This is a genomic window from Anaerococcus urinomassiliensis, assembly GCF_900128425.1.
Lineage (GTDB): Bacteria > Bacillota > Clostridia > Tissierellales > Peptoniphilaceae > Anaerococcus > Anaerococcus urinomassiliensis.
The window spans coordinates 51,929-167,271 of sequence record NZ_LT635781.1; the positions used below are offsets into that span (position 1 = coordinate 51,929).

The 115,343-nt window shown below is 34.6% G+C and carries 107 protein-coding genes, 1 pseudogene and 2 riboswitches (1 of these 110 cut by a window edge); of the genes and pseudogenes, 83 read left to right on the top strand and 25 right to left on the bottom strand.

Translation table 11 applies throughout. The features are described from left to right. Positions 1-97: 97 nt before the first annotated feature. Positions 98-787 (bottom strand): IS3 family transposase, encoded by a 690-nt coding sequence (locus BQ7474_RS10805; RefSeq protein ID WP_456236383.1) that lies wholly within the window; start codon positions 785-787, stop codon positions 98-100. Between BQ7474_RS10805 and BQ7474_RS10820 the strand changes: the two genes are divergently transcribed. Then, complete coding sequence (locus BQ7474_RS10820; protein ID WP_073997087.1) at positions 669-2,066, top strand: Rib/alpha-like domain-containing protein; 1,398 nt, start codon at positions 669-671, stop codon at positions 2,064-2,066. The two genes, BQ7474_RS10805 and BQ7474_RS10820, sit on opposite strands and share 119 nt — an antisense overlap. A gap of 306 nt (positions 2,067-2,372) precedes the next feature. On the opposite strand, the gene BQ7474_RS00310 is transcribed toward BQ7474_RS10820, so the two are convergent. From BQ7474_RS00310 to BQ7474_RS00335, 6 genes are all read right to left on the bottom strand, one after another. Then, positions 2,373-3,287, bottom strand: coding sequence for an IS3 family transposase (locus BQ7474_RS00310; RefSeq protein WP_143179974.1), 915 nt, complete (start codon positions 3,285-3,287; stop codon positions 2,373-2,375). Further along, positions 3,230-3,823 (bottom strand): helix-turn-helix domain-containing protein, encoded by a 594-nt coding sequence (locus BQ7474_RS00315; RefSeq protein WP_073997088.1) that lies wholly within the window; start codon positions 3,821-3,823, stop codon positions 3,230-3,232. The genes BQ7474_RS00310 and BQ7474_RS00315 overlap by 58 nt, the downstream gene beginning before the upstream one ends. 77 nt (positions 3,824-3,900) lie before the next feature. Then, the gene (locus BQ7474_RS00320; protein ID WP_073997089.1) at positions 3,901-4,290 is read right to left on the bottom strand and encodes a DUF5684 domain-containing protein; all 390 of its coding nucleotides are present in this window, start codon (positions 4,288-4,290) and stop codon (positions 3,901-3,903) included. 2 nt (positions 4,291-4,292) lie between these two features. Then, the gene (locus BQ7474_RS00325; RefSeq protein WP_073997090.1) at positions 4,293-4,952 is read right to left on the bottom strand and encodes an HAD family hydrolase; all 660 of its coding nucleotides are present in this window, start codon (positions 4,950-4,952) and stop codon (positions 4,293-4,295) included. A 43-nt stretch (positions 4,953-4,995) separates the two neighbouring features. After that, on the bottom strand, positions 4,996-5,973 hold the full coding sequence (locus BQ7474_RS00330) for a CehA/McbA family metallohydrolase (protein WP_073997091.1): 978 nt from the start codon (positions 5,971-5,973) through the stop codon (positions 4,996-4,998). Then, a complete protein-coding gene (locus BQ7474_RS00335; protein ID WP_073997092.1) occupies positions 5,966-6,418 on the bottom strand; it encodes a hypothetical protein in 453 nt (150 codons plus the stop codon). Before BQ7474_RS00335 ends, BQ7474_RS00330 begins: the two co-directional genes overlap by 8 nt. Positions 6,419-6,517: 99 nt before the next feature. Between BQ7474_RS00335 and BQ7474_RS00340 the strand changes: the two genes are divergently transcribed. Genes BQ7474_RS00340 through BQ7474_RS00355 form a run of 4 tightly spaced genes read left to right on the top strand, consistent with a single transcriptional unit; the run spans position 6,518 to position 9,446 of the window. Further along, positions 6,518-7,063 (top strand): chromate transporter, encoded by a 546-nt coding sequence (locus BQ7474_RS00340; RefSeq protein WP_073997093.1) that lies wholly within the window; start codon positions 6,518-6,520, stop codon positions 7,061-7,063. Continuing rightward, complete coding sequence (locus BQ7474_RS00345; protein ID WP_073997094.1) at positions 7,056-7,616, top strand: chromate transporter; 561 nt, start codon at positions 7,056-7,058, stop codon at positions 7,614-7,616. The genes BQ7474_RS00340 and BQ7474_RS00345 overlap by 8 nt, the downstream gene beginning before the upstream one ends. Positions 7,617-7,626: 10 nt before the next feature. Then, positions 7,627-8,532, top strand: a complete 906-nt coding sequence (locus BQ7474_RS00350; RefSeq protein ID WP_073997095.1) for a ribokinase — start codon at positions 7,627-7,629, stop codon at positions 8,530-8,532. Further along, positions 8,532-9,446 carry a nucleoside hydrolase gene (locus BQ7474_RS00355; RefSeq protein ID WP_159429537.1) on the top strand — a complete coding sequence of 305 codons (915 nt, stop codon included), beginning with the start codon at positions 8,532-8,534 and terminating at the stop codon, positions 9,444-9,446. Before BQ7474_RS00350 ends, BQ7474_RS00355 begins: the two co-directional genes overlap by 1 nt. A 376-nt stretch (positions 9,447-9,822) precedes the next feature. Here BQ7474_RS00355 and panC read toward each other — a convergent pair whose 3' ends face one another. The 3 genes and pseudogenes from panC to BQ7474_RS00370 all read right to left on the bottom strand — a co-directional run. Further along, positions 9,823-10,662, bottom strand: a complete 840-nt coding sequence (gene panC / locus BQ7474_RS00360; RefSeq protein WP_073997097.1) for a pantoate--beta-alanine ligase — start codon at positions 10,660-10,662, stop codon at positions 9,823-9,825. 59 nt (positions 10,663-10,721) lie between these two features. Continuing rightward, positions 10,722-11,105 carry an aspartate 1-decarboxylase gene (gene panD / locus BQ7474_RS00365; RefSeq protein WP_073997098.1) on the bottom strand — a complete coding sequence of 128 codons (384 nt, stop codon included), beginning with the start codon at positions 11,103-11,105 and terminating at the stop codon, positions 10,722-10,724. Positions 11,106-11,387: 282 nt separating this feature from the next. Next, a pseudogene (locus BQ7474_RS00370) lies at positions 11,388-12,212 on the bottom strand (HAD-IC family P-type ATPase); the annotation flags it as partial. A gap of 401 nt (positions 12,213-12,613) precedes the next feature. On the opposite strand from BQ7474_RS00370, the gene BQ7474_RS00375 reads away from it, so the two are divergent. The 6 genes from BQ7474_RS00375 (at position 12,614) to BQ7474_RS00400 (ending at position 17,137) form a co-directional block, all read left to right on the top strand. Beyond that, positions 12,614-12,877, top strand: a complete 264-nt coding sequence (locus BQ7474_RS00375; RefSeq protein WP_073997100.1) for a hypothetical protein — start codon at positions 12,614-12,616, stop codon at positions 12,875-12,877. Positions 12,878-12,952: 75 nt separating this feature from the next. Then, a complete protein-coding gene (locus tag BQ7474_RS00380; RefSeq protein WP_073997101.1) occupies positions 12,953-13,897 on the top strand; it encodes a YncE family protein in 945 nt (314 codons plus the stop codon). Further along, a complete protein-coding gene (locus BQ7474_RS00385; RefSeq protein WP_073997102.1) occupies positions 13,894-14,928 on the top strand; it encodes an FtsX-like permease family protein in 1,035 nt (344 codons plus the stop codon). Before BQ7474_RS00380 ends, BQ7474_RS00385 begins: the two co-directional genes overlap by 4 nt. Position 14,929: 1 nt before the next feature. Beyond that, positions 14,930-16,030: an ABC transporter permease gene (locus BQ7474_RS00390; RefSeq protein WP_073997103.1), complete on the top strand. Its 1,101-nt coding sequence runs from the start codon at positions 14,930-14,932 to the stop codon at positions 16,028-16,030. Positions 16,031-16,032: 2 nt separating this feature from the next. Further along, positions 16,033-16,701: an ABC transporter ATP-binding protein gene (locus BQ7474_RS00395; protein ID WP_073997216.1), complete on the top strand. Its 669-nt coding sequence runs from the start codon at positions 16,033-16,035 to the stop codon at positions 16,699-16,701. After that, entirely contained in the window at positions 16,691-17,137 is a 447-nt protein-coding gene (locus BQ7474_RS00400; protein ID WP_073997104.1) for a DUF6568 family protein, read from the top strand. Before BQ7474_RS00395 ends, BQ7474_RS00400 begins: the two co-directional genes overlap by 11 nt. A 144-nt stretch (positions 17,138-17,281) precedes the next feature. Here the strand turns inward: BQ7474_RS00400 and BQ7474_RS00405 are convergent, their stop codons facing one another. The 4 genes from BQ7474_RS00405 to BQ7474_RS00420 form a co-directional block, all read right to left on the bottom strand. Continuing rightward, positions 17,282-19,951 carry a cation-translocating P-type ATPase gene (locus BQ7474_RS00405; RefSeq protein WP_073997105.1) on the bottom strand — a complete coding sequence of 890 codons (2,670 nt, stop codon included), beginning with the start codon at positions 19,949-19,951 and terminating at the stop codon, positions 17,282-17,284. 196 nt (positions 19,952-20,147) lie between these two features. Further along, positions 20,148-21,167 (bottom strand): M42 family metallopeptidase, encoded by a 1,020-nt coding sequence (locus BQ7474_RS00410; protein ID WP_073997106.1) that lies wholly within the window; start codon positions 21,165-21,167, stop codon positions 20,148-20,150. 9 nt (positions 21,168-21,176) lie between these two features. Further along, a complete protein-coding gene (locus tag BQ7474_RS00415) occupies positions 21,177-21,677 on the bottom strand; it encodes an LURP-one-related/scramblase family protein (protein WP_073997107.1) in 501 nt (166 codons plus the stop codon). 95 nt (positions 21,678-21,772) lie between these two features. Then, positions 21,773-23,473 (bottom strand): DUF2207 family protein, encoded by a 1,701-nt coding sequence (locus tag BQ7474_RS00420; protein ID WP_073997108.1) that lies wholly within the window; start codon positions 23,471-23,473, stop codon positions 21,773-21,775. A gap of 99 nt (positions 23,474-23,572) precedes the next feature. Between BQ7474_RS00420 and BQ7474_RS00425 the strand changes: the two genes are divergently transcribed. The 3 genes from BQ7474_RS00425 to BQ7474_RS00435 all read left to right on the top strand — a co-directional run bounded on the left by BQ7474_RS00425 (position 23,573) and on the right by BQ7474_RS00435 (position 26,178). Next, positions 23,573-24,031 carry a hypothetical protein gene (locus tag BQ7474_RS00425; RefSeq protein ID WP_073997109.1) on the top strand — a complete coding sequence of 153 codons (459 nt, stop codon included), beginning with the start codon at positions 23,573-23,575 and terminating at the stop codon, positions 24,029-24,031. Positions 24,032-24,166: 135 nt separating this feature from the next. Next, positions 24,167-25,516: a TrkH family potassium uptake protein gene (locus BQ7474_RS00430; RefSeq protein WP_073997110.1), complete on the top strand. Its 1,350-nt coding sequence runs from the start codon at positions 24,167-24,169 to the stop codon at positions 25,514-25,516. Between the two features lie 8 nt (positions 25,517-25,524). Then, positions 25,525-26,178: a potassium channel family protein gene (locus BQ7474_RS00435; protein WP_073997111.1), complete on the top strand. Its 654-nt coding sequence runs from the start codon at positions 25,525-25,527 to the stop codon at positions 26,176-26,178. Between the two features lie 222 nt (positions 26,179-26,400). Here BQ7474_RS00435 and BQ7474_RS00440 read toward each other — a convergent pair whose 3' ends face one another. Continuing rightward, positions 26,401-28,173 carry a DUF2207 family protein gene (locus BQ7474_RS00440; RefSeq protein WP_073997112.1) on the bottom strand — a complete coding sequence of 591 codons (1,773 nt, stop codon included), beginning with the start codon at positions 28,171-28,173 and terminating at the stop codon, positions 26,401-26,403. A 23-nt stretch (positions 28,174-28,196) separates the two neighbouring features. Further along, a complete protein-coding gene (locus BQ7474_RS00445; RefSeq protein WP_073997113.1) occupies positions 28,197-28,748 on the bottom strand; it encodes a LemA family protein in 552 nt (183 codons plus the stop codon). Positions 28,749-28,908: 160 nt separating this feature from the next. On the opposite strand from BQ7474_RS00445, the gene BQ7474_RS00450 reads away from it, so the two are divergent. From BQ7474_RS00450 to BQ7474_RS00530, 18 genes are all read left to right on the top strand, one after another. Beyond that, a complete protein-coding gene (locus tag BQ7474_RS00450) occupies positions 28,909-29,604 on the top strand; it encodes a zinc metallopeptidase (RefSeq protein WP_073997114.1) in 696 nt (231 codons plus the stop codon). Between the two features lie 154 nt (positions 29,605-29,758). Then, on the top strand, positions 29,759-30,970 hold the full coding sequence (locus BQ7474_RS00455; protein WP_073997115.1) for a hypothetical protein: 1,212 nt from the start codon (positions 29,759-29,761) through the stop codon (positions 30,968-30,970). 21 nt (positions 30,971-30,991) lie between these two features. After that, positions 30,992-32,173: an amidohydrolase gene (locus BQ7474_RS00460; RefSeq protein ID WP_073997116.1), complete on the top strand. Its 1,182-nt coding sequence runs from the start codon at positions 30,992-30,994 to the stop codon at positions 32,171-32,173. Between the two features lie 156 nt (positions 32,174-32,329). Further along, entirely contained in the window at positions 32,330-33,397 is a 1,068-nt protein-coding gene (locus BQ7474_RS00465; RefSeq protein WP_073997117.1) for an ABC transporter ATP-binding protein, read from the top strand. Beyond that, positions 33,397-34,281, top strand: coding sequence for a carbohydrate ABC transporter permease (locus BQ7474_RS00470; RefSeq protein ID WP_073997118.1), 885 nt, complete (start codon positions 33,397-33,399; stop codon positions 34,279-34,281). The genes BQ7474_RS00465 and BQ7474_RS00470 overlap by 1 nt, the downstream gene beginning before the upstream one ends. A gap of 7 nt (positions 34,282-34,288) precedes the next feature. Beyond that, complete coding sequence (locus tag BQ7474_RS00475; protein WP_073997119.1) at positions 34,289-35,107, top strand: carbohydrate ABC transporter permease; 819 nt, start codon at positions 34,289-34,291, stop codon at positions 35,105-35,107. A 58-nt stretch (positions 35,108-35,165) separates the two neighbouring features. After that, complete coding sequence (locus BQ7474_RS00480; protein ID WP_073997120.1) at positions 35,166-36,566, top strand: ABC transporter substrate-binding protein; 1,401 nt, start codon at positions 35,166-35,168, stop codon at positions 36,564-36,566. A gap of 189 nt (positions 36,567-36,755) precedes the next feature. Beyond that, positions 36,756-38,534: a C69 family dipeptidase gene (locus BQ7474_RS00485; RefSeq protein ID WP_073997121.1), complete on the top strand. Its 1,779-nt coding sequence runs from the start codon at positions 36,756-36,758 to the stop codon at positions 38,532-38,534. Between the two features lie 201 nt (positions 38,535-38,735). Further along, complete coding sequence (locus tag BQ7474_RS00490) at positions 38,736-39,197, top strand: CtsR family transcriptional regulator (protein WP_073997122.1); 462 nt, start codon at positions 38,736-38,738, stop codon at positions 39,195-39,197. Positions 39,198-39,199: 2 nt separating this feature from the next. After that, positions 39,200-39,781: a UvrB/UvrC motif-containing protein gene (locus BQ7474_RS00495; protein ID WP_073997123.1), complete on the top strand. Its 582-nt coding sequence runs from the start codon at positions 39,200-39,202 to the stop codon at positions 39,779-39,781. Continuing rightward, positions 39,778-40,764 carry an ATP--guanido phosphotransferase gene (locus BQ7474_RS00500; RefSeq protein ID WP_073997124.1) on the top strand — a complete coding sequence of 329 codons (987 nt, stop codon included), beginning with the start codon at positions 39,778-39,780 and terminating at the stop codon, positions 40,762-40,764. The genes BQ7474_RS00495 and BQ7474_RS00500 overlap by 4 nt, the downstream gene beginning before the upstream one ends. Then, entirely contained in the window at positions 40,746-43,190 is a 2,445-nt protein-coding gene (locus BQ7474_RS00505; protein ID WP_073997125.1) for an ATP-dependent Clp protease ATP-binding subunit, read from the top strand. Before BQ7474_RS00500 ends, BQ7474_RS00505 begins: the two co-directional genes overlap by 19 nt. 163 nt (positions 43,191-43,353) lie before the next feature. Then, a complete protein-coding gene (locus BQ7474_RS00510; protein ID WP_073997126.1) occupies positions 43,354-44,691 on the top strand; it encodes a sugar ABC transporter substrate-binding protein in 1,338 nt (445 codons plus the stop codon). A 44-nt stretch (positions 44,692-44,735) separates the two neighbouring features. Further along, on the top strand, positions 44,736-45,152 hold the full coding sequence (locus BQ7474_RS00515) for a hypothetical protein (protein WP_073997127.1): 417 nt from the start codon (positions 44,736-44,738) through the stop codon (positions 45,150-45,152). Between the two features lie 3 nt (positions 45,153-45,155). Beyond that, entirely contained in the window at positions 45,156-45,314 is a 159-nt protein-coding gene (locus BQ7474_RS10825) for a hypothetical protein (RefSeq protein WP_235821441.1), read from the top strand. 95 nt (positions 45,315-45,409) lie between these two features. Beyond that, complete coding sequence (locus BQ7474_RS00520) at positions 45,410-47,170, top strand: ABC transporter permease subunit (RefSeq protein ID WP_235821443.1); 1,761 nt, start codon at positions 45,410-45,412, stop codon at positions 47,168-47,170. Between the two features lies 1 nt (position 47,171). Next, positions 47,172-48,071, top strand: a complete 900-nt coding sequence (locus tag BQ7474_RS00525; protein WP_073997128.1) for a sugar ABC transporter permease — start codon at positions 47,172-47,174, stop codon at positions 48,069-48,071. A gap of 9 nt (positions 48,072-48,080) precedes the next feature. After that, complete coding sequence (locus BQ7474_RS00530) at positions 48,081-49,166, top strand: ABC transporter ATP-binding protein (protein WP_073997129.1); 1,086 nt, start codon at positions 48,081-48,083, stop codon at positions 49,164-49,166. Between the two features lie 38 nt (positions 49,167-49,204). Here BQ7474_RS00530 and BQ7474_RS00535 read toward each other — a convergent pair whose 3' ends face one another. The 5 genes from BQ7474_RS00535 to BQ7474_RS00555 all read right to left on the bottom strand — a co-directional run bounded on the left by BQ7474_RS00535 (position 49,205) and on the right by BQ7474_RS00555 (position 55,883). After that, positions 49,205-50,419, bottom strand: coding sequence for a restriction endonuclease subunit S (locus tag BQ7474_RS00535; protein ID WP_073997130.1), 1,215 nt, complete (start codon positions 50,417-50,419; stop codon positions 49,205-49,207). Continuing rightward, complete coding sequence (locus BQ7474_RS00540) at positions 50,361-50,615, bottom strand: hypothetical protein (RefSeq protein WP_073997131.1); 255 nt, start codon at positions 50,613-50,615, stop codon at positions 50,361-50,363. Before BQ7474_RS00540 ends, BQ7474_RS00535 begins: the two co-directional genes overlap by 59 nt. Continuing rightward, positions 50,612-52,048: a class I SAM-dependent DNA methyltransferase gene (locus tag BQ7474_RS00545; protein ID WP_073997132.1), complete on the bottom strand. Its 1,437-nt coding sequence runs from the start codon at positions 52,046-52,048 to the stop codon at positions 50,612-50,614. Before BQ7474_RS00545 ends, BQ7474_RS00540 begins: the two co-directional genes overlap by 4 nt. A gap of 8 nt (positions 52,049-52,056) precedes the next feature. Then, positions 52,057-55,299, bottom strand: a complete 3,243-nt coding sequence (hsdR, locus tag BQ7474_RS00550) for a type I restriction-modification system endonuclease (protein ID WP_073997133.1) — start codon at positions 55,297-55,299, stop codon at positions 52,057-52,059. Between the two features lie 122 nt (positions 55,300-55,421). Continuing rightward, positions 55,422-55,883: a methylated-DNA--[protein]-cysteine S-methyltransferase gene (locus BQ7474_RS00555; protein WP_073997134.1), complete on the bottom strand. Its 462-nt coding sequence runs from the start codon at positions 55,881-55,883 to the stop codon at positions 55,422-55,424. A 75-nt stretch (positions 55,884-55,958) separates the two neighbouring features. On the opposite strand from BQ7474_RS00555, the gene BQ7474_RS00560 reads away from it, so the two are divergent. The 15 genes from BQ7474_RS00560 to BQ7474_RS00630 all read left to right on the top strand — a co-directional run bounded on the left by BQ7474_RS00560 (position 55,959) and on the right by BQ7474_RS00630 (position 75,833). Next, the gene (locus tag BQ7474_RS00560) at positions 55,959-57,251 is read left to right on the top strand and encodes a glutamate-cysteine ligase family protein (RefSeq protein WP_073997135.1); all 1,293 of its coding nucleotides are present in this window, start codon (positions 55,959-55,961) and stop codon (positions 57,249-57,251) included. After that, positions 57,238-58,602, top strand: a complete 1,365-nt coding sequence (gene radA / locus BQ7474_RS00565) for a DNA repair protein RadA (RefSeq protein ID WP_073997136.1) — start codon at positions 57,238-57,240, stop codon at positions 58,600-58,602. The genes BQ7474_RS00560 and radA overlap by 14 nt, the downstream gene beginning before the upstream one ends. 245 nt (positions 58,603-58,847) lie before the next feature. Next, positions 58,848-59,258 carry an FMN-binding protein gene (locus BQ7474_RS00570; RefSeq protein WP_073997137.1) on the top strand — a complete coding sequence of 137 codons (411 nt, stop codon included), beginning with the start codon at positions 58,848-58,850 and terminating at the stop codon, positions 59,256-59,258. Between the two features lie 93 nt (positions 59,259-59,351). After that, positions 59,352-61,202, top strand: a complete 1,851-nt coding sequence (locus tag BQ7474_RS00575; RefSeq protein WP_073997138.1) for a flavocytochrome c — start codon at positions 59,352-59,354, stop codon at positions 61,200-61,202. Positions 61,203-61,507: 305 nt separating this feature from the next. Beyond that, positions 61,508-62,368: a D-alanyl-D-alanine carboxypeptidase family protein gene (locus BQ7474_RS00580; RefSeq protein WP_073997139.1), complete on the top strand. Its 861-nt coding sequence runs from the start codon at positions 61,508-61,510 to the stop codon at positions 62,366-62,368. 9 nt (positions 62,369-62,377) lie between these two features. Beyond that, positions 62,378-63,322, top strand: a complete 945-nt coding sequence (locus tag BQ7474_RS00585; protein ID WP_073997140.1) for a type I phosphomannose isomerase catalytic subunit — start codon at positions 62,378-62,380, stop codon at positions 63,320-63,322. 228 nt (positions 63,323-63,550) lie between these two features. Then, positions 63,551-64,672 carry an ABC transporter ATP-binding protein gene (locus BQ7474_RS00590; RefSeq protein WP_073997141.1) on the top strand — a complete coding sequence of 374 codons (1,122 nt, stop codon included), beginning with the start codon at positions 63,551-63,553 and terminating at the stop codon, positions 64,670-64,672. Then, complete coding sequence (locus BQ7474_RS00595; RefSeq protein ID WP_073997142.1) at positions 64,672-65,313, top strand: hypothetical protein; 642 nt, start codon at positions 64,672-64,674, stop codon at positions 65,311-65,313. The genes BQ7474_RS00590 and BQ7474_RS00595 overlap by 1 nt, the downstream gene beginning before the upstream one ends. Before the next feature lie 9 nt (positions 65,314-65,322). Then, positions 65,323-66,336, top strand: a complete 1,014-nt coding sequence (locus tag BQ7474_RS00600; protein WP_235821444.1) for an ABC transporter permease — start codon at positions 65,323-65,325, stop codon at positions 66,334-66,336. A gap of 10 nt (positions 66,337-66,346) precedes the next feature. Then, the gene (locus tag BQ7474_RS00605; RefSeq protein ID WP_073997143.1) at positions 66,347-67,267 is read left to right on the top strand and encodes a carbohydrate ABC transporter permease; all 921 of its coding nucleotides are present in this window, start codon (positions 66,347-66,349) and stop codon (positions 67,265-67,267) included. A 20-nt stretch (positions 67,268-67,287) separates the two neighbouring features. Continuing rightward, positions 67,288-68,835, top strand: coding sequence for an ABC transporter substrate-binding protein (locus BQ7474_RS00610; RefSeq protein WP_073997144.1), 1,548 nt, complete (start codon positions 67,288-67,290; stop codon positions 68,833-68,835). A gap of 53 nt (positions 68,836-68,888) precedes the next feature. Further along, complete coding sequence (locus BQ7474_RS00615; RefSeq protein WP_073997145.1) at positions 68,889-70,490, top strand: extracellular solute-binding protein; 1,602 nt, start codon at positions 68,889-68,891, stop codon at positions 70,488-70,490. Between the two features lie 127 nt (positions 70,491-70,617). Then, on the top strand, positions 70,618-71,907 hold the full coding sequence (locus BQ7474_RS00620) for a beta-N-acetylglucosaminidase domain-containing protein (protein WP_073997146.1): 1,290 nt from the start codon (positions 70,618-70,620) through the stop codon (positions 71,905-71,907). A 1-nt stretch (position 71,908) separates the two neighbouring features. Further along, the gene (locus BQ7474_RS00625) at positions 71,909-74,545 is read left to right on the top strand and encodes an alpha-mannosidase (RefSeq protein WP_073997147.1); all 2,637 of its coding nucleotides are present in this window, start codon (positions 71,909-71,911) and stop codon (positions 74,543-74,545) included. 10 nt (positions 74,546-74,555) lie between these two features. After that, entirely contained in the window at positions 74,556-75,833 is a 1,278-nt protein-coding gene (locus tag BQ7474_RS00630) for a glycoside hydrolase family 125 protein (protein WP_073997148.1), read from the top strand. On the opposite strand, the gene BQ7474_RS00635 is transcribed toward BQ7474_RS00630, so the two are convergent. Beyond that, positions 75,823-76,563 carry a MurR/RpiR family transcriptional regulator gene (locus BQ7474_RS00635; RefSeq protein WP_073997149.1) on the bottom strand — a complete coding sequence of 247 codons (741 nt, stop codon included), beginning with the start codon at positions 76,561-76,563 and terminating at the stop codon, positions 75,823-75,825. The two genes, BQ7474_RS00630 and BQ7474_RS00635, sit on opposite strands and share 11 nt — an antisense overlap. A gap of 40 nt (positions 76,564-76,603) precedes the next feature. On the opposite strand from BQ7474_RS00635, the gene BQ7474_RS00640 reads away from it, so the two are divergent. From BQ7474_RS00640 to BQ7474_RS00655, 4 genes are all read left to right on the top strand, one after another. After that, a complete protein-coding gene (locus BQ7474_RS00640; protein ID WP_073997150.1) occupies positions 76,604-77,500 on the top strand; it encodes an ROK family protein in 897 nt (298 codons plus the stop codon). Further along, positions 77,493-78,875, top strand: a complete 1,383-nt coding sequence (locus BQ7474_RS00645) for a glycoside hydrolase family 1 protein (protein ID WP_073997151.1) — start codon at positions 77,493-77,495, stop codon at positions 78,873-78,875. Before BQ7474_RS00640 ends, BQ7474_RS00645 begins: the two co-directional genes overlap by 8 nt. Continuing rightward, positions 78,841-80,163: an alpha-L-fucosidase gene (locus BQ7474_RS00650; protein ID WP_073997152.1), complete on the top strand. Its 1,323-nt coding sequence runs from the start codon at positions 78,841-78,843 to the stop codon at positions 80,161-80,163. The genes BQ7474_RS00645 and BQ7474_RS00650 overlap by 35 nt, the downstream gene beginning before the upstream one ends. A gap of 102 nt (positions 80,164-80,265) precedes the next feature. Continuing rightward, positions 80,266-81,126 (top strand): ROK family protein, encoded by an 861-nt coding sequence (locus BQ7474_RS00655; RefSeq protein ID WP_073997153.1) that lies wholly within the window; start codon positions 80,266-80,268, stop codon positions 81,124-81,126. A 60-nt stretch (positions 81,127-81,186) separates the two neighbouring features. On the opposite strand, the gene BQ7474_RS00660 is transcribed toward BQ7474_RS00655, so the two are convergent. Beyond that, positions 81,187-84,588, bottom strand: a complete 3,402-nt coding sequence (locus BQ7474_RS00660; RefSeq protein WP_073997154.1) for a glycoside hydrolase family 2 TIM barrel-domain containing protein — start codon at positions 84,586-84,588, stop codon at positions 81,187-81,189. 1 nt (position 84,589) lies between these two features. Beyond that, positions 84,590-86,035 (bottom strand): nicotinate phosphoribosyltransferase, encoded by a 1,446-nt coding sequence (locus tag BQ7474_RS00665; RefSeq protein ID WP_073997155.1) that lies wholly within the window; start codon positions 86,033-86,035, stop codon positions 84,590-84,592. A gap of 157 nt (positions 86,036-86,192) precedes the next feature. Here BQ7474_RS00665 and BQ7474_RS00670 point away from each other — a divergent pair, with 157 nt between their 5' ends. From BQ7474_RS00670 to BQ7474_RS00680, 3 genes are all read left to right on the top strand, one after another. Then, positions 86,193-86,843 carry an HAD family hydrolase gene (locus BQ7474_RS00670; RefSeq protein ID WP_073997156.1) on the top strand — a complete coding sequence of 217 codons (651 nt, stop codon included), beginning with the start codon at positions 86,193-86,195 and terminating at the stop codon, positions 86,841-86,843. Positions 86,844-86,943: 100 nt separating this feature from the next. Beyond that, a complete protein-coding gene (locus BQ7474_RS00675; RefSeq protein WP_073997157.1) occupies positions 86,944-87,645 on the top strand; it encodes an ABC transporter ATP-binding protein in 702 nt (233 codons plus the stop codon). Between the two features lie 2 nt (positions 87,646-87,647). Further along, positions 87,648-89,240: a hypothetical protein gene (locus BQ7474_RS00680; protein ID WP_073997158.1), complete on the top strand. Its 1,593-nt coding sequence runs from the start codon at positions 87,648-87,650 to the stop codon at positions 89,238-89,240. 18 nt (positions 89,241-89,258) lie between these two features. Here the strand turns inward: BQ7474_RS00680 and BQ7474_RS00685 are convergent, their stop codons facing one another. Beyond that, positions 89,259-89,609, bottom strand: a complete 351-nt coding sequence (locus BQ7474_RS00685; protein WP_073997159.1) for an SdpI family protein — start codon at positions 89,607-89,609, stop codon at positions 89,259-89,261. Between the two features lie 110 nt (positions 89,610-89,719). On the opposite strand from BQ7474_RS00685, the gene BQ7474_RS00690 reads away from it, so the two are divergent. The 29 genes from BQ7474_RS00690 to tsaB form a co-directional block, all read left to right on the top strand. Beyond that, the gene (locus tag BQ7474_RS00690) at positions 89,720-90,883 is read left to right on the top strand and encodes a glycosyltransferase (RefSeq protein WP_073997160.1); all 1,164 of its coding nucleotides are present in this window, start codon (positions 89,720-89,722) and stop codon (positions 90,881-90,883) included. After that, on the top strand, positions 90,852-91,853 hold the full coding sequence (locus tag BQ7474_RS00695) for an LTA glycolipid anchor biosynthesis glycosyltransferase, IagA/BgsA family (protein ID WP_073997161.1): 1,002 nt from the start codon (positions 90,852-90,854) through the stop codon (positions 91,851-91,853). The genes BQ7474_RS00690 and BQ7474_RS00695 overlap by 32 nt, the downstream gene beginning before the upstream one ends. Then, positions 91,850-92,542, top strand: a complete 693-nt coding sequence (locus BQ7474_RS00700) for a hypothetical protein (RefSeq protein ID WP_073997162.1) — start codon at positions 91,850-91,852, stop codon at positions 92,540-92,542. The genes BQ7474_RS00695 and BQ7474_RS00700 overlap by 4 nt, the downstream gene beginning before the upstream one ends. 166 nt (positions 92,543-92,708) lie before the next feature. Then, entirely contained in the window at positions 92,709-93,065 is a 357-nt protein-coding gene (locus tag BQ7474_RS00705; protein ID WP_073997163.1) for a DUF2089 domain-containing protein, read from the top strand. Next, positions 93,058-94,119, top strand: coding sequence for a DUF4097 family beta strand repeat-containing protein (locus BQ7474_RS00710; protein WP_073997164.1), 1,062 nt, complete (start codon positions 93,058-93,060; stop codon positions 94,117-94,119). Before BQ7474_RS00705 ends, BQ7474_RS00710 begins: the two co-directional genes overlap by 8 nt. A 401-nt stretch (positions 94,120-94,520) precedes the next feature. Continuing rightward, positions 94,521-95,639: an EpsG family protein gene (locus tag BQ7474_RS00715; protein ID WP_073997165.1), complete on the top strand. Its 1,119-nt coding sequence runs from the start codon at positions 94,521-94,523 to the stop codon at positions 95,637-95,639. A gap of 8 nt (positions 95,640-95,647) precedes the next feature. Further along, a complete protein-coding gene (locus BQ7474_RS00720; protein WP_073997166.1) occupies positions 95,648-96,682 on the top strand; it encodes a Wzz/FepE/Etk N-terminal domain-containing protein in 1,035 nt (344 codons plus the stop codon). A 163-nt stretch (positions 96,683-96,845) separates the two neighbouring features. Further along, a complete protein-coding gene (locus BQ7474_RS10580; RefSeq protein ID WP_159429538.1) occupies positions 96,846-96,998 on the top strand; it encodes a hypothetical protein in 153 nt (50 codons plus the stop codon). Between the two features lie 47 nt (positions 96,999-97,045). Further along, positions 97,046-97,134: riboswitch (TPP riboswitch) on the top strand. Between the two features lie 66 nt (positions 97,135-97,200). Continuing rightward, a complete protein-coding gene (locus BQ7474_RS00725; protein WP_073997167.1) occupies positions 97,201-97,770 on the top strand; it encodes an energy-coupled thiamine transporter ThiT in 570 nt (189 codons plus the stop codon). Positions 97,771-98,952: 1,182 nt separating this feature from the next. Next, positions 98,953-99,318 (top strand): GntR family transcriptional regulator, encoded by a 366-nt coding sequence (locus BQ7474_RS00730; protein ID WP_073997168.1) that lies wholly within the window; start codon positions 98,953-98,955, stop codon positions 99,316-99,318. After that, on the top strand, positions 99,311-99,994 hold the full coding sequence (locus BQ7474_RS00735; protein WP_073997169.1) for an ABC transporter ATP-binding protein: 684 nt from the start codon (positions 99,311-99,313) through the stop codon (positions 99,992-99,994). Before BQ7474_RS00730 ends, BQ7474_RS00735 begins: the two co-directional genes overlap by 8 nt. Beyond that, complete coding sequence (locus BQ7474_RS00740) at positions 99,994-100,794, top strand: hypothetical protein (RefSeq protein ID WP_073997170.1); 801 nt, start codon at positions 99,994-99,996, stop codon at positions 100,792-100,794. The genes BQ7474_RS00735 and BQ7474_RS00740 overlap by 1 nt, the downstream gene beginning before the upstream one ends. An 88-nt stretch (positions 100,795-100,882) precedes the next feature. After that, on the top strand, positions 100,883-101,788 hold the full coding sequence (locus tag BQ7474_RS00745; protein WP_073997171.1) for a diacylglycerol/lipid kinase family protein: 906 nt from the start codon (positions 100,883-100,885) through the stop codon (positions 101,786-101,788). A gap of 88 nt (positions 101,789-101,876) precedes the next feature. Beyond that, entirely contained in the window at positions 101,877-102,356 is a 480-nt protein-coding gene (locus BQ7474_RS00750; RefSeq protein WP_044565890.1) for a CarD family transcriptional regulator, read from the top strand. Between the two features lie 18 nt (positions 102,357-102,374). Next, a complete protein-coding gene (locus BQ7474_RS00755; RefSeq protein WP_073997172.1) occupies positions 102,375-103,475 on the top strand; it encodes a PIN/TRAM domain-containing protein in 1,101 nt (366 codons plus the stop codon). After that, positions 103,476-104,177: a 2-C-methyl-D-erythritol 4-phosphate cytidylyltransferase gene (gene ispD, locus BQ7474_RS00760; protein ID WP_073997173.1), complete on the top strand. Its 702-nt coding sequence runs from the start codon at positions 103,476-103,478 to the stop codon at positions 104,175-104,177. A gap of 7 nt (positions 104,178-104,184) precedes the next feature. Beyond that, positions 104,185-104,658, top strand: a complete 474-nt coding sequence (ispF, locus tag BQ7474_RS00765; protein WP_073997174.1) for a 2-C-methyl-D-erythritol 2,4-cyclodiphosphate synthase — start codon at positions 104,185-104,187, stop codon at positions 104,656-104,658. Next, complete coding sequence (gene metK / locus BQ7474_RS00770) at positions 104,658-105,827, top strand: methionine adenosyltransferase (protein WP_073997175.1); 1,170 nt, start codon at positions 104,658-104,660, stop codon at positions 105,825-105,827. The genes ispF and metK overlap by 1 nt, the downstream gene beginning before the upstream one ends. Before the next feature lie 8 nt (positions 105,828-105,835). Next, on the top strand, positions 105,836-106,885 hold the full coding sequence (gene mreB / locus BQ7474_RS00775; RefSeq protein WP_073997176.1) for a rod shape-determining protein: 1,050 nt from the start codon (positions 105,836-105,838) through the stop codon (positions 106,883-106,885). Beyond that, entirely contained in the window at positions 106,885-107,574 is a 690-nt protein-coding gene (gpmA, locus tag BQ7474_RS00780) for a 2,3-diphosphoglycerate-dependent phosphoglycerate mutase (protein WP_073997177.1), read from the top strand. Before mreB ends, gpmA begins: the two co-directional genes overlap by 1 nt. A gap of 151 nt (positions 107,575-107,725) precedes the next feature. Beyond that, a complete protein-coding gene (locus tag BQ7474_RS00785) occupies positions 107,726-108,382 on the top strand; it encodes a winged helix-turn-helix domain-containing protein (protein WP_073997178.1) in 657 nt (218 codons plus the stop codon). A 12-nt stretch (positions 108,383-108,394) separates the two neighbouring features. Beyond that, positions 108,395-109,291: a helix-turn-helix domain-containing protein gene (locus BQ7474_RS00790; RefSeq protein WP_073997179.1), complete on the top strand. Its 897-nt coding sequence runs from the start codon at positions 108,395-108,397 to the stop codon at positions 109,289-109,291. A 225-nt stretch (positions 109,292-109,516) separates the two neighbouring features. Next, a complete protein-coding gene (locus BQ7474_RS00795) occupies positions 109,517-109,885 on the top strand; it encodes a lactococcin 972 family bacteriocin (protein WP_073997180.1) in 369 nt (122 codons plus the stop codon). Between the two features lie 71 nt (positions 109,886-109,956). After that, on the top strand, positions 109,957-112,107 hold the full coding sequence (locus BQ7474_RS00800) for a hypothetical protein (RefSeq protein ID WP_073997181.1): 2,151 nt from the start codon (positions 109,957-109,959) through the stop codon (positions 112,105-112,107). Then, positions 112,107-112,766, top strand: a complete 660-nt coding sequence (locus tag BQ7474_RS00805) for an ATP-binding cassette domain-containing protein (RefSeq protein WP_073997182.1) — start codon at positions 112,107-112,109, stop codon at positions 112,764-112,766. The genes BQ7474_RS00800 and BQ7474_RS00805 overlap by 1 nt, the downstream gene beginning before the upstream one ends. Next, positions 112,763-113,356: a hypothetical protein gene (locus tag BQ7474_RS00810; RefSeq protein WP_073997183.1), complete on the top strand. Its 594-nt coding sequence runs from the start codon at positions 112,763-112,765 to the stop codon at positions 113,354-113,356. The genes BQ7474_RS00805 and BQ7474_RS00810 overlap by 4 nt, the downstream gene beginning before the upstream one ends. A gap of 70 nt (positions 113,357-113,426) precedes the next feature. After that, positions 113,427-113,543: riboswitch (FMN riboswitch) on the top strand. 105 nt (positions 113,544-113,648) lie between these two features. Beyond that, entirely contained in the window at positions 113,649-114,254 is a 606-nt protein-coding gene (locus tag BQ7474_RS00815) for an ECF transporter S component (protein ID WP_073997184.1), read from the top strand. Positions 114,255-114,389: 135 nt separating this feature from the next. Then, positions 114,390-114,836, top strand: a complete 447-nt coding sequence (gene tsaE, locus BQ7474_RS00820; RefSeq protein WP_073997185.1) for a tRNA (adenosine(37)-N6)-threonylcarbamoyltransferase complex ATPase subunit type 1 TsaE — start codon at positions 114,390-114,392, stop codon at positions 114,834-114,836. Next, a protein-coding gene (gene tsaB / locus BQ7474_RS00825; protein WP_073997186.1) for a tRNA (adenosine(37)-N6)-threonylcarbamoyltransferase complex dimerization subunit type 1 TsaB crosses the window boundary here: on the top strand, positions 114,817-115,343 show its 5' portion. 145 nt of this gene lie beyond the right edge of the window; the window shows 527 of its 672 coding nt (coding positions 1-527); the start codon lies at positions 114,817-114,819; its stop codon lies beyond the right edge, outside the window. Before tsaE ends, tsaB begins: the two co-directional genes overlap by 20 nt.

Here is a 115,343-nt window from a genome sequence, read left to right on the forward strand (position 1 = left end):
TAAGGTGACCCCATAAAGTTGGACCTAATACCAGAACTTGTAGTTTACTAGTTCTGGTATTAGCTTATTACTTTCCACCCCTAGGGGTGGAAGTTTTTTATGCTACATTCTTTTCTCTATATTCCACCGGACTTAAATATCCTAATTTTTCTTTTATTCTTTCTTCGTTGTAATATTTTATAAAATCTTCAATTGTTTGTTTTAAGTGTTCATATGAGTAGAATTTTCTTCCATAATATATTTCTTGTTTTAGTATTCCAAAGAAGTTTTCCATTGGTGAGTTGTCCAAGCAGTTTCCTTTTCTGGACATAGATTGGATTATGCCATTGGATTCTAGTTTTGATGTGTACTGCTTTACTTGATATGCCCAGCCTTGATCTGAGTGAAATATTCTTTCTTCCTTGCTTTTGTTAGTTATTTTTATTGCTCTATCTAAGGCTTTTAGAATTGGTTCTAGTGTTGGTTTCTTTGATATTTCATAGCTTATGATTTCACTGTTGTACATATCTAGGTATGGATTTAGATAGAGTTTCTTTATTTGATAGTTTCCTGATTTATCTTTTTCTAAATACTTAAATTCTGTTGTATCTGTCGTTATTTGGGTATATGGTTTTTCTACTTTGAAGTTTCTTTTTATCTTATTGTCTGCTACTTTACCAACAGTTCCCTTGTATGATGAGTATTTTCTTGTTTTCCTTGAAAAGTTCTTTACTTGTATTTTTAATTNTGTAGAAAAAGAAGAAGTAGAAAAAGGTGGAACAGTTGACTTAACAGACAACGTAACCAACCTAGACCAACTTCCAGAAGGTACAAGAGTAGAAGATGTAACTCCAGAAGGAACAATCGATACTGAAACACCAGGAGATTACACAGGAAAAGTAGAAGTAACTTATCCAGATGGATCAACAGAAACAGTAGATGTACCAGTAACAGTAACTGAAAAGGCAAAAACAGATGCTGAAAACAACCCAGCAGTTGAGCCAGAAAAAACAGAAGTTAAAGATAAGAACAACTTAACAGATGATGAAAAGAAATCTGTTGAAGATAAAGTTAAAGAAAAGAATCCAGAAGCTACCGATGTAACAGTAGGTGACGATGGATCAGTAACTATAACTTATCCAGATGATTCAACAAACACTTTAACTCCTGACCAAACTATAACAGAAAAGACCCCAGCAGAAGAATACCTAGCAGTATTTAATGGAAATGGTGGAACTCCAACAACTCAAAAAGTAACTGTCAAAGACGGTGAAGTAGTAAGTGGAGTAGTAGAACCAACTAGAGAAGGCTACAAATTTGTAAAATGGGTTAAACTAGGAACAGATAATACATTTGACCTATCAACACCATTTAACAAAGATCTACTAGATGAGGATAATGCTGTAATCTTTACTGCAGTTTGGGAAAAAATTGAAAATGAAGTACCATCAGATGATAATAACAAGCCATCAGACGATAATAACAAGCCATCAGATGATGACAACAAACCATCAGACGATAATAACAAGCCATCAGATGATGATACTAAACCATCAGATGATGACAACAAACCATCAGACGATGATAACAAACCATCAGAAGATGACAGCAAGCCATCAGAAGAAGACGACAAGCCATCAGATGATGATAGTAAACCATCAGACGAAGATAGCAAGCCATCAGACGATGATAGTAAACCATCAGAAGAAGACGACAAGCCATCAGATGATGATACTAAGCCATCAGACGATGATAGCAAGCCATCAGATGATGATACTAAGCCATCAGAAGAAGATAGCAAACCATCAGATGATGAAAATAAAACACCTGCTGATGAAAATACAAAACCAGAACCATCAGATAAGGGTGATGAAGGAACTAATGATGCTGCCAAGGGTAGCAGGGGTCAAGCAGGTTCAACCAATCCAGCTAAGAGACCAAGAGAAGTTCGTTCAGATGCAAGCAAAAATGCTGGAAAGAATGTCAAAACTGGTATAGCAGGAGAAGCTAATACACTAGCTACACTAGCAATGGCAGCAACAGCATTCCTAGCTAGCAAAAAGAAAAAAGAAGAGGATGATAATTAATCATCTACTAGAAATGGAAAGAACTAAGGTAAAGTAATTCCCCTAGATTTCCTCTACTTATCCTACAAAAATACATTTTGTATGGTTTTTGATTAAAATTCTATCTAAATAAAAGTCCTGATCCACAATTGTGTATGGATTCGCATAGATAAGATGATATTAAATCATAAAGTAGAAAAAAGACCCCAAAAGTTGGTTTATTCTAACTCTAAGGTGACCCCATAAAGTTGGACCTAATACCAGAACTTGTAGTTTACTAGTTCTGGTATTAGCTTATTACTTTCCACCCCTAGGGGTGGAAGTTTTTTATGCTACATTCTTTTCTCTATATTCCACCGGACTTAAATATCCTAATTTTTCTTTTATTCTTTCTTCGTTGTAATATTTTATAAAATCTTCAATTGTTTGTTTTAAGTGTTCATATGAGTAGAATTTTCTTCCATAATATATTTCTTGTTTTAGTATTCCAAAGAAGTTTTCCATTGGTGAGTTGTCCAAGCAGTTTCCTTTTCTGGACATAGATTGGATTATGCCATTGGATTCTAGTTTTGATGTGTACTGCTTTACTTGATATGCCCAGCCTTGATCTGAGTGAAATATTCTTTCTTCCTTGCTTTTGTTAGTTATTTTTATTGCTCTATCTAAGGCTTTTAGAATTGGTTCTAGTGTTGGTTTCTTTGATATTTCATAGCTTAGTATTTCACTGTTGTACATATCTAGGTATGGATTTAGATAGAGTTTCTTTATTTGATAGTTTCCTGATTTATCTTTTTCTAAATACTTAAATTCTGTTGTATCTGTCGTTATTTGGGTATATGGTTTTTCTACTTTGAAGTTTCTTTTTATCTTATTGTCTGCTACTTTACCAACAGTTCCCTTGTATGATGAGTATTTTCTTGTTTTCCTTGAAAAGTTCTTTACTTGTATTTTTAATTTTTGAACTAACCTTTGTACTTTCTTTTTGTTTATTGTTAGTCCTGATCTTTTTAATATTGCTGTTATCCTTCTGTAGCCATAGTTTGGATTGTCTTTTCTGATTTTTAATATTTTTGATTCAATTTCTTTGTCTTTGCTTGGCAGCTCTAGCCTTTTTTGCCAATACATGTAGGTCGATTTTGGAAGGTTAAAGTAGATTAGCAAATCTTTAAGTTTGTATTTACTTCTTAAGACTTCGATTGTTTTAGCAATTGTCTTATTTCTGCATCTGTCATTTGAGACAATTCTATCTTTTTTTTTATTGCATCATTTTCTAGTTGAAGCCAATAGTTTTTTTCTTCTAACTTCTTTATTTTTTCTTTTAGTTGTGCTTTATTTAATGAATTATCTTCTTCGTTGGTTAATTGTGATGTTGATTCTAATTTTATATCTTTTGATTTCTCTGGTGTTTTTGCCATTTTTGAAGGTCTTCCTCTCTTCTTGGGTCTAAGTCCTTCAATTCCTTCTTTTCTATATTCATTGACCCATCGAGCGATTATTGATGGATTATTGATTTTAAGATTGTTTGATAGGCTTTGATAGGACATTTCTCCTGTTAAATACAAGTTTACTACATTTAGTTTAAATTCTAAAGTGTAACTATTATTCTTTCTTGATACTTTTAGTCCATCATAACCTTGGGATTGGTAAGCATTAACCCACGTTCTAATAGTATGCTTGTCTGGGATATTGTATTTTTTTGCTAATTCTCTGTATCCTATTTTTCCTTCAAGATATTCTTTTACTAATTTCATCTTAAATTCTGTGCTGTATTTTGTCATTAAAAAACTGACCTCCTTAAGTTGGTTTTTAAGTCCAACTTTTGGGGGTCAGTACACTCTCGGGGTCTTTTTATTATTTATTGGTCATTTGGTGAATACTGGAATTGATCTGAAAATGCTAGTAGGAAGCCAGTCAAAAATGGGAATATCATGTATAAAATTCTTATAATTATATTATCTGTAAACTTTGATGCGAATTTATAGCCCATAAAGATAAAGACTAATACTTGGATATGGGGAATGAAGGATCCTATAAACCAAAGTATGTTATTTGAACTGCCTGGATTGGCAATGTTATAGGCTACCCATACATTGTAGACTGGTATTATAGATTTCCAGCCTTCTTCTCCAGCTTTTTCAAAAAGTCTCCACCATACTATTATTTGTAAAACATAAAATACAAATAGGCTAAACCTGTAGTTACTATTTCCGTGGGTATTCCAAATCAAATCATTATAAGAAAACATAATTAATCTTCCAATTTGTCAATATCTATATCAGCAATTGTATCTAGGACTTGGTCTGCGCTTTCTATTATATATTCCCATTCTCTCTCGTTGTAAGGGAAATCTTTTAGCCCACAGGTCTTGATGCCAAGTTTTTTTGCTGCATTTATGGCATAGAGGGCATCATCAAAGAGGATGATTTGATCGGCTGGCACAGCAAATTTGTCTATAGCGTTTTGCCAATAAGCGTCTTCTGCCTTGTTTAGGTCTGTCAAATCTGGTGTGTTAAGAAAACTGAAGTAGTCGCTAATTCCTAGTCTTTCAAAGGCAAGTTTGAGATAGATTGAATCTGTTGATGAAGCTATAGCCATTTCATAACCTGCCTCTTTGAGTTTTGTTAATATTTCCAAGGCGCCTTTTTTTGGCATTAGGTGATTTTTGTAGCCATCTTCGATTACATCTTCAAAGTACTTGCTAACTTCCGCTCTGCTCATATCTTTGGCAATATTTTCAGCTATATAATCTATCATGCCACCCATTGGAAGTGCTTCAATTTTTCCCTTTTCTTCCTTATCAAGTCCTTCAAAGCTAAAGCCGTATTTTTCAAAAATCCCATTAATTGGCTCGCTCCATATGTGCATGGAATCAAGTATTGTGCCGTCGCAGTCAAAAAGTAATTTCATTTATCCTCCTAATAAAAAAGTGACACTGCTGGTGTCACATATATTATCTTACAAAAATAGGAGAAGTTACCACTAAATGGTAGTCATGTTTTTCCTTCAAATCTCCTATCACTTCAAATCTAATATACCCAGGTTTTCCCTTAATATCAAAGTTGATTGATTCTTGGTAAGATATTTGACTGTCAAACATTATTTCTTCGTTGTTGTAAATTACAAATCTTTTTGGGTCGATTTTGAAGTTTTCGTAGTTTTTAAACTTCGGCTTATCAAGTTTTACAGAGCCTTTGACATGGTCATTTTCACTGATTTCATCGCCTAAGTTCATATTTTCAAGATCTAGATCCATTATAGGTCCATAAGTAATATAGGTGTTAAGTTTTCTAATGGCAGCTAGGGCATTTTCCTCACAAAGATCGCTATCAAATCCTAGCATATTGATAGCAAAGTTTTTGTCTTTGGAAGAAAGGCTGTGCCAATCACGACCGGCTAGGGCTGCAAGTCTGTATCCTTGGCCAATCAAGTCGATCCATTTTTTGTAGGATTTTTCGTTGGCGATACTATCTTGTGGATTGCCACTATTGGCAAGTTCTAGATAGTTAAACTTGGACCAGTCATCAACTTCAAATTCCCAATGGCAACCTGTACAGAAAGGATTGCCTATATCAAAAGGGTGGGCTATGCCGATTACTATATTATTATCATCTGCCCTAATCTCATCTATGCACTCTGAAATATTGTCGATTCTTGCCTTGGTATAATCTCCCATTTCTTCGTTACCAAGGATTACCATATGTCCATAGAAAGTTGTCCATTCACTGCCCCTAAAGGCTGGTAAGATTTCCTCATCAAGCTTTGTTTCATAGATTTCTTCTAGAGCTGCATTTGTGTTGTGGTCTGTCACAAAAATAGCATCATAACCAAAGTCTTTGGCAGCTTCTAGTAGCTCTCTTGGTGAGAACTTGGCATCAGAATTTATAGTGTGGGTGTGAAGTTCTATTGGTCTATAAGTTAGCTTAGTCATCTATGGCCTCCAATGAAAAATGTGCATTAATTTTTGAATTTGAGCTGTGCATACTTAGGACAAATTCGTAGTTGCCTTTCTTAACATCCAATTTCTTGTAACCAGGAGAGGACTTTTCCTTTGAAACAATGATTTCTTGGTGGTTATTCTTGTTGTGGTAGGCTCCTACAAATTTCCCTTCGTACAAAAGTGAGGTCGTAAGAAGATTTGCTATCTTACTATTTAGGATATCATCTCGTTCTTCTTGGCTGTAATCTTCTTCTGGCATATATTTATCGACACATTCTTTAAGACTTTGCTTGCCGTATTCTTTTGGAACGTCGCTTGGGTCATAGTCTAAATTAATCTTAATAGCCTTATAGTCCCTATCCAGGCTAAAAGGATATCTTATATGCGTTAGCGTATCTTTGTCATCTAGCTTAAGATTTTCATCAAGTATTATCATTTTATCTCCTGTTTTTATGCTTTCTATTATCACTATACAATTGATGAGTAAATAAGGAAAAAAATATGTGATATACTGTTAATATATAAGGAGTTTACTATGAATATTTTAGGAGAATTATATATAACCTTTGCCAAGATAGGATTATTTACTTTTGGTGGGGGTTATGCTATGTTGCCGCTTTTAGAGCGTGAGGTTGTCGATAATAAAAAGTGGGCAACTCACGATGAGATTTTGGACTACTATGCCATAGGCCAGTCTACACCAGGGATTATTGCGGTAAATACTGCAACTTTCTGTGGTTATTCCCAGGCTGGAAACTTGGGAGGGATTGTTGCAAGCCTTGGCTTTATTACGCCGTCTATAATTATTATTTTGATTATTGCCAACTTTTTGAAGAACTTTTCTCATCTTTCTTTTATTCAGCACGCCTTTGCTGGAATTAGAGTTGGAGTTTCGGCTCTTGTTTTTTATTCGGTGCTTAAGATGATAAAGTCAAATGCCAATACACCTCTAAAGTTCGTAATATTTTTGCTAACCTTTGCAGCTATTGCATTTTTATCTATTTCGCCTGTTGTAATTGTAATTGCTGTTGGGGTTTTTGGGATTTTGCTTGGAAATAGAGGAGGTAAGAAATATGCTTAGGTTGATTTGGGAATTTTTCAAGGCTGGACTATTTGCTGTAGGTGGAGGTATGGCAACTATTCCTTTCCTTCAGGATATGGCTAGGAATTACGGATGGTTTAGCGAAGCAGACCTACTTGATATGATAGCTGTCTCTGAGTCAACTCCAGGAGCTATAGGAATAAATATTGCAACCTTTGCTGGATTTAAGTCATATGGATTCCCTGGTGCTATACTCGCAACCATATCGCTTATAACTGGGCCTATTATCATAGTCCTTATCATATCTAGAATGATGGCAAAGTTTAAAAACTCACAAACTATAGAAAATATGTTTACAACTATCAGACCTGCCACAGCTGGCCTTATCCTTGGAGCTATGAGCTCTGTAATGGTCATAACACTTTTTGATGTAGATTTGTTTAGGGCAAGTGGAAATATTATCGACTTATTAAGACCTATTCCTATAGCCTTATTTGCAGTATTTTTATTTGCTTTGATAAAATTTAAGAAAATTCACCCACTTGTAATTATTGCAATTTCTGCTATTCTGGGTGTGGTGTTTGCCTTGTAAGGAGGAATATATGGCGCAAATTTTAAACTTTGGATCACTAAATATTGATAAAGTTTATTCACTAGATCACATAGTAAATGAAAGTGAGACTATATCTGCCATATCTTATAATGAAGGAATGGGTGGCAAGGGACTAAACCAATCCATAGCTCTTAAGGGAGCTGGTGCAGACCTTATTCATGCGGGTTATGTAGGAGAAGATGATGGAGATATACTACTAGATTATATGGTGGAAAATAAGGTTAAATTTTTAGTTGAAAAAGTTTCTGGAAAATCCGGCCATGCCATAATCCAAGTAGATAAAAACGCCAACAACTCTATCATCGTAGAAGCAGGGGCTAATAAAAAGATTGATAAGTCCTATATTGACCAAGTATTGGCTGAATTTGAGGAAGATGATTTTCTACTTTTGCAAAATGAGATATCTAACTTGCAATACATTGTAGATGTAGCTAGCAAAAGAAAAATGAAAATTTTTTTAAATCCTTCGCCAGTCGATCAAACAATAAAAACTATTGATTTTAACAAAATTGACACTCTTATCCTAAATGAAACCGAGGCATATGAGCTAAGCGGATGCGAAAATCTGGATCAAATAATAAATTATTTTAGAAAGAACTATAAAGATTTAAATCTTCTTTTAACCCTTGGCAAAGATGGTGGTATATATTCCTCAAAGGATACAGAGATTAAATTTTCTAGCTTTAAGACCAAGACAATTGATACTACAGGAGCTGGTGATACTTTCTTAGGATATTTTCTTGCAAGTATCTCAAAGGGAGCAGACCTTGAAAAGTCACTAAATCTAGCAAGCCTTGCAGCTGGCCTTGCTTGCTCCAAGAGTGGGGCAGCCAATTCTATTCCTAGCCTAAAAGAAGTAGAAGAATATATAAAAGAAAATAATATGGAGTTATGATGAAAAAAATAATTTTTGACACAGATCCAGGCATAGATGATGCCTTTGCCCTAAGTTTTTTGCACGAAAGTGAGATTTTTGATGTAAAGATGGTCTCATCTGTAGCAGGCAATGTGAAAGTAGAAAATACTACAAGAAATCTTCGTGGCCTTGTGAAAGCCATGGATTGGAATGTGCCAATACACAGGGGACTTGCTAAGCCCTTATTTGGCCCACAAATCCTAGCAGAAGGATTCCATGGGGTAGATGGACTATCAGGCTATCTTTTTGATGAAGGTGACCTAGCAGATTTGTCAGATAAGCCAGCCATAGATGCTATGGCAGATGTATTAAGGGCAAATGATCAGGTTCTAATTATAGCGGTTGGACCACTTACAAATATAGGCGCCCTTATCCTAGCCCATCCAGAGTTAAAGGAAAAAATCTCAGAAATTACAATAATGGGTGGAGTCGTTGGACGAGGAAACACTACAGCTGTAGCAGAATTTAATATTTATGCAGACCCAGAAGCTGCCAAAATAGTTTTTGAATCTGGGATTAGGGTTAATATGGTAGGCCTTAATGTGACAACAAAAACTTATTACAACCTTGCCATGCATGATGAATTTAAGAAATCTGGCAAGAAAATCAATCAAATTCTTGCAGATATAATGGATCGCCGCATAGCAAAAACCGGAGCTGAAGAAAATTATACAACCTATATGCACGATACCCTTGCAGTAATGTATCATACTAATCCAGAAATCTTTGAAAGTACCATGGTCCATATGGACGTGGAAACAAGAGGAGAATTTACAAGGGGCATGACCGTAGCTGACATGAGAGCTATATCCAAGGCTAATAAAAATGTAAATTTTGTGACAGATATAGACACGGAAAAATTTGAAAAAATCTTTATGAAAACTTTAATTTAATAAGGGCTTTTAAAGAAGAAAAAGAATTTACAAGTAATAATAAATTTATTGCTGGGAATATTATTTTTATTTCAAGGAATTCATTATATTTCATATGAAGGGAAAATAGGCTTTTGGCCTGGACTTCTTATAATTTTTGGCCTTGTGGAAATGATTTTGGCTTTTTTGATCTTTAGAGATACTTCTAAATAAAGCAAAAAATAAAGGAGCTATGCTTATAAACCATAACTCCTTTTATAGTAAATAAATTTAGTTCTTTCAGCTATTAAAGCTGATAAATAGCCCAAGTTTAGGGCAATAAATATGCTTTTAAGTAAAGGACTATTATGAAAGGTCCAAAATTTTTTCTTGGGAAATCCCAGGTAGTTCTTCTATACTAGTCTCTATAGATGAAGTTATCTATTAGTCTAGTCTTGCCAATATATACTGCTATAGCGATAAGTCTATCCCCATCGAAGTCTTTTGCATCTTTCATAGTTGCTAAGTCTACTGCACTTATATAGTCGATTTTGGCAAGATTTTCAGCAGATATAATTTCTTTCATTTTGCCTAAAACTTCATCGAGGCTAGAACCAGCTTTGGATAACTCTTCTCCCTTAAAGATTGCCTTTGATAGGCAAAGAGCAGCCTTTCTTTCTTCTTTGGATAGATAAGTGTTTCTAGAAGATAGGGCAAGGCCATCATCTTCTCTTACAATAGGACAAGCGATAATTTCAATAGGAATATTTAAATCTTCTACAACTTTTTTGATAATAGCTACTTGTTGGGCATCTTTTTGACCAAAGTAGGCTCTATTAGCACCAGTGATATTGAATAATTTTGTACAAACTGTGCAAACTCCTCTAAAATGTCCTGGTCTTTTTGCTCCGCATAAGTTATCAGACATTTCTTCTATATCCACGAAAGTTTTTCTATCGTGATACATCTCGCTAGCTTCTGGTGCGAATATAAAGTCTACACCAATTTCTTCGCATAATTTACTATCAGCTTCTAAGTCTCTAGGATAAGTATTGAGGTCTTCCTTAGGTCCAAATTGGATAGGATTTACAAAGTCTGATACAACTACAATGTCGTTTTCCTCACGTGCCCTTCTAATAAGACTAGCATGTCCCTCATGCAAATATCCCATGGTAGGAACAAGGCCTATGCTTTTGTCCTCCAATTTGTATATTTTCAAATCTTCTCTTAATTCGTCAATACTTTTGACAATTTTCATATAATTCTCCTCTAAAATATATTAGAGATAGCCTCATACACCACTAAATTATATATTATTTATGACAAAGTCCCGTATTTTTCGTAAGTGGATACTTTTTCCACCTTGTTTTTATCATCAACGAATACAACTTTAGGACTATACTTTTCTAATTCATTTTCACTATAATTGGCGTAGGCCATAATTATCACCTTATCACCAGCAGAAGCTAGTCTTGCAGCGGCACCATTTAGGCAGATGACACCAGAATTTCTTTCTCCTGCTATGGTGTAGGTTTCTAGCCTTGCACCGTTATTAATATCGACAACCTGTACTTTTTGGTATTCTCTTATACCAGATTTTTCAAGCAATACTTCATCAACAGTGATTGATCCAACATAGTTAAGATTGGCTTCAGTTACTGTTGCTCTGTGTATCTTAGCTTGTAACATTTCTATTTCCATAATCTCCCCTAAAAAAAGAGGCACACTAATAATTTATTTTTTAACAATAAAAATCAATGGCCTTGACTAAGTAACTAATAAATATGTTGAGTCTCATTAGCTATATAAGCTCATTTGTAAAATATAATGGTGTAAAAGAGTATAGTTTTCACTAGAAATACCATCTCCACTGGTATTATAATATTTTAATAATTAATTAACAAGTTCTTATTTGATAAAAAAACTGACCTCTTTAGATTATTAAAGATCTAAATTGGTCAGTTTTAATGATAGTTTTGTTTTCTATCTTCTTATTCTTTTTCTAATTTCACCTATTAATAGTGGTAATAATGATAGTAATAAGATTATCCACCATTGCCAGCTTATAAATTCTAGCTCAAATAGGTTTCTTAGTACTGGGATGTACATTACTAATAATAGTAGGGCAAAGGATAATAGGTTTGCTTTTACTAGGTTCTTGTTTGAGAACCATCCTAGTTCTCTTAGGGTGTATTTTTCACTTCTTACAGAAAATGCTCTTAGTAGCTCACTTGTGATAAGTGTTGCAAATACCATTGTGTGGGCTCCTTCGATATTTCCTGGGAAGATGTATTTAAGTCCTATGATATAAGAAGCAAGGACTGAAATTGTTATTGCTATTGATTGGAGTATTACACCTCGTCCTGTTTCACCGGATAAGATACCTTGGTGAGGATCACGCGGTTCGCGTTCCATGATGTCTGCTTCTGCTGGTTCTACACCAAGTGCTAGGGCTGGGAATGCGTCTGTTACAAGGTTTAGCCATAGCAATTGGATTGGTGTAAGTGGGCTTGGAAGTCCAAATAGTATTGATAAGAATACTATCAATACTTCGGCGATATTACATGATAGGAGGAATGATACAAACTTTTTGATGTTTGAAAATATTACTCTTCCTTCTTCAACTGCATTTACTATTGTAGCAAAGTTATCGTCAACTAGGATCATGTCCGCGGTATCTTTTGCAACGTCAGTTCCTGTGATACCCATTGAAATACCAATGTCAGCGTTTTTGATAGCTGGTGCATCGTTTACTCCATCTCCTGTCATGGCTACTATGTTGACATTAGCTTGGATGGCATTTACAAATAGTATATATTTTTGATATTAAGATTTAGAATATATGTCAAATTATAAAAAAATTAATATAGAAGCTTTCTGATTAGTTTTACCATACCCACTTAAATTTGAATTCATAGGCCTAACTTTAGAAGTCACATTAATTTATTAGTTTAGATTTTTTTTATACTTTTGCTAATTAAGCTGATGAGATACTAAACAGCAGTAGCTTTATTTCTACTAGTTTTTATCCGAAAAATATACTACTTATTTAGTGCACATATTATTTATAATAGAAATTATTTATATTTTTTATTGGGGTGGAATTATATTAAATATAGTTGTAAAATTCTTGGTGGTTGATATAATTTTACTGGGTAAACATTTGCCTTTATGAATTAATTATGGCTTGGATTTTGGAGGCTAATATAATGAATTTAACAAAAAAATTATTAGTTGTTGCTTTTTCAATTATGTCAGTAATTGGAGCTTATAATATCTCTAATGCTGCTGGTTGTGGTACTTATTATATTTACAGTACTACAAATCCAAAATGCTATAATGAACATTGTGGTATTTGGGATTCAACAGCGTTGGTGCAATATCAATATAATAAGAGAAAATGCGTAAAGTCTGATAATACAACGTATTGGGATTATAAAACAGTAAGAAAAGCCATTGATTGTGGTTGCTGATTTAACTAGAACTATATAAAATCATTAATTTAATCCAAGCCTAATTAGTTTATTCATTAACTTAGAGGAGCTTTTATGAAAATTAATAAAAAAAAGTATATAATATTGTTTATTCTAGGGATAATTTTAGTCTCTTGTTCAAATAATAAAGCTGATGAAGATTATGATGCAGATCAAGAAATATACAGTCATAAGAAAATTATAAATGAGGATTACACAGTAAATGATATTGATCTTAAATCTTTAGGAATTGGGACTCCTAGTGGTATAGAGCTTATAAATAATAAGGTTTACATATCTGATTCTGATGATTCCAGCATAAAGGTATTTGATGAAAACTTAAAAAAAGTTGATGAAATATCTAGTGAAAAAATAGCTTCTCCATCTTTGATGACATTTGATGAACTTGGTAAGCAATTATTTGTTATCGATAGTGCAAGTTCTCAAATAGCTACTATAAATACAAATAATAATGAACTCACAAATGTGTATTCTCTATCTAACAAAGATTCAAACTCACATTATGTTGACTTATCTTATAATCTAGGAATATTATATGTTACTTTGAATACTCCAGATGCAGGAGATGCTAAAATTGTAAATGTAGATACAAAAACTGGAGATGCTCAAAAACTTAAAAATCCCTTTGTAGGATTTTCCAGTGTATTTAAAGATAGAATATATTTTATCAATTCATTAGAATATTATAGAAATTCAACAGAAGAAGGTTTTCACTCAGGGGATTCTTATGTATATGAACTTAAAGATGATGAATTAAATAAGGAAGGTTCTTTAATTGAAGGAAGTATTTCTGGAGATTTTATGGTGGATGATGATTTTTATTATGTATATACATCTAAAAGATCAACCATTGATAGGTATGATAAGAATTTTAAATATGTAGATACTATCGCTAGTTTTGATAATTCAGATATAGAAGCAATTTTAAAAGGCAATGGGTCTAAAATTTTAATATTAATGCCGAATGAAGGTAGATTATGGGAGGTTAAGAGTAAATGAATTTCTCTTATTCCCTATTGATAAGATTTAAGGAAAGATTAAATAATGGGACTAGACTCATTCTAACAATTTTATCTATTGCTGTAGGTATGTACTTTGTAACTATGTTTTTGAGTAAACTTTATATGGTGAATAGATATATTGATACATATAAATGTTTAAGAAATGATGAATATTATATTTATGAATTAGATAACCTCAAAGATATTGATGCATATTATAACTCTCAATCTTCCGTTATTCTTTCAGGGAACAAAGAGATAGAAGTAAACAATGAGAAAGTGTTAGTAAATACAGTTGGACTAAGTAAAAATGTTAACGATTATTATAAAGGCTCTATTTTAACAAACGATGAGATTAATAAATTGATGAGTTCAAATGTTGTTTTTGTTGGAAATGAATTAGCAAGAAGCTTATCTATTAAAGAGAAAGATCATTTGGAAATTGATGATACAAATTATCGCGTAGAGAGAATAATTGACAATGTAGAGTATAAAAAGTCTTTATTAATATCAAGCCAAAGTCTAAATATAAAAACAAATACATATCCAAGTTCGGTTAAAGTTTTAACAAAGGAGAAACTAAAAAATCATGTTGATAAAGTAAAAAGTTCTTTTGATTATTATACACAAACTATTTTAATATACAAACAGTTTAAATTATTTATAATAGTCATATCTACCATTTTTATACTGATTTCACTTATTAATATATATTTGATTATAAGGACTAATATTGAAAAGGAAATTAGAAATCAAATTATTCAAAAGGTATTTGGTGAAAATATTGATTACTTTTCTAAAGCGATGGCTATAGATATGACATTTGTAACTCTAGTATCATATCACTTAGGTTTATTGCTTTACTTTATTATTCTGCCATATGTTCCTGGATTCTTCTACTTTAAGTTAAGCTTAGAGGTGTATCTTAGAATTTTGCTGGGTTCTTTCTTGTTTTCATATTTTTTGACTTATTTTTTAGCTAAAAGAATGGATAGGAATGATTTAAATATTTTGTTGAGGCTTAATTAAAATGTACGATGTATTCAATATTCTTAGACACATAAAGAATAATAAAAAATTTTACATCTTTCTATTAATTGAACTTATGATTTGCTTTACTATGATTATAATTGGTATTGATGAGCAAGCTGCATATAGTAAAAGGCATAATATTTATAATAAGTTAGAGGATGAAAATGTATTATTTATAACAGATGATACTGGGTTTTTAAGTGATTTTAATCTAAACGAATCTATTCTTGATTTAAATGATAATGACTTTATATATGGGAAAAGTTCTTACATAGATTATATTGTAGATAATAATGTAGACACACTTAAATTAGTATATGCAAATCCTAAATTTTTCAAGCAATTCCTTAAATTTAATCCTAAGGAAGATACAGTGTATATGAGTAATGAAGTCTATAAAAAAATGAATAGTAATATGGTTTTTTTAGATGATAAATATAAAATAAATGGAGATATTATAGAAATAAATGGAAATGAATTTAAGGCTAAACAAATAAAAGATATTGATATAATTCCAACATCTACTATGGAAGACAATGATATTGATCCCAATAACTCAATCTATATTCTTAATAATAAAGACCTAGGTATACAATATGTCCAGACTGTTTTAGCTACGACAAGCAAGGATAATGACTATATAATAAATAAATTATCTGATAGTTCAAATAAAAAGTTATTTGCAAAGAATTTAAAATCATCGTTTGAAAAAGGAAGTGATAGTCAAGCTGATTTTGTAAGGTTATTTGGATGGATTTCATATATATGCTTAATAGTAGTTTTTTTAGGAACTTGTGGAGTCATGTTGCTTTTTATAGAAAAAAGAGAAAAAGAGTTAAGAATAGAATATCTATTTGGAGCAAGACCCTTAAGACTTATAATTAATATATTTTTTGAGATATTAATAGTAACTATATTTGCCGTATTCATATCTGTGCTTATATCAATTTTCATAGAACCGAAAGTTTCCTCTGCTTATTACCTAATAAGTTTTTCTGTAAAATCTTTTTTAACATTACTTATGATTTCAATGATTATGAGTGTTTTGATAGCAATGATAAGTACAAAAAATTTGAAATTAGAGGTGTTTAGAAAATGAGTATGATAACATTAAGAAATGTAAGCAAGTGTGTAAAAGATGGTGAAAATCATTTGCAAATACTTAATGGTATAGACCTTAATATAGATCAAGGGGACTTAGTATCTGTAGTTGGAAAATCAGGTTCGGGTAAAACCACCCTTTTAACTATTCTTTCTTTATTAGATATAGACTTTGATGGAACTTATATTTTCTTGGATCAAGATATTAAGAAGTTAAGCAAGAAAAAAGTATTTGAATTGCGTTCTAAGTATATTGCCAATGTATTTCAATCATTTAACTTAATAGAAGAATTAAGTGTATTAGAAAATATTGAGATGCCATTGGGCTTTAGAGGTGTAGATAAAAAAGAAAGACAAGAAATTGCATTAAAGTATTTGGATTGGGTAGGATTAGCTTCTAAAAAAGATAGTGAAATTTATAACTTATCAGGTGGTGAACAACAAAGGATTTCCCTAGCTAGAGCTTTAAGTATGGGATCAAAAATATTGTTACTTGATGAGCCAACTGGGAATTTAGACGTAAACACAAGTAAAGAAATGATAGACTTGATAATTGCCGCTAATAAAGAATTGAAAATCACCTGCCTAATAGTAACACATGATTTAGAGATTGCTAAAAGATGTGATAGAAATATCGAAATAAAAAATGGAGCTTTACATGAAGAATAAAAAATCTGTAATTATTAGCATAATAGCTATTTTTACTTTTCTAGGTCTAATTTTATATACAAATGTATTAGATAATAGTCCATATAAAAAGTCGACAAAAAAATTTAAGTCGGTAAGTATGAATCAAGTTACTAACTTAATGGAAGAAGGTGATGATTTTATTTTATATATAGGCAGAGAATCTTGTCCAGCTTGCAGGGATTTTGTTAATATGCTATCTGAGTTAGCAGAAAAAGATAACTTAGATATATTATATTTGGATTCTACTGATACTGAAAATAGGAAAGATATTAAGACTTTTAGAGATGAATATGATATTATATATGTTCCATCCTTGCTAATATTAAAGGATGGCAAGTTACATACGCCTGATATACCAGAATCAAGTGATAAGTTAGAAAGAATATTTATAAGTTATGGATTTGTTGGGGATTAATAGAGTGTTTAATTTTATAAATTATCAGATATAAATAAACGTGACAATTTAAAAAGCAACTAAATCTCAAAGTTAATAAAAAACCTAAGCTTATTAAGAGACTATCATGTCTACTTAAGTCTTAGCTTAGGTTTTTCTTTATGATTATTTTCTAATTCTTTTTCTAATCTCACCAATTACAAGTGGTAGTAGGGCTAGTAATAAAATTACCCACCATTGCCAGCTTATAAATTCTAGCTCAAATAGGTTTCTTAGTACTGGGATGTACATTACTACTAGTAGTAGGGCAAATGATAATAGGTTTGCTTTTACTAGGTTCTTGTTTGAGAACCATCCTAGTTCTCTTAGGGTGTATTTTTCACTTCTTACAGAAAATACTCTTAGTAGCTCACTTGTGATAAGTGTTGCAAATACCATTGTGTGGGCTCCTTCGATATTTCCTGGGAAGATGTATTTAAGTCCTATGACATATGAAGCTAGGACTGCAATTGTAATTGCTATTGATTGGAAGATTACACCACGGCCTGTTTCACCAGATAAGATACCTTGGTGTGGATCACGTGGAGGACGTTCCATAATGTCTGCTTCTGCTGGTTCTACACCAAGAGCTAGGGCTGGAAATGCGTCTGTTACAAGGTTTAGCCATAGTAGTTGGATTGGTGTAAGTGGGCTTGGAAGTCCAAATAGGATTGATAAGAATACTATCAATACTTCGGCGATGTTACATGATAGAAGGAATGATACAAACTTTTTGATGTTTGAGAATATTACTCTTCCTTCTTCTACTGCGTTTACTATTGTGGCGAAGTTATCGTCAACTAGGATCATATCTGCAGTATCTTTTGCAACGTCTGTTCCTGTAATACCCATAGATACACCGATGTCAGCATTTTTGATAGCTGGTGCATCGTTTACTCCATCCCCTGTCATGGCTACTATGTTGCCATTGGCTTGGAGGGCATTTACAAGTTGGACCTTATTTTGTGGTGATACTCTTGCAAAAATACGTTTTGTTTTTACAATTTCTCTGATTTCTTCTTCAGACTTGCCATTTAGATCGCTTCCTTGCATAGCTTGGTCTTCTCTTTCAGCTATGCCAAGGTCTTTTGCTATAGCAAGAGCTGTCTCAAAGTAGTCGCCTGTAATCATTATTACATCGATGCCAGATTTGTGACATTCTTCTACGGCTGCCTTTGCTTCTGGTCTTGGTGGGTCAATCATTCCTGTTAGACCAACAAAAACCATCTCGCGTTCGATATTTTCTGTTGTAAGTTCCTCATCTTCCAAAGTTTCATATGGTTTGAAGGCATAGGCCATAACACGTAGAGCTTGTTTAGCAAGTTTGGTGTTTTCTTCTAGAACCTTGTTTTTCTTATCTTCTGTAAAGTCTTCTAGCTTGCCATCAATCATGATCTTGCTAGAGTTTTTGATGATGATATCTGGTGCACCCTTGGTCATGGCATAGAAGCTGTCTTCTATTTTATGGAAGGTTGTCATCATCTTTCTATCGGAATCAAATGGTATTTCGTCAATTCTTGGATGTGCTTCGTTTAAGTCTTCTTGAACTATGCCCCATTTTTCTGAAAGGGTAAGCATAGCGCCTTCTGTTGGGTCGCCTGTGATTTCATAAGTTCCAGATCTTTCTATTAGATTTGCATCGTTTGATAGGGATGCTATTGTCATTAATAGTTCGATTTGATCGTGGCTATCTATAACCTCACCCTCGTGGGAAATCTTACCTTCTGGAGCATAACCAGAGCCATCTACATCAAATTCTTTAAAATCTGTGAAGACCTTGGTGATGGTCATCTCATTTTGGGTTAAAGTACCAGTTTTATCTGAACAAATTGCTGTTGTAGAACCAAGTGTCTCTACAGAAACAAGGTTTTTTACAATGGCCTTTTTCTCAACCATGCGGTTCATACCAATTGATAGAACAATTGTTACAACTGCTGTAAGTCCTTCTGGTATAGCTGCTACTGCAAGAGACACGGCAACCATGAAGTTTTCTAGCAATGTCATATTACTTCTAAAGTAACCAACAACAAATACTAGGGCACAAACTACGATTACAAGAATAGCAAGCTTTTTAGAAAGTTCATTTAGCTGTTTTTGCAGTGGTGTTTGCTTTTCTCCCACTGAGTCTAGACTTGTTGCAATCTTTCCTATTTCTGATTCACTTCCGGTGCTTGTTACGACACCTTCACCGTGACCATAAGTTACAATTGAAGATGAGTAGGCAGAGTTCTTACGATCTCCTATACCAACTTCCTCGTTGTATTCTTCTTCGGCATCCTTTTCTACTGCAACTGATTCACCAGTAAGAGATGATTCGTCGATTTTTAAGTTTCTAGAATCAAGTAGTCTGATATCAGCTGGGATTATATCTCCTGTTTCAAGGATTACAATATCTCCAGGCACAAGCTCTTCTGCCTTTACCTTGCCACGTTTGCCATCACGAAGGACGGTCGCCTCGGGGCTTGACATCTTTTGAAGGGCTGCCACACTATCTTCAGCCTGACCTTCTTGGTAAATACTCATAATAGCATTGACAACGACAATTGCAATGATAATAATAGCTTCAATCTTATCTCCTGTAAAAGCAGAGATGATTGATGCAACTATAAGTAAAATTACCATGGGATCTATGATTTGGTCTAGGATTTTTTGAAGCATAGATTTTTTGTTTGATGATTCAATACTGTTTGGACCATATTTTTCTAGACGAGTTTTTGCTTCGCTAGAGTTTAGTCCAGTTTTTGGATCGACGCCAATTTTTTCTAATAAATCCTTTTTAGAACCTTGGTAGTCCATATTTCCTCCTATAAAAATATTTGCAAAATGGAAATAAAAAAGACTTTTGGCGGATTTGCCAAAAGTCTTGCCACCTTTTTAGGGTTTATTTAACCGGAAATAAATTCGTTCTGACGATTAAATAATTGGGCTACTCCCTTTCTGCTATGATAAATATACCAAACATCTAAGCAAATAGCAATAATTTATAAAAGATTTATTTGCTTATAAATGCCTTTAAGAGTTTATAAAGTCCACCTAGGCCATTTTCGTGTGTTCTCTCATAGCCGTGGCTTGCTGCAACTCCTGCACCTACTAGTCCGTGGCGGAAGTCATTGGCGCTTGCTACTGCTGCGGATGCATCAGATCCGTAGAAAGGATAGATGTCTATAGCATAGTCGATGGATTCTTCCTTAGCTGTAGCTATAAGTTCGTTTGTTAAGTCAAAGTTATATGGGCCAGAGGAGTCTTTGGCACAAATTGAAACTTTTGTTTCATCTGTCTTAAGGTCATCATATACTACTCCCATATCAACAGCTACCATATCCTTAATTCCTGCAGGATGTCCACTTGCTGCACCGTGGCCTACTTCTTCATAGATTGTAAAGGCCATGTAGAGTGGGCGGCTTAGGCTGATATTTTCTTCCTTTATAGCTTTTGCCAATGCCATAAGCACACCTGCACTTGCCTTATCATCTAGGTGGCGAGATTTAACAAAGCCGTTGTCTACCCTAAATCTTGGGTCAAGGGCTATGAAATCTCCAGCAGAGATGCCTAGAGCTTCTGTTTCTTCGGCTGAATTTGTAATCTCATCTATAACTACTTCCATGTGTTCGTCATCACGTTTGGCTTCTCTTGGATCATTTGATCCGTGGACTGCTGGATTGTTTAGTCTCATAACGCCAGTAAATTCCTTGCCATCTCTTGTGATGATTGTGACATTTTCTTGTTCTACATAAGAAAGTGGGAAACCGCCCAAACTTGTCACCCTAAGTCTACCATTGGACTTGATAGACCTTACCATAAGTCCTAAGGTATCTACGTGGGCTGATAGTAAGAGGCCGTTTTCATCACCTGGATTTATGGGAACTATGACATTGCCCTTGTTTGTTTGGTAGGGTTCATATCCCATTTTTGTAAATTCGTCTATTAGGTATTTTTCTGCTCTTTTTGTATATCCTGTAGGGGATGGGGTCTTGCACAATTCTTCGATATATTTTATAATTTCTTGGTTCATTTCTCCTCCTTATCTGCCAGAACTTGCAGCTTGTTCTAAGTCAATCATATTATTTAAGCAAATGACAAGGCCTATTAGCTCTTCGATGTAATCTTGGTCATAAACTATGAGTTCGTAATTGTCAGTTAGGGCAAAAAACTTCTTGTTAACAGCTCCAACAGTTTGTCCGTTTTTGTTTGTAACAGTAAAATTCAAATGGAATATATCCCCTTCTAAGTAAAGGGCATCATCATCTAGACTTACGTCTACACGGTGTTTGAAAAACTCGAATTTTTTCTGAACAATCATACTAGTTCCATCGTGCATACTTACAGTATACCTTGGTAGGAAAGTAAGAAGCTGCCTACTAATTTGTAAAATAGTCTTTGCATTTAGGTCGGTAACCTTAGACTCATAACCCAAAAATGTAAAGTCTTGGTCTAGATAGTAAGCTTCACGTCCGTCTTCATCCAAGATGGGATAGTGGTCTGTAATTTTGAAAAATTTTTCCTTAAAATATAACTTTTTCATATATTATCCTTTTCTTTTAAAAGCTTGCCTTAATAATATAATATTTTTTAGCGTATATAATGCAAGTTATCATAAAAATTTCAGAAAGTGGAAGATTAGCGGCCGCCGCCACCCCCTCCACCAAATCCTCCAGCTCCTCCGCCAAAGGAAGTTGGTCCACCACTTCCAGCAGCACTAAAGCTCTCACCGTTGCCAGAAGCATAGGATGAAAAGGAGTGGATATTGTTCAAATAGGCATAGGTGTAGATATTGTTGAAATTATAGCCTGTATATACTTTATTGAAGTTATCATAAACTTTTTTGCTGATTCCAAATAATCCTGCATAAATCATATAGGTATCCAATATTTTTGTATCATCTATATCTCTTGGATCTATGCCGTCGTAGTTTGTCAGGTAATTTTTAAAGCCAATGTATTTTTTGTACAAATCCTTACCTTTTTCAGTTAGAATTGTTTTATCGTGTTTCTTTCCTCGGGTAGTTTCTATATAGCCAGCCTTTTCTAAGGCTTTTTTGGAATTTTCGGCCAATTCTTTTGATAATTTATCAAGGTCTTTGTTATTTTCTTTTAAATATTTCTTGAGAGATTTTTCTGTAATCTTTCCTTCAGAGCTTTCTTTTCCTATATTTTCTAATACAGTAAATACTTTTTGCTCTGTTTGACCCATATTTTCTGGTCTGTGTTTTATGATTATTTCGCCAGTTTTATCTTTTTTGATAGTATTCTTTAAGATACCACCGTTGTCTCGTTCAAAATAAGAAATAGCGCCGTCATTTATCCATTTAAGGAAGAAGGCATTGATAAAATTGTCGACAACTAAACCGCCTAAGGCATTAACGGCAATCAAATACAAATCTTCCAAGTTACCGTCATAAGGGATTTCACCATATCTATAGTCTTTGAGAGATTTTCTCTTTGGAAGTTCATTTAAGTTGGCTATATATGTTGGACTTTTTTTTGCTATCAAGGCAATTATTGCTATGATTACTACCAAAGGAAGTCCAATCACTAATAGGATAAGAAAAAATTCTTTTGGTCCAAATTCATCTTTTTGAACCACACCCTCATTATCTTCCCAGTCACTTCCTTCGACAGCTTGGTTGGCGTAGTCGGTGAAGGACTTATCTTCCGTGTAAGTAGTATTAAATGTTCCTTTAGGGAATTTTAGCATAATATTTACATTATTAACTTCACCAGTAGAATTTGCTATGATAGACCCATTATTATTCTTTATGTCGCCCTCAAATCCAAATCCCCACATCTTTACATCTTTACTTATAGGCTCGTAAGAATTAATCTTTAGATCTACCTTTTCTGGCTTGGGGTCAAAGTCTGAACCTACAAATTTGAAAAATAGCATATCGCTATCATTAAGTCCTATGATTAGAGGATTTATGTCATAGGAGATTTGATATGTATTATTTTCGCCACGCTCTGAAATCCCCCAGCAAAGTTCAACTGCATCATCAGTATTGTTTCTGCCATAGTAAAAGGTCTTTTGATCAAAGTTTTCATCTACATTCCAAGGATTTTTTTCGCTAAATTCTTCGCCGTTAAGGCTTGCCTTGAAATTTTCGATTTTTATATTCTTAAGATTTTCGATTCTCTTGTATCTTTCGCTATAATCATTGTCTCTTTCGTCTATTTGCCACTCTTCTGTAACAGAAGCTTTGCCGTTTTTATCTATATTTATATCTAAATTTATGTATTTAAAGCCATCCGCAAGAACTGATTTTGGTAAAAGTATTATTATAGTTAGCAGAATAGAGCTAAGAATTCTTTTAAACTTTCTCATTTTATCTCCTTTGAAATAACTTATTTTCACTATTTTTATACCCTATTAGGCTGATTTATTATATAATAGTAAAAAGCTTTGATGATTAAGGAGGAATTTATGGTATATATAATTATGGGGATTTTGATAGCCCTTGGATTTGTAAATTTATACATAGGTAAGAAGGTTATAATAAGGCCTGGAATTAATAAGATGGATATAAGCATACTTATATTTGTTGGAGCTTTATTTATGATAGTATCTCGTTTGATGAAGTCGGATCTTAGAAATTCAATAATCATGGTTATATGCATATTGTTTTATATATTTACTTCAAGATGGGCCAGGGGAATTACAAAAAATGGAATAAATGTCATCGGCAACACCTATATGTTAGTGCGTGAAATCGACTTTGATAATATAAATCCTATCAAGGTGATGGATGATGGTGACTATCTCCAATATCCTATAAAAATAAAGGGAAAAATGGCTATAGATATCCAAAGATACAAAAAGGAAAAGAAAAGCGAATTGGCTGATGTTTTTTCGAAAAACAAAGTTATATTCACCTATAAATAAGCTTTAAATTTCAATGCTAGAAGTTGTTAAAAAATATTTGTCAATATCTATTGACTTTGGATAAACGAGGTGTAAAATTTCATTAGACTCAAGCCCTCAAATTAGGGGGCTTTTATTGTTAAGAAAGGCGTGTAAATGAAAAATAAATTTAATGGGAAATTCTTCGATAGGGTAAGTGAGAGCCCACCCTTGATTTTAACTCTAGGATTTTTTATTCTAATTAGCATAGGTGCGTTGATCTTATCAACTCCTTTTGTAACAAGGTCAGGCAATCCTACCAATCCAATAGATGCAATTTTTATAGCAGCAAGTGCGTCTTGCGTTACTGGTCTAACCCCAGTAAATACGGCAGAGCACTGGAATACACTAGGTCAAGTTGTAATAATAACCTTAATACAAATAGGTGGGCTTGGTATAATGACACTTGCATCTATAATTCCTTTGATACTTAGAAAAAAGATTGGAATTAAAACAAGGCTTATACTAAAGGAACAACTAAATATAGGAAGTATGGAAGGGGTAATCCGACTTTTTAAATACGTACTAGGATTTACCCTAGTAGTAGAAAGCCTTGGAGCTTTATTTCTTGCTATAAGATTTGTGCCAACTTATGGTCTTGGCAAGGGGATTTGGTTTTCTATTTTTCATTCCATATCTGCTTTTTGTAATGCAGGCTTTGATATATTAGGTGACTCCATATACCCACTTAGAGGTGATTACCTAGTTAATATCACTATCATGTGCCTAATTATAATTGGTGGTTTGGGCTTTATGGTTACAAGTGAAATATACTATAAGAGACATTTTAAAAATATTTCTACCCATTCAAAATTAGTGTTATTGACAAATGCAGGACTTATACTGGTTGGGGCTTTGGGATTTTTCGTACTTGAGTCTTTAAAGAGTGGGGTCTTGAGCAATGAGACTATAGGTGATGGAATCTTGATTTCGTTTTTTCAATCTGTTTCTGCAAGGACAGCAGGATTTTACTCAGCAGATTTATCCCAAATTAACGACTCTACAGCAATTCTATTGATAAGCCTTATGTTTATCGGTGGATCTCCAGGATCTACAGCTGGAGGTATCAAGACAACTACCTTTGCTGTATTGCTACTAGCGGTCATATCTGTTGTGAAAAATGAAAAAGAACCTATAGTTTTCAAGAGAAGAATTAGTGACGATACCATCAAAAAAGCCTTGTCTATATTTGTCATTTCCTTATCTATAGTTATATTTGTAAGCTTTGTGATAGCAGCTATAGAGGACTTTGCCTTTATAGACATCTTGTATGAAACAGCTTCAGCTTTGGGAACAGTAGGAGCAACTCTTGGAATAACTGATAAGCTCTCAGCAGTATCAAAAGTATTGATTACACTTTGTATGTACTTGGGAAGAATAGGTCCAATTACTATGGCCCTATCATTTGGCTTAAAGTCAGATGTAAGACTGATAAGATATCCAGAAGGATTTATAAGCATAGGTTAGGAGGAATTATGCAAAGAAATATAATTGTTTTAGGACTAGGCAGATTTGGCTATGCGGTAGCAACCAGACTAGCTCAAAAGGGAGCCTATGTTACTGCAGTTGACTCAAACTATAAAACAGTAGAAAAAATAGCAAGCTTTGTATCAAGTTCTGTTCAAGCAGATATCACTGAAGAGCAAGCTCTCAAATCTCTTGGTATCAATAATTATGATGCAGCTATAATAGCGACTGGCTCAAATTTAGAAGCGTCCATTGAGGCTACATTAATTTGTAAGGATAGCGGGATTAACCAAGTAATAGCAAAGGCTTCAAGTGAATCTCATGCCAGAATTTTAGAAAAGATTGGGGCAGACTACATTGTTTTTCCAGAAGCAGATACAGCTGAAAGGCTTGCAAGATCTCTTGTGGGACCTAACTTGCTAGAGATTATTGAATTTTCAGATGAGTTTTCTATTATAGAAGTCAAAGCTCATAAGTCCTGGATGGGCAAAAACTTGATAGACTTAGACTTTAGAAATGAGTATCAGATGAATGTTGTGGCCTTTGAAAGAGATGGACAAATGATAATAGACTTTGATCCTAGCCTTGAAATCGAAGAAAATGACATCTTGGTTTTAATAGGAACTAGTGAAAACGCTAAAGAACTAGAAAAGAGCATTTGAAATTAATATTGAAATTTAATTTTGTAAATAGGATTTGATTGAAAAACATATTTAAGAAAATGTTTGCATATTTTTTTATCTGTGTTATAATATAGTTAGCTATTAAATAGCTAGGTTTTTCATTATTAATTCCTTATAGTTTTCCCTTAGAAAACTAGGACTAACTTATTCTTTTCTAAATGAAAAAGAGCTAGAAATCTAGCTCTTTTTCTGTGTTTATTTTTACCTACTGCCTCCACCAGAACCTCCAGATCCTCCTCCAAAGCTTCCACCACCACCGCCAAAGGATGATGATCCACCAAAGCCGCCTGACTCAAAGCTTGAGAGGGTGCTTGATGCAGCGGAACTAATTCCAGATGAGTATGAAGTAATATTTGATATCATGTAAAAGTCAAAGGCACTCATATTTTCGTATTCTGGGTATATATCAGTAAAATTACTGTAAACTTTCTTGCTTATGCCATAAATAGCTGCATAAATCATAAAGCCATCCCAAAGTTTGACCTCATTTATATCCCTTTCTTCGATTAGAGAATAGTCTTCTAGGTAGTTCTTAAATTTTATAAAGTTTTCGTATAAGTCGATACCGCTATCTGTGATAGTAATCTTGTTTTTGAACTTACTAGATAAAGCTTTCTTTTTCTTATTATTTATTAGATATCCACGGTCTACTAGCTGGTCTAGGGAATTTTCGCTAAAACTTTCGAAATAGTCTTCCATGAAATCTTGGTTTTTCTTGATGAATTTCTCTATATGTTTTTGCTTGATCTTCCCGTCATCTGTGTATTCTTCACTTCTTTTAAGGATATCAAAGAATCCACTTTCCACTTGGCTCATATTAGAAGGTTCATGATTTATGGAAATATATGAAGATTTAGTATCAAAAAATAAGACTTTTTCTTCATCTTCACCAAAGCTTATAGCATCTTGATAAACCCACTTTAATAAAAAAGCAGTTATATAATTTTCGTAATTAATGTTTAAACCTTTAGCATTTTGACTTATTAGATAAGTATCTTCTATAGGTCCGTCATAAGGAATATCCCTGTAGTATTGGTCTTTGAACTTACTTTCTTTTTTTAGGACTTTTTTATTGATTATCTTGTAATCACTAGATCCCTTTAAGGATTTAAAAGCTAGGCCAAAAAATATAAATCCAATAATAGGTCCTATTAAAGATAAGGCTCCACTTAAGAAAAATAGGAAAGGATTAAAGGGTGTCGATTCGCCATATTCATAATCCTCATCATAATCACCAGCATCATCTGCGCTTCCATAATCAGATCCTTCTTGGGCCATATCTGCATAAAAATCAAAATCTTTGTCTATATGATAGGATGTATCAAAAGTTCCCTTAGGCAAGCGAAGCATAACTTGGCCATATTGGACATCTCCATCACTTTTTGCAACAATCTCACCATCTACATTGTGGACATCTCCCTCAAAACCAAAGCCCCACATCAAAACTTCATCATCAAAGCTATTAGGTCCTTTGATAGTAATGGAAATCTTATCTGGTAGGGGGTCTAAGTTTTCTTTTATAAATCTAAAATAGACCATATCGTAGTCGTTTAAGCCCACTACAAGGGGATCGATATCGTAGGAAAGATGGTAGGTATTTTCGCCAAAGTTAGTGATTCCCCAGCAAAGTTCAACCCTATCTCCATCCTCTACCATGCCATATTTGTAGGCTTTTTCATCAAAGCTAGCGTCAATATTCCAAGGGCTTAGTTCTTGCCATGTACCTTCGTCGCTTTCTACTTTGAAGTTTCTGATTTTAATATCCCCCAGGTCAGATATTACCTTGTATTTTTCTGTTGCTTCTTCATTATCCTCATTAGCTTGCCAAGTTTCTTTCACATGGCCTATACCATTTTGATCGATTTCAACATTGATATCGATACTGTGAAGGTCATTAGCATGGGCAATATGAGGAAAGAATAATATTAGAGCAAGGATAAAAACCCTTGCTAGGTATTTGCTAAGTTTTTTCATTATTAGCCTCCTAAAGGGACTAATTACTTATTCCAACGTGGAACTTGATTGCTTTCTGCCTCGTTTTCAAAATATGTTTTTTCGCTATAACCAAACATTCCTGCAAAAATATTTTGTGGGAAGCTTTTTATATATCTGTTGAATTTTGTAACTGTATCGTTATAAATCATACGAGAATGACGAACGTTGTCTTCGTATTTGTTTATGGAATCCATAGTTGATTTATAAACTTGGCTTGCCTTTAGGTCTGGGTAGTTTTCTGCTACAGCATAGACCTTTGTAAGGGCGTTCTTGAATTCTGATTCTTCACGCGCTACATCGCTTGGATTAGAATCTTTATTGACTCCTGTCCTGTTTTTAGTGATTTTATCCAAACTTTCACTTTCATATTTTGCATAATCTTTTGTCGCATCTATGAGGTTATTTAGGGCATCCCACCTAGATTGAAGTTGGGCTGCTATCTGGCTCATGGCATTTGCTACCATTTCATTTTGTTTAACTAGTGAATTATAAATACCAACTACAATAAGAGCTAGTAGTATGACAACTATTAAAATAATCCATCCTGGACTCATAATTTTCCTCCTTAATATATTTATTAAATTAATACCCTATATTTCATAGTAAAACTAATCTTTATTGTAAAATTGGTGTAAAATAGTAGAAAGATTAAATCTATATTTAAATTATTAAAAATAAAGGGTATAACTTATAATAAAGTTAAGGAGGTGCTTTATGCCTTATTATTATGGATTTGATAGAACATATATTTTAGTGCTTATTGGCATAGTTATAAGTATGCTAGCTCAGGCAAATGTGCAGAAGGCTTTTGCCAAGTATTCGAAGATAAAAACAAAAAAACAAATTACAGGCAAACAAGCTGCAGATTACATCATAGATACTCGTGGCTATAATGATATAAAAATCAAACAAATAAATAATGCCATGGGGGATTATTTTAATCCGGCGACCAAGGAAGTAGCTCTTTCTCCAGAATCTATGAAAGATACATCTATAGCGTCTGTTGCTGTTGCTGCCCACGAATTTGGCCACGTTATCCAATACAAGGAAGGCTATATGCCTTTGCAAATAAAATCCTGGTTGGTTCCAGCGGTAAACTTTGGATCCAAGCTTAGCTTTCCAGTGATTTTTTTGGGAATGATTTTATCAAGACAAAATCTACTAAACATTGGATTAGTGCTATTTGCATTAACTCTAGTTTTCCAAATAGTGACACTTCCAGTGGAATTTAATGCAAGTGCTAGGGCCCTACAAGTCTTAGAAGAATCAGGCATGCTAATAGGTGAAGAAAATGCTCAAGCTAAAGCCATGCTAAAGGCTGCAGCTTACACCTATGTTGCTGCAACACTTACAACAGCCCTACAATTTTTAAGATTGTTCCTACTTTTTGGCAATAGAAATAGAGACTAGATATAAGACCTACCCTAGGGTGGGTTTTTTATTTGTTTCATGAAAGTAAAATTTATACAAAATAATTGATAATTATTGACAAAAGAAATTCATAGGTATATAATGCACTTATATTATTTCGCTTTACCCATTAAAAGCGAGAAAGGGGTATTATATGCAAGCTCTAGTGGCATTATTATTTGTTTTTATAGTTTATACGATTGGCGACATAGTAGCTGCAGCTACAAAAAGTATAGTTCCATCTCTTTTTGTATGCTCAGTTATATTTTTGGCTGGATTTTGGTTGGGAATCCCAGAGACACTCTTCAAAGATTCCTTGTTATATGACATAGGGGCCCTAGCTATTACCAGTCTTTTGGTACATATGGGCTCTATGCTAAATTTAAAACAATTGGCTAATCAGTGGAAGACGGTCTTGATTTCCTTTGGAGGGATTGTAGGTATTGTTATATTACTATTTCTTATTGGAAGTCCTATAGTAGGTAGGGAAACTGCCATAGTTGCAGCGCCTCCTATATCAGGTGGTGTTATAGCTGGCCTACAAATGGCTAAATACGCTGAGGCTATTGGCAGAAGTGATTTGAAATTGATGGCAACTCTATTAGTTGTTGTCCAAGGCTTTATAGGCTATCCGCTTTGCTCTTTTTGCCTTAGGAAGGAAGCTAATAGTATATTAGAACTAAAAAGGGCAGGAGAGGTCTTTGATGATGATAAGGAAGTGGAAGAAAGGAGCAAAAAGTCATTTTTTCATCTACCAGAAAAATACGTCACAGCAAATTATTATTTGGCAAAAACCATATTAATAGCCCTTGTTGCGACATTGCTTTCAGATGTCATTAAGGGAATTGACACGGGAGTATTTATTTTAAATGCTCTTATAAGAGTGGACAAAAATGTAATGGCGCTATTGTTTGGTATAATTTTTGCAGAAATTGGATTCTTGGAAAGAGAGCCACTAAACAAAGGAAATTCATTTGGATTTTTGATGGGAGCCCTTATGTCAGTTATCTACGGTGGCCTTGCCGGTGCTAGTCCACAAGATGTCTTAGAAATATTACTTCCTATAGCTGTTTGTTTGATCATAGGAACTATAGGAATTGGTATAATGTCTATGATCGTAGGCAAAATACTAAAAATTAGACCTTGGATGGCCTTTGGAATTGGTCTATCAGCTCTTTTTGGCTTTCCAGGAACCTATGTAGTTTCTAAGGAAGTTGCAAAGGGAGTTAGTGATAACGAAGAAGATAGAAAGTTGATATTATCACAAATTTTGCCTAAAATGTTAGTGGCAGGATTTGTCACGGTATCCATTGGTTCTGTTGTATTAGCAGGAATCCTTGCACCTATGCTTAGCCCTGCTATATAAGATGTATTATAAGGAGATAAAATGAACGTAAAAGAATTAGTTAGTAAAAATGAAGATTATATTGTAGAAATGAGAAGATATTTCCATATGCACCCTGAACTTTCTTTTGAAGAGTTTGAAACTACAAAAAGGATTGCTAAAGAGCTTGATAAAATGGGAATTCCTTATGAAATACCAGAAGAAGAACCAAAAACTGGAGTAATTGGCCTAATTCAAGGTGGCAAGCCAGGCAAAACTGTTGCCCTAAGAGCAGATATCGATGCCCTAAATGTTAGCGAGAAAAATGATATCGAATACAAGTCCCAAAACGAAGGAAAGATGCACGCTTGTGGCCACGATTCTCACATGGCGATGCTTCTTGGAGCTGCAAAGATTCTAAACGAAGTTAAAGATGAGCTTTGCGGCAAGGTATATTTGATATTCCAACCGGCTGAGGAAGTTGGCCTAGGTGCTAAATATATGATAAGACAAGGAAATTGGTATGAAGAAACTGACAATATCTACGGATCTCACATCTGGTCAGGACTAGAAACAGGGAAAATTTCTGTAGAAGCTGGTGATAGGATGGCAGCTGCAGATAGATTTACCATTACTATAAAGGGAAAATCTGGCCACGGATCCTTGCCAAATGAAACTGTAGATGCGGTAGTGGTGGGAGCAGCAGTTATTCAAAACCTACAACAATTAGTAGCAAGAAACTATTCTCCACTTGATTCAGTGACAGTAACTGTTGGATCTTTCCACAGTGGCAATAGATTTAATATCATAGCAGGCGAAGCTACTATGGAAGGTACCAATAGATATTTTCGAAGAGAAATTGGCGCTAGAATAGAAGATGATATGAGAAGGGTTATCAAGGGTGTATGTGATGCTTATGGGGCAACATACGAGCTTGACTACCAATATATCCTAGGCCCAACAATCAACGATGAAGAATCTTCTACTATAGCTATAAATGCAATAGAAAAATTTGCTGGCAAAGACATACTTAAAAATATGCAAAAGACAACTGGCGGGGAAGACTTCTCCTACTATCTAGAAAATAAACCAGGTTGCTTTGGATTTGTAGGATCTAGAAATCCTGAACTAGGCACAGACTATCCTCATCATAACGAAAGATTCAATATCGATGAATCTGCCCTTAAAAATGGTGCAGGAACATATGCCCAATACGCCATCGATTTTTTAAATGGTGAAAATTAGAATAAGAAAATTACAAAAACTGACTTTATTTTAGGGTCAGTTTTTTGTATGTACGAGGATTTAGGGTAAGAATATTGTAACAGAAGAATTTGATATATAATCACTATAAATATTTAAATTTTTTAGAAAATTTATGGACAATTAGCAGAGGAAATTATGATTGAAATTAGAGATTTGAAGAAAGTTTACGAAAATGGATTTGAAGCCTTAAAGGATATTGACCTAGAAATACCCGATGGAGCCCTTGTAACACTGCTTGGACCTTCAGGTTGCGGCAAATCGACGATTTTAAATATTATCGCAGGAATTCTAGATCCAACTGATGGAGATATTTTATTTGACGGTGAATCTATAATAAACAAACACCCCAAAGATAGGAATATTGGTATGGTCTTCCAAAACTACGCCCTATATCCCCATATGACAGTACTAGAAAATATCACTTTCCCTTTAACAGTTGGGGATAAGAAAATTAGCCAAAAAGAGGCAAATAAGGTTGCTGAAAAATACATGGACCTTACCTATATCAAGGAGTATAAAGACAAAAAACCTTCCCAACTTTCTGGTGGCCAACAACAAAGGGTTGCCATTGCTCGTGCCCTAGTACAAAATCCTAAGACTCTTTTGATGGACGAACCCCTATCAAACCTAGATGCGAGATTAAGGCTTTCTATACGTGAAGAGATTCATAATATTGTAAAAGATGTTGGAGTTACAACAATATTTGTAACCCACGACCAGGAAGAGGCCCTATCCATTTCTGATTATATAGCCTTGATAGATGAGGGAATTATCCAGCAATACGACATCCCACAAAACTTATATTTGGAACCTGCCAATCTTTTTGTAGCCAAATTTATAGGAAATCCAATTATAAATGTGTACGACATGCAGTATCAAAATAAAAAGCTAATATCAAAAGATTTCTCCTTGGATATAAATGATTTTGAAAATGAGAGATTAAAAAAAGAACTTGACAAAAAGACCTATACCATAGGTATCAGACCGGAACATTTCACCTTCGATGATAATGGCATAAGTGTAAAAGTCGACAACATTGAAATGATAGGTAGATATATGATCTTGCACTTTAATTTAAACGGCATTCCTTCAAGGATGATAGCCGATTCAAAGCTAAAAATTGAAAAGGATGATATAATTAAAATTGCCATAGATTATTCGTCAGTTTATCTATTTGAAGAAGATGGAAAGAGAGTTTACTAATGAAAAGGAAAGGATCATACAGGGCGGAAAACTCGCCTAGAGCCTGGCTTTACCTACTTCCGGCCATAATTTTCATAGGAATTTTTACTATTTATCCGCTTTTTAGGACGTTTTTTATGTCTCTTGAGTCTAATAGTATACTAGATTCCAAATTTGTAGGATTTTCTAACTATCCAATAGTTTTAAGAGACCCACAATTTAAGTTAGCTATGAAAAACACCTTTATTTATGCTGTAACCGTGGTCCCGATGTCACTTGTAATTTCAATGGTTATTGCCCTCATACTTTATGAGAAAGTAAAGGGATCAAAGTTTTTTGAAACAATATTTTTTATCCCATATCTTACCAGTGTCATCGCAATAGGTATTGTTTTTAGATACCTACTAAACGGTCAGTATGGATTTTTAAATTACTTTTTGGGATTTTTTGGAGTAGGTCCATTTGATTTTCTAAACAATAGAGACTACAATATGCCAGCTCTAATCATATTTGGTGTATGGAATGCCCTTGCCTTTAACATAATAGTAATATTGGCGGGCCTTCGTGGGATTGATAAGAATTATTATAGGGTTGCTGAGACTTTTGGTGCTACAAAAAGCGAGCAATTTTTTAGGATTACTTTGCCAGAGCTTAAGGAAATCATAACTTTCCTATTTTTGACAAGCTTTATCCAAGCTTTCAAGATATACGCTGGAGTATTTGCCCTATTTAATGGTAAGGCAGGTGTTGGCAACAGACTTGTTACTGCAGTTTTTTATATCTACAATAAGTTTTATGTAGAATACCGCTATGGACACGCCATGGCAGCAGCAGTACTTTTGTTCTTGATGCTTTTAGTTTTAACTTTTGCCCAAAGAAAGATTATAGAAAGGTTAACAAAATAGGTGGCTTATGAATAAGTTTTTAAAAGTAATTTCATATATTTTTATAATAATAATGGCAGTTGTCACCCTATTTCCTTTCTTTTACATGATTTCATCATCACTTATGACTTTCCAGGAAGTGACAGCTATACCCCCGAAGCTAATGCCTCAAAGCCCGCAATTAGAGAACTTCAAAGAAGCTATGAAGGTGGCTCCTTTTGGTAGATACTTTCTAAATACAGTTTTTGTAACGATTATAAATACTTTGGGAACACTTACTACTACAACACTTGCGGCTTTTGCGATTAATTTTTTGAACTTTAAACACAAAAATTGGATAGAAAATATTCTCCTATCTCTGCTTATGATTCCCTTTGAAATCATAGTTTTTACTAATTTTAGAACCATTGCCAAGCTTTCGCTTTTAGATAGCTATTGGGCATTGATCTTGCCTTTCTTAGCAAGTGTCTTTTATATAATATATCTAAGGCAGTTTTTAAGATCTATACCAATGGACTATTATAATGCTGCAAAAGTGGATGGGGCAAGTGATTTTGAATTTATAAGAAGGGTTATGATTCCACTTTCCAAATCAACCCTATTTACTATTGGACTATTAAACTTCATAGCAGGTTGGAATTCTTTCTTGTGGCCAATACTTGTAACAAATACAAAGAATATGAGGATGATAAGCAATGGTCTATCAGCCTTTGCAACCGAGGCAGGATCCTATATTCACTTGCAGATGGCTGCATCTACTATAACAATTCTGCCTATACTAATCCTTTATTTCATATTTAGAAAACAAATATTGGAAGGAGTTGCCTATGGTGGATTAAAAGGCTAGCATTATTAGAATTAATGGGTATAAAAAAAGTGTAATGATAAAGAAAAAAGGAGATTTTATGAAAAAGAAAGTTACTTCATTACTAATGAGCTTAATGCTCTCATTGTTTGTTTTAACTGCTTGTGGCAACAATGGCCAAGAAGCTAAGGAAGGCGCAGAAAACAAAGCGCAAACAGAGGAAACTGCAGAAAGTACAGAAGAGGAAACTGCAGAAAAGACAGAAGAAAAAGAAAATGCTGACCAAGAAGCAGATGCTGAGGAAGCTAAAGAGGATGCTGATGCAAAAGATGACAATGCATCAGGCGAAACCACAGAAATAGTATTCTGGCATGCAATGGGTGGTGGCCAAGGTGAAGCTTTGGAAAAATTGGTAAAACAATTTGAAGAAGAAAACCCAAACATCAAAGTTAACCTACAAAACCAAGGTAACTACGGAGATCTTAACCAAATCTTAGTTGCAACTATGCAATCACCACAAGACTTGCCAACCATTACTCAAGCATATCCTGACTGGATGTTACAATTTGAAAGCGCAGATCTTGTAACAGACCTTACAGATATGGTAAATGGCGAAAATGGCATCGAAGATTACGAGGACATCCTTCCAGGTGTTCGTGAAGAAATCGAAGAAGATGGCAAGATTATGGGACTTCCATTTAACAAATCTACAGAAGTTTTCTGGTATAACAAAACTATGTTTGATGAACTAGGACTTGAAGTACCAACAAATTATGAAGAGTTAGAAGAAGTTTCTAAAAAAATCAAAGAAGAAAAAGGCATACCAGGAGTTGGATTCGATTCACTCCCTAACTACTATGCAACATACATGCACAACAATGGCGTAGAAATGGACAAAGATCTTGATGTAGCAGGCGAAAAATCAGTTGAAGCTGTAGACTACTATCAAAGAGGTATAAAAGACGGATATTTTAGAATAGCCGGAACTGACCAATATATGTCAGGCCCATTTGCCAATGAACAAGTAGGAGCTTACATCGGTTCAAATGCTGGTGAAGTTTATGTAAAAGATGGGGTAGAAGGCAAATTTGAATACGAAGCTGCACCTTATCCAGCAGAATCTAGCGTACAACAAGGTACAAATATCTACATGTTTGAAAACGCAAGCGAAGAAGAAAAGAAGGCTGCTTTTGAATTTTTGAAATTCTTAGTATCAAAAGAAAGTCAAATCCAATTCGCTCTTGACACTGGATATATGCCAGCAAGAACAAGCGCTGTTGAAGATAGCAAGTACAAAGATAGCGACTCAGCTATAGCAAAAATCCTAGCTGACGCAACCAAAAACTTATATTCTAGACCACTTGCACCAGGCAGCCAACAAGCATATAACGACATAGGATCAACACTAGAACAAATCCTATCAAACCCAGATGCAGATATTAAAGCAGAACTTGAAGCTTTTGCTCCACAATATCAATCAGACTTTTCTGATGCAAACTAACTAATATCATTATGACTTCCAGGATTATCCTGGGAGTTTTTTTATGTTTATAAATAAAAAATACTAATTATACGTTTATGCGAAAATTTAGAATAAATATTTTATAATGTGTTGACAAAATATCCCTAAATGTTATACTTTATTTAGAACTATGAAAACGACATCATTAGTAGTTTTAAGGGAGGAAATATGAAAAAATTTCATAAAATAATGAATATTGGTCTAGCATCAATGCTGGTATTCTCAATGACAACACCAGTATTTGCTTGTACAGGTCTATATGTAGGAAGCGAAGAGTCTGAAAACGGTAGTACATACTATGGTAGAAGTGAGGACTTAAATGACAATCAAACCAAAATCTTTGGTATTTCTGAAGAAAAGGAATACAAAGAAGGCACAATGTACAAAGATGCCGATGGTTTTGAAATGGAAATGCCAGAAGAAACTTACAAATATACATATGTAAGAGATTCAAATAAAGCAACTCCAGAACCAGTTGACCAAAATGGCAATGTAGTTGGTCAAGCTTATGGAGCAGTAGGTGTTAACGAACACGGTGTTGGAATGACAGCGACCGTTTCCACATATTACAATGAAAAGGCTAAAGAAGCTGACCCACTAGTAGATGGTGGATTTACAGAAGTTTCTCTAGAAAGTGTAACTTTAGGTAAATCTAAAACTGCTAGAGAAGGTATAGAAAATATAGCAAAAATCATAGATGAACACGGAGCTGGTGAAAATAACTCCCTAATGATTGGTGATGGTAACGAAGTTTGGCACATGGATATCCTATCTGGTCACCAATATGTAGCTATTAAGATGCCAAAAGACAAGGTAGTAGTTCAACCAAATATGTTCGTAATGAGAGGCGTTGACCTTAACGATACAGAAAATGTTATCTATTCAAAAGGCCTTATGGACTTAGCTGAGAAGAACGGTTTCTTAGTAAAAGATGAGAATGGCAATATAGATATAACGAGAACTTATGCAGCAGAAGTTGCAAAAGGATCTCAAACAAGATATTGGCAAGGACTAACCTACATCAATCCAGAACTTACAAAAGATCTTAAAGTAGAAGATATCACAAATGATTCTGGTAACGTAGATATGTTTAGAGATGCTAACAGAAAGCTTACAACTCTTGAAGTTCTAAATACCCTAAAACAAAGAGGAATCGGAACAGAATACGACTCTACAAAAGATCCAAAAGTTTACCCAATAGGCAACAAAAACCAAATGGAAGTTCACGTTCTAGAACAACGTAAAAATATGCCAAAAGAACTTGCTACACTTCAATGGTTAGGAATCGCAGATGCATCATACACAATCTTTGTTCCATACTATGCAGCAATGATTAACGATGTTCACGAAAAATATAAACCAGAAGTAACAAAAGTTGGCGATGACAACTTTAACGGTCTATTTAACGAACTAAACACTCTTGGTATGTCAAATTATGACCTTGACCTAGATTCTGGTATGCAAGCTTATATAGAAAAAGTTCAACAATCTATAATTGATCAACAAAAAGATGTTGATGCACAAATGCTAAAACTTCTAAACGAAAATCCAGAACTAGCTAGCCAAAAAGCAACAGATATATCAATAAATCTTGCAGATCAAGTATATAATATTATGTCCAAATTTAGAGACGAAGTAAAAGCTTATATTGAAAATGGCGATCACAGCAAACCATTTGCAGTAAGTAAAGAGCTTTTAGCTATGCTTCCAAACTACAAATTTGACAAAGATCAACAAGAAGCTATAAAAGAAATAGAAAAAGAAGTTACTGAAAATGCAAAAAATACTAAACAAGGCCAACAAAAACAAACAAAAGCCGCAGTAACAAACAAACAAGCTACTACAAACAACCCAAAAACAGGTATTATGGGAATTTCTAGTATTGCTCTATTATTAGCTGGCTCAGCAAGCGCATTAGCTTATACAAATAAAAAAGAAAACAAATAATATAAGCTTAAGACTCCAGGAGAAATCCTGGAGCCTTTATTTTTTTGCAAAATTTTAGCTTGAAAATTTAATAGAGAATTGTAAAATAAAAATAAGAATCTATTGATTCTATTTTTTAAAAAGAAAAGGTCAGAGATAGTCAAAAGGTCAGACTTTTTTATTGACTTTTAAAATAAGACATTTAAGAAAGATGGTGAATATATGGCAGGTCTTACATCTGATATAGAAAAATTTTTGAAGGCATTACTAGAAGAATCCACCGATGGTATGCTTGAGATTGGGAGAAATGATTTGGCCATGCAATTTGATTGTGCACCTAGTCAAATAAATTACGTTTTATCTACTAGATTTACTCCTCATAACGGGTATCTAATAGAAAGCAAACGTGGTGGAAATGGGTTTATAAAGATAATTACCATAGTTGAAGAAGATAATTATATATCTTATTTGATTAAAAACTTAAATGAACAAATGACTGAAGCAAGTGCTGATATTTTGTTCATGGACTTATATAAGAAAAAGTACTTTACTAGGGATGAATTTTTGATGGCAAAATATGCCACAAGCGACAAGGCTCTTTCTAGGATAGAAGCAAAAAGTAGAAATAGCCTTAGGTCAGATATAATAAAAAACATCCTTTTGAGTGTACTAGCAAGGAGTTAATTATGAAATGTGAAAGATGCGGAAAAGATGCTAGCCTCAGTGTTAAGGCTATAGTAAATGGCTACGAACACAATTTCTACCTTTGTGAGGACTGTATAAAACACTATACAGAATTTACAGGAGAAGATGTTTCTGATGGTAAATTTCACAAAATCAACCTTAACAGTGCAAATTTAGAGTCCTTACTCCAACAATTTGTGCCTGGCTTAGACGATATTATAGATAATTATTATGAATATAAATACAATTTGAACAATCACGCCTTTAGTTTTATGGAAGGCTTAAAGCAAAATACTTGCCCAAATTGTGGTAACTTAGAATCAAATATCAAGGCCGGAATCTTTGGCTGCAGCGAATGCTACAAGCTTTCTGATAAACTTACCAACAAGATATTGAAAACTTATAATAACTTTGATACCTACACTGGCAAGATGCCAAAGGCAGAAAGGGAGTTTAAGGAAGTAGCCCTAGAGATTAAAAATTTGCAAGAAAAACTCAAACAATCAGTAGAGACCGAAGATTATGAACAAGCAGCTGATCTAAAAGAACGCATAGATGACTTGAATATGAAGGTGAAAAGTTGATAGAATACGCAAAAGATATCATTTTAAACTCAAATATATCTATCAGAAGAAATATAAAGGGCTTTGATTTCCCAACAACTATTACCTATGACGACAGCCTTAGGATAGTGGAGATGCTAAAGGACATTTACCCTGGCCAAGTGCTTTTATTGGCAGAAATAGATGATGATACCAAAAATAAACTTATAAATGATATGGTATTATCAGAAGATTGCGATAATAAACTTGCCCAAATTGCCCTAGTTTTTAAGGATGATTATATATTAACAATAAATGACAGGGACCATATTGGGATCAATGTAAGAAATTTTGAGATGAATATCAAAAAAGCTTACAAGATAGCCTTGGAAGTGGAAAAAGAATTGGACGAGAAAATAGAATTTGCCTTTTCTCCAGAATATGGCTACCTTACAAGTGATGGCAGAAATGCTGGGTCAGGAGTTGAGGCAAGGCTTAAGATGTTCCTATTTGGCCTAGTTGATCCAGAAGAATCATATTTTGGATTCAAGCAAGCTATGATGACCCAAGCCATGTATGCCACAAAATATATACCAAAATATTACGACAAATACGTTGATGATATATATTTGGTCAAAAACTTTGGCAACTACAGGCCAGATATGGACCAATACATTGAAACTATGGAAGAAAATATTGATAGTCTAGTCAGAAATGAAAGAAGATTTAGAAGAGATTATCAAATATTAAATAAGATTTCTGATGATGATATTATAGAAGAGATAAATATTTCTTTAAATAACTTAAATAGTGAAAAGCTCATATCGCTTAACACTATTGCAAGGGAGCTTTATAAGCTAAAGAAATACAACAACCTAGGTTTTAATACAGATTTGACAAACAATGAAATAGATTATCTGATATTTAACCTAACTAAGGATAGATATAAGGGGAAAAAGGATCCCCAAAGGATAGAGTTTCTAAACTCATATATGAAGGAGAGGCAATGGAAGCTAACAGATTAAACAAATTAACCCAACAAGCAAGGCGAGAAAGCTACTCCTTAAACCATGATTATATAGGTAGCGAACACTTGCTCCTTGCCCTAATGAAGACAGGTTCAGTTGCTACAAAGGCCCTAGAAAAAGCAGGTGCAAACTACGACCTGCTTCGCCAAGTTGTGATAAATAACATCGGCAAGGGTCAAGCAATCAGACCTGCAACAGAATATAGCAAAAAAGTCAGACAAATTTTTGAACTAGCAAGGCTCAATGCCACAAGGTATGGTTCAGTATCTGCTGGAGAAGAAAATGTCCTATTTGCAATACTTGCAGATGACGATAGCCTTACAAACATAATGTTTCTACTATCAGGAGTAGAAAAAGAACAAGTAAAAAACAATTTAAAGGCCTTATTAAGAGAAGAAAACAAGGATGATGGACAAAGTGAAGACTTGTCAGAAAATGTGACCAAATATGCTATAAACCTCAACAAGGAAGCCGAAAAAAATAAAATTGACCCAGTAATAGGCAGAGATAAGGAAATAGAAAGACTTATCCAGATTTTAATGCGTAGAACAAAAAACAATCCTATTTTGATTGGTGAGCCTGGAGTAGGTAAAACAGCCATATCAGAAGGCTTGGCCCAAAGGATAGTAACGGGTCTTGTGCCAAGAATTATGGCAAATAAGAAAGTTTTGTCCCTAGATATGGCATCAATGATAGCAGGAACCAAATACCGTGGGGACTTTGAAGAAAGGCTTAAAAAACTCTTTGACGAGCTAGAAGATCACGATGATATTATATTATTCATAGACGAATTCCACATGGTGCTAGGAGCAGGTGCGGCAGAAGGATCAATGGATGCAGCAAATATCCTAAAACCAATCCTTGCCAAGGGCGATATCCAAATAATTGGAGCAACTACTATAGAAGAATACAGAAAATACGTAGAAAAAGACTCAGCCCTAACCCGCCGAATGCAACCAATCCAAGTTGACGAGCCATCCTTGGAAGATAGTAGAAAGATCATTCGTGGTATCAAGGATAAGTACGAAGACCACCATGGTGTGGAGATCACAGATGAAGCCATAGATGCTGCAGTTGAGCTAACAGACAGATACATCAACGATAGGTACCTGCCAGATAAGGCAATAGATGTCATAGATGAGGCCATGAGTAAGGTTAGGATAACAACCTACCAAGAAGAAGAAACTGACAAAAAGCCAGAAGATAGGATTGATGAGCTCATAGGTCAAAAGGAACAAGCAGTTAGAGACCAAGACTTTGAAAAAGCTGCAGAACTAAGAGATATTATAAACCAAGCCAAATTTGACCTAGAGGCAGAAAGAGAAAAGAAAAACAAGGAAAAGCCAAATAAATTTATAGGCTACGATGACATAGCAAGCATAGTTGCATCCTGGTCCAAGGTTCCAGTAACAAAGCTAACTGAAGATGAAAAAGAAAAATATGCAAATCTCGATACAGCTATGAAAGGAACTGTCATAGGCCAAGATGAAGCTATAAAATCAGTAGCCCATGCCATAAAAAGAGCAAGAGTTGGCCTAAAAGATCCATCAAAACCAATAGGTTCATTTATATTTGTAGGGCCAACAGGTGTTGGAAAAACCTACCTGGCAAAGACTCTAGCAGCTAATATCTTTGGATCAGAAGACCACCTAATACGCATGGACATGAGTGAATATATGGAAAAATTTGCCGTATCTCGTCTAGTGGGTTCTCCTCCAGGATATGTAGGTTATGAAGAAGGTGGACAACTAACAGAGCAAGTTAGAAACCATCCATATTCTGTAATACTCTTTGATGAGATAGAAAAGGCCCACCCAGATATTTTCAATCTACTCCTACAAATCCTAGATGATGGCAGACTTACAGATGGTCAAGGCCGCACAGTGGACTTTAAAAATACTATCATAATTATGACAAGTAATGTAGGCGTATCAAGTCTTAACCAAAAGCAAACTATAGGTTTTGAAACTGGCAATGTTGAAGATAAAAATAAGGATAGAACCAAAGAAATCATAGAAGGCGAAGTAAAAGAAGCCTTTGCTCCAGAGTTTCTAAATAGGCTAGATGAAGTGATAATGTTTAACCCACTAAGCGAGGAAAACATAGGAGAAATCACAAGTCTCATGCTAGATAAGACTCGTGATAGGCTAAATAACATCGACATAGACATAGAATATGACAAAGAAGTCGTAAAACTTCTTGCCAAAGAAGGATTCAACGACGAATATGGAGCAAGACCACTAGAACGCCACATCACAAAGATGATAGAAGATAGACTTGCAGAAGATATCCTTGATGGCAAGCTAGATAGGGATGCTGTAATAAAACTTAGTGTAAAAGATGAAGAACTTCATTTTGAAAATATAGAAAAAAAGCCAGCAGAAAATCTAGAAGAAAATATGGCCACTCAAACAATAGAATAGTTCCTAATGATATAAAACCGTCATATGACGGTTTTTTTAAATGAAAATTTGTTAACAAAGCTAAAATATGATATTGACTATTTTCCCAATATTATTTATAATATGAATACAATAACGTTTTCATTTTAAGGAGGAATTATATGAAAAATGCTATTAAAGTTTTATGGCACTAAGCCTTGCCTTTGTATTGACAGCTTGTGGTGGCGGCAAAAAAGCTGACGCACCAGCTGATAGTAAAGAAGCAGGAGAAAACACAGAAGTAACAGAAACGGCAGAAGTTAACGAAGACATTGCTGGCACACTTTCTGTACAAGTAGAAGAAGCTTGGCTTCCACACTATGAAAAAGCAGCTGAAAGAGTTAAGGAAAAATATCCAAATGCTGAAATAGAATTTAAGACAATTGGTGCTTTTGACCACCTTGATATCATAGATTCTACAGATGCTACAAACGAAGATGTAGCTGATCTTTTTGCTATTCCAGCTGATAGACTTTATGGTCTTGTAGGCAATGATATTCTAGCAGCAGTTGATTCTCAAAAACTACAAAAAGAAATCGGTGGTTGGGACAACTTTGATGATGGTATCGGTGGAAACTTCAATATCGATGGTGAATATTTTGCTTTCCCATACAATATCGAATCTCTAATTACCTATGTAAACACAGCAAACGCTGAAGAAAAAGGAATCAACCCAGACGATCCAATAGAAATTGACGATGTTGCTGACGAATCTACAGTACTATTCCCACTATTTGACGCTTGGTATGGTGTAGCTGCAACAAACTCATCAAATATCGAACTTCTTGGCAAGGGTGAAGATGGTGCATTATTTACAGATATGACCAAAGACTTCTCAGAACTAGAAGAAGAAAAACAAGCAACATTCAAGGGACTATATGAATATTGGAAAAAACACAGCGAAGCCAACACACCTTTATTTGACCCAGATGCTGGTTGGGCATATATAGACGAAACATTTAAAACTGGCAACGGTGGTGTTGTTCGTATAGGTGGTGCATGGGATGCAGCTACAATCAGCGAACAAGCTGGCGAAGGCAACCTACAAATAAGCCCAATAGGTCACATTACCCTAGCAGGCAAACCACTTGCTCACTGGCAAGGTGGATGGGGACTATCAATGAATGCTCGTATCGAAGGCGATGAAGCAAAAACAGCTATAGCAGAAGAAATGATCAAACAAATAGTTAACCCAGAATACGCAGTAGACCTATTCAAAGCTACAGGCAAGATTCTAGAAAATGTTGAAGCTAAGACATATGAAGAAAGCGACCTTCCAGATTCTGATAAAGAGATTATCTCAGCTACAATCGAATCTTACAACAATTCACCAGCAAGACCTCTATTTAGAGAATGGGGAGATGTTTGGGACACATACAAGAACGCTGTTCTATCTTGGAACTCAACAAAACCTGCAAACGAAGAAGAAGCTTACAACCAACTAAAATCATCATTTGAAGCAATGATGGCAAACTTCAATTAAAGATAGGAAAAAGGGGCCAAGCAATTGGCCTTTTTCTTACATTTATGAAAGCAATAAGAAAAAAAGAAGATGAAATCTTCTTAAAGAAAATTATGGCAGTATCGCTGGCAATAATAGTAGTAGCGTCACTTGAGGCACTTTTTTATGCCAAAGATATCAATTTTTATACTGACTTTAGCAAGGTTTACAAAGACTTATCCTATAGCCAATACATCAATTTAATCTTATTTAACATGATACTTGCTATAATAAATCCAATGATAATATCCCTATACACATTTTTTACTATCGATAGAATTCGCATAAACCAGATATACAAGATATTTTTTTGTTTTTCAACGTTTATATCACTTATGCATACATTATTTCAATTTAGGTTAAACTCTATAACTTATTATTTAGTCATTATCTTAAATATAATTTTATTTATAGTGATAGTAAAAAAAGAAAGGATCGACTAGCTTATGGCATACCAAAAAGAATTGGCTGATGACCGTGGCAACCTCTATCCAAGGAAAAACCAGTATATAGTAGATAAAATTGCTGGCAAAAATCCCGATAAAAACTCCCACCCCTACATCAAAAAACTTAGCCAATATGAAAAAAAGAAAAAGAACTCTTAGATTTAGCTAGCAAAGAAGCAGATGAGTGGGCAAAGACTCATCAAACCGATAAGAAATTTGCAGATCTTAACAAAAAACATCACATAGCAAACAAGATGCTTAGCTTTTATGAAGAAAACAAAGACCTATCATATGAAGCAGAGCTAAAATACAAGGAAGCAAATTTATATATCAAAGAAATTCCAGAGATTATAAAGCACGATTTGGCCCTAAAAAACCAACTGGAAGCTAAAAGCACAAGGCTTAAAGATCTAAGTGATGATGAGATTAAAAAAGCCCAGGCAGAAGTTGAAAAAGAAAAAGGTCTTCTTAAGGAAAAATACGACAAAGATTTAGCTAATCTCAAAGAATCCTTTGACAAGGGTCTAATCTCAAAGAAAGCATACAAGAGTGAAAAAGAAAAATACAAAAAACGCTTTGAGGACTCTTCTCTAGCAGCCGAGTTTAAAAATCCAAAAAAATCCCTAGAAGAAGAGATTAAAGCAATAAATTATAAGATAAAACAAGACTTCAAGAATTCAATGAAAATCCTTGATTCAGACATAGCAGAAGTAAGACGTAGGACTCCTGTCGAAACAGAAAAGAAATCGGCATGGAGGTCTATAGTAGGTCTTCCTATACCAGGTCTTGGACAATTATTAAATGGCCAGTGGCAAAAAGCCCTCCTGTTTTTCCTAGGGACCTTGTTCATCTACCTAATAGCTATCCCATACGCTCTAGGTTATGGCAATTACCAAGGCGAGGGTATATCTGGTCTTATTAGCCTTGCCCAAGGTGGACGTAGGCTTGATAGGTCCATACTATTTATGATTGAAGGTATTTTGGCTGTTGTCTTTGTCCTAATTTCACTTTTTATCTATGTATCTGCCTTTAAAGATGCTAGAAAAACTGAAAAAGCTGAAATGCTAGGCATCAGACCAAACAATTGGTTTGAAACACGCAAGTTTATGCGCACTGATGGATTCCCATACATTATAACAATCCTACCTTTATTAGTAATAATATTTATAGTAATGGTACCAATTATAACTGCGGTTTTGATTTCATTTACAAATATGGATCCACAAAACCAAAACAAGTTCCAATGGATAGGCATCCACAACTACGTAACCATAGCTCGTGGAGAGGGTATAGCCGGCCAGGCCTTCTGGTCTATATTTGGATGGACAGTAATCTGGACTTTGGCAGCATCAACCCTTGCCATAGTTCTAGGCTTTGTATTTGCTCTTCTTGTAAATAACGAGAGAGTTCGAGGAAAGAAATTCTTTAGGACAGTTTACCTATTGCCTTGGGCAATACCAGCCTTTATCACCATCATGTTTTTCTCAATTATGACAAGCCGTGGTGGAGTTTTGGCAGATTTCTTCTCTAATATCCTAGGAAGAAGTTTGGATATTAAAAATAACACTATCCAAACTAGACTTGCCCTCATACTAATCCAAGGTTGGCTGGGACATTCCTATATTTTCCTACTAACTACAGGAGTACTTCAGGCTATTCCAAAGGACCTATACGAAGCAGCAAGCATAGATGGAGCAAATGGTTTGAAACAAACATTTAAAATCACTATCCCACTAGTGCTTTTCCAAATTGCACCAATGCTTATCAACCAATACACATTTAACTTTAATAACTTCTCCATCATCTACCTATACAATCAAGGTGGACCATTCAATCCAGAAATTTATGGAAACTTGGCGGGAAGTTCTGATATCCTCATATCATATATATATAAGTTAACCATGGAAAGTCAGTATCAGGCTATAGGAGCTGCAATTACAGTATTTATATCAATAATACTTATAATCATAAGCTACCTAGGCTACAGAAAGTCATCTGCCTTTAAGGAGTATTAATATGTTTAAGAGAAAGAATAAAAAAGAAAATAACCTATACTTATCAGATCTCCAACCCCTATCAACCGGAGGAAAGATCGCTCTTGGCTTAGTCTATATACTTCTTTTGGTGTGGGCAGCTGTAATCTTATTACCACTACTAATCATGGTAATTAGTTCCTTTAACAACAACCAAGGCCAATATATTTCCATGAGTGGACAATTTGCCTTTGGCTTTGACAATTTTAAGTATTTGTTTGAAGAAACCCACTTTGTAAGATGGGTCCTAAACACCCTAAAGATTGCCGTAATAACTACAATATTGACTCTGATTTTCGTGTCATTTACAGGCTTTGCCTACTCACGTTTCAGATTTAAGGGCAAAAAAGCAAGTCTTATAACAATCATGCTAGTGCAAATCATTCCAGCCTTTGCAGGAATCACAGCCTACTATGCAATTCACTCCATAGTATCTGGGATAATACCAGCATTCTCCCGTTCGGCCATGCTTATATTAATCTATTCTGGTGGAGCTATAGCAACCAATACCTTTATCTTAAAAGGTTACCTAGATAGCATATCCCCAGAACTTGACGAGGCAGCAAGAATTGATGGTTGTAGCAACTTCCAAGTTTATAAGCTTATAATAATGCCTCTAGCCCGTCCAATGCTAGCAATCATAGCACTCCAATGTTTCATAGGACCATTTTTGGACTATATGATGCCAAAAATCCTCTTGACAAATCCTATGGACTACACATTGGCAACAGGCTTATTTACACTAATCAACGATATGAGAAATATGAACCAGCCAGCCTTTGCAGCAGGTGGTTTCCTTTCAGCAGTTCCAGTAATGTTGTTATTCCTTATGCTACAAGATGAGCTAGTATCAGGACTATCATCAGGTGCAGTTAAGGGATAGGAGAAGAAAATGAGAGTAAAATTAGAAAATATTGGTAAAAAATACGAGGGTCGAGAAAACTGGACCCTTAGAAACATAGACCTTGACATAGATGACAAGGATTTTTGTGTAATTCTTGGTCCATCAGGATGTGGTAAATCAACCCTTATCCGAATGATAGCAGGGCTAAACTCAATAACAGAAGGTACACTTTATTTCGATGATAAGATTATGAATAAAGTAGAACCAAAAGACAGGGACATAGCCATGGTATTCCAATCATATGCCCTATACCCACATATGACTGTATATGATAATATGGCCTTTTCCCTAAATATGAAAAACGAAAGCAAAGAGGTCATAGACAAGCGCGTAAAAAACGCTGCCCATGTCTTGCAACTTGAAGACTACCTCTACAACAGGCCATCAGACATATCCGGTGGTCAAAGACAAAGGGTAGCCCTAGGCCGAGCCATAGTGAGAAACCCAGCAGTATTCCTGATGGACGAACCACTATCAAACCTAGATGCGAAACTTCGTGAGTCCATGCGTGTGGAAATAGTAAGACTCCATAACCAACTAGACACCACAAGTATATATGTAACCCACGACCAAACAGAAGCCATGACCATGGCGACAAAGATAGTCCTCCTAGATAAGGGAGTCATCCAACAAGTAGGAGCTCCAACAGAATTCTACGAGAGACCAGAAAACCTCTTTGTAGCAGGCTTTATCGGATCTCCAACTATGAATATTATAGAAGGAAAGATAGAAAATGCCAACTTTGTAAGCGATAAGGGAGAAGTGGTAATCAAACCAGCAGAAAAAGATCTAGCCGCAATAAAGAACTACGAAGGCAAAAAAGTTTACCTAGGCATCAGATCTGAGAGATTTATAGCAGAAAAAAGAGACTATAACCTGGCTACAATCAAGATAGATGTCATAGAAATGCTAGGCAAGGAACAACTAATCTACGGCAAAACAAGTGCCGGCCAAAACTTAGTAATAAGCCAACCAGGCTACTTCGAATATAACATAGGCGAAACCCACAACTTCACCCTAGACCCAGAAGCCCTACACTTCTTTGACGGTGAGACTACAAAGAGAATAAACTAGAGAAAAGAAAATCCCAAGACATAATGTTTTGGGATTTCTTACTCTATCATTGCCTCGACAGCTGCAAAGATTTCTTCGATTTTTTCTACTATTCTTTTTTGTTCTCCTAGGGGTGGGAGAGGAAATGGAATAGAGCTAAAAGAGGTTTTGTTCAATAGCCTTACAGTAACCGTTGATGATTTTTTTATCATTTGATTATAAAATTTATTTGAAGTAATAAAGTATAAAATTAGTTTAGAATCAACAAATTCATTTGGCGTAATAGAGTTTATTTGTTGATTAAATGCAACTTCTTTATCTACTATTGCTGCTCTTCCAAGATTACCAATACAGGTAACTAGTATTGAATTATCTTCTACAATCCTCCCCTTTTTCTTTCCTATATCACTGAGGAACTCATCCGTATTATAATCCATTTCTAAGTTGTTAATGTTTGAAGGTTTTATGAACGGTAATTCCAATCCATAATTTTCGGGTTGAGATTTTTTGGGGGTATTTCCTGTTTGGATTTCTCCTAAATCTTCAACACGAATCCAAGTCCGATGTTTAGGAATATTTAGGTATTTTTCACTATTGTCTACAGCAACTTTTGGTTTGATATATTCTTTAGATGAGTTTTGTTCAGATAATTGACCACCAATCGCCATATCTAGAACTTTTGATTTTATTTGCTCCCCTAGACTTGTTATTTGATCTTGAGCTGCTTCTATTTCATCCAAAAGCTCAAAGGCGTCTTCGATTTTTTCTACTATTCTCTCTTGCTCGGCTAGGGGTGGGAGAGGAAATAGAACATTTCTAAGTGTTGTAGCAGGCATTTGTGAAACAGCAGTACCAGATTTATATTTATCACTGAAATTTATAAAATAAGTAGAATTTAAGAAAAATTTTAAATATAGTACTGAGCAATCAGTTTTTATAAGTTCTCTGAGAATTACCATTTGAGCATTTATAAATCCTGTCACAAATTCATTATTTTTTCTAAATAACGATGTTTTGCCAACAGTTCCTCTAAGCAAAGTAACTAAATCATAGTCTTCCAGCTTACCACTATTAAGAGTGTGAAATTTATTTTCGGATATAAATCTAACATTCCTAAAATCTAATTTATCAGATGTCATATCAGCAGCACCAAAAAAAGGCACACCTTCAGTAACTAAGTCTGATTTTTTTGGATAATTGCTACTTCTATCACCGTTAATTAACGTTACATAATCCCCCCAACCTAACCCAGACCCAGTTATCAGGTATCTCAAAAGGTATTTCATCTTCTTTGATTTCAGAAACTTTCTTTTCTTTTTTTATCTTTTTAGCTTTTATGAGTTCTTCTTTTTCTTTTTGGATTTCTTCTAATAGATCTCGGGCATCTCCGTCTTTTGGGTCTTGGTCTACAAGCTTACCTCTTACTGCTAGTTCTAGGATTTTTTCTCTGATGTATTTTGTATCTATCACACCAATTCTCCTAGTATATCTATTAAATCACTTGTGGCTTCTGTTAGTCTGTCTCTTTTTTCTGTGAGGATTTCTATCATATCTTCTATAGAGTAGTCTGGCCTATCGTCTACTTCTTGTATCCAGCTGATATCTATGTTGAAGTTTGGTCTTTGCTTAAATTCATCTACGCTAAATTTCCTCCACCTAGCATTTGGATTCTCAGAGCTGTATGTTTCTTCTCTCGAATCCATATCATCTCTTTTGTAGATCTTGATAAATTCGTCAAAGTCAGCCTTGGTTAGTGGATTCGTTTTGCCAAATTTCCTCATGTTGTTGCGCATATCGTAGATGTAGGTTTCTTTGGTATTGTCCTTATCTCCTTGACCTCTGGTGAAAAATAGGACGTTGGTTGCTACTCCTTGGGCGTAAAATATGCCTTTTGGGAGTCTGAGTATGGTGTGGACATTGCACTTGTCAAATAGGTCTTTTCTGATGTCTTCTCCTACTCCTGATTCGAAGAGGACATTGTCTGGTAGGACAACGGCAGCTCTTGCCTTGCCATCTGCTTTTAGTGAATTGTAGATGACTTGGAGGAAGTTTAGTTGCTTGTTGCTGGTGGTGTAGGTGAGGTCGTCACGGGTTGCACGCTCTCCACCTCTTTTGGTTCCAAAGGGTGGGTTGGTGAGGACTACATCGAGGTTTTTCATCCACTTGCCGTTACTTGATAGGGAGTCGCCTTGGACTAGTTTGCCGTCTATGTCGTGAAGGAGGGCATTCATAGTAGCTAGTCTGTGGGTATCTGCTACCAGCTCCATGCCACTGATTGCCTCGTTTTTTTGGAAGTCTACTTCTTCAGGACTAAGGGAAAAGTAGTTGTCGTACTTATCTCTTATATGCCTATCACTTGCCACACCAAATCCAAAAGTTCCTGCTGCAGGGTCGTTAATTCTCTCGCCCTTATCTGGATCTATGAGGTAAACCATGGTTTCAATTAGTGGGCGAGGGGTGAAGTATTGGCCGGCACCAGATTTTTTCTCGTTGGCGTTTTTTTCTAGTAGGCCCTCATAAAGAGCTCCTAGGCCCTCGTGTTTGGCTGAGTACCAATCTAGTTGGTCTATAGACTTTATGATCTTTTCTAGGTTTTTTGGCTCGTCTATAGATGTGGAGGCGTTTTTGTAGATGGAGTTTAGCTTGTCATTTTGTGCTATCTTTGGATTGCCTAGATCTAGGAGTAGTTTTTTGTAGTATTCCATTAGCTCTAGGCCCTCTTTTTCTATAAGCTTATCCCACCTGTATTTTTCTGGGATTATATCTTCGGTATTTTGCTCTTTCATCATTTTGAGAAAGAGTATGTAGGTAAGCTCTGTGACATAGTCTTGGTAGGTGATACCATCATCTCTTAGGATGTTGGCCATGTTCCAGAGCTTTGCTACTATTTCTTGGTTGTTCATTATTTCTCCTATGCTGCGTATAGATTTTCATTTATGGTCTTTATTATTGTATCTATTTGATTGCCAAATCTTTGTTCCATAAAGTTATAGCCACCTTGCTGCCTCCATACTTCTGTTGTGTCAAAGTACTCTTTGGCACTTGGGGCAAGTACTGGAGAGGCTAATAGCTGGGTCTCGATTTTCTTTAGTAGGTCCATTTGCATTGGATTCCACTTAGCCATACCATAAACTTTTCTCATTACTTTTCTTATTTTATCTTCGTGATCTAGGAGTTCTTCTCCTAGGGCTGCTGTTCTTATAAAGGATATGATATCTGCTGTTATATAGTCTTTTTTGCTTTCATTCCAGGCGTCGTTTAGCTTTCTGGTGTCAAAGTTTGCATCTTTGAGGACTAGTTCTATCTGCTTTAAGTCTTTGTAGGTAAGGTCTTTTGGACTTGTTACTACTATGTTTAAGGCAGGTATTAGGTCTATGTTTTCTAGGATGAATTTCTTGAATTCTTCTAGGTAATCGCCAGGTTTTTTGGCATCTTTGCCGTAGTCAGGTCCTACTTCTATAATCTCATCTTCATGGTGGGAGATGATGTATTGGTAGGATGATGAATTTCTCTTTGCTTCTATTTTTTTGAAATATTCGCCAAAAGCTAGGATCTTTTGTTGATCCATGTCTTTGACATCTCTTAAGAAATCATCGAGACTGTCTAGATCTAAGCTTTCTTCAAGCTCTTTTATACTTTCCTCAGAAAGTCTTTGTTTCTTTCTTTGAAGTTTGCCTATAAGTTCCTCTTTGTGGTAGGTAAATTGGTCTAGACTTTGGACATTTTCTATATCTACTAGTATGTCTTCTATACTTTGGTGTGGTTTTTTGACTACTGGCTTCATGTCCGATACATCTTCTAGGAATTCGAACAATCTGACTGGGTCATAGACAGTGAAGTAGTCCTTGCCTATGTCTGGGGCAAGCCTTGTAGCTCTACCGATCATTTGTTCAAAGAGTATACGTGAGCGAACTCTTCTCAAAAATACTAGATTTGTAATCTCTGGCACGTCTATGCCGGTAGTTAAGAGGTCTACAGTTACTGCTATATTTGGATTTTTTTCGTTCTTAAATTGTCTGATGACCTTGTCTTGGTTATAGATAGAACCGGTTATTTTTTGGATACTATCATCACTTATATCAAAGCCATTATCTAAGTAAGCTTCTTTGAGCATATTTACTATCATATCAGCATGGTTGTCTGAAGCTGCAAATATCAAAGTTTTGCCTGGACCATTTGGGCTAATGTAGTTGGTTAGCTCGTTAAGTATTACCCTGTTAAAGGATTCTGTAAGGACGGTTTTGTTGAAAGATTCCACATCAAAGTTTAGTTCATCTTCTAGGAGGTATTTTTCTATTGTGCCTGTGTCTTTTCTGTAGACTTCAACTTCTTGGTCTTTATCAAATTTGATGCCGTTTTGATTGAGCAGGGTTTTCATACTAATTGGGGCTCCATAGTCTACTAGATAACCATCTATAACCGCTTGCTTATAAGTGTAGGTGTAGATTGGCGGACCAAATATTTCTGTTGTATGAAGGGCAGGTGTTGCTGTTAGTCCCAAGATTTTGGCATCAAAATAATCTATTACTCTCCTGTATTGGCTGATGTATGTTTCACTTGAGGCAAAGTTTAGTTCATCATCTGTCATATCCCTATCTTCGACATAGCCTCTGTGGGCTTCGTCTACTATGATAAAATCATAGTCGCCTGCCTTAGGTATTTTACTATCGTCTTCTTGGTAGAATAACCTTTGGACCATACCTTGAACTGTAGCTACTTGGATCTTGGTTTCTATATCTGGATTTACATCGTAAAGCTCTTTGATGTTATAGATATCTGATATGGACTTGCCTTCTACTTCTATGTCCTTTAGGGCATCTTGGGTTTGGATTCCTAGAGATTTCCTATCTACCAAAAAGAGGATTCTCCTAAATCTTTTACTTTTGATAAATCTATACATGATGCTTATGGCAAGTCTGGTCTTTCCTGTTCCTGTTGCGAGTGCTAGTAACATACGGTCTTTGCCATTGATGAGGGCATTATCCACAGCTGCCACTGCTTCTTTTTGATAGTATCTACTAGCAAAGTCTGGATACTCTTCTGTTTTTAACTTGCTTTCCGCTTCTTTGATGCGCTGGTCAAGGATTTGCTTTAAGTTTTCTGGAGAGTGGAAGCTACCTATTGGTTTTGCTATTGATTTATTGCCATTATCTAAATACCAAATTCCAGACTTGCTTTCTAGTTGCTTTAAGTATTCTCTGCCATTTGATGCGTAGATAAATGGAATTTCCTTTGTTTCATAGCTTTGGCCTTGACTATCAGCAACTTTGTCATCTTCTACTCCTTGGTAAAAGCTTAAAGACTTGAGGTTTTTGGCATATATCTTGCCTTGTTCTAGATCTTGGGAGATATCTTTGCCAAATTTCTTTGCTTCAACGATACCCACTGGTTTTAGACCCAAGAAAAGCATGTAATCAGCCTTGCCATTTTTTACTGGGACTTCAGCTATAGCCATATTTTTGCCATCTTCTGGTCTAGTACCTACTTGCCAGTTGATACTTTTACTATCGGCAATCCATCCTGCTTGGCGCAATTTTGGGTCAATAAGCAGGGTACGTGTATCAGCTTCGTTAAGATCAGAGTTTGTGAAAGAGCGTGATTTGCGACGGCGGATATTGGCCTGTCTGGTGAGTTCTTCTTCGGTCAAGGAGGACGTTTTCTTTTCTAGTTCCATAAGAGAGTTGCTGAACTCTTTTTCATCTTCCTTGCTTATTTCTTCTTGTTTTTCTATTATTCTAACTGGATTGATGAAGTTTGGATTGGTGTCTATATCATAGTTTCCATAGACTTCTACAAACCAGTTGGTCAAATAATGAGCTTCTCTTAAAATAGCCATAGCTTTATCAGTATCATCATACTGATAGTGAACGGCTTGGTTTCCCTCTTTTCTGATATTATGGAAGGCCTGACGGATTTTATCATCGTCCAAAATATCTTCACCTTCCAAAATCTTTAGCTTGCTAAATTGATTGTCATTACCAGGAGGGAAGTTTATTCTCTCTACTTTGCCTATAAGGGAGGTATATCTTTCAGCAAGCAATCTGATTTTTGAAACAGAACCTTGGGGATCAGTATATACATAGTCTTCAGCTAAGCTTGCCAGCTTGTATAGATATGGCCAGTTTTCTTTTAGGACCTCAAAGTTTGTTGACATGATTCACCTCTGTAATTACTTACTTTTTTGTCTGTACTATTTTTAGAAATTCTTACATATATTATATCATTAAAAGATATTATTATAGTATAAGTTTTCCTTTAAATGAGTTTAGGAGGGGCTTAGTATTTATTCTCCAAGTCCAACAATTTTTCTTTTGTATCAGGACCGTAGGCAAAGCCTCCCATTGTGCCATCATTTCTTATGACCCTGTGGCAGGGAATTATTATAAAAAAGGGGTTTTTGCCTATTGCATTTGCCACGGCGCGTACGGCTTTGGGCTTATTTATTTTCTGGGCGATTTCTTTGTAGGTTTTAGTTTCTCCGTAGGGGATTTTTATTAGTTCTTCCCACACACTTTTTTGGAAAGCAGTGCCTGATATTTGCAAAGAATCATAGATATCAAATGTTTTAACCTTGCCTTTTAAGTATCCATTTATTTGTTCATAGATCTTATCACTTAGGTCTGATTTATGGTTTTCTCCTTTAACTTTTTCTGTTAGCTCTATACCTATCAAATTTTGATCATATATTATCTTTATTATCCCAAGATCGCTTTTGTAATATGCATTCTTATTTGTCATTTATTTCTTTACCGCCCTTAAATATTTCTTTTTTGTCGTATAGTATACATATATTATATAGTAAGTGAGGTAGTTATGGACTACGAAGAAAAGATTAAAAAATTAGCTGAATATATTCGTTCAGGTGAAAAAAATAAAGATGAGTTCAAAGTGGGTTTTGAGATTGAACACTTTGTTGTCGATAAAGAAAGTTTAGAAAGTACTTCTTATGATGCTAATATATCTTCTATCATGGAAGAAATGGTGGGAATGGGCTATGAGGGAATCTATGAAAATGGCCACATCATGGGCTTAAGTGGCGACGGAGTTAGTGTTTCCATAGAACCAGCTAGCCAATTTGAAGTGGCTTTTGATTCTAGTAGGTCAGTTGATGAGCTATATGATAATTATAAGAAAATCATGACTGAGCTTGTTCCTCTTTTTGAAAATAGGGGACTTTTAATGGCAGAAGTTGGCTATCATCCAAAGTCAAAGATTGATGAAATCCCAATCATTCCTAAAAAACGCTATGACTATATGTACAAGTATTTTGCTGACTACGGTGGATCTATGGCCCATAATATGATGAAGGGGTCAACCAGCCTACAAGTTGCCATAGACTATGAGGATGAAGCAGATTTTAGGATGAAATACTTTGTGGCAAATGCACTTTCTGTATTTTTATATAGTGTTTTTGATAATTCCTATATTTTTGAGGGGGAAGTTTACCAAAAAAGGAATCTCCGTCAAACAATTTGGGAAAACTGCGACAAGGATAGGACTGGGATATATTCTTTCTCCTTTGATAAAGACCTATCTTATGAGACCTATGCAAGAAAAATACTAGAAACTCCTAGCATCTTTATAAATAAGGATGGAGCTGATATTTATACAGGAAAGACTCCTTTTGCTGAAATTTTTGATGATGATATGTCTGAGGAGATGATTTACCATGCCCTATCAATTGTATTTCCAGATGTTAGAGTCAAAAAATATATAGAAATTCGTATGCCTGACAATATCCCATATCCATATAATTTTGCTGGTATTGCCCTTATTAAAAATATTTTCTATGATAAGGACATTCTAACATACCTTTACAAAGAATTTGCTGATATGGACTATGATAAGGCCCAAAGCTTAAAAGAAATGGCAACAAAAGAAGGCATCAATGCCATTTACAAGGACAAAAAAATCTATGAATGGGTCTTAGATATCATGGGAAAAATCAAAAATGATAGGAAATTTATAGATCCACTAAAGGAACTTTTGGAAAAACAAATGACTCCAAGAGATATATACGAAAGTTTATACAAAGAAGACCCTCAAAAAGCAATTTATGAATTTTCTGTAAATAGCTTTATCAAGGATAATTATGGCAAAAATTAAGAAAGCTTACGAGTGCTCCAATTGTGGCCATAGGGAAGCTCACTGGGCTGGCCAATGTCCATCTTGTGGTAAGTGGGGGACTTTGGCTGAAGTTACCGTAAAGGAAACTAAGGCAAGTTCTAGTGGGCTTATCGATGATAAAACTTCCAAAAAGTTAAAGGCTATCATGGTAGATTCTAATTCAAGGATTAGGTCTGATTTTGAAGAATTTGACAGAGCTGTGGGCGGAGGTCTTGTCCCAGATAGCGTTTCAATACTAACAGCCCGCCCAGGAGCTGGTAAGTCAACCCTCTTGCTCCAACTTTCCAAATCCTATGCCGATAGGGGGCTAAAAGTTCTCTATGTTTCTGGCGAGGAATCCGAAAGTCAGATCAAATCACGTGCTGATAGGATTATGGAAAGTTTGCCGGAAAATGTATGGGTCCTTTCGACAAATTCTATGGATAGTGCAATTAGTGAGATTAAAAAAATAGATGCAGATATAATATTTCTAGACTCTATACAAACTTTTACCCTGGCAGAATTTGACAACAAGGCAGGAAGTCCGACCCAAACTATAGAAGTTGCAAATAAGGCTGTAGAAATCGCCAAGGACGAGGAGAAAAAAAGAGCAGTCATAATGATTGGCCATATGACTAAGTCTGGCGAAATGGCAGGTCTTCGTACTTTAGAGCACTTGGTCGATACAGTCTTGGTCCTAGATGGACAAAGCGACGAAGACCTAAGGGTTCTCACATCGACTAAAAACAGATTTGGCAGAACTGGTGAGATTGGCCTATTTTCAATGACAGAAGATGGACTAGTAGAAATAACAAATCCTAGCGAGTACTTCATCACCCAAAGGGAAAATGAAATCGAAGGCTCAGCTATTTCTGTCACCAAGGAAGGTTCTAGACTCCTAGAAGTAGAAATAGAATCTCTAGTTTCCAAGTCATTTTTGCCATATCCCCAAAGGATAGGAGATTCGCTCAGAAAGGATGACCTCAATACGCTAATTTCTATACTTCAAGAGCGAGCAGGTCTAAATCTTTTTGATTACAATGTGATAATAAAAACAACAGGTGGCCTAAAGCTTTCTGAACCATCGGTAAATCTTGCTATAATGATTTCAATTGCCTCTTCATTACTAAAAAAACCGGTTGACGACAAGACAGTATTTATAGCTGAAGTAGGTCTAACCGGAGAGCTTAAAAAAGTTCCTCAAATCAAACAAAGAGTAAAAGAGCTTCAAAGGCTTGGCTACAAGAAATGCTATGTGGCAAAAAACTCTCTTGATCTTAAAGACTTTGCTGATATAAAGGTATTGCAAATGACAAATATAAAGGATGTAATAAGCGACTTGTTTTATTGATGGATAAAATCTTTGGACTCTGGCTATGCTTATGCTCGCGATGGTCTTTAAGGCTTTTATACAAGAAAAGTTGAATATAAAAGAATTGATAAAAATATCTACTAATTAAAAGTTGTGTCAATTATAAGGTGAAAGCTTTGAAAAGCTTGCAAACATTTAACTTGATAGTATAATCACTTTTATGTTAACTTGATAGTTAAAGCAAAAATAAATACATTTTAAATGTATGCAAATAGGAGAGGATTATGAAAAACTTAAACAAATTTGCCCTAGTAGCAGCTATGGCATTCACATTTGCAGCTTGTGGAAACAATGCAAATGAAGCAAAACCTGCTGATGATGCAGCAAAATCAACAGAAACAACAGAAGAAACTGTTCCAGCAGAAGAAGCAGCACCAAAAGTAGGTGAAGCAACAGCTGCAGGTTACGGTGGAGACATAAAAGTAACAGTTCACTTTGGTAAAGATGGAAAAATCGAATCAATCGATACAGACCATACAGAAACAGAAGGTGTAGGAGCAGACGCTATTCCAGAACTAGAAAAAGCTGTTGTTGAAGCTAACGGCACAGAAGGCGTTGATAACGTATCTGGAGCTACAGTAACATCTGAAGCATTCAAAGCAGCAGTTGACGAAGCAATAGTAAATGCAAAATAAGAATTAAAAGGTTAGCTATCTTTGACCTTTAAGTCAAAGGTAGCTGTTTTTTTGGAAATGTTTGTTATAGGATTATCAATATAAGGAGGATAAATGAAAAATCTTAAAACTCTAGCAATGGCATTGGCCCTAACTTTAAGCTTGGCATCTTGTGGCAATCAAACACAGAATCAAACAAAAAACGATAGCCAAGTAAGTGAGGAGACACAAAGCGAAAATTCAAAAGAAAGAGCAGAAGAAACATCAGAAGATAAAACTGAAACAGCTGATTATTCAGACATACAAGGTACATATAATGGCAAGGCTACTGGCTATGGATCAGACATAGAAGTAGCTGTTGATATTGAAAACGGCGTAATAACTGACATAAAAACAACAGAAAACGAAACAAAGGCGGTAGGTTCCCAAGCTCTTGAAAAGATGAAAGAAAGAGTAATCAGATCTAATAGCATAGACGTAGATAGGGTATCTGGAGCGACTATTTCTTCAGCAGCATTTTTATCAGCCATAGACGAGGCTTTGCAAACAGCAGGAATTGATGCTGATAAACTTGCCAAAGAAGATACTGAAGATGAGAAAAAAGATTCTTATGATACAAGCGTTGTAGTAGTAGGAGCTGGTGGTGCTGGACTTTCTACAGCAATTGAGCTTGCTCAAAAGGGTGTAGATGTTATGGTTGTTGAAAAAGCAGGCATTACAGGTGGTAATACTGCCTATGCATCAGCAGGAATGAACGCCGCAGAAACACGCCTACAAAAAGAAAATAATGTGCCAGATACAGTGGATCTTTTCGTAAAAGATACTATGGAAGGTGGCAAAAACTTAAATAACCCAGACCTAGTAAATATTCTAGCAAGTCAATCTTCAGATGCCATAGACTGGCTAGAAGAAAATGGAGTTGTCTTCAAACAATTGAAATTTTCTGGTGGACAAAGTGAGATGAGAACCCATGCTCCACTAAATGATGAGGGCAAATCTATCCCGGTTGGTTCATACTTGGTAGACAAATTGACCCAAAAAGCCAATGAACTTGGCATAGAAATAGTATATGATGCCAAGGTAAATGAAGTTATCATGGAAGATGGAAAGGCAAAGGGAGTAAAGGCAGAAACAAGAGATGGTTCTATCACAGTAAATGCCGATGCAGTAGTAATAGCAAGTGGTGGTTTTGGTGGCAACATGGACCTAGTAACTCACTACAATCCTGATCTAGAAGGCTATGTATCAACTAATGCCAAATCAATAGAAGGTGACGCTATTGGCTTCTTGGAAGAAATTGGTGCAAACTTCATAGATATGGACCAAATCCAAATTCACCCAACAGTTTACCAAAAAAATGGATCGCTAATATCTGAAGGTTTACGTGGAGAAGGAGCAATCCTTGTAAATAGCAAGGGAGAAAGATTCTACAACGAACTAGAAACAAGAGATAATGTATCAGCTGCTATCCTTGACCAAGATGGCAAAAACGCATGGCTAATAGTTGACCAAGGAATGTATGACCAATCAGCAACTATACAAAAATACGCAGAAAAAGGCTATATGGAAGAAGCAAGTGATATGAAAGCCTTGGCTGAACTAATAGGATGTGATGAAGAAACTATTACTAAAACGATAGAAGGCTGGAATGAGATTGTTAAAAACAACCAAGACCCAGACTTTGGACGCCAAGGTATGGATACAGTAACAAGTGATCTATCCAAGGCTCCATACTATGCAGTACAAATAGCACCAGGTATCCACCACACCATGGGCGGAGTTGAAGTAAACACAAAATCTGAAGTAATAGACAAAGATGGAAATCCAATCCCAGGATTATATGCAGCAGGTGAAGTCACAGGAGGAGTTCACGGAGCAAACAGATTAGGCGGTAACGCGATCACAGATATAGTAGTATTTGGTAGAAATGCTGCCAAAAACGCAAGTGAATATATAGGTCAATAATAATTAATATAATAAAGCAAGTCTTAAATAATTTTGAGACTTGCTTTATTTTTTTTACTGCTTTTGGGTAATCTTATATTAATAAGTAAGGAGGGATCTATGGCTAATATAATTAAATTTCCAAATTCTTTTGCCAAGCCAGTATTTTCAAGTTTTATGGATAGGTGTAAGATTTTTTCTGCAAAAGTTAAAATATATTGAGTGGATTTTGATAGATTTTGTATTTATCTAGATGACTAAAACTTTAAAAATAATTTTGATAATGTATACTTTTATTAACGATAATATTTAATAGAAGGTAAAAAATGAAAAAGAAATCCATGGCCATACTAGCCTTGCCATTAGTGATAATTGCCTTATTTGTATTACTTAGGAATAATAGCAGAGAAGTTTATACCTACAATTCCAAGGCTTTGTATGTATATAATTTGACTGACGATAGGGAAGTCTTGGCCGAAAATGAAAATGAGAAACTTCCTATGGCTTCTCTTACAAAAATGATGACTGTTTTGCTAGGTCTAGAAAAAGTGAATGACCTAAACGCCATAGCTCCAGTTGACATAGAAACTTACCAAAAACTAGTAGAAGAAAATGCATCAATGGCAGGGTTTTATGGTGGAGAGCAAACGACTTATAGGGACTTACTTTACGGGGCTATGCTCCCATCAGGAGGAGAAGCAGCAAATTCCATAGCCATAAATATTTCTGGATCAATAATTAGTTTTGTAGAGCTAATGAATGAGAAAGCAGAGGAACTAGAATTAGAAAACACTCACTTCCAAAATCCTGACGGTTTGGACCAACTGGGCCACTATTCAACAGCCAAAGATATGGCTATGCTATTAAAGTATGCCCTCCAAAACGAAGACTATAGGGCGATTTTTACAAGAAAAGATTATAACTCTTCTTCTACAGCAGACCACCCAGATGGGGTATATATGCAAAGTACGGTATTTGAAAAACTTGACCAATACCAGGAAGAAGGATTTGAAATAATCGGTGGCAAATCAGGCACGACTGAAAAGGCTGGCCAATGTTGGGCGACCCTTAGCGTAAAGAATGGCAAAGAATACATTATTGTAGTTATGGGATCCCCATACGAAGATATTGACAATCCAGAGAATGGACAGATAAGAGACACCTTGGATATACTTGAAAGATTATAAGGAGAAAAAATGCAAAAAGTTTTAATGTTAGACGGAAAGTTTGTAGATAAGATTTGGGGAGGGGAACGCCTAAGAGAAGAATTTTCCTATGATATAGAATCTGATAGCGTAGGAGAATACTGGGCAGTATCAGCTATGGAAGAATTCCCATCACTTATCATAAATGGAGAATTGGCAGGGGAAAATCTCATAGAAGTATATAAGAATGAGAGAGAACTTTTTGGAGATCCCAAAGAAGCAACTTTCCCACTTTTGGTAAAAATTATCGATGCCAAAGAGGATTTGTCAATCCAAGTTCACCCAGATGATCAGATGGGTAAAAGAGTTGAAGATTCTCTTGGTAAAACCGAGTGCTGGTATATATTAAATGATAACGAATCTTCCATCATATATGGGCTAAATGCCAAGGATAAGGACGAGGCAGTAAAGCTTATAAATGAAAGAAAATGGGAAGAAGTTTTAAAGGAAGTTCCAGCAAAAAATGGAGACTTTTTCTTTGTACCAGCAGGCACAGTTCATGCTATCAAAAAGGGCTGTTTAATACTAGAAATTCAACAAGCTAGTGATGTGACCTACAGACTCTACGACTACGATAGAAAAGATAAGGATGGCAATTTAAGAGATCTTCACATAGAAAAATCTATAGAAGCTATAAAACTTAATGATATTGACAATAAAACAGAAACAAGTGTCGATGGAGACCTAAGACTTACAAATCTTACCGATAATGAATTTTTCCAAGTGAGAAAATATGAAATAAAAGGCAATAAAAGCTTTAATCGTGATAGCGACTATTTGATAGAAGCTGTAATCGATGGGGCTGGGGAATTAATAGTAGATGGAGAAACATATCAAATCAAAAAGGGAGACTTTTTCATATTGACAAATTTAGTCTCTTCATATGAATTTGCTGGCGACTTGACTATTGTCGAATCTAACGTAGTTAATAAGTAATTAAAACAAACTCTTACAAAAATAACTAGTAAGAGTTTGTTTTTTACAAATAATGAAAATGCTTACATATTTTAGAGATTTTTATATAAATTTTGTGAAAATTTATACCTAAATGTATGAAAACGTTGCTATATTTTTTAATATGTATTAAAATTAGAGTGTTAGAAGTGAATAGAAATATTTAAAATACTTTTAAAAGATTTCAGATAAATTGTTAAGGAGGGAAAATTGGCAACATTAAATTTAAAAAATGTAGATAAAATCTATCCAAATGGCGTCCAAGCTGTTTTTGATTTTAATCTAGATATTGCCGATAGAGAATTTATAGTATTCGTTGGCCCGTCAGGTTGTGGTAAGTCTACAACACTTCGTATGATTGCAGGTCTTGAAGAAATATCTGCTGGAGACCTATACATAGATGGCAAGCTAATGAACGATGTTAGCCCAAAAGATAGAAACATAGCTATGGTATTTCAAAACTATGCCTTATATCCTCATATGAGTGTTTATGAAAATATGGCCTTTGGCCTAAAGCTCCAAAAAAAGGATAAAAAAGACATAGATGAAAAGGTAAAAAGAGCAGCAAAGATGCTCCAACTAGAAGAATACCTAGATAGAAAACCAGCAGCCCTATCTGGTGGTCAAAGACAGAGGGTTGCCCTAGGACGTGCTATAGTTCGTGAAGCAGAAATATTCTTGATGGACGAACCACTAAGTAACCTAGATGCGAAACTCCGTGGACAAATGAGAACTGAAATTGCTCGTATCCACGACCAATTGGATACAACAACTATTTATGTAACTCACGACCAAACAGAAGCCATGTCCATGGCTAGCCGTATCGTAGTTATGAAAGATGGTTATATCCAACAAGTAGGAACGCCAGAAGAAATTTACGACAATCCAGCAAATGTATTTGTTGCAAACTTTATCGGTGCTCCTCCAATGAACTTCTTTAGTGGAAAGCTTGAAGATGGCCAATTGAAACTTGGTAGAAACACTATAGAAATTTCTGAACACACCAAAGATATTCTAAAGACTTACGAGAATTCTAACCAAGAATTAATTATAGGTATCAGACCAGAAGCATTTTCTTTAAATAATCTGGACAATTCAGACAACTATATCGAAGCAACGGTCATCAATATAGAAATGCTTGGAGATGAAACAATAATCTACGCAGAAGATAAGGCAAGCAGCATATCTATCGAAGAAGAAGGTGACAATAAAGTAGCTATCAAAGTCCAAGGCAAATGCAAGGGAATTGAAACTGGCGATATGATAAAGCTATTTGTTAACTTCGATGATATCCATTTGTTTGATAGCAAAACACAGATGAGAATAAATTAATGGAGTCATTTACTAGAGGGCTTTATAGAATTGGTGAAGTCATAATCTATGCAATAGTGAGCTTTTTTTATAGCGGATTAATACTTTTGCCAATATTTGCTGTAGATCTTTTGGTAGAAGGTTCCATAAGTTCATATATTATCATCTTCATACCTTTAATTGGTCTTTTAGGTTTTGCCTTAGAAAGACAAGCAGTATCATTTACGGCAGCTTTTGTAAGTGACAAGAAAGTCTACCTACCTTATTTCAAGGAAGTATTTAACAAAGACTGGCTTTCAAAATACGGACTTTATACTCTATTATTTGCCCTTTATTACTATGCAAATGGATCTTTGAGTATTATTGGACAGACTAGCGCTGTTTTTGGGATTTTGAGAATTATTCTTATATATTTTTATAGAGGAATAATTTTTTATACCATATTACAAACATCTCATCGCCAATATGTTGGGATAATAGCTAGCATAAAAAACTCACTGATACTTACTTACAAATATTTTATTTTTACTATTCTAATTTTTGTAATTTGGGAAGTATTTGAGAATCTATACATAGTAAATAGTGTTTGGATGCTAATATTTATAATAATATTTGCTGCCCTAATCAATACAATTAACGAATATGCCATAAAGAAGATATAGGAGGAAGATATGGAAAAAGAACCAGTTAATAAACAAATGGAAAATGTAGCCATATCCAACCAACCTGGCATTGAGAATAAGAAAAAGGCTAAGAAAAAACCTTTCAAAGAAAGATTTAAGACAAATTTACCCCTTTTAGTTTTTTCCTTGCCAGCTTTTATTTGGTTTGTAATTTTTGCTTACCTGCCAATGTTTGGACTTATTATTCCATTTAAGAGATATAAAATCTTCTCAAAGAACTTTTTCTACAACCTCTACATGAGTGAATGGTCAGGTTTAGATAACTTTAAGTTCTTTTTTAGAAGTAATGATGCTTGGATAATTATTAGAAATACTATTGGCTATAACTTTATTTTTATTGTTGTAAATATAGTTCTTGCAATGTTCACAGCTATAGCCTTACATGAAATTTTCAGCAAAAAAGCAGCGAAGTTTTACCAAACTTCAATGTTTTTACCACACTTTCTAAGTTGGGTTGTTATAAGCTATGCTGTATTTGCATTCTTATCACCAGATAAGGGTCTTTTAAATAAACTTATTACATCTCTTGGTGGAAAGGGTGTAAACTGGTATACAAATACAAAATTTTGGCCAGTATTTTTAGTTTTGATCAACTCATGGAAGGGTTTAGGATATAACACCGTAGTTTACTTATCGGCCTTATCCGGTATAGATAAGACCTATTACGAGGCTGCGGCCATGGATGGGGCTACTAAGTGGCAGATGACAAAATCAATCACAATACCACTACTAAGGCCTGTTGTAACAATCATATTTATTACATCCTTGGCAAATATATTTAGAGCAGACTTTGGTCTATTCTTCCAAGTGCCGAGAAACTCAGGCCCTTTGTACAACGTAACAAACGTTATTGACACATATGTATTTAGAGCCTTACTTGAATCAGGGGATATTGGACTATCATCAGCAGTTTCATTGTTGCAATCTGTTGTAGGTACTATCTTGATCTTATTCTCCAATAAGATTGTAAAAAGATACGATCCACAAAGGTCCTTATTCTAGGGGGTGATTGATGAAAGAAGTAAAGAAAAACAATTTTGATCCTCTAAAGATTAGTAAGGGATCAAATATAGTTTTAAATATAGTCCTAATACTTTTGACAATTTCTGCTATATTGCCATTCCTCTTTGTAGTTATGATTTCGTTTACAGATGAAGATATTATTAGGAGAAATGGTTACCAACTAATACCAGAAAAATTTTCTACAGAAGCTTACCAATATGTATTTAAGGGTGGTGGACAGATAGCAACGGCTTACAAAAACTCTGTTATAATAACAGTAGTAGGTGTAGTTATAGCCCTTGTTCTTACAACCATGTATGCATATGCCCTAAGCCGTGATGATTATGAGTATAAAGGATTTTTCACAAAAGTTTCTACAATACCAATGCTATTTTCTGGCGGTCTTGTAGCAAGCTATTTGATAATGACACAGTTTCTAGGTCTAAAAGATAGTATGTGGGCCCTAATCTTACCACTACTAGTTGGACCATATAATATTATTTTGATGAGAACCTACTTTCAAACGTCTATACCAAAAGCTCTAATAGAGGCAGCTACTATAGACGGAGCAAGTGAGATGCAGATATTCTTTAAGATTATCCTACCTTTATCCTTGCCAATAATTGCGACAGTTGGACTTTTCGTAACACTTGGTTACTGGAATGACTGGTACCAAGCCATGCTTTATATAGATAGTGAAGATAAGATGCCTGTTCAATACATGCTTATGAGAATCCAAAACTCAACTAACTTCCTATCAATAAGGCAAGATGCCATAGGATCTCTTGCAGGAGAGATAAAAAAGACTCTTCCTCAAGAATCTCTAAAGATGGCAATAGTAGTTATCACAACAGCACCAATACTTATAGCCTATCCTTTCTTCCAAAGATATTTTATATCAGGGCTAACACTTGGAGCTGTTAAGGAATAAGCTTTACAAAAAGAGGTAATATGAAAATTCAAAGTAAGATTTCTATACTATTAGCTTCCTTGCTATTAGTAACATCTTGTCAAAATCCAGATGAAAAAAATACATCTACAGACGATACAAAAGTAGAAGAAGCTGGCGAAGAAAATAAAGAAGCTAGCGAGGATAACAAAGAATCGGAAGAAAAAGATAAAAAAGTAGCAGATGGTGATCTGCCAACACTTATTTACTACAATGTCGGCACGCCACAACCTGCAACAGATGATGTTGCAGCTGCACTAAACGAATATCTTGACAGCCAAGATGCAGGTTATCACATAGCTTTCCAATACTTTGATTGGGGGGACTACCAACAAAAACTTCAATTAGCATCAAATGCTGGTGACGATTGGGACCTAGCATTTACAGCAAGCTGGGCTGGTCCATACAAGGAAATGGTTGATAAGGGAGCATTTCTAGATATCACTGACCTTGCCAAGGAAAAAGGCCAAGTTATGCTTGATTTAGTAAGTGATGATGTCCTAAAGGGTGCCTCAGTAGATGGCAGACTTTATGGAGCACCGGCAACAGCTGATAATATCACACCAGCAGACTTTTTCATATGGAATAAAGATCTTGTAGAAAAATACGATATCCCAATAGAAGATATCAAAGAAGAAAAAGACCTAGAACCATACCTAAAAGAAGTTAAAGAAAATGAAGCAGAAGTAGAATATCCATTTGGTATAGCAAATGACTTTATCTTCCAAACAAGAATTCCAACATCTACTGCAGCTCCTGGAGTAGGAGTTAGAGAAGAAGATGGAAAACTTGTTGCTTACTCAGCTTGGGAAGATGATGGCTACAAAGACCTAGCATACACCATGAAAAAATACATGGACGCAGGCTTTATAGATCCATCAGCTCCACAAATAGATGCTGGTCAATTGGCCAATGGTCCAACATGGCTAGTAAGAAAAGGTGAAGGTGGAGTAAAATCTGACGATATTTGGACTAAGAACTTTGGAGTACCTGTAGTTTCATCATATGCAGGAGACATGGTATATGTAACTAACGAAAAAGCAACAGGCTCACTTCTTGCTATAAACTCTCAAAGTGAATATCCAGAACTTGCAATGGACTTTATCAATAGAATGTATAGTGATAAGGTTTTAATGAGGTATCTAGTAAATGGTATAGAAGGTGTCAACTATAATCTAGTAGATGATGCAATCGAACCAATAGAAGATACAGGATACGATGTGCCAGGATTTACCTTCCTTGCATCACAAATGATGACACCAAGTGTAAAAGCAGAAAAAGAAGATAAAGCTGAAAGAGAAGCCTTACTAAAAACTTATCTAGAAAGAGTCAAACCATCACCAATACTTGGATTTAACTTTGACAAAACAGGCAGCGAAAAAGAATACGAAAATGTATATCAAATAATAGAACAATATCTACGTAATATTAAAACAGGCGCATTTGACGATGCGTATTACGATGAATTTATTGAAAAACTTCACACAGCTGGTATCGAAAAACTTGTAGAAGAAGTTCAAAAACAACTAGACAGCTGGGAAGACAAATAGGTAAATACTTTTTATTAATTAAAAAGTTTTTATAAAAAATTTTAGGGGGAAATATGAACAACAAATTTAAGAAAAGTGCACTAATTTTAGCATTAGCACTAGGTATCACAGCATGTGGCAATGATTCTTCAAAACCTGCTGAAGAAAAAGACAAGAAGGCAGAAACTACTGAAACAGCTCCAGCTGAAGAAGAAAAAGCTACAGACGAAAAGGCTGAAGAAGAAAAAGCTACAGACAAAAAGGCAGAAGAAGAAGCTACAGACGAAACTGAAACAGCTAAAACAGATGGTGAAGTTCCAACACTTACCTACTTCAATATAGGTGGAGAACCAACAAGACACGCTGAAGTTGTAGCTGCTATTAACGAATATCTAGATAGCCAAGATGCTGGTTATCACATAGACACAGTTTTCTATGACTGGGGTGATTACCAACAAAAGCTTCAACTAGCAATTAACTCTGGTGAAGATTGGGATTTAGCATTCACAGCTAACTGGGCAGGTCCATACAAAACTCTAGCAGATCAAAACGCTCTACTAGACTTAAATGACTACCTAGACAATGAACTAAAAGATGCTGCAGAATTAATCGACGATAGAATGCTAGAAGGTTCAAGAATAAACGGTCCACTTTATGGTTTGCCATCAGCTTATCCTGGAGTTGTAGCAGCTAACCAATTCGTATGGAACAAAGAATATGTTGAAAAATACGATGTACCATATGAAGATTTAAAAACAACAACAGATATTGAACCATACTTAAAAGAAGTAAAAGAAAATGAACCAGATGCTCCATATCCTTATATAGTAGCTTCTGACTACCTATTTGCTAGAGAAAACCCAGTATTTGAAGTTGCTTCTGGTATAGGTGTTAAAGAAGAAGATGGGAAATTAGTAGCTTATAGCATCTATGAATCTGAAGATTTCAAAGCTGAAATTGACCAAATGAAAAAACTTTATGATGAAGGTCTAATCAATCCAGATGCTCCACAACTTCAACCAGGTGAAGCTGACGGAAGCTATGAGTCAAACCTTGTAGGCCAAGCTGAAGGTGAACCAGGATCTCAAGCAGTATGGTCAAAACCAGATGAAGAAAAATTATCTTCAATAATCGGTGATTCAATAGTAATCGACAATGGCAAAGCAACAGGTAAGTTAGTATCTGTAAACAGCCAAACTGAAAATAAAGAAGAGGCACTAGACTTTATCAACAGAATGTTCACAGACAAGAAACTTCAAGACCTACTATCATATGGTGTTGAAGGTGAAGATTACGAACTTGAAGATGGAAAAGTTAAAAGACTTGGCGAATCTACAGAAGTATACGATGTAGCTGCATTCCAATACCTATCAATGTATAACAGAACTCCAATGGCTGGTGGCGTAGGTATTGGTGATCCAGAATTTGATGAAGAAGTAAAAGAATTTGAATCAAAACTTGTTGCTTCTCCAACACTAGGATTTAATATTGACAAGACACCAATCCAAGGTGAACTAGAAAATATTGAATCTACAACTTCAAAATACTTTATAAACCTTAAAACAGGTGCTTTCGACGAAGCTTACTATGAAGAATTTTTAGACCAACTAAAAACAGCAGGAATCGAAAAAGCAGTAACTGAAGTTCAAAACCAACTAGATGCTTGGAAAAAATAGTAGATAAAAAAAGAGGCTTATGCACTTTTGTGTATAAGTCTCTAGTTTTCTAGAGACTTTTGTAAGAATTTACAACATTTACCAATATATTTAGAAAATAAGAAAAGTAGTTTCTAAAGGAGTAAAAATGACGAAAATCAAAACAGGTATTATAGAAGGATTTTACAGCATACCTTGGACTTTTGAAGAAAGAAAATCACTTATTGAATTTCTATCAGAAGTTGGGATGAATCAGTTCTTCTATGCACCAAAAGATGACCCTTACCACAATGTAAAATGGAGAGAGCCATATCCAGCAGAAAAGCTTGATGAATTAAAAAAATTACAAGAAACCGCCACAGAAAAAAACATAGAATTTGTTTGGGCTATCCATCCAGGACAAAACTTAATCAAATGGGATGATTATGATAATGAAATTGAAAAAATATTCAAAAAATATGACCAATTGCATGAAGTTGGAGTAAATAGCTTTGGCCTATGTATGGACGATGTTGATCGCAATCAAGCCTATGAAGATAGAAAATATCACCTAAGACTTGTTAAAGATCTAATACGACATATTTCTAAATACGATAACAAGGACTTGATATTTGTTAATCCATGGTATAACCAAGCATGGATAGATGAAAAAGGTAAAGAATACTATGATATGTTTAGAAATATTGATCATCTAAACATTATGTGGACAGGTTATGATGTTGTAACTCCTTTAAGACATGATTCAAATGAAGCCTTTATAAAACTTTTGGACAAAAAACCACATATTTGGTTTAATTGGCCAGTTAATGACTACAAACGTGGTGAAATATTTATGGAAGTTTTTGAATTCTTTGATAGCAAAGAATTCAATTACGACTCTATTGTTCTAAATCCAATGAATCAAGCTGAATTATCAAAACTTTCCATCTACCAAGCGGCAGACCTATACAAGGATCCAGAAAACTATGAGCCAATAGAATCCTTCAAAAGAGGACTTGACTATCTGGACAAGAGTGTTGCAAAAGAACTTTTCATCATATCTGACTCCTTCTTCGGATCTGATATTTATAAGAGGGAAGAAAATAAAAAATACCTAGAAGAAGCTAAAATCAATGAAGCCTTTAATAAGGCTAATAATGATGAAGTTATAAGACTTATAGTTGAGAAAGTTACTGCAATAGATTCATACAAGGAAAATTATTCTAATCAGAAATTATATGATGAAGTGATCCCTTTCTTTGAAAGCTTAAAATACCTATTATTAGCCGTAAAAGAAGCTATAAATGGAGAAGATAAAAAGGCAAAAGAACTTTATGATAAGAGCAAATCCTTTACTATAAAAATCTACAAAGAATTTACCCAAGATGAGCTTATAGATAGGCAAGTTATCACATCAAAATCACTTGATGAAATTTACCACAAATTGATAGAGGAATAATATGAAAAAAACAGTCCACATCATATCCCACACCCATTGGGATAGAGAATGGTATTTGCCTTTAGAAAATCATACTATGCGTCTGGTTGACCTAGTTGATGGACTTATAGAAGCTTGTGAAGATCCTCGTTTCAAGTATTTCCAGTTTGATGGTCAATATTTGCCTATAGAAGATTACCTAAAGGTTAGACCAGAAAATAAGGAAATATTAAAAGAATTAATAGAATCAGGAAGAATCATAATAGGTCCTTGGTACATCTTACAAGATGCATTTTTGACAAGTGGAGAATCAAATGTCAAGGACTTAAGCCTAGGCATCAAAAAATCTTGTTACTGGGGAAAACCTGCTAGCATTGGATATTTCCCGGATACCTTTGGCAACATTGGCCAAGCTCCACAGATTTTAAATAAAGCTGGCATTGATGTCTCTTACTTTGGACGTGGAGTCAAGGCAACAGGTTTTGACAATGCAGTCATAGAAGATTTCACATCCAAAAATTCTGAACTTATTTGGAAATCAAACGATGGGTCAGAAGTGTTGGGAATACTATTTGCGAATTGGTATTGCAATGGAGTAGACATACCTAGCAAGGAAGATAAGCTTAGAAAATACATGGATCAAAAAATAGCCGACATGGAAAAATACGCTTCGACTAAGCAGCTTCTCTTGATGAATGGTTGCGACCACTCTCCAGTACAAAAAAATATTGGAGAAATCATAGAAAAGTTAAATACCATGTATGACGACTATGAGTTTGTCCATTCAAACCTAGATTTGTACTATGAGGCAGTAAATAAAGAAATAGATAGGAAAAATCTTGCTGAAATAACTGGCGAACTTCGTAGCCAGACAACAGACGGTTGGTACACCCTACAAGGAACCTCTTCATCTAGGTACTATCTCAAACATATGAACAAAAACTTAGAGATGAGACTTGAGGAAGTGACTCAACCTTTACTTACTATTTTTGGTAAAAAGGAAGATTATCCTCATGATAGGATTGACTACATCTACGAAAGGCTTATTTCCAATCACCCACACGACAGCATCTGTGGATGTTCTATAGATTCTGTTCACGATGGAAATAGGAGAAGATTCAAAGATGCTGCTGAGGCTTTGGACTATATTGACCAAAAGCAAGGAGAATTTATAGGGAAAAACACCTACAATGACTCAGATTATGTGAGTTTTTGCTTGATAAATACCCTGCCATATGAAAGAAGTAGGATCGTTTCAATAGATTTAGACTATATGAAGGAGTTTTTTGGGGCGAATTTCCCAGAAGTTGTAAAAAAACTTCAAGAAATTGATCTGCCGGACTTAACTTTAGTCGATGAAGATGGCAATGAAATACCTGGTCAAATCACAGATATAGGCACAAACTTTGGCTATGAACTACCAGAAGATGTCTTCCGCAAGCCTTATTTTTCAAGGCAAGTAAACGTTAAGTTTTTAGCAAAGCTTAAAGCATATGAAAAGAAAATATTTAGACTAGTAGAAGGAAAAAGTAAGTACGAAATTATCTCTTATGACAAGGACCTAATTGAAAATGACTTCTACCAAATAAAAATAAATGACAATGCCTCCTTGGACATCAAGGATAAGAGGACAAATGAATCTTATACCAATGTTTTGATGGTTGAAGATAGTGGGGATATTGGAAACGAGTACATCTACAGGCAGTCTTACGATAATCTAAGGATTTTGGGCGGCAAGCTCATAAAAAAAGAAGTCTTAAGGGAAAATGACAAGTACATCATAAAGCTTACAGAGGAAATTTCTATCCCAGAATCTTCCGACCAGACCTTGTTTGAAGAGCAAGTTACTCTAGTAGGTCTACCATTTAGGCAGGCAAAAAGATCAAAAGATTATGTAAAAATGAATATTTATAAAGAAATCATAGTCTATGATGAAAAATCAACAATGGATATTAAGATTAAACTTAAAAATATGGCCAAAGACCATAGGATGAGATTATTATTTGGCCACAAATTAGAGTCTGATTTTATTTATCCAGAAAGTATATTTGAAACAGTCAAAAGATCTGCCTACCCTCCAAAAACTTGGGAAAATCCAGATTATTCACAAAATTTGAGCAGGTATATCCAAGTAAAAGATGAATCTAACAAAGGTTTTACAGTATCCACTATAGGTATAGCAGAATATGAACAAGTAAAAGATGAAGGTCTATACCTAACTTTATTTAGGTCTACAGGTGAGCTTGGAGACTGGGGATATTTCCCAACACCAGATGCCCAGCTTTTGGGTGATTTGGCTGATATGGAATTTGACCTATACCTAGATATATTTGACCAAAATCCATCTATTTCAATACAAAAAGCTTTGAAGGATAGAGTGCCTTTCTTTAAGGTTCAAATAGATAAAAACACTGATACCACAAGCTTTAATCCTGATATTCCAGATATAGACCTTGGAGAAAACTTATATTCTATTCTATACAGAAATTATGATGGAGATCCTATATTTAGGGCTTATAATCCAAGTAATGAAGATAAGCAAATTCCTAAGCTTAATGGAGAAAATTACGATATACTAGGGCAAAATCCAGATGATCGCAAGATTGATAAGGACAAATTGAGTCCGTTTGAGATTAGAACCACAAAACTTGATTTTTGAAAGGAGTTTTATGGAAAAGATAGTTGAAAGCTTGATAGAAAAAGTAAACAATTCCAATCAAGTGACTGATGAAATTAAAAAAATATTTGAAAAAGCTATAAAAAATACTTTTACGACTACCATGAAGCTTACAGATAGGGGAGATGTCTTTGTAATCACTGGCGATATAGAAGCTATGTGGCTAAGAGACTCTGCTGGACAGATTAGACCCTTATTTTATATAGATTCGGATGAGGCAAATGATTTAATCAAAAAAGTCATCCAAAGACAGTTCTTTTCAGTCGACAAGGACTACTATGCTAACGCCTTTAATAAAGAGTCAAATGGTAGGGCTTGGACCCACGACGATATAACAGATTTTGAATCTGATTGGGTTTGGGAGAGAAAGTATGAGCTTGATAGTCTAGCTTATATCATGCAAACTGCTCATTTGTATTACGAAAAGACAAAAAATTCATCTATATTTGATGATGAATTTATGAGAATTTTGACAAATGTAGTTGATCAAATTAAGCTTGAACAAAACCACGAAAACTCACCATATGAATTTGTAAGGCCAAATCCTGAAGCAGTCACAGAAACTCTAAGAACTGGCAAAAAAGGCTCTCCAGTAGCCTACACAGGCATGAGCTGGTCAGGTTTTAGGCCAAGTGACGATTCTTGTATGTACCAATACCTAGTTCCTGCCAATGCATTTACAGTTGTAAGCCTTAGAAGACTTGCTGATTGCTTGATTGATGCCGGCAAAGATAATGACCTTGCTAATAAGATGAAAAATCTTGCTGATGAGATTGACAAGGGAATAAAAGAACACGGAAAAATTAATGATGATGAATTTGGTGAAATTCTAACTTATGAAGTTGATGGACTTGGCAATAGCAATTTTATGGATGATGCCAATGTTCCAAGCCTATTATCCCTTGCTTACCTTGATTACATGGATAAGGACGATGAGCTTTACAAAAACACTAGAAAGGCAATCTTATCAGATAAAAACCACCTTTATTATGAGGGAAAGGCTGCTAAGGGTATAGGAAGTGACCATACTCCAAAAGATTATATATGGCATATAGCCCTAGCTATGCAAATGATGACATCAACAGAAAAAAGCGAACAAGAAGAAATCCTCCACTATTTTGAGACAACACATGATGATAAGTATTTGATGCATGAAGGTTTCCATAAGGATAATCCAAGTAAGTACACAAGAGATTGGTTCTCATGGTCAAATTCTATGTTCTGTGAGGCTGTTTTAAGATACATAGGCCTTGAAATGATCAAGGCCTAGTAGCTTCGTAGATTTCACAGACTATATCTATAGAGACAATAAGGGGTGCCATTTTTGAGATGTTAAACTCATAAGTTGAATATGATGGAGTCAGAAAAACAAAGTCTGATTTTTGGGCCAAGGTAGACTTAGGACTTCTGGTGAGGGATAGGATTTTCGCCCCCTTTTCAAGAGCGTTATCAACCCCTTCTAGAAGGTTGGTATTTTCCCCGCTTAGGGAAAGAGCTATTAGTAAGTCTTCCTTATTTAAGCTATTGGTCAAAAGATTAATGGCATAAGGTTCCTTGGCGTAGTCAGAATTTATAATATTCATTTCATTTAATTTGTAGACAAATTCATTGGCGGCAAGGCCAGATGTGCCTATGCCAATTATTGCGATTTTGTGAAATTGGTCCAAATTCTTGATAAAATCATCAAGCTTAGGATCTACTTGCCCTATACTAGAAATCATATCTTCATATATGGACAAAGATTTGTAAGTCCTATTATCAGTTAAAGATTTGAGGGCGTAGCGAAACTCGAGATATCCATTGAAACCAAGTTTTTGTGAAAACCTAGTGGCGGTAGCTGTGGACACATAAAAAGTTTTGGCAAATTCATTTATAGAAAGATTTGAAATATCGGACTCTAAACTTTTTAATTTTTTGACTATGGCTTGCTCACTTCTAGAAAGTTTTATATTATTTTTGCTGATTATATCCATTATAAAATCATATGAATTGTTTGACATAATAACTCCTTATTAGATTATTATAACATAAAGGGAAAAAATGTATTTAGTATTTGATATAGGTGGATCATCCACCAAGTACGCTTTAATAGAAAACGATATGATTATCGAGAAATCTTCAAAGGCTCAAGCGAAAACAATGGATGAATTTGTGAAGTTTTTTGAAGATACAATAATATATTACCAAAATAAATATAAAATCGAGGGCATAGGCTTATCTTCTCCGGGAACAGTAGACCCTCTCACAGGCAAAATTCTAGGCCAATCAGCTGTGGAATTCATCACAGAATATAATTTTGCCTACCATTTAGAAAATAGATTTTCTTTGCCAGTAGCTATAGAAAATGATGCAAACTGTGCAGCCCTTGCCGAAGTTTATTACGGAAAGTACAAAAAAGATTATATAGCTTTTCTTATAATTGGTTCAGGAATTGGAGGAGCTGTTGTAAATAAAGGGAACATAGTAAGGGGTGCCAAGCTAGAAAGCGGTGAATTTGGCTATATGCTACTAAAAAATGAAGACGGTAATTATGAAAACTTCTCAACTCTTGCAACTTTACCGAATGTAAGGCGCAAGATGGTAGAAAAATATGGAATTAAAGATACAACTTATCAAATTTTTGATAAGTACTTTAAGAAAGAAGAGCCATATTTTTCCCACGTTGACCTGATGTTTGATTACCTAGCCATGGGCATTTATAACATTGCATATACAATTGACCCGGAAATCATTTATCTAGGCGGTGGAATTTCTTCTGATGAACGCTTTATAAATGAGCTAAAGAAAAAGCTTCAAAGTGGAATCTTTGCTAGCAAAGAATACGACATCAGACCTGTATCATTTTTTAATGACAATAACCTCTACGGAGCCTATGCTAATTTAAAAAAGACAATCAAAGAAGGCAGAAGCCTTAAACAAAGGAGTGAAGATGATTAAATTTCCACAGGGTTTCCTATACGGATCTGCCACAAGTGCTGCTCAATCTGAAGGGGCGGCAAGTCTTGATGGCAAAAGTGAAAGTACTTGGGATTTTTGGTACAAAGAAGACCCGTACAAATTTCACAATCTAATAGGACCCGAAAAAACAACGGATATTTACCATAACTATGAAAAAGATGTAGAATTACTAGAGAAAACTGGACATTCAGTATTTAGAACCTCCATTGGCTGGTCTAGACTAATACCAGATATAGATGGAGGAGTTAACCCAAAGGCAGTCAAATTTTATAGGGATTATTTTTCAAAAATCAAAGAGAAAAACATAACCCTATATATAAACTTATTTCACTTTGATATGCCTATGTATCTGATGGATATTGGTGGTTGGACCAACAAAGAGACTGTAAAGGCCTATGTTTCTTATGCAAAGAAATGCTTTGAACTCTTTGATGATTTGGTTGACGGCTGGTTTACCTTTAATGAACCAATAGTCCATGTCCAATGCCAATATATGAGCGGCCACCACTATCCGGCGGAAGTAAATCCACAAAAAGCCATTCAATGTGCTTTTTACACCCAGCTTGCCAGTGCTTCAGCTATAAAGGCCTACAAGGTAATGGATGGTAAGAAAAAAATCGGAATAATACTAAATCTTACACCATCATATCCAAGAAGTGACAATGATGGAGATCTAAAAGCTGCCGAAATTAGCGAGCTGTTTAATACAGCTTCATTTTTGGATCCATCTGTTAAAGGTTATTATCCAAAAGAATTAGTAGACATAATAGCGAATGAAGATTTATTGCCAGAATACACAGACCAAGATTTACAAATAATCAAAGAAAACACCATAGACTTTTTAGGTGTAAACTATTATCAACCACTAAGAGTTATGGAAAATCCATATCTTTATAAGGATGATGCAATGTTTTCTCCAGGCAAGTATTATATGGGCTATGATATGCCAGGCAAAAGAATGAATCCATATCGAGGTTGGGAAATTTATCCAAAGGCCCTATATGATATTGCAATAAATATACGAGATAATTACGGCAATATAGAGTGGCTAGTCACAGAAAATGGTATGGGCGTAGAAGATGAGGAACGCTTTAGAAAAGATGGTCAAATCCAAGATGACTACCGCATAGAGTTTTTCAAAGAACACCTATACTGGCTTTCTAAGGCCATAGAAGAAGGGGCAAATTGCAAGGGCTACCAAGTTTGGACCTTCATAGATTGCTGGAGCTGGCTAAATGCATATAAAAACCGATATGGTTTAGTTGAACTAGACCTTAAGACAGGAGAGCGTAGGATTAAGAAATCTGGTGAGTGGTTTTATGAACTTAGAAAAAACAACGGATTTGAACTCTGATCAACACTTTGGCTTAAAAGAAACTTTTGATGGCACATTGCCAGAATACCTTGGGCCATTGCCAAATACTTCCCAAGTTAATTATCTAGTAGAAGGATGTGGGGCTTTCTTGCACTTTGGTATGAACACTTATACCGAAGTAGAATGGGGCAATGGCAAGGAAAGCCTTGATGACTTTACCATGACTGACTTTGACTACGAATCCTATGTAAAAACTTTGAAGGATTTGGGTTTTAAAAGACTTATTTTTACAGCCAAACACCACGATGGTTTTTGCATGTGGGATACAAAAGAGACTTCCCACAAGATTACTAATACTAGCTATGGTAAGGATTTTCTTTATGAGCTATCAAAAGCTTGCACTAAGTTTGATATGGATATGGGCATATATCTTTCACCGTGGGATGTCCACGAGCCTACTTATGGAAGTGGGGATGCCTATAACAAGTTTTATATTAATCAGATCAAAGAGATTGTAAATAATCCCATATACGGCAACAAGGGCCATTTTGTAGAATGGTGGTTTGACAACGCCAAAGATGAGAATTACCCAGATCAAGAATATGATTTTGAAAGTTTTATGGCAGAGATTAGGAAAAACAATCCTGAAATCTTATTTTTTGGGGTCGGGGCTATGGGTGGCATCCACTGGGCTGGTAACGAGTTAGGCTTTGCCCCAAGTGAAAATGCTCCTAGGCTTAAAAAGGATACTTTTCAAATAGACTACGATTCTGCCTTTAGGTCAGCTGTGGGACACAATGAAGACTATGTTTTTTCTATAAGCGAATGCGACACTTCAGTTACCGACCGTTGGTTTTCTCACAAGGATGAGAGAATAAAATCTATAGAAGAACTTTTCGAAATATACCTTAAATCTGTAGGACGTGGGGGTGTTTTGCTATTAAACATTCCTGCCAACAAGAGCGGGAAAATAGATGATAAAATCATAGAAAGATTAAAAGAAACTAAGGAAAAGGTTCAAGAAACTTTCTCTAAAAATATAGAAGATGATATCTTAATAAGTTGTGATGACATAGGAAGTGAATACTATATTAGTGTAGAAAATCCTAATAATCTTGATATAAATTTTGTCACAATTGGGGAAGATATTAGAAAAGGATCACGCTTCACTCATGGATATATATTCATAAATGGAGAAAGATTTAATATCGACTCTATTGGAAATAGGCGTATTTTCGACCTAAGACCTTATAGAAATATCAAGAAATTAAGACTTGCCTTGTATGGAGCAAGCAAGCTATACATTAACGATTTTAAAATTTATTAGTTTATATGTATAAATGTAATATTTCCCCTTCAAATAATGTTATAATGAAACTATAGGAAAATTTTAAAATCAATATTTGGGCTTTTAGGAAAGGAGCAATATATGTACGGTTCAATAGAACTAGGTGGAACAAAAATAAGGTGTGGGATTTTTGACGATGGGGGAAAACTCCTCACAGAAGATAGGATAAAAACGGCTGACCCATATGACAATGTAGAAGAAATTGTAGAATTCTTCAAGGACTCTGATATAAAATCTATTGGCATTGGGGCATTTGGTCCAATTGATGTGGACAAAAATAGCAAAACTTATGGGTCTATTCTAGCTACGCCAAAAAGGCTTTGGAGAAATTTTGACTTGCTTGGTGAGCTTAAGAAGAAATTAGACCTACCAATGGGACTTACAACAGATGTTGGAGCAAGTGGTATTGGTGAATATGAATTGGGAGCAGCAAAAGAGAAGACAAGCTCGCTATATTTAACTATAGGCACAGGTATAGGTGGTTCCTACATACAAAATGGTAAATTGCTTGAAGGATATTCTCACCCTGAAATGGGCCACTTTGAACTTCCAAAAGAAGATGGAGATGACTTTGAAGGAGTGTGCGATTATCACAAAAATTGCTTTGAAGGCCTTTGCTCAGGACCTGCTATAGAAAAAAGAGCAGGAGAAAAGGGAGAAAATCTCGACATCTCAGATAAAGCCTTTGCCATAACCGCAAAATATATAGCTAAGGGTCTTTATACCTACACAGCAATTCTTCGTCCACATATCATAATAATCGGTGGAGGAGTTTGCAATAAGGAAGGCATGATTGATAAAATCAGAGAAGAATTTGACAAGATAAAGGGCGACTACCTTGTTTTGCCAGATAGTAAAGAATATATAGTATTCCCGGAACTAGGCAACGAGGCTGGCCTTATAGGTGGCTATGTACTTGCAAAAGAGATAGCACGAGACTAAAAAAAGGACTTTATGACCTAAACCCCAAAATCCGCAATACGGATAGAGGGGTTCAGCTCATTAGTCCCTTTTTATTGTAAATTTTCTTATTTGTGATGAATCTTCAGCTTGCAATAATATTATCCACTTTTTCTTTCGTCTGATTGTAGTAATTGATGCATTTTCTTTTGGGCTTATGGAAACCACTTCGATTTTACCATCACAGATATATTCGCTAGCCTTAAGTTCATCATCTGAAAGCATGTAATCATTTACTTCCAATGACTCAAATTCAGTTGAATTATAAATTCGTGCAAGTTTTTTTATATTATACAAAGATATAATTTCCAGTTTACAAGCCTTATCTTCAAAGACAATTGTTAAATAAGTTGCCTTAACAGGGTCAAATTCATAAGTATATTCGCCCTTATTTTTAGTCATTTGGTAATTAATTAGAGTCCCCTTATCGTAAGTCATAGCTTCAGATACATAAATTTTTATGTCAGGATTTTTCACTTTGCTAATGACTAGTTTAGCAAAAACTTGCTGGGTGGCAAATCCTAGGGTGATCTTATTATCGTCTACTTCCTTGATCAAGGCAAGATTAGCTATATCAGCATTTATTATTTGTTTTTCACATTCAACTCTTACAAATGCACTTGCTTCTAGCCTTTCTTCTCCTATATTTCCATAGCCTTTGACTAATAATTGCCCTTCTTCTCTAAGGTCGTCTTCATTAATGTCATCCCAAGAGATATCTATGAAATTACCACTAAGCTTGCCCTTTTTATCTACTAGTTCCAATTTGTGGGGAAGTTTTGGATATATGTTTGGCAAGGTTGTTGTGGAATAATTTAAGATGCTTAAGCCCTTTTCTCCTATGAAAGATGGAGTCTGTATCTCTTGATTAATTTCTTCTCTGATATTAAAAGTATTTGGACTTTCTTTAAGGTCAATTTTAAGGCTTGCTTCTTTAAGACCAGGACTTGTAATTTTTGCTTCTATTGGTTCAAGTCCGGATTTTCCTCCTATGATTGCAAGGAGTTTGCCAGCAAAGGCTTTTTTCTGACAAACTTTAAAGGAACCCATATCTTCTTGAAATCCGTTGTCAAGGCCTAGGAGGATTGCATTTTCTGATAGATCTACATTGATCAAATTATCCGCATTTGTAATGAGATTATCATTTTCATCAACTATGTCTATTGTGACATAAGCTAAGTCATAAGAATCGTTATATATCCTATTTTTATTTGCCCTTGCCATAATTTTTGAGGCCTTACCACTTGTATTGATAATACTTCTACCAACAGTTTGGGTTATTACGCGGCCCTTTTCATCATAAGCTATAGCTTGGATGCTTCCTTCTTCAAATGGGATTTCCCATTGGGCGTATAGGGAAAAGCCACGTTTTCTAGCATTATTAGATTTATATTTGTGGCCAGCCTTTGTCATTTGGCTTACAAAATATTCTTTGCCATAAGATTTGATCTTGCCATTTTGATCCTTGTAGACTAGCTCTACTGAGCTAGCATTTGTGTAGCAGATGACCTTAACTTTACCGTCATTTATTACGACTTCACCTTCATTCCAACTTGGTAATAGATGGCAGGTGACATCCTTATCATTCCACAAGCTCCTATAAAGATAGTAGGCATCTTTTGGAAATCCTGCTAAGTCTATTATGCCGAAGTATGAAGAGCGAGGACTTGGCCAATTATCGACAGGACCTCTGTCTACACCGTTAAAGGGAGTAGGTTCTCCAAGATAGTCAAAGCCTGTCCACACAGCTTCTCCAGCCACATAGTCTCTTGTTATGATATCATACCAAGCATCAGATGCATGGCTACCCCAGGCAACTTTTGATGTGTCATATGAAGATAGCTTTCTATCTTTAGGTAGATAGTCTAATTCAAACCTGTCATAAACTGACCTGGAATTGATATTTGAAGCTGTTTCGCTTGCCCGAAGTACCCAATCTGGGTAATCTTTGTGGATTTTATCATAGCGACCGCCTTCTGTATAATTAAGGCCAACCATGCCAGAAGCTTTATTAACCTTATCATCGATATCAATCAGTTCGTCGACATAGTCATATCTTAAGATATTATCTCCAATTGTAAGCCATCTTTTAGAATCGACTTCTCTGGCCCATTTTATGAGACTTGCTGCTAGATTTGGATACAAGGATAAACTTGACCAATCAGTTCCCTCCATTATTTCATTCCCTATAGATATCATAAAAATAGCTGGGGAATTGTAGTCTCTTTTGAGGACTTCTTTTAGGGAAAACTCTGCATAAGTCATAGAAGGATTTGAGCCTAAAAGCATACTTTTGCCAATTTCCTTTTCAAAATAGGTGGAAAAATCATTGTAATTGTTGTTTTTATCCAAAATCCACCCGTCAAAAATCTCACTTACTACTAGCATGCCTTTTTTATTGCATAGATCAATCAAAGTTTTACTTGCTGGGTTGTGGGAAAGCCTAATGGTATTGGCTCCCATATCCTTTAATATATCGATCTTGTATTCAAGGGCTGATTTATAATCACAGGCTCCTAGGGCGCCGTTGTCGTGGTGGAGGCATACTCCCTTTATCTTGATATTTTTGCCATTTAAGGAAATGCCTTTTTGAGGATCTTTTTCTAAGCTTCTAAAACCGATATCTGCTACATTTTCATCAATAGATACACCATCTAGTAAAATCTCTGACTTAAGCTGGTATAAGTTTGGATTTTCCAAGTCCCATAAAGAGATATTATCTAGTTCAAAAGGTAAATCTATATTATTTTTGCAAGCTGGATTGATAGTAAATTCTTCGCTTGTAAGCTCTTTTATTAACTTATTTTTAAAGTATAAGGAGTGCTTAATTTTAAAAGTTTTTGTATCTGTATAATTGTTGGATACTTGAGCTTTCACATTTACTTTGACGTGTTTATCATCTATTTCATAGTCAATCTTTGGTCCGTATATGCCAAAGTTTAGCCTATCTTTTACAAGTATATTTACAGACCTATAGATGCCAGAACCAGAATACCAGCGGGAAGATGGGACTTGGTGGTTGCATCTTATAGCTAGGAGATTTTCTCCGTCTTTTTTTAAATATGGAGTTAATTCATAGGCAAAGGGATTGTAGCCATAGGGATTAAAGCCCAATTTCTCTCCATTTATATAAGTAGTTGAGTTTTGATAGGCTCCATCAAAGTATACAAATACTTGCTTTTCATGAAGATTTATATCATCTATAATAAAACTTTTCCTATAATTGCCAACTCCTCCAGGCTTATAGGCAGATTCTGCTTCAAAATATGGGCTAAAGTTCTGGTCTATAGAGTAGTCGTGAGGAAGATTTATATTAATAAAATTGTCATCGCTAAAGTTTGGAAGATAGGCACCTGGTTGATCTCCCAGGTAAAACTTCCAATTCTTATTAAAATTTTGTTTGCTATCTGAATTTATAAAATTAGTATATGATTTTTCGATCATCTTATAGGCCTTTTTTTGCCTCAAGGATTAGATTTTGTTTTAGATTCCACAAGTCATGAGAAAGATCGACATAGTAGTTGTGAGGTTGGTCGAATCTTTTTACCTCATCCCACAGGCTATCTATCTCACTTTTGCAATAGCTTTGAATCTCGTCAAGAGATGGTTGGTCATAGATTAATTTTCCATTTTCAAAAATCTTTTCTTGCATCAAACGAGCCTCATAATTTTCCATCTTTTTCATCTTCCATGTAAAAAGTGGGTCAAAAATTACAAGAGGCTCATTATCTTTGACTTCTTCTTCTCTTAGGGTGATATAGTCAGCTTCTGCTTTTCTATTTTTCTTGCTATAAAGTCTATAGACTTTTTTAAAGCCAGGTGTTGTTATCTTCTCAACATTTTCTGAGACCTTTATTTTTGATATGAGCTTATCATCTTTATAAATTCCAACAAGCTTATAAACGCCGCCAAATACAGGGTCAGACTTACTTGTGATTAGCCTTTCACCTATACCAAAGGAATCAATCCTAGCTCCTTGGGCTGTTAGGGAATTGATTTTAAATTCATCTAGGGAGTTGCTTGCAACAATCTTAGTGTCTGTAAATCCATTTTCATCAAGGATCTTCCTCACTTCTTTTGAAAGATAGGCAAGGTCTCCTGAGTCAATTCTCACCCCTCCACTAAGTCCCTTTGGCTGTAAAACTTCCTTAAATACTCTCATAGCATTAGGAAGCCCGCTATTAATTGTGTCGTAGGTATCTATTAAGAGTATGCAATTGTTTGGATAAGCTTCTGCATAAGTTTTGAAAGCCTCATACTCATTGTCAAAGGCTTGGATCCATGAGTGAGCCATAGTTCCGGATGGTTTGAAGCCATATTTTTGAGCTGATAAAGTATTAGATGATACTGGAACGCCAGCGATGTATGCAGCTCTTGCTCCAGTTATGGAAGCATCAGCTCCTTGGGCACGCCTTGCTCCAAACTCCATAACAAGTCTGTCGCCTGCAGCACGAACTATTCTGCTAGATTTTGTAGCAATAAGTGAGTTGAAGTTCATAGATAGTAGTAGGTAAGTCTCTAGGATTGAACATTCGATTATAGGTGCCTTTACTGTGATGATTGGCTCATTTGGGAACATAACTGATCCTTCTGGAAAGGCCCACACATCACCTGTAAATTTGAAATCAGCAAGATATTCTAAGAAATCATCAGTAAAATTACCAGAAGATCTTAGGTATTCTATGTCCTCTTTGCTAAAGTGTAGATTTTCTATAAAATCTATAATGTCATTTAACCCTGCAAAGATAGAATATCCTCCATCATCTGGATTTGACCTATAAAAGGCATCAAAAACTGTAATAGTATCTTTCATACCGTTATTAAAATATCCATTGGCCATAGTAAATTCATAAAAATCACTAAGCATGGATAGGTTTCTTTTGTCTGTCATAATACCCTCTTTTCTCTAAGATACTAATATTTTACCCTAATGTATATACAATGGGTAAAAATTATCAAAAAATAGTATTAATCTTATTTTTGCCCAAAAATTAATAAAATAATCTATAATAGGGTAAATTAGGATGTAGAAGTGAAAAGGAGAGATTATGTATATTTTTGATATTGACGGAACGCTACTAAATACAATTGATGCTATAGATTATCACTTGAATACAACTTTCAAAAAATATGGCCTAGATCCTGTGCCAAAAGATAAGGTAAGAGAATTTGTAGGAAATGGACCTAGAGTTTTAGTTGAGTCATCTCTTAGCTATGTTAGTTTCAAAGGAGACGATATTTTAAAAGAAAAAATTTATGACGCCTATAACCTTGCCTACGACGACAACCCATCATATCTTACCAAGCCCTTTGATGGGATAAGAGGATCCCTTGATGAAATCAAAAGTCGTGGGGAGATAATAACTGCCTTTTCCAATAAGCCTGATTCTACATCAAACAAGGTTCTAAAAGACGTATTTGGCAATGATTACTTTGATTATATCTTAGGCTACAGGGAAGATTACAAGAGGAAGCCATCGCCAGAAGGGATTATGATAATTGCAGAAAGATTTGGAGTGAATTTTTCTGATATCTTATACTTCGGCGACAGTGAAGTAGATATGAAATGTGGGAAAAACGCCAGTATTTTTACCGTTGGATGTTCATGGGGCTTTCGTGAGAGAAAAATATTAGAAGCTGAAAACCCAGATGTCATTATAGATAATCCAAGCGAAATCACAAGTATCAGAAATATATAATCCATAATTAATATAAATATAATGGCTATCAATGACCGTGGCAATAAGTCTAAAACTTTGATACACTATTTAGGAAAACAATAAGTTATTGGAGGGATTGATGCAATTATTAATAGAAAATTTATCTAAAAGTTTTGATGAAAAGTTAGTTTTAGATGGCTTAGACGCAATATTTGACCAAGGGATAATTTATGCCCTCTTAGGAAGAAACGGTGCAGGCAAAACCACCCTTTTTTCCCTTATAGCAAAAGAATTAGCAAAAGATTCGGGTCAAGTTTTTCTTTTTGATGGAAAGCAAAAAAGACCTCTTGACTTAAACGACGTATTCTTCATGCTAGCTGAACCAGAGTTGCCAAGATTTCTTACAGGCAGAGAATTTATAAATTTTTTTATAGATGTAAATAAAAAAAGGATTAAGGGAGACTTAAATCCTGATCTATATTTTGACCAAGTCAAATTTGATGAAGATGACAAGGATAGGCTAATCCAAGGCTACTCAACTGGTATGAGAAATAAGCTTCAAATGATGATGTTTCTTATCACAAAACCAAAAGTGATTTTGATGGATGAGCCATTAAACTCCCTTGATGTAGTCGTACAAAAAGAGATGAAAGATTTGATAAAGTCTATAAAAGATGACCATATCATAATTTTTTCAACCCATATCCTAGACTTGGCCAAAAATATGGCAGATGAGATTGTTCTTCTTCACAAGGGAAAAGCCAGTGAAGTTGATAGGGAGATTAAAAATAATCCGGACTTTGAAGAAAAAGTAATAAACTTACTTCAAGTGGAGGATTAATAATGGAATATTACAAAAAATATAGGATCATAGAAAATATTTCGCTGACGGAATCTATAAATCATTTTATAGATTTTGTACATAGGATTCCTTTACTAGGCAAGCTTACAGGCGACAAATATAAGCTTTATGGCTTTAAAAAGTTAGTATATATACTTGGGCCAATCTTTTCTTTGATGGGTCAAATTATTAAATCTATGCTTTCTTTTGTTTTATGTATTATCATAACAGGATCAATAATTTGGTCATTAAACAAGCTTGGGATATATAGGGTTCAAGAATTTGAGGACTTGATGGACTACGGTGTTGTAAACCTGGCTTTTTTGAGCTTTTATCTGACACCAGCTCTCGTATCTAACAATATTGAGGGCCGCAAGTTAGAAATTCATAAATTAAATAAGCAATATAGGATGGAGGCTAAGGAGTCAGGATTAGTACTTGGCGTCTTTGATCCGTTGAGGATTTCCTTTGGTAGAGCTATAATCTTTTGGATAATTTTAGGATTTAAAAAAGCTCTTATAATAAGCCTTAGCCTAGCCTTTATCAGGATAAGTACAAACACTTACAATTTATACATGTCTTTTAAAAAAGAGAAAAAATTGTCCGATAGATTTTCCTTTTTTATAGTGTTGGCAGTTATACTATTTGCCCTATTGATGCAATTGAAAAGTATATCTATAAGAATACTTATACCTATATTTTTGCTAAGCTTGGTGATTTTTATAGTATCTATTAGATATTTACTTAAATTTGATGGATATGACAGACTTTTGGAACTTGCAAAAAAAGAGAGCGCTAATATAGAATTAGACTTCGATAAGATTGCCAATGATAGCCTTGCCCTTAAGGATAGCGATATAGAAAAAGATAAAAAGACTAAGGGAAGGGGATATGAACTTTTAAATAATCTCTTTTTTCAAAGGCATAGTAGGCTTCTTATAAAACCAGTATTTAAAAAGGCATTGATAATATTTGCTATCATTTTGGCCTTACTTTTTGGTGTAAAATTTATTTTTACAAGATTTGCAAGCTTTATAGAAGGCATCTTTATATTAGCCTTACCTATCATTACTATGATTATTTATAATGATACTGAAAGTGCTAGGGCATTTTTCCTAAACTGCGACAGGTCTTTGATGCAATATGGTTTTTATAGGGACCCCAAAGCAATATTTGATATGTACAAATTAAGGTACATATCTCTATTAAAGATACAGTTTATAGAACTTGCATCAACTCTTATAAGCCTTATCACTTATTACTTTTTATACCAAAATATTGACATAGAAACAGGACTTTTAGCTGGTGGATTTATAGTGGTTTCTTACTTGTTTTTTCCAGCCTTTAACCTATTTAACTATTATGTTTTCCAACCCTTTAACCAGGATGCATCTGCTAAGGGAGGATTATATAAGTTTATAAATTCCCTCATAGGCTATGTCAATATTTTAATCATACCTGCTATAATGGGTAGGTTTGATGGGGATATGAATGTGGCTTTTATAGCATTAATAGTTATTATGCTAATTTTAATTATAATATTTCCGTTTGTTGTAAAAAAACATGGTAAAAACACCTTTAAGATAAGAAAATAAAGCGACCATTTGGCCGCTTTAGTCATCTTTGAGATTGAATTTTTTTCTAAGTCTTATTTTTACTATGAAGTATAAGAGGATAAAATAGATAATAGCAAACAATGTTATAATTCCTACTAGATATGACCTCTTAAGTTCTAAGTAAATTAGTATGGGAAGTATTATCGCAAATAAAATAATGCCAAGAACTATGGAAGTAAGGCCAGCAAACTTATTGCCGTAATCCCAAGTTTTCTCATTATAGCAAACTTCCCAAATATGAAAACCTACTTTCATTTCGGGATATGGAGAATAGAAATTTCTAAGAAAAATTCCTATATAAATTGTAAATAGTAATAGTGTTATGTCTGATACGATTAAAGGACCCATATTTCACCTCATTTCTCATAAATTATACTAATTTTTGTGGATAATGAAAGATGAGGATTTTTCCAAATTGTAAATGAAATAATAGAACATATAGTAATGTTGAGGATACTATGAAAATACTTATAACAAGCGATTGGTACTATCCTGTTGTCAATGGGGTAGTCAGATCAGTACTAAATTTAAAAGAATATCTAGAAAGTAAGGGCCATGAGGTAAGAGTCCTAACATTATCAAATACTCTTATGTCCTATAAGAGTGAGGATGTTTACTACATAGGTTCTCTTTCTGCCAAGAAAATTTATCCTGAGGCTAGGATTACAAATATTTTGGCCAACACCCACCTAAGATCTATAAAAAAATGGGAGCCAGATATAATCCACAGTCAGTGCGAATTTTCAACATTTATGATGGCCAAGACCCTATCAAAGATGCTAAATATCCCATTAATCCACACCTATCATACAGTCTATGAAGACTACACCCACTATTTTACGACAAACAAAAAAGCTGGTGTGAAGATTGTAGCCAAATTTTCAAAGGCTCTTTCTGATATGTGCGATTACTTTATAGCTCCAACAGCAAAAACTGCTGGAATATTGGAATCTTATAATATAGGGAAAGAAAAAATAGCAGTAATACCCACAGGTGTTCACATACCAGACTTATATGACAAAGAAAAATTGAGAGATGAACTAAAAATAGCTAAGGATAAAAAGATCCTTTTATACTTAGGAAGGCTTGCCGAAGAAAAAAACATAGAAGAGATTATAAAGTACTATGACAAACTCGATGATCCAAGCATAGAATTTCTCATAGTTGGCGGCGGACCTCACCTTAATAAACTGATAGATTATAGCAAAAACTTTAAAAACAGAGCAAATTTCATAGGTATGGTAGATCCAAGTGAGGTTAACAAGTATTACCAGGCTGCTGATATATTTACAACGGCATCTACATCAGAAACCCAAGGTCTTACCTATTATGAGGCTCTATCAAATGGAACAGTAGCCATTTGCAGGAAGGATGGCTCCTTAGAAGGGGTTATAGAAAATGGCTTCAATGGTTTTTGCTACGATGATTATGAACAATTTAAGGCATATATATACCAAGTTTTGTGTGACGAAGATTTGAAAAATAAACTTAGGGAAAATGCCAGAGCCTATGCCCTGGATAATTTTTCTGTCCAAAGCTTTGGTAGCAAATGTGAAGCCTTATACGAAAAAGCAGTAAATGAGTACGATTATGAAAGTCCTTTTATATACAAAAGATTATGAAACAGTAAGAGAATCTGGCGTTGGCAAGGCCATAGACCACCAAATCAAGGCTTTGACAAAGGTCGGATGTGACTTCACCCTAGATGATACGGAAGACTTTGATATAGTTCACATAAACACAGTCTTTCCCAAATCTGCTGCCTTTGCATCTAAAGCAAAAAGAGCTGGCAAAAAAGTCATCTACCACGCCCATTCCACCAAGGAAGATTTCAAAAATTCCTTTATTTTATCAAATCAAATAGCCCCACTCTTTAAATCTTGGCTAAGGCATTGCTACAACAAGGGAGACTTAATCCTTACTCCAAGCGAGTATTCCAAGGAAATTCTTTCGACTTATGGACTTAAGAGAGATATCGAAGTAGTATCAAATGGAATAGATCTGGATTTTTGGAAGAAAAAAGAAAATGACAGAGAAGTTTTTTATAAGACTTATAATTTGGATCCAAACAAGAAATCAATTATTTCAGTTGGCCTACCTATCAAAAGAAAGGGCATAGATGATTTTATAAAGCTTGCTGAGCTTTTGCCAGAATACGAATTTGTCTGGTTTGGCAAGCTCAATCCTTCGGTAATGCCTGCAGAAATTAAAAAACTTATAGACAAGGCTCCGGCCAATCTCCACTTCCCGGGATATATATCTAGTGATGAGCTAAGAGTAGCCTACAGCGGATCAGATTTATACGTATTTTTGACCCACGAGGAGACAGAGGGGATAGTCCTTTTAGAAGCCCTTGCCACCAAGGCAGATATATTAATTCGAGATATAGAAATATTTGAAAAAGATTATGTAGATGGAGAAAACATCTACAAGGGCAAGGATTTGGAAGGCTTTAAGGAAAAAATCACTGGCATACTAAGTGGAACTTTGCCATCTTTAGTAGACTTTGCCTATGAGATTGCTAAGTCAAAGTCTATAGAAAATACAGGAAGAAAGTTAGTAGAATGCTACGAAAAGGTGCTTAATTTATGAGATCAATTTTATTATTTATTATAATAGCCCTTATAACCATACTTATCCCAGCCATTGTAATGAGCATCGTTAGCCTCATAGGTGGAGGAGATTTATTAGTTATAATTGGGCAAATGCTAATTATTTTGACCTTTGTCTTAATTTTTACTAGATATTTAAAATATAAGAGAAAATATGAAATAGACACTGAAAATTTAATCAATGGACAAAAAGATATAGAAAAGCTAAAAAAACTAAGAGATGAACGCAGGACCTACCAATCAAAAGCAGCTATCACTTATCAAATCCTAACCAATGAGTTTTCCAATGAAGAAGCATTAAATCTTAAAAAATATGCAACTAGGCCAAGCGATATGGAACACTATTATTCGGCTATAATAGATAATGCTAGTAAGGAAAAAAGAGATGAAATAAGAAAAAAACGTGATTATTTCCTCAATCGCTATGGGAAAAAAACTATGATTTACCCAGATTTTAAAGGGAATTTAAAGACAAGCGGCAAATGGATAGGATTCTTTTTTTTACTTTATATTATTTATAGTATAATCGGCAATAAAGTTCGAATGGGAGAATTTGTTTATGCGTCCTATGTACTTTTGGGCATGTTGATTTTAGCGGTAGTTATGATAAATACTATACTTTGGATAGTTAGAACTTTGCGTTCCTACTGGGCAAAGGATTATATTTAAGCCAGGCAAATAAAGCCTGGTATTTTTTTGCCCTAAACTCTCACAATTAAAATTTACAAAACCTTAATGCAAATAATTAAAAATATTATTTATTTTATTAAAAATATTAATTTGGACTTTACAAATATTAAAAACGTAGTATACTTATATCAAAAGGAGGCTATCTATGATAAATAAATGTCCAAACTGTGGTGATGAGATGATCATCACATCATATAGATGCAATAATTGTTATACAGAAGTAAGCGGCGAATTTGAAATGGATAATTTCTCTAGACTTGATAAAGAAGATAAAGAATTCATTGAATTATTTTTACAAAAAAGAGGAAGTATTAAAGATGTAGGAGAAGAAATTGGTATTTCATATCCTACAGTTAGAAATAGAATAGATAAGTTAGTAGCAAAATTGGGCGGACAAGTAGACAAGAAAGCTAGCCGCATAGATATACTAAATATGCTAGATAATGGCGAGATTACAGCTAGTCAAGCTCGCGAATTATTGGAGGAATTAAAAGATGAATGATGAAAAACAAATTATATTAGAGATGTTAAAAGAAGGAAAGATTACTGTTGAAGAAGCTAACAATCTACTAGAAGCAATCGGTAGCAAGAAAAGTAGAAATGACAATGACTTCGTTTCCAAATTCACCCAATCAATGGAAGCTGTAATCAAAAAGACAACAGAAACCTTTGAAAACTTGGGCAATTTTGACCTAGACAATATAGATATAAATCAATTTAATATCAGAGGCCAAATAAATACTCACGATGAGATGAGAATTGACGATGACATAAATAATATTAATATTGATATTCCTAGTGGCAAAATCTATATAGAAAGAGCTATCGATTCTGCCATAACCCTAAGCCAAGATATTTGGTCAAAAAAATCTAATTTAGACGATTTCTTAAATGTAGAAGTTTTGGGAGATTCACTAAATATCAGCATCAATGACGAACACAGAAACTACGATGCAACCCCAGTTATCCACCTATCTTTAGGAAAGAATATATATGATAGCCTAGCTATTGACCTTGTAAATGGTTCCATCGAAGTAGAAGATGTTGATTTTACAAATTCAACCATAGATTCTGTAAATGCTAGAATCACTGTAATAAATTCTTGTGGCAAGCTTGATATAAACAATGTAAATGGAAAAATTGACATTAAAAACACCAACGGCACTTTAAATATAGACAATGTCAACGGTTCTGTTTACCTATCCAATATCAGTGGCCAAGAAGCAAACGTAGATGCAGTAAGCGGCAATGTTAGAATCGATGGACTAAATTCAAAGACATTTACTGCTGATACTACATCAGGCAATATTAGAATCTACCACGTTAAAGATGCTCGATCCATATCATTAGACTCATCTTCTGGTAATATTGTCATAGATAGTGAGGGATTTGAAGGCGAGATCAAGGCGAGGGTCGAAGCTAGTGATTTAAATCTTTCAGAAAAATATAAAAACAAGATGCAAATTGAAAATGGCTATGAAGTATCAACAAATGCCAACAAGGAAGATTTAAATGTAAATATAGATGCTGGTTTTGGCAAAGTTTCTCTTAGATAATAAAAAAGGCACCATGGGGTGCTTTTTTTGTGGGGAAAATAACAAACAGTCAACACATTGTATAGTTGACTGCCTTGTTCTCACTTTGTTTGATATTTCTTTGTGAGAGATTAGTACAAAAGTTTGAGGGTAATTAGTTTTGTACAAAAAGGTAAACAGTTGACATAAATTTTATTTAAGGAAGAGTACGCATTTGCGATGAAAATTAATAGTGTCAGCATTAAACTGTTTCCTTGATTTATATACTAAGCTAGTATTGTATTATTTGCATAAAAGTTTTGTAAAAATTGTGTTAAATATTAAAAATTTCTAAATGATATTGCATAATTCTCGGTCATTATCCATTTTATTTTGCATTTATAATCTGTTATAATAAGCTTAAGAATTTATGAGGAATATTTATGGGATTTACCTTATTTACAATAAGTGAGTTTTGCTTATTTATAATTAACAGCTTAATAAAGTTTAAAGATGAAAAGAAAAAAAGAATATTTGCATGGCTTATGTTCTTTATTATGTTTGTTTTTGCGGCCATAAGAGGATCTGGTGATGCAGATTATTACAATTATTTGTGGTTTGTAAAAGACATAGGAACTGATCTTTCCAAGGTCTTTAACTTTTCATATGCAGTAGAATTTGGATTTAGGTTTTTTTCCTATATCATCAATATCTTGGGCCTTTCACGCCAGTGGGTTATAGCTATAATGAATGCCTTATCCATTTTTCCTATAGCCTACCTATCTATAAAAAAATCTAAAGATCCTTTTTTGTCGGCCATTATTTTCTTGCCGATTTTCATCCAATTTGATATGCAAACAGCAAGAACGGCATCGGCTATAGGATTAGGACTACTTAGTATAAACTTTTTTGCTGAAAGAAAGTACATAAAAAGTTTACTGTTTTTCCTATTTTCATTTTCCTTTCATAGGGCGGCAATTATACTTTTGCCATTCTTGTTTTTTATGGCCTTTGAAATGGGGAGAGCTTTTAAGATTGTAAGTGCAATACTTGCCATCTTGGTAAGTGTATTTTCAAAAACAGTTTTTAGAATTTTAGCGCTTCTTTTGTCAAATGTAGGCCTTGCGAGAATGGCTACAAAAATTAATAATTATACATTTACTGGTAAATTTGCCCAGTCTATGAGCCTATATGATCCTAGGATTATATTTGCTCTTGCCCTTTTTATTACGACACTTATGTATTTTGATAAAAAGTCTTTTGTTAAAAACTCTATAGAAGAAACATCTATCAAGGCCATGTGGTTTAGTCTCTTGGTACTTTTAGTATTTAGATCATCAACTGCTATAGCCTTTAGATTTTCAACGTTTTTTACAGTTTTACAGATAATATACATTCCCCTTGTCCTAGAGCATATCAAAAACATAGACAAACTTGGCAGATTTTTGATAATCCTTGCAATTTTGGTGTTTTTGATACCTTATGCGATTTTTTTGATGGTAAAGGCTCCAGCCTATGACTTTTTCTTTACAAATTTAAATGCAATATATTCATTAAAATAGGAGATAATATGCAAAAATTAACTAGCAAACAAATTATAGAAGCGGTAAAAAGAAATATCTTGCTGCTACTTATTCCTGCCATCCTTCTAGCAGGTCTTAGCTTTTTCTTTACTGTAGTAAAAAGTGGTTCTTATGAGGCAAATTCAGTTTTGATTGTAACCAGCAATACTGAAGAACCAATAACCTACAACAAGCTTATCTTAAATGAGAAATTATCCAATATCTACGGCCAATTCTTAGAATCAAATGACCTTTACGAAAAGGTGGCTTCTGAAATTTCTCCAGATATGAAAGCTTCTGAAATTGAAAACAATTTGGAATATACTGTAAATCCACAAGGAGGGGTCATTGCCTTTACCTACAAGGATTCAAATGAAGCAAGAGCAAAGGATAGCCTAACTCTTATTACAGAGGAATTTAGAAATTTTGCCAAAGACTATTTGAATATGGAAAATATAGAGTACTTGCAAAATGTTCTTGTAAAAAAATCTTCCAATACTCGTAATCTAATATTTACTATTGCTGCCTTCATAGTTGGTGGGCTTTTAGGTCTTGTCATCATCATCATAAAAAAAATCTTATCAGATAGGATAAATGATGCAAATGATATAAGAGAGCTTGATATAGAAGTTTTGGCAGATTTGTCAAAAGAAAGATCTGGTGAATTGGCGAAAATAAAAAGAAAAATTGACAATATATCCCTTGAAAATATCATTGGATTTACTCCTTTGAAAGTATCAAATAATCAATTAGATATATCAAATGACCTTGCTAATATTCTTGATGCAAAAGTCATAGATGCAAGAATTCATAGAGAAAATTTTGCCGATTTTGAAAGCGAGATGGCAGAAAAATTAAAGGATTACAGAAATGTAATATTTGAAGAAAAATCAGCAAATGATCCAATTAGTATTAACTTGGCTAAATTCGAGGATTACAAAATACTTCTTGTAGATAAAAATTCTCACAAAAACGAACTTTTAGGCCAAGTAGATGAATACAAAAGACTTGGTATCAAGCTTTTAGGGGTGATTTATTATTAAAAAGTTTTTTTTAATATGTGCCATCCTAATATTATCCTCTTGTTCAAAGTCAAATGAGTCCTACCAGGCACAAGATATAGAAATAAGAGATAATAAAAAACAGACTAAGGGAAATGATAAGCTTCAAATAAATGGACTTTATGAAGTAAAAGAAGAGACCTATATGTACGAATTTCCAGAAAAAAGCTCTAAGTATGATAAGCTGGATAAGTCTTCTGTTGTACAAGTCCTACAAGAAGCTGATGGTGGATTTGTTTGGGTAGATTTCAACGGAAGCCAAGGCTATGTTGAAGTTGATCTATTAAAAGAAATATAGTGTGGTTCTACTTACATTTTACAAATAATTAAAAGTCTATTATAATAATCATACACTAGGGGTGCCAAATGGCTGAGATTTTACCCTTAAACCAGATCAAGATAATGCTTGCGTTGGAAAGTGAACTAAACTCTTTTTAATTCTGGTTTAATTGCTAGGCTTATTGGCTAGCCTTTAGTAGGAATTATAAGGAGGTTTTTTTATGGAAAAAAACACAAATTGGTCAACCAGAATGGTTGTAGAAGGCGGAATAATGCTAGCCCTAGCATTTATACTAGATAAAATAGTTTTGTTCAAACTGCCTATGGGAGGATCGGTCACACTGGCTCGTAAATTACCACTAGTAATATTTGCTATTAGATGGGGTGTGAAGGCTGGAATGGTAGAAGGTGTTTTATTCGGTATTTTAAATATGTTAATAGGTGGATACGTAATTCACCCAGCCCAAGCCATACTAGACTACATCCTATCAGCATCAATGATAGGTCTAGCTGGGATCAAATTTGGAGATGAGAGAAAGCTAACAAGCTATATACCATCAATAATAATTGCCTTTCTAGCAAGCGGAGTATTTAACGTAATAAGCGGACAAATCTTCTTTTACAGCATGACAAAAGCTAAAGAAGCAGGCTTTGATAACTTTATATTCTATAACATTGCACTAAACTATTCAGTATTATTAGCAGATATGGCCATACTACTTATAGTTTATGTTATAAGTTATAAGAGCTTAGGAAAGCTTTATGAGGACCAAAGGATAGCAAAAATATAGGAAAAGACCACCAAAGTAAAAATGGTGGTCTTTTTACTGTAAAAATTTCATTTGAAAAAGTAATAATCTATTTTTGTTGCTTGTATAGTTTTAATGAACTTGTCATCCTCGAGGGAGGTTCTTTTAAGAGCCGACTGAAGGATCTTTGTAAAGAAACTGTAAATAAAAATGTTTATGTTGAACAAAAAAAGAATGAATGTCTTTTATTTATTTATAATTTAAGGTTATGACTTCGCCCTAAGGGGGAAAACCCAGGGGAGTTAATAAGCCTGTCCGGCTCGTTGAGGACTCTCACCAACCGGTTACGAAAACTCGCTTATGACGAAGCTCTTTCGTGCTACCGCACTATGTTTTCGGGGTAAAAGCCCAAAATCAATGGGCTTTTACCTCCCCTTAGACCCCAATTTCTGCTACCCCTCGAAACGGCCACTGCGTGGTGCTGGAACTTGTAAGAATTTGCTGTGCAAATTCTAGCGATTTGATAGGGTGAACTCTCATTATTAACTAAAAAAATTGGTGTTTTCTAAATCTTGAATTTCTAAAATCGCAAACTCGCTACGCTCAAACAGTGCGATTTCTTAACGAAATTCTACGATTTGAAAACAGCACAATTTTCCAACCGCTAATCCAATGTTTGTTGCACTTGTAGGCTTAGTGGTGCAGTTAATATTAGGTAATCAGTCAAAACAAAAGAATTTGCGAAGCAAACTTCTTCTGCTCTGCGCACCACGCAGTGGCGGTGGGAGATAAATGACCGTTGATTTTGGTCATTTATCCCGAAAACATAGTGCGGTAGCACGAAAGAGCTTCGTCAGAAGCGAGTTTTCGTAGTAGAAGGTTTAGGGGGATTTGGGGAGTTAAACAGCCGTTGATTTCGGCTGTTTAACCCGGAAACTCAGTGCGGTAGCGCGAAGGAGCTTTGAATAAAGCGAGTTTCCGTAGGAAAAAGGGGTCTGTCCTCTGTCAGCCGGACGGGCTAGCTACCCCTAATTCCTATCCCCCGAGGTACAAGGGTACAATCCTAAATAACGAAAAGCCAAAAGATACGTATACATAAAAAATAAAATATTTAGTCCAAGATATTTTAAAAATATCTTCGATTTTCTATTGCATATTTTCAAATCCATGATATAATATCATTGTACTAAGATAGTAATACAATAATACAAGTTGGAGGTAGCTATGGAATTTGATAATCAAAGGCCAATTTATTTGCAACTTCTGGAAGAATTTAAGCTAAAGATATCAACTGGTCAGTGGCAAGCTGGTGAGAAGATTGATTCGGTGAGAAGTCTGGCAAGTTTTTATGAGGTAAATCCCAACACTATCCAAAAAGCTCTTTCTGAGCTTGAAAGAGAGGGGCTCACAGAGACTAGGAGGACAGCTGGTAGGTTTGTCACTGATAATACATCTTTGATCTTAGACCTAGAAGATGATTCCTTCAAAAAAATAGCCGATGAATTTATTGAAGGAGCAAAGAATTTAAATCTAGAGAAAGATAAAGCGATAGATGATTTAAGGAATTATTGGGAGAAAAATTATGATTGATATTAAGAATTTAACTATGGTTTATAGTGGCAGGGCAGTTCTTGATAATGTAAACCTAAGCCTAGATCAAGGACAAATTGTTGGGCTTTTGGGAGAAAATGGTTCTGGGAAAACCACTCTTATTAGAATATTAGCAGGTCTTGAGAGAAATTACCAAGGCTTAGTAAGTATTTGTGGCAATATGCCAGGTAGACTTACAAATGACATAGTTGCCTATCAGCCAGACCACTTACCTTTGGATGAGAATTTAAAAATAGAAGAAGTTTGTAGTATATATAGTATTTTTTATGAGGACTTTGATCTTAATAAATTTTATAAGCTTTTGAACAGCTTTGAAATTTCAAAAGAATTAAAGATTAAGGAATGTTCTAAGGGGATGAAAGAAAAGATTCAGATTGCCCTTACTTTATCTAGGAAAGCAAAAATTTATATCCTTGATGAACCTATGAGTGGTATAGATCCAAAGTCTAGAAAAATAGTTTTAAATACAATAATAGATAATTTTGATTACGAAGGTCTTATGATTATATCAACCCACCTTGTCCTTGAAGTTGAAAAAGTTTTGGATAGAGCTTTATTTTTGGATAATGGCAAGCTTATGGTAAATGAAAGTGTCGATGATATAAGAGAAAACCATCATATGGGTGTGGAAGAATACTTTACGGAGGTCTTATAATGGGAAAATTATTAGGAAGAATTTTTAAGGAAGATATCAAGTCTACTATTTTATGGCTAATTTTGCCCCTTGTCCTTGCGTTAGTTTTTGCTAGTCTTTTGAAAGTATTTGGTGAAAATCCCTTGGTCATGATCGGCATGGGTCTTACTATGGCGTTTGTAGTTATAGGTCCATTTGTGGCCTTAGTATCTGTAGCTATTAATGACTATGATAGGTTTTATGGCAAGTATTCATCATTTTATTCAGCCATACCGATAGAGACTGGTTCAATATTAGGCGCAAGATTTATTAACTATATACTTATGACTATAATAGCAAGCCTCTTTGCTTTTGCTTACTTTATGGTTTTTGTAAATCTAGCTAACGGTCAAGCTATTTATATATCGGATATTTTTGAACCTTTTAAGCGTCTTCTGTCTGAAATAGGAGTAGCAAACTTGGCATCAATAGTTTTATACATGATTATAATGCTAGTTACAAATATTATTGAGGTGATATTTGCCATAACAGCAGGATCTTCTAGAATATTTGGTAGACCATCTAAGCTAAAAGTTGTCTTGGTATTTATGGCAGTATCTATTATCGTTGGCTTGATATTTGTATCAATTCAAGCAAATTCAGCCGTAGTTTATGAAAATTCCCTCTATATAGATAATAATTTGTCCAATATTGCAAATGCAGAAGTCCATAGCAAGGGCTACCAAATAACTATAGCACCTATAGCATATAATTTAATAATAGATTTGCTCTTAGTTGCTGGCACTTATTACCTACACGACAAAAAACTTTCAGTAGCATAAATTTGGGGTGTTTTATACACCTCTTTTTTATTTACAAAATACCAATAAAGCGTATATTTTACTTAAATAAACTATATAAGGAGGGCTTATGAAAACTGCCCTATTTATCTACAATCCAAACAGTGGTCAGAGAATCATAAATGAACAATTACCTTGGATTATAGACTATCTAAGTGAAAAAGAATATTTAACAAGCATATATGCAACCCAAGCTCCAAGAGATGCTAGTAAGATAATTAGCAAATATGGAGAGAATTTTGAAGAAATTATTGTGGCAGGCGGCGATGGAACTCTTGATGAAGCAATAGCAGCGGTGTCAAAGGCTGAAATTGACCCCCTTATTTCCTATATTCCTACTGGATCTACAAATGACTTCTCAAAGTCCTTAAAAATCCCGACAGATATAGAAAAAGCTGTAAAACTAGCCAGTCGTGGATATCAAAAAAGAATCGATATTGGTCAAATCGATGACAAGTTTTTTGTCTATGTTGCTGCCTTTGGCTCTATATCAGACGTTTCTTTCGATACTGATCAAGATGCTAAGAATATTTTTGGCAGAAGTGCCTATATCATTGAAGGTTTAAAGAAGGCTTTACCTCTATCTAACATGACAAGTTATAAAATGGATGTGTTGGTAGATGATGAAAATATAAATGGTGATTTCATCCACTTTATGGTAACAAATTCTGTATCTGTGGGAGGGTTTGAAGGGATAACTGGCGATAATGTATCCTTATCCGATGGAGTTTTTGAACTAACAATGGTTCGCCGTCCTCAATCATTAGTAGATGTAAATAAAATAATATCAGGCCTTACCAACAGAGAAGAAAACGATATGTTAATCTTCCGCCAAGGCTCACATTTTGAAGTTAAGACTGACCAAAAAGTATCCTGGTCCCTAGATGGTGAATATGGTGGCACAACTACTTTTGCCCAAATAGATGCACTTAAAGAAAAAGTTAGGATGAGAACGGGTATTAGAGATAAGCAATAAAATATTTGTATTTTATAGCATATAACATTTATGTTTTACTAGTTTCTCAGGATTTGATATAATATTAATGAGAACCTAGGAGGTAAAAATGTTTAAAATAGGCGATAAAATCGTATACCCTAACCACGGTGCTGGGGTAATAGATTCTATTGAGAAAAAAGAGTTTTTGGGAGAAGAAAAGGAATACTTTATCCTAAAAATGCCAATTGGTTCCATGGATATTTCAATCCCGATTTCAAATATAGACAAAATGAATGTCAGAGATGTTATTGATAAGGAATCAGGTGATGAAGTTCTAAGGATTTTGGATGATGACCCAACACCTATGCCTGACAATTGGAATGTCAGATATAGAGAAAATCAAGAAGTTATAAAGACTGGTGATATATTTAAAATCGCAGAAATGGTAAGAAACCTTGCGATTTTGGATAAGGAAAAAGGCCTATCTACCACAGAAAAAAAGTTATTAAATAGAGCAAGAAGAATAATGGCCAGCGAACTAGTAATGGCAGGTTCTCTAGAAAAAGAAAAAGCAGAAGAGATGATTGATGAGTCAATCGGTCTATAAAAATCATAAGGAGCATGGATGAAGCGAATATTTCAATTAGTTGTGACACTAATTGGAGCCGTGCTTGGTATTGTGATACTAAATGTAGTAAATGCCGCAAGTTTGTGGATGGAAACAAGCGGCATTATCTTTATTGTCGCAAATTTCCTAGCAGGTCTAATAGGTGGAATAATTTTTTATTTAATTTCAAAGTCGCTTGCAGGTAAGTTTATAGAAAACTTTTCCCATATTGAAGGGCAAATTAGTGAAATACCGGCAAGCAAGTTGATAGTTGGAACTATAGGAGCAATAATAGGAATTCTTGTTGCAACTCTAATATCAAGACCTTTAACCAGCCTACAATTACCATATGGAGGCAATTCAATTTTTGTGCTATTATCTATTTTATTATATATCGGTTTAGGTTACTTGGGATGGAGAGTTTCTACAAAAAATTCTGACGATTTTTATAATCTATTCAAGGGCATAAAAGAAAACAAGGAAAGCAGATCTTCTTTTAGGCACGATAAGAATAAAAATCTTGCAAGTCCAAAGATTCTAGACACATCAGTAATAATAGATGGAAGAATAGTAGATATATTGGAGACAGACTTTATAGAGGGAGACCTCATAATATCAGAGTTTGTCCTAGAAGAATTACAACATATTGCTGATAGCCCGGATGATTTAAAAAGAGAGCGTGGGCGCAGAGGCTTAGACATAGTAAATAATATCAAAAACAACAACAAAACCAACCTAGTAATTGTCGATACTGACTACCCTGACATTAAAGAAGTGGATAGCAAGTTATTAAAGCTAGCTGTTGATATGAACGGCAAAGTTTTTACCAATGACTACAATTTAAACAAGGTGGCTGATGTTCAAGGAATACCAGTATTAAATATAAATGACCTATCAAATGCCTTAAAACCAATAGTAATTCCTGGCGAATCTATGGAAATAGAAGTAATAAAACTTGGGAAGGGCAGAAATCAAGGCGTTGGTTATCTAGAAGATGGTACTATGGTTGTAGTTGAGGATGGGGATAAGTATCTTGATCAAACAATTCGAGCAACTGTAACAAGTGTTTTGCAGACATCTGCAGGTCGTATGATTTTTGTTAGAAGTGAAGAGGATTAAATGTTAGATAGTAAGTTTATCTCAGCTGTCATAACAGCTGCAGGTTCTGGCAGACGAATGAATAGTCAGATTAACAAGCCTTTTTTAAATATTAGGGGCAAAAAAGTTATTGAATTAACCCTTGATACACTCACCAAGATAGATGTTTTTGATGAAATTATCCTTGTCATTAGAAAAGATGATGAGGATGAGATAAAAAAAATTATAAAGGGCTATGCTAGAGAAATAAAGTATGTTTATGGCTCTAGCACTAGAGAACTTTCAACCTTTGAAGGGCTTAAAGCCTTAAATAGCAAATGTGAACTGGTCTTAACCCATGATGGGGTAAGGCCTTTTGCAAGTAGAGAACTTTTTTATAGGGTGCTTGAAGATTTGAAGTCTTACAAGGCTGTAATAAGTGCAACAAAAACAAAGGATACTATAAAAATCGTAGATGAGGATATGGTTGTTGATTTCACACCAAATAGAGACTATGTTTATAATATTCAAACTCCCCAAGCCTTTGATAAAAATATTCTTTTTTCTATGTATGAAAAATATGTGAAAAGCGAATTTAAAATCACAGATGACAGCCAGCTTTTTGAATTTTTCCATAGGGATATTCCTGTAAAAATTGTTAGCGGGGAATATTCCAACATTAAAATCACAACAAGAGAAGATATACTATTTGCAGAAGCCTATTTAGCAGAAAAAAGGATTTGAGGATATAATGAGAATAGGAATAGGATATGACGTCCACAAACTAGTCGAGGATAGAAAATTGATTCTTGGCGGGGTGGAATTTGATTATGAATTGGGGCTTTTGGGCCATTCTGATGCGGATGTTCTGACACATGCCATAATGGATGCGATTTTGGGCGCCTTGGCAGAAACTGACATTGGAAAATTATTCCCTGACACTGATCCTAAGTATAAGGATATATCGTCCTTAATCTTACTAGATGATGTGGTCAAATTAATGGATGATAAGGGTTATAAAATCGGTAATATAGATACAGTAGTGATATGCGAATTACCAAAAATCAGTCCCAAAAGAGAAGAGATTAGAAAAGTAATAGCTACTCACCTTAAAACTGACATAGAAAATGTGTCAATCAAAGCCTCCACAAGCGAGGGACTAGGCTTTACTGGAAAAGCTTTAGGAATAGAGGCCAGGGCAGTAGTAATCTTGGAGGAAAAATAATGAGAAAATTAATAACAAGTGAATCAGTAACAGAAGGACATCCAGACAAGGTCTGCGATAGGATTTCTGATGCTATCTTAGATGAATGTTTAAGACAAGATAAAGACTCAAGAGTTGCTGTAGAAACAGTAACTTCAACCGGTTTAGTTTTAGTTGTTGGAGAAATTTCAACTAAAGCTTATGCTCCTATTGAGCAAATAGCAAGGGATACTATAAAAGAAATTGGCTATAACGATCCAAAAGTTGGCTTTGATTACTCAAATGTTGCTGTACTAACATCACTAATCGAACAATCAGCAGACATAGCTCAAGGAGTAAACCAAGCTCAAGAATATAATTCTACAAGTGAAAAATATGACAAAATTGGTGCTGGAGACCAAGGAATTATCTTTGGATACGCAGACAATGAAACCGATTCATATTTGCCAGTATCTATAGACTATGCTCATAAGCTTGCTCAAAGACTAGCAGAAGTTAGAAAAGATGGGACCCTAGCTTACCTTAGACCAGATGGCAAGAGCCAAGTAACTGTAGAATATGATGATGACAAGTTGGTAAGGATTGATAGCATTGTAATATCAGCCCAACACACAGAGGATGTTAGCCTTGAAAAAATCCGTGAAGATATCATAAACGAAGTCATCAAAAAGGTAATTGACGAGAGCTTGATTGATGAAAACACCAAAATTTATGTAAATCCAACAGGAAAATTTGTCATAGGTGGACCAAAGGGAGACAGTGGTCTTACAGGTAGAAAGATCATCGTAGATGCCTACGGTGGATATTCTAAATCAGGTGGAGGAGCATTCTCAGGTAAAGACCCTACAAAGGTAGACAGATCAGCTGCCTATATGGCAAGATATGCTGCAAAAAACATGGTAGCAGCTGGCCTTGCAGCTAAGCTAGAAATAGGCATTTCCTATGCCATAGGCCTTGCTCACCCACTATCAATATACGTAGATAGTTTTGGAACAGGCAAATACGATGATGAGAAACTACTTGAAATCGTAAAGGAAAACTTTGACTTTAGACCACAAGCTATAATTGATTACCTAGACCTACAAAGACCAATTTACAAACAAACATCATCATATGGTCACTTTGGCAGAGACAATGACGACTTTACATGGGAAAAATTGGATAAAGTAGAAAAACTTAAAAATTACTAGGAGAGATAATGGCAAGATTTAGAAGAAGTGTGGCTATAGACCTGGGTAGCTCAGAAGTATTGGTATATATTAACAACAAGGGTCTGGTCCTAGAAGAACCGTCAGTTATTGCCATTGATGTACTAACAGATGAGATACTTGCAGTTGGAGAAGAAGCTAAAAAATTAGTAGGTAGAACTCCTGGAAATATAAAGGCCATAAAACCTATGAAAGATGGAGTTATAGCAGACTTTCCATCTACAGAAAAAATGCTAAAATATTTTCTAGATAAGACTATTACAAAGGCCCTCATAAAACCTGATGTCCTAATTTGCGTGCCATCAAGATCAACTCAAGTAGAAAGAAGGGCAGTCCTTCAAGCAAGCGAAAATGCTGGAGCCCATAGGACTTATCTTATAGAAGAACCTCTTGCTGCAGCTATTGGAGCTGGGGTTGACATAACAGAAGCTAGTGGAGACTTGGTAATAGACATTGGTGGAGGAACTACTGACATAGCAGTGATTTCTGCTGGAGCAATCATAGTAAGTAAATCCATACCGGTAGCAGGGATAACTTTCGATGAGGCTATAAAAGATTTCATCAGAAAAAGATATGGTCTGTTAATTGGAGATAACAAGGCAGAAGAGATCAAAATAAAGGCAAATAGCCTAAAAGACAATCAAACTATAGAAGTATCTGGTAGACAGATTAACGATGGATTGCCAAATAAAATTATCATAACCCTTGGCGAAATCCATCAAGCCCTAAAAGCTTCTGTGGATTTGATCGTAGATGGGGTAAAAAGTGTATTAGAGCTAACCCCTCCTGAACTAGCAAGTGATATTTATGAGAAAAATATAATACTCACTGGTGGAGGAGCCTATACACTAGGATTAAGAGATAGGCTAAGCGAAAAGTTCCAAGTTGAAGTCATAATAGCAGAAGATGCTCAAAAGTGCGTAATAAATGGGACTGGCAAGGCCTTAGGATGGCTTGATGAAGTAGACAAGGGACTTGATGATAGTAGAAAAGCAAAGCAAAAAGAACTTGAAAATAAGGAAAAACTAAGGAGACGATGATGACAAAAAAATTAGTAATGGTAAGACATGGCCAAAGTGAGTGGAACCTTGCAAACAAATTCACAGGCTGGGTAGATGTTGACCTATCAGAACAAGGAACAAAAGAAGCCATAGAAGCTGGTAAAAAAATCAAAGAAGCAGGCATAGTATTTGACCATGCTCACACATCTATACTTAAGCGTGCCATCAAAACTTGTAACTATGTCCTAGAATACAGCGAACAATTATTTGTTCCAGTAGAAAAATCTTGGAGATTAAACGAACGTCATTACGGTGCCCTACAAGGACTAAACAAGGCAGAAACAGCTGAAAAATACGGTGACGAACAAGTTCACATTTGGAGAAGATCTTACGATACACTTCCACCAGAACTATCTGAAGAAGATCAAGAAAAACAATTAAATATGAGACAGTTCAAGAATCTTCCAAAAGATGTAATACCAACAGCTGAAAATCTAAAAGTAACACTAGATAGAGCCCTACCATATTTCTTCGACCACATAGCTCCACAACTACTAAAAGATGAAACAATCCTAGTAGCTGCTCACGGAAACTCTCTAAGAGCTTTGGCAAAACACATCGAATCAATCTCAGATGAAGATATCATGGACCTAGAAATCCCAACAGGTCAACCATTAGTATACGAACTAGATGACGACCTAAAAATGGTAAATAAATATTATCTATAAAAATTATTAGACTTGCTTAGGCAGGTCTTTTTTTTGTATAGGTATGTACAAGAATATTTCAATCATATTGCTTAATACAATAAATTTATATAAAAATATCTTTACAAAACTTCTTTTAAAATCTATAATATTATATATAAAAGGAGTAAGTATGAAAATAGCATCTGTTGAATATGAAAACGGTGTATCACAAATTTTGAATGCTCATTACGATAAAAATCAAGTACTTGTTGATAAGTTTGATAAATTGGAAGATTTGGTTGACAGAGACCTAACAGGCTATGACCTAATCCTCGTAGATATGAGCCACAACAAATGTCTACAAGTTATACATTATATAAAGCAAACGACAAATATACCGGTAATATACCTAACGGACAGACATAGCAACAATCCCTATGAACAAAAAATTGACGATAAGGATTTTGTTATTCATTCAAATACGAGAGAAGAATTTATCGATAGCGTCTTTAAAAAAGTACAAGAAATTAATGATACAAGCATTATAAATCTAGGTTTTTGTACTATGGAAGAAGACAATGGTATATTTAGGATTGGCAATGATATACTTGATTTGACTAAGTTTGAAATAGCTATCTGTGCATGTCTAATTTCTAATATGGGTAAGATTCTATCCAAAGAAGAAATAGTAAAACTTATGGAAGAAAAGGATCTTAAAACTACAGAAAGATCTGTCAGAGAGCATATCAGAAAGATAAGATTAGAATTTAAAAAAGCTGACTTAAATCCAATTGAGACTGTAAATCGTAAGGGTTACAGGTGGATACTTGATTCTTGTACACCATAGATGGGGTGAATAATGGATTATAATTTAGCCTATATAGGTAATGAAATAAGGACTATAAGAAAAGAAAAAAAACTAACCCAAGAGGATCTGGCCTTTGCTGCTGATTTATCAGTAGATACAATAAGGAGACTTGAAAGCGGAAAGGTAGATATAAAGCTTAGCTCCTTATTGTTAGTACTAGAAGAGCTAGGAATCGAATTTGATGGAATATTTAACAACCTACAAGGTTCCATTTGGTCATCTATAAGTTATTATACAACTGAAATAGATTATTATATAAGTGAACTTGACTATGAAAAAGCAAAAATTACTTTAGAAGAATTCGAAAAGGTTGATAAGGATAGTCTACCTAGATTTTATCAAAAAAAGTGTATTCAATATTTTAAATTTTATCAATCCATAATCTACAATCCCAAAAGGTCTAGTAAAGCTTTTATAAATGGTCTTAATGAGGCTATGAGTATATCTCATAAGGATTTTGATATTAAAAATTATAAGGAATATAACTATACGAATTTCGAGTATAGGATTCTATCTGCTATGGCCTTTTATTTTAGGGAAATTGATGAAACAGATTTTAGTTATCATATATTGCATTTCATACTAAAGAATATTAGTGAAAATAATTCTATCTATCCTAATATTTCATATAATACAGCAAGGTTCTATGCTTATGATAGAGATTTCGTAAATGCTAAAGACTTGAATGAAAAATCACTACATTCTTCAATTAGAAATAATAATATTCTAGGGTTAATTTATGCATATTATCAAAAAGGTGATATATTAATTAAACAAAGAGATAGTGATGCAATGGTATATATAGGCATTTCATTAGATTTGTGCAGAGCATCAAAAAGATATAGCTTAGAAAATGCTTTAAAAAATTTGATCTATAAAAACTTTTAATAAGGCACTTAAGCCTTATTTTGTTCTTTACATATAAAAAAAGATATCTTTAAATTCATTAAGATTTTTAAATAATTATATTTAATTGAAATATCAATTTTTGTAAGTGTTTTTGTATAAGGCTTGTAAGCTATTACAATTCATTTAGAAATGATTTATTATATAGTTATAGAAAGTATAGAACTCGAGATTATAGTTTCTAATAAAATAATTGGAGGTTACAGTATGAACAGGAGTATTAAAGCACTAGTAATTGCAGGTGCATTTTTATTTTCATCATCAGTTTCTTTTGCGAGTGAACCAGAGGCGTTTAATGCTAATAATCTATCATCAGAAAAAGAAATTGTTAGCACCTATTCATCAAAAACCTACGACAGTGGAGTTAAGGATTGGTTAGGTGGTAAGTGGAGACATGGAGTTAACAGTTCCCATGTGTGGTCACAATTTTATCATGGAAGTAAATATCATAATACCAAGGTAAAGGGTGCAGGCGGAATGTTTGGAAAATCTGGTAGAACTGCTCCTCGTAAAAAAGCTTATGCTAGTTGGGAAAAAGCATTATTTGGTAATGAAGCATATGCAAATGTAGAATAAAGTATTGTTAAGTCAACTTGTATGAAATCTTTTGATTTTATACAAGTTGGTTTTTATAAGGTAGTAAAGCTATGAAAAAAATACTAAAGATATTAATAACAATAACATTCATCCTAAGCTCCCTAACTTATTTCTATTACATAGATAGCAATCAGGCTATAGGTAAATTTCCTGATTTTGATAAGTTTGTAAATCTTGTCAACTATAATGATGAGGATATTAGAGATTACATTGCTAAAGCTGCATCAGATAATAATATCAATTTAATAAAGTTTGTCAAGAAGTCTAGAGTTGGTAAAAAAGAAAATATGGATGTAGATGCTTATTTATTTTTAAGTGATCCGAGTAGTTTTAATAAGTCCCATAAGGACTTAAAGATAAATGAAGATAGCAATACTTCTAATAAATTTGATAGCATAAGTTCTAATAATCTTTTAACTAAAAACAATATAGATATAAAAAAGTATGAAGATATCGACATAGATAATATATCTGGAGACTATGCTATAAGTGGAAATCAAAATAATGTTGAATCATTTATAGATGATTTGAAAGCTTATGCAGATATTGTACAGACACCTGATTATATGAGTACTTCTGAAATGACTATGAAAGAATTTTTCTTAATACTTGTCATTAATTTGATTAGTATTTTTGCTACTATATTTGCTTTGCTTATTTATAATAGAAGCCTAGTTAAGGAATTATCTATATCTCTCCTATTTGGATATGATGATAAGAAGATTGCAGTAAGTAAGTCTATAGGTCTTATGACGATTCCTATATTACTAACTTTAATAATTGATTCGGCCTTGCTCTATAGCTTAGTTAGTCCAGATAGCATTGGTGGATTTTTTATAGCTATGAAGCCTATGTATATATTTATTTTATTATTTGCTTTAGTAATATTTTTATTAGAATTTATCCTATTATTATATAAAACAAATCATGAAGATATATTAAGTGTATTAAAAGGGCAGAGAAGAATTTCTTCTAAGTTTTTATCTATATTCAAAATAATATTTGCAGGCTCTTTAGCTTACTTATTAGCTATCACTTTCTTTTCTTTAAAAGACTATAAAGGTGTAAATGAATATTTAAGTGATTGGGACGATGCAAAATCATACGCCAACATAGCCACTGGTACGCCTTGGCAATATGTAGTTGATGAGGACGATTATAAATATAAAGAATTAGTTGCAAAACCTACAGAAGACTTGGCTAGACTTTTGGTAGATAGAGGGGCGGTATTGTTCCTAAATCCATACCAAGATATTGAAGGATTAAATATTGATGATGATATGTTTGGAGAATATAAGTTAAATAATGGAAAATTTGCCTTCATTAATCACAGTTACCTTACAAAGTTTGATATATTAGACGATAAGGGACATGCTTTAGATACTAAAGCAAAGGAAAATGAATGGGTTATTTTAGTTCCGGAAGATACCAAGCTTACTGATCAAGATTTAGAGGATATCAAAGAAAAACAAATATTTGAATCTAAAAATAGTGATGATTTAGTTGAGAATATTGTAAAAATAAAAAGTGGTCAAAAGCTACCAAACCTGGATTCCAGAGCTAGGATAGATCAGCCTTATGCAGAAAATTATGTTTACATTTTAATAAATGAGGACGGACTTAATTCAGAAGAAGGCTTACTGTCTAAGGGATTAGTTAATTGGCAGCTACACCCTTATCTAGATAAGGGTGAAGAGAGTCTAGGAGACTTAAAGGAACTAATATCCACCACACCAGCTAGTAAATATGTTCTTTGGATAGAGACAGCCTATGACTATGTAGAATACCAGGTTCAAAGATACAAAAATGAAACTATAATTTATATTATAGCTTCAATCATCCTAATATGTATTTATTGGTTTATAGTAAAGACAGACCATAAAAATTACTATTTAAACTACGGAGATGAAGCTGCAGTAAAGAGCTTATTTGGTTATCCTTTTAAGGATATCCACAAGGCTAAGATAAGATCTATGGCTTTGTCATATTTATTAGCCCTAGCTATTTATTATATAGTACTAAGACTTAGTGTAATGTTTGGCGGATTAGGTTTTTATACTCCTCGAGAAGGTTGGACTAATGGGATAGTTTTAATTGGATTTGGTCTTAGCTTTCTTCTATTTATAATATGTACCATTATTGAAGTAGCTATGTTAAGAAAAGATGGTAGTTTGATTAAAAGTTTAAAGGAGGATAAATAATGAAACCCCAAATAAGCTTAAAAAATATAAATAAAACTTATGGTGACCACGAGGTGCTTAAGGATGTAAATCTTGATATATATACTAAAGACTTTATAACTATTTTTGGGAAAAGTGGTAGTGGTAAGTCTACTTTGTTAAACATCCTAGGCACTCTAGAAAGTTATGATAGTGGTAGCATAGAAAGCTTCAGTTATTCTGACCCCTACAAAAATGTTAGTAAGGCTATGATGATTAGAAGGGAGAATATAGCATATTTATTTCAAAATTTTGCCCTGGTAGATAATATGACAGTTAAAGAAAATATAGATATAGCCTTAAAATATAGTGAATTTAAAAATAATAAGAAAGAAATAAATAAAACATTAGATAAGTTAGGTATAGCTGATAAACTAAATAACAAGGTTTATGAGCTATCAGGTGGAGAGCAACAAAGGGTTTCTATGGCAAGGATTTTGCTAAAACCATATGATGTTTTGCTAGCTGATGAACCCACAGGATCTTTAGATGAATTTAATAAGAGAATTTTAATGCAAGTACTTATAGAGGAAAATCGTAAGGGCAAGAGTATAGTGGTAGTAAGCCATGATAAAGATTTCACAAGTATATGTGATAAGACTTATGAGATAATAGATAAAAAATTGGAGGTTATTAAATGAAGAAAAGCAAAACTAAGCCAGCCTTATTTATACTAATAGGCTTAATAATTGTAGTTCTTATAGCCTATTTTATAAAAGGAAATAATAAACCATCATCAGTTATAATAGAAAATGATACAAGTCAATCACTTGAAGCTGTAGGCATTTTTGATGATAGCCAAATCCTTATTTGTAAAGACGAAAATAATAATTACCTGATACCAAATAATCTTTTTGCTAATGGGGGAACTTTTAGGATAGTTGCCAAAAAAGATAGAAAGACTTACACTAGTAGAGAAATAACCATTAAAGAGAATGACAAGATAAAGATAAATAATATTAAAGATGATGAGCTTATCTTAAAAAATGAGACTAGTGGAGAAAAAAAGGCATTAGATTTACCAGATATAGAAAATTGGAATATAAGCAAAAATAGTGATAATATTAAGGCGGATTTTAGTTCGGATACAGGCTATAATTATACCTTATATGTACTAGGTAAGGATGGAGAACTTGGAACATCAGCTACTTTAAATAACGGTAAAGAAGTTAGTGCAAGTTGGGAAGCTGGAAAAAATATGACTTCATTGGTTAAGTTTGACTTAAGATAGACTTGAAAAACATTTTCCTTGTGATATAATAATGTTAAGAACTTAATAAATTAGCGCTTATAAGTTTATGGGCGTGATTCGGGGTAAGGTGAAATTCCTAAACCGGCAGTTATAGTCTGCGAGCCTTTATGGTTGATTTGGTGCAATTCCAAAACCGACAGTATAGTCTGGATGAGAGAAGTATACTTTATAATACTTTATTATTTGTTTGAGTTTAAAGACTTAATCTAGTAATTTGGATATTACCCTGAGAAATCGGGGTTATTTTTATGCCCCAAATTAGGAGGTATTTATGAATCAAAGTAGAAGTTCTAGCAAATCATTTTCTTTAGACCGTTTGGTAAAAGTGGGTATTTTGGCTGCACTTGCCTATGTTTTAATGTTTGTGCAAATGCCAATTCCAATAGCACCACCTTTTATGAAACTTGACCTAGCTGATGTGCCGGCCCTAATAGGTGGTTTTGCCATGGGTCCTTGGTATGGAGTTTTGATCCAACTTATCAAAAACGTACTAAACTTATCAAAAACTATGACAGGTGGAGTTGGAGAATTATCAAACTTTATTGTAGGCTCAACTTATGTTTTAGTATCAGCTTATATCTACAAAAACAAAAAGACTAAAAAAACTTCTATAATAGCTTTAGCCTTTGGTGTACTTGCAATGACTGCACTTGCAACCTTATCAAATGCTTTTGTAGTTTTCCCAGTTTATGGAAAAGTAATGCATATGGATCTTGAAGCTTTTGCTGGAATGGTAGGAGGAAATAGCCTAGTAAATAACTATGTTACACTTATGATTTTTTCTATAGCACCATTTAACATAATAAAGGGAGCGGTAGAAGCTATTGTTACTGAGTTAATATATAAGAGGATATCACCAATAATAAAATCACATTAAATTAGATCCCTAGTAATGACCCAGCCCAAAAGTTAGAGTAAATACTAACTTTTGGGACTTGGCGCATAAGGCCAGGGTCTTTTTTTGTTTATAAATCTTCTTATTAATAGTATAATAGATGGATAAAGAGGTTTTATGATAATAAATAATTTGGATGAGATGAAAGATTTTGCTAAGAAATTTGCTTCATCTCTTAAGGAAAATGATTTTATAAATTTAATAGGCGATATGGGGGCTGGGAAAACTACTTTTACTGGCTTTCTTGCTGAAAATTTTGCCATCTACGATTCATCATCTCCAACTTTTGCTCTAGTTAATATCTATGAGGGTGATATTTTGATTTATCACTTGGATTTGTATCGTTTGGATGATCCAGATGAGCTCTTGGATATTGATTATGAAACTTATTTCTATCCACAAGATGCTATTACCATCATAGAATGGGCCGAAAATGCTGGCGAATTCCTGCCGGATGAAATGATTAATCTAGAGATTAAGAAGCTTGATGGTGATAAGAGAGAAGTTACTATAGCGAATGATTCGATAAGGGGGCGTGAAATAAATGAATATCTTGGCAATTGATACTTCAACGATGATTTCTACTGTGACTATTGCAAGTGACAATGAAATCATCGGTGATTTTAATGTAAACCAACAAAAAACTCACAGCGAGTCCTTGGTGCCTATGATTGAAAGTTTATTGGACCTACTTGGAATGGCTATAGATGACATAGACGCTTTTGTGATTTCACAAGGGCCAGGATCTTTTACAGGCCTTAGGATTGGCATGACTGTTGCCAAAACCCTAGCCCAAGTAAATGGCAAAAAACTAATCCCTGTATCCACCCTCCTTGCCCTAGCTAACAACTCATCAAGCAAGTCTTTGAAAGCTCCTATGCTAGATGCTAGGGGAAATAGAGTCTACGCTGCAGTTTATGACAAAGATGACAAGGAGATTATCAAAGAAGACCTATATGAGATAGATGATTTTGTAGAACTTGTTGATGATTTGAAAGAAGAAGTTGAACTAATTGGAGAGATTAGTAGCAAATATTGTGATAGATTTCAAAAGGCAAGAAAACTTCCGAT

Coding starts and splice junctions, on each gene's coding strand:
- BQ7474_RS00315 (WP_073997088.1), bottom strand. CDS start 3,823: ATGACAAAATACAGCACAGAATTTAAGATGAAATTAGTAAAAGAATAT.
- BQ7474_RS00320 (WP_073997089.1), bottom strand. CDS start 4,290: ATGTTTTCTTATAATGATTTGATTTGGAATACCCACGGAAATAGTAAC.
- BQ7474_RS00325 (WP_073997090.1), bottom strand. CDS start 4,952: ATGAAATTACTTTTTGACTGCGACGGCACAATACTTGATTCCATGCAC.
- BQ7474_RS00330 (WP_073997091.1), bottom strand. CDS start 5,973: ATGACTAAGCTAACTTATAGACCAATAGAACTTCACACCCACACTATA.
- BQ7474_RS00335 (WP_073997092.1), bottom strand. CDS start 6,418: ATGATAATACTTGATGAAAATCTTAAGCTAGATGACAAAGATACGCTA.
- BQ7474_RS00340 (WP_073997093.1), top strand. CDS start 6,518: ATGAATATTTTAGGAGAATTATATATAACCTTTGCCAAGATAGGATTA.
- BQ7474_RS00345 (WP_073997094.1), top strand. CDS start 7,056: ATGCTTAGGTTGATTTGGGAATTTTTCAAGGCTGGACTATTTGCTGTA.
- BQ7474_RS00350 (WP_073997095.1), top strand. CDS start 7,627: ATGGCGCAAATTTTAAACTTTGGATCACTAAATATTGATAAAGTTTAT.
- BQ7474_RS00355 (WP_159429537.1), top strand. CDS start 8,532: ATGAAAAAAATAATTTTTGACACAGATCCAGGCATAGATGATGCCTTT.
- panC (WP_073997097.1), bottom strand. CDS start 10,662: ATGAAAATTGTCAAAAGTATTGACGAATTAAGAGAAGATTTGAAAATA.
- panD (WP_073997098.1), bottom strand. CDS start 11,105: ATGGAAATAGAAATGTTACAAGCTAAGATACACAGAGCAACAGTAACT.
- BQ7474_RS00375 (WP_073997100.1), top strand. CDS start 12,614: ATGAATTTAACAAAAAAATTATTAGTTGTTGCTTTTTCAATTATGTCA.
- BQ7474_RS00380 (WP_073997101.1), top strand. CDS start 12,953: ATGAAAATTAATAAAAAAAAGTATATAATATTGTTTATTCTAGGGATA.
- BQ7474_RS00385 (WP_073997102.1), top strand. CDS start 13,894: ATGAATTTCTCTTATTCCCTATTGATAAGATTTAAGGAAAGATTAAAT.
- BQ7474_RS00390 (WP_073997103.1), top strand. CDS start 14,930: ATGTACGATGTATTCAATATTCTTAGACACATAAAGAATAATAAAAAA.
- BQ7474_RS00395 (WP_073997216.1), top strand. CDS start 16,033: ATGATAACATTAAGAAATGTAAGCAAGTGTGTAAAAGATGGTGAAAAT.
- BQ7474_RS00400 (WP_073997104.1), top strand. CDS start 16,691: ATGAAGAATAAAAAATCTGTAATTATTAGCATAATAGCTATTTTTACT.
- BQ7474_RS00405 (WP_073997105.1), bottom strand. CDS start 19,951: ATGGACTACCAAGGTTCTAAAAAGGATTTATTAGAAAAAATTGGCGTC.
- BQ7474_RS00410 (WP_073997106.1), bottom strand. CDS start 21,167: ATGAACCAAGAAATTATAAAATATATCGAAGAATTGTGCAAGACCCCA.
- BQ7474_RS00415 (WP_073997107.1), bottom strand. CDS start 21,677: ATGAAAAAGTTATATTTTAAGGAAAAATTTTTCAAAATTACAGACCAC.
- BQ7474_RS00420 (WP_073997108.1), bottom strand. CDS start 23,473: ATGAGAAAGTTTAAAAGAATTCTTAGCTCTATTCTGCTAACTATAATA.
- BQ7474_RS00425 (WP_073997109.1), top strand. CDS start 23,573: ATGGTATATATAATTATGGGGATTTTGATAGCCCTTGGATTTGTAAAT.
- BQ7474_RS00430 (WP_073997110.1), top strand. CDS start 24,167: ATGAAAAATAAATTTAATGGGAAATTCTTCGATAGGGTAAGTGAGAGC.
- BQ7474_RS00435 (WP_073997111.1), top strand. CDS start 25,525: ATGCAAAGAAATATAATTGTTTTAGGACTAGGCAGATTTGGCTATGCG.
- BQ7474_RS00440 (WP_073997112.1), bottom strand. CDS start 28,173: ATGAAAAAACTTAGCAAATACCTAGCAAGGGTTTTTATCCTTGCTCTA.
- BQ7474_RS00445 (WP_073997113.1), bottom strand. CDS start 28,748: ATGAGTCCAGGATGGATTATTTTAATAGTTGTCATACTACTAGCTCTT.
- BQ7474_RS00450 (WP_073997114.1), top strand. CDS start 28,909: ATGCCTTATTATTATGGATTTGATAGAACATATATTTTAGTGCTTATT.
- BQ7474_RS00455 (WP_073997115.1), top strand. CDS start 29,759: ATGCAAGCTCTAGTGGCATTATTATTTGTTTTTATAGTTTATACGATT.
- BQ7474_RS00460 (WP_073997116.1), top strand. CDS start 30,992: ATGAACGTAAAAGAATTAGTTAGTAAAAATGAAGATTATATTGTAGAA.
- BQ7474_RS00465 (WP_073997117.1), top strand. CDS start 32,330: ATGATTGAAATTAGAGATTTGAAGAAAGTTTACGAAAATGGATTTGAA.
- BQ7474_RS00470 (WP_073997118.1), top strand. CDS start 33,397: ATGAAAAGGAAAGGATCATACAGGGCGGAAAACTCGCCTAGAGCCTGG.
- BQ7474_RS00475 (WP_073997119.1), top strand. CDS start 34,289: ATGAATAAGTTTTTAAAAGTAATTTCATATATTTTTATAATAATAATG.
- BQ7474_RS00480 (WP_073997120.1), top strand. CDS start 35,166: ATGAAAAAGAAAGTTACTTCATTACTAATGAGCTTAATGCTCTCATTG.
- BQ7474_RS00485 (WP_073997121.1), top strand. CDS start 36,756: ATGAAAAAATTTCATAAAATAATGAATATTGGTCTAGCATCAATGCTG.
- BQ7474_RS00490 (WP_073997122.1), top strand. CDS start 38,736: ATGGCAGGTCTTACATCTGATATAGAAAAATTTTTGAAGGCATTACTA.
- BQ7474_RS00495 (WP_073997123.1), top strand. CDS start 39,200: ATGAAATGTGAAAGATGCGGAAAAGATGCTAGCCTCAGTGTTAAGGCT.
- BQ7474_RS00505 (WP_073997125.1), top strand. CDS start 40,746: ATGGAAGCTAACAGATTAAACAAATTAACCCAACAAGCAAGGCGAGAA.
- BQ7474_RS00510 (WP_073997126.1), top strand. CDS start 43,354: ATGGCACTAAGCCTTGCCTTTGTATTGACAGCTTGTGGTGGCGGCAAA.
- BQ7474_RS00515 (WP_073997127.1), top strand. CDS start 44,736: ATGAAAGCAATAAGAAAAAAAGAAGATGAAATCTTCTTAAAGAAAATT.
- BQ7474_RS10825 (WP_235821441.1), top strand. CDS start 45,156: ATGGCATACCAAAAAGAATTGGCTGATGACCGTGGCAACCTCTATCCA.
- BQ7474_RS00520 (WP_235821443.1), top strand. CDS start 45,410: ATGCTTAGCTTTTATGAAGAAAACAAAGACCTATCATATGAAGCAGAG.
- BQ7474_RS00525 (WP_073997128.1), top strand. CDS start 47,172: ATGTTTAAGAGAAAGAATAAAAAAGAAAATAACCTATACTTATCAGAT.
- BQ7474_RS00530 (WP_073997129.1), top strand. CDS start 48,081: ATGAGAGTAAAATTAGAAAATATTGGTAAAAAATACGAGGGTCGAGAA.
- BQ7474_RS00545 (WP_073997132.1), bottom strand. CDS start 52,048: ATGAACAACCAAGAAATAGTAGCAAAGCTCTGGAACATGGCCAACATC.
- hsdR (WP_073997133.1), bottom strand. CDS start 55,299: ATGTCAACAAACTTTGAGGTCCTAAAAGAAAACTGGCCATATCTATAC.
- BQ7474_RS00555 (WP_073997134.1), bottom strand. CDS start 55,883: ATGACAAATAAGAATGCATATTACAAAAGCGATCTTGGGATAATAAAG.
- BQ7474_RS00560 (WP_073997135.1), top strand. CDS start 55,959: ATGGACTACGAAGAAAAGATTAAAAAATTAGCTGAATATATTCGTTCA.
- radA (WP_073997136.1), top strand. CDS start 57,238: ATGGCAAAAATTAAGAAAGCTTACGAGTGCTCCAATTGTGGCCATAGG.
- BQ7474_RS00570 (WP_073997137.1), top strand. CDS start 58,848: ATGAAAAACTTAAACAAATTTGCCCTAGTAGCAGCTATGGCATTCACA.
- BQ7474_RS00575 (WP_073997138.1), top strand. CDS start 59,352: ATGAAAAATCTTAAAACTCTAGCAATGGCATTGGCCCTAACTTTAAGC.
- BQ7474_RS00580 (WP_073997139.1), top strand. CDS start 61,508: ATGAAAAAGAAATCCATGGCCATACTAGCCTTGCCATTAGTGATAATT.
- BQ7474_RS00585 (WP_073997140.1), top strand. CDS start 62,378: ATGCAAAAAGTTTTAATGTTAGACGGAAAGTTTGTAGATAAGATTTGG.
- BQ7474_RS00595 (WP_073997142.1), top strand. CDS start 64,672: ATGGAGTCATTTACTAGAGGGCTTTATAGAATTGGTGAAGTCATAATC.
- BQ7474_RS00600 (WP_235821444.1), top strand. CDS start 65,323: ATGGAAAAAGAACCAGTTAATAAACAAATGGAAAATGTAGCCATATCC.
- BQ7474_RS00605 (WP_073997143.1), top strand. CDS start 66,347: ATGAAAGAAGTAAAGAAAAACAATTTTGATCCTCTAAAGATTAGTAAG.
- BQ7474_RS00610 (WP_073997144.1), top strand. CDS start 67,288: ATGAAAATTCAAAGTAAGATTTCTATACTATTAGCTTCCTTGCTATTA.
- BQ7474_RS00615 (WP_073997145.1), top strand. CDS start 68,889: ATGAACAACAAATTTAAGAAAAGTGCACTAATTTTAGCATTAGCACTA.
- BQ7474_RS00620 (WP_073997146.1), top strand. CDS start 70,618: ATGACGAAAATCAAAACAGGTATTATAGAAGGATTTTACAGCATACCT.
- BQ7474_RS00625 (WP_073997147.1), top strand. CDS start 71,909: ATGAAAAAAACAGTCCACATCATATCCCACACCCATTGGGATAGAGAA.
- BQ7474_RS00630 (WP_073997148.1), top strand. CDS start 74,556: ATGGAAAAGATAGTTGAAAGCTTGATAGAAAAAGTAAACAATTCCAAT.
- BQ7474_RS00635 (WP_073997149.1), bottom strand. CDS start 76,563: ATGTCAAACAATTCATATGATTTTATAATGGATATAATCAGCAAAAAT.
- BQ7474_RS00640 (WP_073997150.1), top strand. CDS start 76,604: ATGTATTTAGTATTTGATATAGGTGGATCATCCACCAAGTACGCTTTA.
- BQ7474_RS00645 (WP_073997151.1), top strand. CDS start 77,493: ATGATTAAATTTCCACAGGGTTTCCTATACGGATCTGCCACAAGTGCT.
- BQ7474_RS00650 (WP_073997152.1), top strand. CDS start 78,841: ATGAACTTAGAAAAAACAACGGATTTGAACTCTGATCAACACTTTGGC.
- BQ7474_RS00655 (WP_073997153.1), top strand. CDS start 80,266: ATGTACGGTTCAATAGAACTAGGTGGAACAAAAATAAGGTGTGGGATT.
- BQ7474_RS00660 (WP_073997154.1), bottom strand. CDS start 84,588: ATGATCGAAAAATCATATACTAATTTTATAAATTCAGATAGCAAACAA.
- BQ7474_RS00665 (WP_073997155.1), bottom strand. CDS start 86,035: ATGACAGACAAAAGAAACCTATCCATGCTTAGTGATTTTTATGAATTT.
- BQ7474_RS00670 (WP_073997156.1), top strand. CDS start 86,193: ATGTATATTTTTGATATTGACGGAACGCTACTAAATACAATTGATGCT.
- BQ7474_RS00675 (WP_073997157.1), top strand. CDS start 86,944: ATGCAATTATTAATAGAAAATTTATCTAAAAGTTTTGATGAAAAGTTA.
- BQ7474_RS00680 (WP_073997158.1), top strand. CDS start 87,648: ATGGAATATTACAAAAAATATAGGATCATAGAAAATATTTCGCTGACG.
- BQ7474_RS00685 (WP_073997159.1), bottom strand. CDS start 89,609: ATGGGTCCTTTAATCGTATCAGACATAACACTATTACTATTTACAATT.
- BQ7474_RS00690 (WP_073997160.1), top strand. CDS start 89,720: ATGAAAATACTTATAACAAGCGATTGGTACTATCCTGTTGTCAATGGG.
- BQ7474_RS00695 (WP_073997161.1), top strand. CDS start 90,852: ATGAAAGTCCTTTTATATACAAAAGATTATGAAACAGTAAGAGAATCT.
- BQ7474_RS00700 (WP_073997162.1), top strand. CDS start 91,850: ATGAGATCAATTTTATTATTTATTATAATAGCCCTTATAACCATACTT.
- BQ7474_RS00705 (WP_073997163.1), top strand. CDS start 92,709: ATGATAAATAAATGTCCAAACTGTGGTGATGAGATGATCATCACATCA.
- BQ7474_RS00710 (WP_073997164.1), top strand. CDS start 93,058: ATGAATGATGAAAAACAAATTATATTAGAGATGTTAAAAGAAGGAAAG.
- BQ7474_RS00715 (WP_073997165.1), top strand. CDS start 94,521: ATGGGATTTACCTTATTTACAATAAGTGAGTTTTGCTTATTTATAATT.
- BQ7474_RS00720 (WP_073997166.1), top strand. CDS start 95,648: ATGCAAAAATTAACTAGCAAACAAATTATAGAAGCGGTAAAAAGAAAT.
- BQ7474_RS10580 (WP_159429538.1), top strand. CDS start 96,846: ATGTACGAATTTCCAGAAAAAAGCTCTAAGTATGATAAGCTGGATAAG.
- BQ7474_RS00725 (WP_073997167.1), top strand. CDS start 97,201: ATGGAAAAAAACACAAATTGGTCAACCAGAATGGTTGTAGAAGGCGGA.
- BQ7474_RS00730 (WP_073997168.1), top strand. CDS start 98,953: ATGGAATTTGATAATCAAAGGCCAATTTATTTGCAACTTCTGGAAGAA.
- BQ7474_RS00735 (WP_073997169.1), top strand. CDS start 99,311: ATGATTGATATTAAGAATTTAACTATGGTTTATAGTGGCAGGGCAGTT.
- BQ7474_RS00740 (WP_073997170.1), top strand. CDS start 99,994: ATGGGAAAATTATTAGGAAGAATTTTTAAGGAAGATATCAAGTCTACT.
- BQ7474_RS00745 (WP_073997171.1), top strand. CDS start 100,883: ATGAAAACTGCCCTATTTATCTACAATCCAAACAGTGGTCAGAGAATC.
- BQ7474_RS00750 (WP_044565890.1), top strand. CDS start 101,877: ATGTTTAAAATAGGCGATAAAATCGTATACCCTAACCACGGTGCTGGG.
- BQ7474_RS00755 (WP_073997172.1), top strand. CDS start 102,375: ATGAAGCGAATATTTCAATTAGTTGTGACACTAATTGGAGCCGTGCTT.
- ispD (WP_073997173.1), top strand. CDS start 103,476: ATGTTAGATAGTAAGTTTATCTCAGCTGTCATAACAGCTGCAGGTTCT.
- ispF (WP_073997174.1), top strand. CDS start 104,185: ATGAGAATAGGAATAGGATATGACGTCCACAAACTAGTCGAGGATAGA.
- metK (WP_073997175.1), top strand. CDS start 104,658: ATGAGAAAATTAATAACAAGTGAATCAGTAACAGAAGGACATCCAGAC.
- mreB (WP_073997176.1), top strand. CDS start 105,836: ATGGCAAGATTTAGAAGAAGTGTGGCTATAGACCTGGGTAGCTCAGAA.
- gpmA (WP_073997177.1), top strand. CDS start 106,885: ATGACAAAAAAATTAGTAATGGTAAGACATGGCCAAAGTGAGTGGAAC.
- BQ7474_RS00785 (WP_073997178.1), top strand. CDS start 107,726: ATGAAAATAGCATCTGTTGAATATGAAAACGGTGTATCACAAATTTTG.
- BQ7474_RS00790 (WP_073997179.1), top strand. CDS start 108,395: ATGGATTATAATTTAGCCTATATAGGTAATGAAATAAGGACTATAAGA.
- BQ7474_RS00795 (WP_073997180.1), top strand. CDS start 109,517: ATGAACAGGAGTATTAAAGCACTAGTAATTGCAGGTGCATTTTTATTT.
- BQ7474_RS00800 (WP_073997181.1), top strand. CDS start 109,957: ATGAAAAAAATACTAAAGATATTAATAACAATAACATTCATCCTAAGC.
- BQ7474_RS00805 (WP_073997182.1), top strand. CDS start 112,107: ATGAAACCCCAAATAAGCTTAAAAAATATAAATAAAACTTATGGTGAC.
- BQ7474_RS00810 (WP_073997183.1), top strand. CDS start 112,763: ATGAAGAAAAGCAAAACTAAGCCAGCCTTATTTATACTAATAGGCTTA.
- BQ7474_RS00815 (WP_073997184.1), top strand. CDS start 113,649: ATGAATCAAAGTAGAAGTTCTAGCAAATCATTTTCTTTAGACCGTTTG.
- tsaE (WP_073997185.1), top strand. CDS start 114,390: ATGATAATAAATAATTTGGATGAGATGAAAGATTTTGCTAAGAAATTT.